We start from the raw sequence: 115343 nt of genomic DNA, 5'->3' as shown, positions 1-115343 counted from the left end.
ACTCATGTTTAACTTGGTGCCAATGACGAGGTTGAGAAAGAAAATGACTAACAGCAAAACAATTGGAAGTAGCGGTAACAAGCCATAAATAAAGGCCATAAAGCCATGATGCGTAACGTCTTCCACCGCTTCGCCTGCTTTTCCATCGCTATTTTGCGTCAATTCATCAGCATAAGTGAGCGTTTCTGGCTGGCGCTTATCTTCGTGTTTTTGCCACAAATAATGAACGATGGCGATGGCAAGAAGAGTCGGTATCGAGACTAGCGCATGGCTCTTAAAAACATAGTCCGTCACGGTCATGTGCAGTTGTGCGGCGATGGCAACATTATCCGATCCTAATGGTGTCGGAACAATCGTTGCCGAAGTTCCGATAACTGCAGCTGCAGATAATCGACTCATTCCAGCAGCGCGCAAGACCGGATATAACGTTGCCAGCAAGATGATAGCAAGATTCGAGGCACTAGGAATGACCAAAGAGAGTAGATTACCAATGAGAAAGACGATCGGAATCAGAATATAAACCGAGCGTATCTTGGCAATTGGTTTAGTTAAAGCATGAACAGTAACCTGATTTGCACCGATATGACTCATATAGGCGCTATATCCGCCAAGAATCAAGATGACAAATCCCGGTCCAACAAGTGTATTCGAGAATTGATCGACAACAGCTTGAAACGGATCAAGCAAGGCAGTACCGGTTGGCGTAGAAACTTTGATCTTGTTGCCAACTAGAATGGCGATATACATTAAGACAATGCCTAAACCCAATAGCGTCATTTTAATGTCGTTTTTCTTAAGCAACATATAAATCAAGATGGCTACGGCAATGATGCCTACCACTGAGATCAAAATAGCGTTCATCGTCTCTCCTCCTAAAAATTAGCCGTTTTACCAATAGCCTCGACAAACCAACTTTCAAAACGTTTCGAATCTACATCAACGGCGACACTGGCATTGGGTTCTTTACCCAAATATCCTTTCAGATCAATCAGCGAAGCACCGGCCGTTAATTCACCACGTGTTTCAATCGCAACATGGGTTTGCACTTCTGTAAAACACGTTGGTGCTAGAATCATTGCCATAGCAAGTGCATCGTACATATTTAGGCCAGTCTTGAAACTTCCACCACGATATTTTGAAAAAAGTGCATAGAACATATCACCAACTTTTCCCAAATGCTTGATCTTTTCCGAGGTTGCCGGCAAGATTTTTGCTTGTCTCCCTACTTCCATCGGTGCAACCCGAATCGGCAAGCCGCTATTGAAGACGATTTTTGCTGCCTCCGGATCGGTGCCAAAGTTAAACTCAGATAACACGCCAAAATTGCCTCTTCCTAGCGCGCCTCCCATTAACACCAGCTGCTTGATTTTCTTCAAATCATCCGGATATTGATGAATGAAAAGTGCAATATCAGTTAACGGTCCAATCCCGATTAAAGTCACTGGTTGACTGTTAGCCATCACCGTTTCGTGCATCGCAACGGCAGCAGAAGTCACGGTATCCACCGGCACATTGGGTTCTGGAAAAGGATATCCATCCATACCGGTTTTACCATGAACCCCACTAGCATCTTTGAGCGGTCTCAATAAAGGCTTGCGACTTCCTTGAACAATCCGAGGTGACTGATTAAGAAAAGTCAACAACAGACGGGTATTAAGTGTCGTCTTCTCAACACTGACATTCCCGGCAATCGGACAAATTAGTTGAACATCCATCAATGGGCTACCGAGCGCAATGGCAATGGCAACCGCGTCGTCAATACCGGGGTCAGTGCTGATAATAGTTGGTGCAGGTGCTGAAGTGATCATAGATTAAAGCCCTCCTTGTATGCGCTTTCAATGTTGCTTAAATTATACAACGTTGTATCATTAAATACAACGTTGTTTTAAAACGTATGGATAATTTTTCGACCTTATTACGATATTAATAATCACATTTAACTGTATGCATCGAAAAAACGCCCATTCTTATAGCATTCAAGAATAAGCGTTTCCCATCTACCTACAATCTAACGTGTCGCAAGCCAAGCACCCACAGCTATCAAAACGCAACCGAAGTACCTTCATCCCCTTCAGAAACTACTCACAAAACTTTCTTGGTCACAACAACTTCCAGTACTGCTTCTACCCAGTCTTGTCGCAATAAGTTGATCCACAAAGCTCAAAACGAATGATTAACCATTCGCGTTCCAGATCCATAAAACAAAAAGATGACCCCTTACCAAAACTAATTGGTAAAACGGTCATCCATTACTACGCCACGCGGTCAAAATCACGGCGAAGTTCTAACTTTCAACTTCCACTTTCAAGGCTTGCTTAAGCTTCTCCAACAACTTTTGATAATCGATTTTCGTGTAATCATTGACATCTACGCGAATCAACTGGCCAATTTGAAAATCCTGGTAACCTCTGTCTTTTACGCGCATAGCAAACGTCTCAAACGATGGCATGCCGTCGGGTTGTTCCGAAATATTGTCCAAGGTATCTCCGCGATGGTAATGGTTCATTAGGTGACCGAGATGGCGCGGATCGGTTAAGTCGCGGTGACGTTGGCGCTCGTACAAGATGTTGATCGCTGCTTCCAAGCGCACGGTGATGACGTGATAGTGATGCTTGGTCGCCAATTGTTCTATGTTTTCTTTTTGTAGTCGACTAAACGGATAGTCCCCCAAAATCATCTTGCCTTCCGCCATCAAAATATCAATACCGCGATAGTAACGCGCTCTGGCTTCGGCATCAAGCATCTGCTTTTCGCGAAGGTTATCGAAACCCAGCTCATCATAAAGATGTTCCTTAAACAAGTCGAGTGGTAAAGAGACAAAGCCGTGAATTGCCTGCATGATTTTGGCGGCGGTGTAAGTCTTGCCTGTTCCCGGTGCACCAGCCAGCAGGACTAATACGTGTTGCTGCTCAGTTGTCATCCATCCCTCATCTCCAGCTTAAGCCTTGACCGGTACGGCTGCTTCTTTGTTCAAGAATAGGCTGATCTTGTGTTTGACAATATCGTAGACGACATCATTACAAGGAACAATGTTGTTACGTAATGATGTGTTCACTTCTGTCTGGCCAAACATTTTTTTGGCCTTCCGCGTCCAGCCAACGAGTAATTCCGTACCAACGTTGAACTTGCGGAAGCCATTTTCGGTCAAACGATGGTAGTCGTCTTCATTAACGCCGGTGCCACCATGAATGACCATGGGCTTGCTGATGACCTGATGGAGTTCTTCAATTAATGGCCAATTCAATTTCGTCTTTGACTTGAACTGGCCGTGGTGTGTGCCCACGCCGACAGCCAATGCTTCAACATCAACATGTTCCAAGAATTCAAGCGCTTGTTGGGGGTCTGTGTAGCGTCCTTCCTTAACCGTCACGCCTTCTTCGGTGCCACCGATCGTCCCGATTTCGCATTCGAGTGAGACGCCATGTTCATGGGCATAATCGGCAACTCGTCGCGCCCGTTCCATGTTTTCTTTAAATGGAAGGGCTGATCCGTCAAACATCACTGACGAATAGCCGGCGTCGATTGCTTCTTTGATCGCATCAAATGATTTGGCATGGTCAAGATGCAAGTCGACATCAACCAACAGATCCTCGGCCATCGACTTGCAGACGGCCACGAAGTTTTTCATCCCGACATATTCTGCCGTAGCAACACTGGTTTGAATAATAATCGGTGACCCGGCATCTTTAGCCGCGGTGATCATTGGCGGGACCATTTCAAGGTTGTGAGCGTTAAAGGCACCGACTGTATAATCAAGTGCTTGGGCTTCATCCATCAATTGTTTTAAGTTCTTATACATACTTAATTGCCTCCTAGCAAATTAATAACCAAAACCGGATCGCATCACGCGTTTTGACATATCGAGTAAGGCGTCGGTTTTATTAACCCATTTCTGAATATCGTCATCATTTTTAGCTTTGGCCGCGGCTTTTCGCTGAGTCTCGTACAAATTCAACAAAGCATTATAGGCATCGCCGAATTCTTCTTTATCTTTGAGACTCTCTTCATATGCTGCAATTGCCGCTAAATCATGACCTAGCTGTGCTTCGACTGCGCCTAATTGGTTATACAGTAAGTGGCGCTTTTCCTTGTCCTCAGCTGTCTGTTCAATTTGATGGGTTAATGCCGCCGCTTGTTCTTTCAAGTTTGCTTCGTCAATTGCACTGGCGTTTGCTGAGGCTTCTTTTGGCGCCTCGCTAATCGCCTGCTTTGGTTCTTTCTTTTTAAAAAGATTACCGAACATCGCGCTGCTCCTTTCTTCAGACTGCCTTGAGAATTGGCGTTAGAATCCATGCATACATCAACATCGCAACGATGGTATCAGAGTCAGTCGCTGACGCATTGACAAAACCGAATGCGGTGAGTGCAGTGACTAGCAAGGCTGGCAGCAAGGTGATGAAAAGTCCATGAATGACGCCGCCGATGATAGCCCCGCGACGACCGCCAACCACATTGCCGAAAATTCCGGCCGTGCCACCAGCAAAGAAATTGGTTAACATCCCTGGCAAGATAACGGCGAGACCAAACACTGGCATCAGGAACATCCCAATAACCGTTCCAATTGTGGTGGTGATGAAGCCTAGAATCACAGCATTAGGTGAAAACGGGAATAGTACCGGGCAATCCAGCGCTGGCTTGGCATTTGGCACCAACTTCATCGCAATTCCGCGGAAGGCTGGCACAATCTCACCCAATAACAACCGCACGCCGGCTAGTAAAACGTAAACTCCGACAACAAATTGGATACCCATCATAAATGCATTCATGATATAGTTCAGGCTTGTTCCGTTACCGGCATACTTAGGTCCTGCAAACGCCGCTGTAATCATGAATAGCGGAACCATTACCACCGCAACCGAGAGATAAGTGTCTTGCAAGAACTCCATGTACTTCGGTAGTTTGATGTCTTCAATTGAGTGCTTCTTTTCGCCGCGTTCACCGAAAAGCCATGCTGCTCCGGCTTCTACCATGTAACCGACCGTACAGAAGTGCCCAAGCGCAATCGCATCGCCTTTGGTAATCTTGCGAACGAACGGTTGGGCGATCGCGGGCATCGCAACTGCAAAGATCCCGCCGATAACACTGCCGACAATAATGGTCATCACGGCATTCAATCCGGCCATCTTCCCACCGACTACTGTCATTGTCGACATCCATAAAAGTGCCTGACCCGTTAAGAAGATGTACTTCCATGGCGACACGCGGGCAATGATAATGTTGACGATGAAGATTCCTAAAAACGTCAGCGCAATTTCATTTCCCAGTCCCAGCGTGTTCATCGCTTGGCCGTTAATTGCCTCAATGCTTGGAACGACACCTTTTAAATGAAAGCCATGCTGAAAAATTTTTCCAAAATACGTGAGTGCGGTGACAATAATGGCAGATCCTGCTGATAGCACCTGGAATCCCAACAGCGTCTTAAATGTTCCGGTTAATACCGCCCCAAACGATTTACGTTGTAGCAGCAACCCCAACATCGCAATGAGCGCAATGGTGATGGCGGCCTGCGTCAGGATATTTTGGATAATAAAGTTAACCACAACCATGATTCTTTCCCTCCTTCATATGCGGATTGGGACTCACACCGACTGTTCTGACAATGATTTGATGACGGGCACAAGTTTGGCTTCAATTTCAGCGGGATCGACAATGTTATGCAAGAATACAAACTTAATGGCCGGATCAAGGTCGTATTGCTTAAACTGTGGGGCAAAATTTTCAGCGGAAACAATGATGTCGGCACGCAAACCCGGTGTGGAAGAAATCGCCTCGTGTTCAAGGTTCTCCTCTAATCCCAGGCGGTTTAAAACATCCTCCGCCGTCATTTGGCAAGCCAGCGATGAACCCAGCCCAGCGCCACAGATAAAATAAATCGTGAGCTTCTTACTCACTTAAATCGTCTCCTTTGAGGTCTTTTCATTGAATAGAATCTGTTTAAAAGTCTGCAAATCAGTTTGCTTAGCCAGTTGATCCACTTTTTGCTGATCATTAATCAGTTGAACAATGGCCTTCATCACGTTTAGGTGCGAATAATTATCAATCGCAGCAAGGCAGAAGATGATTTTCACAGGGTCATTATCCGGATTACCAAAATTGATCGGCGTGGCTAACGTTGTAATGGTGACCGCCAGTTTCTTGGTGCCGTCTTCAGGCCGTGCGTGTGCTAATGCAATGGATGGTCCGATGACAATGTACGGACCGAACTGTTTAACCGAATCGATCATTGCCTGAACGTAATGCTCGGTAATATCGCCTTCATCCAGCAATGGTTTGGCAGAAACACGGATGGCATCTTCCCAATCGTCAGCTGTCTGTTGAAGCTGAATCTGCTGATCATTGACTAAATCTTTCAACATCGGCTGAACCTCCCTTTCGTTAATTTCGACATGGTTTTCGCTGAAGGCTGCTTGCAATGCCGCAAGCAGTCCTTTATTGACAGTGACTTGATGCTGCTTTAAGACATCCAGAATGGACTGGAACAATCGTGTGGGATCAAAAGTCCGGCCTTCATACTTGGTCAATGTTGCATGTTGGTTAAGAAAATCCGCAACGTGCTTTAAGTCAGCCTCTGAAGGAATCGGGCTCACTTTAAGGCTCGGAATCTTTTCAATCGGCATGTCCACGGTTTTAAAAACAACGGTCACGGGCAGCTTGCGTAAAACGCTGATTTCCGATGTGCTCAGAACCGCCAAAACATCGATGTTAAAACGCTCCTCTAACTTGGCAGCAAGTACTCTGCCGGTGGCGGTCCCAAAGTTACAAACAACGGCGGCTTGATACTTGTAGTCTTGACGTTGCCGCTCTTCAGCTTGAGTAGCGGAAAAGTACATGGCCAGAAATGCCTTTTCATCATCAGACATCGGCAAGTGGTAGCGGGTGTTTTCAAAGAAACGATCAACCGCGTGATAAATTGGTGCATAGCCTTGTTGAATGGTGCGTTTCAATGGATTGACAGCCTTCACATGCCTAGACACCCGCTTGAACAGCGCGGTCATGTGGTTATATAGCTCTTCGAACAGTTTTTCATTTTTGGAAAATGGAAAACCGATTTCTGTTTCCATATGATCAATCAACGCCACGCTGAAAATCTGGGCTTTGACCCAATCGTCAAGATCAATGGCACCACGCCGGTTAAAACTGCTGATCAAGAAGCTGACATAGGCAAATTCACTTGCAACATCAAGCTTCAAATCATAGTGCTGAATTAAAGCGTTAAGAAATTTGGTGGTTGCTTTATTTAAATCAACTTCACCCTCATCGTCCTTGAGGTAATGGCCATTTGAAACGCGATGCAGCCAGATGATGAGCAAAACTGTTACTTGCTGGCTGTACATATCGTTTGCGGCCAAAGCGCCATTAGGAAAGCATTTCAGTAATAAAGCGTGGATATAGGCAACATCCTTCTCCGTAAAGACTTCTTTCATTTTGTTGATGTACATACCACTTGCGATCAGTTGTTGCGAAACCAAGGTGGCCAAAGCATGTTGCCGGGTTAAGACATCTCCAAACATCGTGCGAATGGAGCGCTCGTTACCTTCAAGCTGTGCGCCTAATTTGGGATGTGTTGTTAACGCCAAATTGTACTTAGCTAAGTCAGCGCGTAACCGCCGCAAATCAGCATCCATCGTACTTTTGCTAACCTGCATGGCAGCTTGTTCGTCCACCAAATACAGTGGTTTCGTCGCTTGCAGTAAATCGAGTAACAAGTAGACGTTTCGTTGTTCAGGGGTTAATGCACCTTGACTGACACTGTTGAAGTCAAGCAGGTCAGCTAACGATTGGTGTTGGGCTTTTGAAATATGATTGTAGGCGACACCTCTTTTGATCGTGAATAAGGGCAGCTGTTTTTCAGCAAGTAAATCATTTAGCACCTGAATCTCATTACGAATGGTTTTAATCGTGACATCAAACTGTACTGCCAACTCATTCAGAGGTATTTCCGAACTGTCCAACAATGTCCGTAGAAGATTCGTCAATCTTTCTCGCATTGCTTTGCCTCCTTACATTTTCTATACTAAGCAAGCGCTTACATTCCGAAAAGTAGAACCTTTTTCCTTCACTTGGGAAACGAATTGCACCTTGATCAGTATTGCGCATGATGAAACGCTCATAACGGCAATGAATGGGTCATTGCCCCTCTTCCCCGTTTTATAATCCGAAGCAGTTCAGTTGCTAGTAAAAAGCGCTGATATCTCCTTGATTTGGAAAATATCAGCGCAAATTTAAAAAGTCTGCAGGTCTTTTCGCCAGGATCTTTATTGAGACAAAGATTAGCATCATTGCCCGACAGTCCAATACACATTTCATTAATAACCTGCCACATCATAAAAACAGCGATGCAATTGACCCTCCTTATCCACACGGGTCAATCGCATCGCTGTTTGTATTTTTTAAGCAGTTATAGAAATCTTCAACTTAAGCCCTAGCCCTGCTGCATAACGATTCAAGGTATTGAAAGAAGGAACGGAATCAAGCTGCTCAATTTTTGCTATCATAGGCATCATTTTCGCTTGCGCTTCACAAGCTCACTCCTCATCCGCCAACTGCTCCAACGCCCGCTCTAACTTAGCAATCTCATGCTCCGTTGTCTCCAACTTCGCCAGCACTTCCTCCAGCGTGAGCCCTTCTGAACTATAACCCTTATACCGCGCGCTGATATAATCCTCGTCTGCCAACCGGCGCGCCGCTTCCCGTAAGTCACCAAGCCGCGCGACTAAAGTTTCAAAATCCGGTTTTGCCACTGGATCGCCTCTTTCTGTCTCTGACTTCGCATCAAGACGTTATCTTACCAAAAGGCTGCCTTTCTGCTTTTCCTCACCACTTCAAAAGTGTTTTCCTTCACCAAAAGGCTGCTTTTCTGCTTTTCTCACTTCATCAAGGGTATTTCACTCTCTCACCAGCAGGCTGCCCTTTTCCACAACACTCACGCCAATGCATTCGGCGCTGCCATCTGTGGGCCTTTACCTTCATACGCCAGCACCCAATCATCATAATTCCACATCTCCGTGGCGCGGCGGTTCCTGAAGTAATCCCAGTACGACTCGCGCTCTACCTCAATAACACGATTATCCGGCCCGATCGTCACCCAGTTGTACGAACCGTTGCGGTGAGCAAACTTGATCCAGTAAACCGGCGTGCTGATACGTTCGCCATGATCGAAGTAGTGGCGCTCTTGGCGTTCAGTGCGCATGTAGGTCAGGTTGGCGGCGTATGTCGAATCCAGCTGCTGGAACAGTTGGCTTGCTTGGTGACGCGCACGTTCAGCAGCAGGCAGTTTTCCGCCAGCTTTAAAAGTACTGTCGTTGAAACTGATCACGGTTCCCGCTTCATTCCGGACCAGCGTTATGTGCGCGTTATTTGGCGTGATATCAGCGGAGGTCTGCAAGCGCTCGACTGTCACCGGTTCACCGTTTCTGGTTCGCGAAGTTGTCTGGACCACGTGATAATCTGCCGGAATCCCTAAAATCGCCATCACGTTTTTCATCGATTCGCATCCTCTTTCGTTTTATTGAGCACATCAAGTATTTGTTCAAACTTAACCTTGTCCGCAGCCGCCAGTTTCGCGGTTAGTTCTGCTTCATACTCGGCGACAATTTGGCTGACGCGCGGAACCAACGCTCGCCCCTCCGCCGTTAAACTGATCACCCAGGCACGCTTGTCATCCATCGCCTTTTCCTTGGTGACCAAACCTAGCGCGATCAGTTGTGCCAAGCGTCTGGTCACGTTGCTGGCGTTAAGATGAATCTTTTTGAAAAGGGTATCCTGCCGCATGTCCTCAACGCTGCCTAACTTCAAAATAAAGTAATAGTTGCTGGCATTGAGTCCGGTTGGAGCCAGCCGCAAATCCAAGTCGTGTTGAATCTGGCGGGCCAGAATGTTCACCCGCGAAATCAGTTCATCTGGTTCTGAGTCCATTTTCCATCCTTCTTTCTTAACATGATCGCGGCAAGTAAAAAGAGGCTTGCGGCAACAAGGAAACTCACTCGCTGTGCGGTCAATAGCGCTGCTGGTGCGGTTTTGGCAAGGTTACGGGCGGGCGTCATCATTGCCAAAACTTGATAAAACACCAAGCTCGAAAAGGCGCTGCCGATGCTCATCCCTAACTGCCGTGCCAGTGAAGTCGCCGCACCCACCTGCCCGCGCATTTTGGCATCAACGCTTTGAATCAGCATGACGCTGTTGGGATTGGTAAATAACGCGGTTCCGACAGCGAAGGTCATGGCGACCAGTACAAATGGCCACAGCCGTTGTCCGCTGGGTACCAAGGCAAACGTCAAATTACTGAGCACCAGCAATCCCAGGCCCACTCGCATTGACCGCCCTTGGTCAACGCGATCGCTTAAAATACCTGCCAGCGGATTGGCAACGAGCGAAACCAGCGGCGGTAACATCAACAGCATCCCCGCCAGCGCAACCGGCAAGCCGAGCAGCACTTGCAAGTAAATCGGCGCCAGTAACGTGAAAAAATACGCCCCGACGTAATTCAGCAATGACGCCCCTAAATTACGACTGAAGCTAGACTGCCGAAACAGCTGCACATCCAATAATGCGTGGGCTGCATGGCGCTCAACTTGCCAAAATCCCAAGCCGCCGACAACCATCAACGCCAGCAAAACGCCTGCCACAAGCGGCTCGCGATTGATCTGCAGTATCACCAACAATCCCCCCAGCAGTAGAAGTATCAGGAATCCGCGAATATCCAGTTGTACTTTTGCCTGTGACCGTGATGCGCGCGGAAATACCAGCCATTCAATCACCACACACACCAAGCCAATCGGTAAATTGACCCAAGAAAATAAAGCCCCACGGAAGATGGCTTAAAATCAAGCCGCCAATCCCCGGGCCAGCCAGCGCGCCTAACGAAATAAAAATCGACTCGACTCCCAGCGCCCGTCCCAGCAACGCCGGCGGAAAGACATCGGCGACAATTGCATAACTCGTTGCCATGGTCATACTCGCACCCACCGCCTGAACGATGCGGGCCGCCAAAACCAACTGGAGATTCACCCCTAATCCGGCCACCGCCGAGCCAAGCAAAAACCAATACGTCCCGTGAATAAAAAGCCGCGTTCGGCCAACTTGATCGGCTAACTGTCCAAAAAACAACAGACACACGCTGATCGTGGTCAAATACACCGTCAACAGAAGATTCACCCGACTAGGCTGCACCGCCAATGCCTGCGCAATCGTCGGAACCGCCACGACAACAATGGTGCCATCAATGATCACCATAAAGAAAAACAGCCCGAGCGTCATGAGTATCAGCCAGCGTTTGAACACATACTCACCTCCAGCTGATAGTATAGTCGCATTTATTTGCGTGCGCAAGCAATTATTTTAAGATTTTCCTTACGCTCATTTCTTTTAGCGTCTTACTCCGACTTCTCATCATCCTCGGTTCACTCACCCCGACCACCTGCTAAAACTAAAAAAATGTTTCGCCATAATTTCGCTGCTAAAAAACTTTCAACTGTGAAAGGCTATTGCGTTTTGAAGCCACGTTAACCTTGCATCCGAACATGCATAATGACTAACGACTATCTGTGATCCCATCAAAAAATCGACTGACAACCAAGGGATTATAAGCTCTCAACACGACTGTATCTACTTCCCTTATCAATGAATTAAATATATTTCAATATTAAAATCCAGTCTATTTCATTCTTAATATCTTAGCACTCCCAGCCCACGTTTTCAGTTTGCAGCTAATGGTAACCATAAAATTTAATTGACCACAACTTTAAGCAATAGTATGCTCCAAATCATAGCCTGCATCAAAAATTTTTCTAATCCCTGATCATCTTTAGTTTCGATGTTTCCAGAACCACGCCAAATTCTTCACCGCACCCAGCCGAAGCCCACTCCACCTTCTGCTAGGTGCTATTTCATTTAAAGCGAGGTGTTTCCCTATTGTCATTTCTATGGCTACGCTTACCAAGAAAACGACTGTTACTTGCCATGTCAGTCGCTTTTGCCATTAGCGCTCTACAAATGATCCAAGTCTTAGGCCCGATTCCGCCAATGGACTCGCCGTACACGCGCTGGCTGTCAATTGACCCATTCAACTTTTCGCCGATCATCTTTTTCATTTTATTGCCGCTCATTGCCAGCATCCCTGCAGCGTCATTGCTAAAAGAAGACGCCGACTCCGGTTTGTTGGCAAAAGTTAAATTGTGTTTTCCCGTTCAAAAAGTTATCCGATCCTATGTTGGATTAGCCTTTTTGACCGGTTTTATACTTGTGGCACTTGTTTTGGCGCTTAACTTGTTGTTTTACTTCATGATGCTGCCAAATATTCGTCCGGATAATCTGCTGAACAGCAACATCCTTTTGACGAATCAAAATACGCTGTTTGTAAGCCTGTATTACGCCAATCCGTTGTTACACGCACTGATTTCAATTTTATTTGCGAGCTTTTGGGGTGGGCTTTTCGCCGTCTTTGTCATGGTGACGTCATTGTGGATTAAGCATGTTTTCGTGGCGTTGAGCACAGGATTGATTGTGCAGATTGCGATTTTGATGCTTAACAGTTTACTCATGCTGCCGGACTTAGTTAGCTTCTCGCCAGCCGATTTCCTGCACGAGATGGCCCCGAATACCAATATCAGTTTACCGGTCACCGGCCTCGCCACCTTGACGTTGCTCACTTATTGCCTGGTTTTTGCCCGAATAGGGGTGAAGCGGCTTGTACCATAATGTCATTCGGCAACAGAACTTACTGACACCAGCGTTTTTAAAAGTTTATCTCGTCTGTGGCCTCATTACCGCCATCATCAGTTTAACTGGGATTAACTTAATCGGTGAACTCACCTCCTCCCCGGAACAAATCATGGTCCTCATCTTCCCCCGCTACCTCATCTTTAGCGGCCTCATGCCAACCTATTTGCTCAGTCTACTGCCTTGCATTCAACCCCGGGTACAAGATGTTTTGTTATATCAATCGCGAAAAATAATCACGCTGCAAATCCTTTACCGCGTCAGCATCTCAACCTTACTGATGGCCGGCATTTGGAGCCTGACCAACATAACCGTGATCACCGTCAATGGCGCTGCTTATCTTCTGGAAACCATCTGGCTATACTTACTGATTCACGCCGTTTATCTTTGGCTGGCCTGCTTTCTGCTCGGATTGATTGCCGCAACGATTGTGCTAGCAACCAAAAGCAAGCTCATGGCCTTTTTCGTTAGCTTTGGCATTTGCGGGCTATCGTTTTTCCTCGTGATCTCTCACTTGCCTTCGCTGCTTTTCGACTTTTCCGCCCGCGATTCAAACCCATTACTGCTGGCAAAAGGCATCATCATGCTAGGACTGGTTTGTTTCATGACTGCTTTATTGACCGCCATCGTCAACAGGAGGGACTTATGATCTGGCGTTTATTTTGCAACTAATTACCCTTCTTCTGGTACCTCATTCGCACGCGCTTTCTTTTTTGGTTCATCTTAATGAATGCTGTGGTTATTCTTCTAAGCATGCAAACTGCCGGGAATCCGCATGCGACCATTTTCTCACTGTTTTTTGATGGGGTGAGTTTTAGAGCTGCTGAAACGCATCGGGTCGTGTTACCTGTATTATGGTTTGCTTATTTTTTCGTGCCTTTGTTAATACTGCTCAACGGCCTCCAACAACTTTGGCACACCCGCACGATTCATCTTAGAGGACTTCAAATCCCGCCGCGGAAATTTGCTGAAGTGAATCTCATGCTTATTGCCTTGATCACCACCATTTATGAAGTCGGCGCTATCGGTATCATGGCCATCGCCGCCGCTTTTAATCTTCATTTCGGTAATTGGCAGGGATTGGCAGCAGTCGGCGGTCTTTTTGTCACCACTTGGCTAGGCGTCTTCTTACTATTATTACTCCAAGCGATCGGTAATCATTTTAGTCCGTCATTGGCGCTCATCATCCCTGCCTGTCTGCTCATCGTTAATGCTTATACGGCTATTCGCATGAATCCGCTTGGTTACCTCATGCTCACACGGATCAACGCAACAAACGCTTGGCACCCCATTCTTGTTCTGCTTGGCGTCAGCAGTTTAGCAACGATGGGTTACTTAGCCGTTGAGCGTCACGCCAGTTTAAATTAAAGGAGAAACTTATGGGTTTAATTGAATTACATCAAGTGGCCAAAACGATTAAACGCCGCCAGCTCTTGCATCACGTTGAAGCAAGCATTGAGCGTGGCAGCATTACGACACTTGAAGGCATTAATGGCTCCGGAAAAACATTAATTTTAAAAGCATTACTCGGTCTTATCACAGTAACAGGTCAAGTCGTGGTTGCCGGAAAGACGGTCAGCCCTCAAGAAGCCTATCCGATTAAGGCTGGCATTTTGATCGAAAATCCCAGCCTGATTGATGACTTCACCGCAATGAAAAATCTAGAACTGTTGGCACGACTAGATCCCACTATCCAACCGCAACAACTCGATGACCTGCTGACCTATTTTGAGCTCACAAGGTTTCCAACCCAAAAAGTCCGCAAATTTTCGTTGGGCATGAAGCAAAAGCTGGGGATTGCCGAAGCGTTCTTAGGCGGCTATCCATTAATTGTCCTGGACGAGCCCACCAACGCTTTGGATCATGACAGTATTATCAAATTGATTGACCTGATTCAACGCTTCAACGCCAACGGGTCAACTTTTGTCATCGCCTCGCACAATCACGAATTTGTCGAACAGGTTGCGACTCATAAGTTATCTGTCAAGGAAGGGACGATCCAGCATGAAAGTTAATCCCAAGTTCTGGATGATTAGCGGATGTCTGGTTGTTTTCCTCGGTATTATTGGCTTTCTGCGCTATCAACAGGTCAATGCCAACCCGCAGCAACGAGGCGTCATCAAAGAGGTGCTGATTAAAAGAGGCCAACTTGTTCATGCTGAAAATGTCGACTTTAGGGTCAGTAAGGTTCAGGTTTTGAAAAAGAAAGATCAGGTTATCGTTCCTGTGACCCTCGCGATTAAACAAACAGGACCGGCAAATTATGGTCATAAAAAGGACAACCCTAATTACATCGAAAACATGTGGTTGAACATTCCTTATAGCATGAGCAGCCAAACCGATACCATTTTCGATAACAACAAAGTCAGGGTTAAACCAGCGATGCATCCTTCAGCCGTGCGCCAACCATTAACCCTACAATTCTCAGCAACTCGGACAAGTTATGAGCATCGCAACCAAAAAATGCGCTTCAGCTTCCTCGTGCCCGTCGAGAATTATCTTGTGAAGTATTCGTTGTTGCTGGAATGATGTGGTTGATTAGCGTTGAGTACGTCTAAAGCAATTCTACAAAGGCTGTAATCATTGCAAAATTCCCCCGGTTTCTTCCCTTCCCCCAGAAGCGTAGAATGGCGTTATACATGGAGAAGCGTAAAAACTAGAAATGGGGAACAGACATGAAGAAATCGACGCGCACCATCTTGATTAGTGTGGTCGCAGCAATTGTCGTCATTGTGGGTGGCTTCGGTGCCTTTCGCTGGTACCAAGGCAAGGCTGAAGGCGACCAGGTTAAGGCCACGGCTCAAGCCTACACGAAAGCTTTTGCCAACCGTCAATATGAAAAAGCCGTTAAACAAGTCGACACTAGCCACCTCAAAGGTCCGGGCTGGCAGTATACCGCCAAAACTCTGGCTGAGCGCAATCAGGCCGTTTTCGACCGGATCGGCGCTAGCAACATTAAAATCACGGATCTGAAAACAACCAATTCTAAAGACGGTACCTATCAACTCACTTTTACCGCCAACATGAACACCAAAATCGGCAAGCTCCCGGCACAGCATTACACCGCGCCGATCGTTAAAGTCGGCGACAACTGGCGCATTCGCTGGACGCCAAGCCTGCTGTTTCCACAAATGGATGGCAAGGACACGGTTCAGATTAGTTTGACAGCTGCCACGCGCGGGAAAATTCTCGATCGTAATGGCCAGGCACTCGCCACCAACGGCAATGTCACCCAAGCCGGCCTGGTTCCTGGCAAGCTGGGCTCCGGCGATGAACGGACCGCTAATCTAGCAAAAATTGCGACTGCCTGGGATGTGAAAACCTCAAGTCTTGAAACGCTCCTCAAGCAGTCCTGGGTCACTGATGATACGTTTGTACCGGTCAAAATCGTCACCGATTCCCCTGCATTAACCGGGGCAGCTTACCAAACAATCGGCTCACGTACTTATCCGCTAGGCGAGGCCGCTGCTCAACTCGTGGGATACGTTGGGACGGCAACCGCCGATGACCTTAAAAAGCATCCGTCACTGACCGCCAACAGCAAAATCGGTAAAGCCGGTTTGGAACAAATTTATGACCATTACTTGCGCGGTACGGATGGCGGCACGATCGCAATTCGCAACGGCAGCAACAGCCACCCCCTGCTAGACACCAAGGCAGTTGCCGGTAAGAACCTGAAACTGACGATTGACGCCACCAAGCAAAAAACCGCCTATACCCAACTAGCAGGCAAAAGCGGCAGTGTGGTCACCATGGATCCAACCAACGGCGAACTTTTAACCTTAGCGAGTTCCCCCAGCTACGATCCCAATGCCTTCGTGAACGGCATCAGTCAAACCAACTATGACAAATACGCCAACAACACCGAGCTACCATTCCTCAGCCGGTTCACCCAACGGTACGCACCGGGTTCCACTTTTAAAATGCTAACGGCTGCGATTGCCCTGCAAAACAAAACCATCACCCCTGACACAACCAAATCTATCTCCGGTCTCAAATGGCAAAAAGATAGTTCGTGGGGCGACTACAAAGTAACCCGCACCGTTGACGCCGGCCCGGAAAACATGACCCAGGCCTTGGTTAACTCCGACAACATCTGGTTTGCTCAAGTAGCACTGAAAATGGGCGCCTCTGCTTACCTCAAAGGTCTGGAGCCACTTTTCAAAACGCAAGCCAACTTACCTTTAACCATGAAAAAAGCCCAAATCTCCAACAATGGCAAGCTCGCCTCCGAAACGCTTTTGGCCGACACCGCTTATGGTCAAGGGCAACTGCTACTATCGCCAATTGAACAGGCGGCGATGTACAGTGCCATCGCCAATGACGGCACCATGCAACAGCCAACCTTGATTCAAGCTGCAAAAGGAAAACGTACCAGCGTGCTCCAAAGCAATGCCGCCAAAACGGTCAAAACCGCCTTGACCCACGTTGTCTCCGATCAAGCCGGTACCGCCCATGACCTCGCCATCGACGGCCACACCATCGCCGCCAAAACCGGCACGGCCGAACTCAAGCAGAAACAGGACACAGACGGCAAGGAAAATGGTTTCTTAGTCGCCATGGATGCCGACAAGAATACCTACCTCACCGTCGCCCTCATCGAAGGCACCGGCAGCGGGGATGTCGTGACGGCAATGAAGCCTTTTGTGGCTAGTTTGTACTAAATTAATGGTCACTTTCGAAGATACGCCAATCTCACATATTCCGGTGAAATTGACGTATTTTTTGAACCATCACCCTGCTTAATCATTTTTTGCATGACAAGAAAGTTCGTGTTGAGAAAGACCCACCCTCGAAAAGGAGATGACCTTCATGTACCAAGAACTTGTCACCCTGAGCCTAGCAAAAGATCCATTGCACTTCACGGATAACCAATGTATTTGGCTACTAGACCATGTTGGTGACCCCAAAAGTAAGATTCGCGATCAACTTGTTTATAGTTTGTTCGCGCGTGGCTTCCAAACACCGGGTTTTAGAAAAGATCAAAGGAAGCTATTAGCCGATGTGGCAACTCAAAGAGCGCAATTATTTGATGGCATCGATAATCCGCAGAGTGATAAAGTCTTTACGCGCACATTCACGGCTTTATTAGGCGCTCTCTTTCTGGACGCAGATGCTCGTGAACCTTTTTTAACGACCAGGCAACGGAATACGTGGTTAAATTGGGCCGTCAACTACCTTCGTTTGGAACAGGACTGGCGTGGCTTTATTCCTGAAAAAGGCTGGGCACATGCCGTTGCACATGGTAGTGACTTAGTAAGTGCTGCAATCGCACACCCAAAAGTAACCCCCGCCCAAATCAAACAGGCCTTAGCGATTATTCCCAACATTTTAAGCCGGCAAAAAACGCCCTTCCTCGATGATGAAGAAGAACGTCTTGCTACAATCATTCAAACTGCCAGCCGCAGTTCCCAAGTTCAGTTAAAGCAAATATCAAGTGTTCTCGCAGAAACTGATCAACAACGCTGGGCAGACTATGATCAGAATCCATCAAACTTAAGCGCCTATTATCGACTGTCCGCTTGGAAAAGGATCTTAACATCTCTATACTTCATTGCCCCACCACTTCGGCCAGAGGTGTTGCCAAGCATTGAAAGCTATTTTCGAAAGATGGGATATGCTGAATGATAGTTGGTGCTTCATATAGGTGACCTTAATGTCTGGTTGCCAGTCTTGGACAATTCTTGGTCAGTTTAATTAATGGCCACTTGTTAAAGATTATGCAGCACTTGATTAAGCGCGAGCGGCAATATATTAATCATTCCGATTACATCCATCGGAAACTGTCAAGCAACTATAATTTAACCCCTTTTTTACCTGCAGTAACTTTAATTGAGATGTCGTCTGCAACCTTATAGGTAATAAAGAGACCTAGCACCCAAATATAGCTGGCAACATTTGGGTCTATGTGGGTTGCTAGCTCTGTTACTTTGCAACCAATGGCAGCAATAACACCAAATATCAATACTCTTTTAATGCTTATAAGTCTAAGCCATTTCATAGCACATACCTTTTTAACTAGTAACAATTCCTGTCAACTTTACTCGAAGCAAGGTTAGTAACTCGCTATCCTATACTCAACATAGTTACAGCCGGCAGTTGGGTTTGGTCATGTCTGCCTCTGTAACAACATAAATTCCTCGCAAATGATTTTCTCTTTTTTGTTTCAACAAAATTACATTTCATCATCAACGGTTCTTTCAAGAGCTCTAGTTTCAACAATAATTTTAAATCCGGCTCGCTAATATTCGCTAATATTTAAATTTAAAGATGACTAAAACGATCAAATGTGATATAGTTCGTTTAGGTTAAGGAAATCAGTATAACAACACAATAGCCGCCTCCCCTGTCCGGGAAGCGGCTATTTTTTTCTCCCGGCTAGCGCGATCTATAAATAAGAACACGGATTTTCTTGATAATAGAGCTACCTCACCGAATAGGGACAGCTGGCACATCATTCTGTTTCACCTTTTTTGACTTTTTCTGCATAATGCCAAATTTCAAACAGAAGTTGATAATAATTTCTCACAAGGTAATCCGGGTTCCACACCGCGTATCAACCCAAGGAGTCAAATGTCAAATTCTCTCTACTTGGTTTGATTGCATTTCTAAGAATAATTCTTTCAATCCTTCGTTGCGCATCCACTGGATCACGCGTTGCGACCCGATAAAGGAATGTTAACCCGTCGATTGCATCTTTTCGTTGTTGCTTAGTGATCCACATAATAATGACCTCATTTGTACCTCGATACAAAATCTAAACCCAAACACCTCAATGACGCTTAGCATGTCAAGTAATCGCTGTATATATGGGAAATGAACTGTTGCCACGCGGGACAAATGTAGTCGCTCAATCCATTAAAGATCCTGATCTGTTAAAGATTAATGTCTGGGTATTCAACTATCGACAAGGCGTTCAAATTAATTACACCCAAAGTGATCACTGCGTACAGTACTTACATACGGTTTTTAATGAGTTTAATCATTACTAATGTATTTGATTATTTTTTCCTTAAAGTGTTGTGGAAAATTGATTTGTGCCATTTACTGTTGTGCATTCTAATTTAGTGAGTCCCGTAAACAATCACCTTCGGAAAGGAAGACATTCAATGCTCGAAAAACTGGTAAACAATGTCTTACAGTTAGATTCAAATTCTCTCACCAAAGCCAGGAGCGGAAATATCATTCCGTATCGTGGAGATTTAAACCAAACGTTATATGAACAAACGCCAATCTATGGGATGACTCATAAATACAAATTACCAATCGTCCATCCAATCAAACAGAATTTTTTAACTTCTAATTGATATAGAACATAAGCGAAGGACAACAATTCAAATATTCAAGAACATCTTGGTGGGAATTGCCCGTTCAGTCAATTTATCTAAAAGCCAATATGGCTCGATTTTCCACATAAGGGTTTTTGTGTGTCTATGACCACGCTTTACTTTCCTAGCAATCCATATGGCATCGTCAAAAGTTTATATTTTCTTTTTTGGCCTAAAACAATTATATATAATGTTAATTTATTGTGTTTTTAATACTTACTAAGCGTTTTACTACAGAAAATTGATTTTTTCTTGACCACTTGACTTTGTTGCGATATATTAACGCTACACTCATGAGTTTAACATCGTAATGTCACTATTGTCGCAAGCATGGAGGAATAACATGAATAACGTTAATATGATTAAGTTCGAAAGCATCACTACGATCTCAGATGAGACTCTTCAGACCACAATTGGTGGCGATCACATACCCAACAGTGGTGGTGGTGGTGCTTTGCCTATTGGTAGAAACATTTTTACTCCTGCAGACCTTCCGGGCCCAAATGGTTCGCCATATTACGGATCTTCAAATCAATACCGTAATGCTGGCCGGCATTGGGCAAGAAACTAGTTTTTGATTGGAGAGTTATGATCAAACAAAACTAGGCCTATAGGTAACAAAGAAGGCGGAACAGATCAAGTCCGCCTTTTTGAATACTTATATTTGTAGACATGAATCCGACTCGAAAGAAAGAGGTTAGATATCCATGATACAGAACTTGAAAAGATCGAATCTTTTATCAATAGGTTTAGCAGCTAAGGGCACCTCCGTCATCTGTTGTATATTAGTTTCTTGCTACTTTTTGTTTTCAATTTTAACCAATACGTTTATGGTTCCTGCATCCAACTTTGTGGGAAATATACCTTCAGTTTTAAGAGGTGAATTTTCCTATATAATAACTGGTCCGCTATATCACTTTGAATGGAATCATTTAATGTGGAATCTTCTCCCAACGGTTGTTCTAGGCCCCTTCATAGAATGGAAAATTGGAAGTGTCGCGCTTGTGATTGGATTCTTTACTTCTGGTTGGATTGGAGCCCTTATTTTCTGCTTTGGGTTTGGCGGGTATATTCAGTCAGCCTTAGGAATAAGCATATACATTTGTCTGTTCTATGGTGCGTCTATATCAGTTTATGCTTTGTTCCCAATGTCCGTGTTTGCTTTTTTAATAAAGAAACCTGATTTTTCTTTAATTACGAAGGCTATTTTAACGGTGGCATTCTTTACTCTTATATTAGGAATATTGCCGAAACAGAATGCGACAGACGCGCAAAAATTTGTACAAATTGCACATCTTTCCGGCTTCCTTGCTGGAATTATTTGTGTAATTATGATTTTTGCATTACGAAATTGGAAGAAGGTCTTTTGCAGTTTTTTTAAACAGATTGACTGACTAAAACGCAATGTTCTAATAGAAATTAGGAGAAGGTTTGTGTTTACCTTTAAACGTGATTCAGTAACCGTTACAAACACTACTATACCCACCGAAATGAAGGAACCCTTCGAACCAAGCGTGATGACCAGCCCGCGGATGCCGAGTTAGGGAGAGAAAAAATCTTGAAGAACATAAAGAAATTTACTGAAACAACGTCAACGGATATGGATGCCTTCTTCGCCGAGATGATGCAAGACTCCAGCTACAGGAAGCTAGCCGAATCTGAAAAAGCCAAGCTGGCAAGCGCCTATGCTGTTCTAGAGGCAAGGCAAAATGCGGGATTGAGCCAACAGGAACTTGCAAACAAATCAGGCGTTCCTAAGACAACGATTGCGCGTATCGAACGAGGAAGCAATACAAGCATCGAAACGCTAACCAAAATCGCAAATGCTTTAGGCAAGCAAGTAAGGGTCTCGATAGTTTAATTGATAGGCCGCTAATGCCAACCTTAAAAATCGCGTCGACCTCCCATTTTCTGAGAAGTTGACGCGATTTTAGTCTAACTGATCTTCTTCGGACACGATTAACCTTACGCAGGACCCATTTTAACCTTTGCCAACCCCGCACGCACCTCATCCCCCATCGGAATCGACGGGAATGCGCCGAGCTTCTGGACAGTAAACGAGCTGGCCATGCTGGCGTAAGTTGCGGCATCGACAATATTGCCGAGATCGGGCTGAAGGTTGCTGACTAAAGCACCGATAAAGGTATCCCCTGCTGCCGTGGTATCTACGGCTTTGACCTTGAAGGCCGGGACGAGGGTTGCCTGACCATTTAGCGAAATGAAAGAACCTTTCGAGCCGAGGGTGATGACCACCCCGCGGATGCCGAGTTGATGATAATACGCGGCGGACTGGCGCATGCTGGCTTCATCGGTAACCGGAATGCCGGTGATCAATTCGCTTTCAGTCTCGTTAGGTGCGATTAGATCAACATTTTTCAGCAGCGCTTCTGGCAGATCTTTTTGCGCCGGTGCGGGGTTTAAGATGGTTACTTTATCCGCAGCTTTGGCGATTTTGAATGCTTCGGCTGTGGCGGCTACCGGCGTTTCCAGTTCAGCAACCACAAAGTCAGCCGATTGAATCAAGCCAGTCGCCCGCTGCACATCCGCTGGCGTCAGTTCAAAGTTGGCGCCATGTTGAATGATGATCGAGTTTTGGCCCGATGCTTGGAGCAGAATATATGCCTGTCCGGTTTCCGTGTCTGCGGTGGTTGCAACATATTGGGTATCAATTTGATTTTTCACCAATTCGCCGCGCATGAAAGCAGCGTTGGCATCATTCCCGACGCGCCCGATGAAACTGGTCTTAGCGCCAGATCGCGCCGCCGCAACCGCTTGATTGGCCCCCTTACCACCGGCAGCTTTAGAAAAAGCATCCATTTGAATTGTTTCCCCCGGCTGTGGCAGTCGTTGAATGTGCAAGATAGCATCCACATTGATACTGCCAATAACGACAACATGATTAGGCATAAAGACCCCTCCATTTTTCCATTTAAAAGGGACCGCATCCGGCCCCTTTTTTGTTTACCTTACCGCGCGACATTGCTTGACCAGCATAGCATGAAGCTTACTTGTTCGCATCCTCGGTGGTGACTAATGACAACGGCGATTCAATATTCTTCTTAATCGTCTTGCCGTCAAAATGATCATAGGCTGCTTGCAGTGCTAAGCGTCCCATCTCTTCTGGCTTTTGCGCAACAGTTGCAGCCATGTCGCCTGCTTTGACGGCTTTAATCCCATCTGCTTCACCGTCAAAACCAACAATAGTAATCTTCTTACCCGCGGCTTTAACTGCCTGCACCGCGCCTAGTGCCATTTCATCGTTTTGTGAAAAGATACCGACAATATCACCGTTACCTTGCAAAATGTTCTCGGTAACCGTCAAACCCTTGGCCCGATCAAAACCGGCTGTCTGCTTTGATACAATGTCAAGCTGACCCTTTGCCGCGCCATCAAATCCTTTTCCACGTTCGCGAGTTGCGGAAGCGCCCGGGATTCCTTGCAGTTCGGCAATCTTGGCGTTCTTACCGAGCTTTTCAATCATATACTTCGCGGCCATTTCCCCACCTTTTTTCGAGTTGGAGGCAACCAGCGTCAACACTTTGCCGCCATCACTGGAACGATCAACGGTGATAACCGGGATTCCGGCATCATTGGCATCTTTAACGGCTGGCGTAATCGCACTGGAATCGACTGGGTTGATAATCAAAATGTCGACTTTTTTCTGGATCATATCTTCAATATTGTTGTTTTGTTTAGCAGTGTCATTTTGGGCATCGGAAACCTGAACATTAGTTTTATTTTTCTTCGCCAAATCCTGAATGCCGTTACGCACGGAAACAAAGAATGGATTCGACAATGTGGACAGCGACACACCGACTTTCAGATCCTTAGGCGCTTTCTTGGTAACTTTCGCATCACCGTCAGACTTTGACCCCAACCCCGTGTTTCCACAAGCAGTTAAGGTAAAAATCGCAGCTGCAGCGATAACTGCAACCATTAAGAAGCGCTTGAATGTGTGTTTCATGAAGACTCTCCTCCTATTGTAAAAGCGTTAATGTGAGCGTGACTCTGCACGACTCAGTTCCAGCAACCAACTTAAAGTGTTTTAACTCGCAAGCACCCGCCTGCGATGAATTACCCATTATTACCGGACCGCCGATCAAGTAGCACGGCGATCAGGATGACGATGCCTTTGACAATTTGCTGATAGAAACTGGAAATCCCCAGCAAGTTCATCCCGTTGTTCAAAGTACCAATAATCAACGCACCGATTAACGTCCCAAAAATGCGACCTTTCCCACCAGCCAGCGATGTCCCGCCAAGCACGACCGCAGCAATGGCGTCCATTTCATAAGAAGTACCGGCGTCCGGTTGCGCTGAACTCAGCCGCGATGTGAGAATGATCCCTGCGATTGCTGCCATTAAGCCGGAAATCGTGTAAATCAGCATCGTCACAACCTTGGTGCGCACCCCGGCAATCCGAGCGGCAGTTTCATTGCCACCCAAGGCATAAGTTTTCCGGCCGAAAGCGGTTTTATGCAAGAGCACAAACAGCACGCCATAAACTACAATCATGATGATAATCGGAAACGGAATGCCGAACAGATAGCCGCGGCCCATGAACTGGAACAAGAAGCTGTTGTTCATTTTCGCGCCGGTAATGGGATTCCCATTTGTGAAAACATAGGTGGCGCCGCGGAAAATCGTCATCGTGGCCAAAGTTGCGATAAACGGAGCTGCCTTCCCATAAGCGATTAAGACGCCATTCAATAGTCCAAACACAGCGCCTAAGATCAGCCCGACCGTGAGTGCCAGTGGAGCGGCAAATCCGCTTGTCAACATTGAAGCGGTGACCGCACCTGACAATGCCAGAATGGAGCCGACTGACAGATCAATTCCGCCAGTGAGAATTACGAAGGTCATCCCAAAGGCAATGACCGCATTAATCGAGACCTGCCGCAATAAGTTCAATAGGTTGGCTGGTGACACAAAGGTGGGGCTCATCACCGTGACCAAAATGATCAGTACAACCAAGGCCAGTAGCGGTCCCAATCGACTAAAAATCTTTTTTACGTCTACTTTGCTAGCTGCTTTTGTCTTAGATTGCGCCTGCATGTTCTTCCACTCCCCCTGTTGCCAGCGTCATAATCGACTCTTGCGTTGCGGTCTGCCCATCCAAAATACCAGTCAGTCGCCCTTCATAAACCACGGCGATCCGATCACTCATTCCTAATACTTCCGGCAAGTCACTGGAAATCATGATAATGGCAACATGCCGATCCGTTAGCTCGTTCATCAGATCATAAATCTCCCGTTTGGCGCCGACATCCACACCACGCGTCGGCTCATCGAGAATCAAGACTTTCGACCCCGAGCCGATCCACTTAGCCAACACGACCTTCTGCTGATTCCCGCCACTGAGGCTGCCAGCAGTCACGTCCGGTCCCATCGCTTTGACTGTAAGCCTTTTCATTAATAATCGAACAAAATCATCAGTGGCTTTATCGTCCACCAAACCATGTTTCACAAACCCATCAATCGAAGGCAAAACTATATTGTCGTGAAGCGAGTCATCCAGAATCAATCCCTCGTCCTTACGATTCTCCGTCAAGAAACCGAGATTGTGACGAATTGCCGCTTGCGGATCACGAATCTTGACCGGCTGTCCGTCCAGCAGAATTTCGCCGGACTGATACTTGTCGATTCCAAAAATTGCCCGCATAATCTCGGTTCGCCCCGCACCCATCAGCCCGGAAAAACCGAGAATTTCACCTTGACGGACGCTGAAACTGACATCTTGAAAGACGCCTTTTTCAGTTAAGTGCTTAACCTCCATCGCAACCGGGCCAAAAGTCGGCGTGCGCTCCGGATAAAAGTCTTCGATCTCCCGCCCGACCATGTCCTTGACCAACTGTTTCATCGTGACATCTTTGGTGGCGTATTCGGTGATTGAGCGTCCATCTCGCATCACGGTCACTTTGTCTGCAATCTCGAAAATTTCTTCCATGCGGTGGGAAATATAAATAAATCCCACGCCCTTAGCCTTCAATCGCCGCACCACTGTGAAAAGTTGACTAATTTCCGTCTCAGTCAAAGCTGCAGTCGGCTCGTCCATAATGATGATCTTAGCATCGGTCATCAAAGACTTCGCAATTTCCACCATTTGCTGGCGACCAACACTCAAGCTGCCAATCGGTTGATCCACATCAAGCTTTGCCCCGAGCAAACTTAGATAATGATCGGCTTGATCGCGCATCGCCTTGCTGTCCATCAACCCAAAACGATTACGCAGCTCTTTGTTTAAAAACATGTTGTCAACAACGGACATTTCCAGAAAATTATTCATTTCCTGATGGATAAAACTGATGCCATGCTGCTCAGCCTCCATCGGTCCGGAATAAGTGGTTGGCTGCCCATCCACAAGAATTTCGCCGCTGTTGGCTGGGTATAAGCCGGTGAGAATGTTCATCAAAGTTGACTTACCGGCCCCGTTTTCACCCATCAAGGCATGAACCTCACCGGAATCAATGGTAAAATTCACCCCTTTTAAAACCTGATTGGCGCCAAAGCTCTTGGTGATCTCCTTCATTTCGATCTTCATTTTGCTTTCCCCCAAGTGCTGATTGTGGTGTGAATTGTTCTGAAACGCGTTCACTGGTGCAGCGATCTGCATGTAAGGACCTCTGCCGCAATGGCCAAGACCGGGCCATCACGGCTGAGGCCGCTTACATTCCGATCGCTAACCGCACCAGTTCACGCTCTGTTTTAAAAAGTAACGCCACTTTCCAACAATATATTGGCATAAGGCGTCATCTCACCAGTTCGGATGAAGGCCTTAGTTTTGCTGAGATCTTTTTTCATTTGGTCGTGCGGGATAAAGACAATTGGCACGTCAATGAGTTGCTGAATTTGTTCTAATTGTTTGGGATTTTGCGTTTTGATTTCTTCGGCCAGATAGACTTTTTGAATCTGTAGTTCAGTTAAGACATTTTTCAAAACGTCCATGAAGCTAGGCAGATTTCTGCTAACGGCGAGATCGATCTTCCATGTGTCTGCTGGTACCGGCATGCCGGCATCGCCTATCCCCAACAAGTCAAAGTGCCCCATATCGGCAATCACTTGTGACAGTTGGGTGTTGATGACAGTCCCTTTTTTCAATGCGTCCTCCTCCTTGTGAAAATGCCTTGACGATTAGCCGCGGTGGTTCGTTATTTTCGTTGAGCCGCGTTTCACCAATTTCACGGGCAGCTCAATTGTGTTACGCGTGTTATGCTCGCCACTCATCTGCGCAACCAGGAGTTCAACAGCTTGTTGGCCTAACTGATCAATTGGCTGGGCGAGGGTGGTTAATCCTGGCGTCATAAAGCGTGCTTGTGTGACATCATCGAATCCGACCACCGCGTAGTCAGCCGGTATCCGCTTGTGTTGCTCATACAAGCCGCGGTAGACTCCACTGGCGACATCATCATTGATCGCGATGATCGCCGTGGCATCGGTCTTGACGATCTGTGCCACCGCTTGCCGACCGCCTTCCGGATTAAACGCGCTGGGGAAAATCAGCCCCGGATCTAGCTGGACCCCATACTGCGCAAATGCTTGCTGATAACCTGCCATCCGATCCTTCAAGTTAACGGTCAATCGTTGCGGCAATACGAATGCGATGCGGCGATGACCCAACTGCAACAGGTGATCGGCCACCAGAAACCCGGCATGCCGCTCGTCAATCCGAATGCTGTCGCCGGTCATCAGCGTGGTCGCCTGATCCGTAAACACCATGGGCAGATTCAATTGCTTCCCGACTTTTTGGACAATCTCCTGTGAAGCTTCCGGTGCCGCAAGAATCAGTCCGCGTTGGGTACCGCCCAGAAACTGTCGAATAAAATAATCAACATTTTCATGGAACCCATTAATCGAAAAGATTTGCGGAAACAGCCCGCGCGGAATGGCGGCTTTTTCCACGCTAACGACAAAGCTGGCGAAGAAGGGGTTCATCATATCGGGAATCACGACCCCGATTGAGTTGCCGCGCTTGCCGACTAGTCCCCGGGCAAAAAGATCCGGTTCATAGCCCAATGCTTCTTTAGCGGCCAGCACCCGTTTGCGTGACTTTTCGCTAAACCGCGCGCCTTTGCCATTTAAAATTTGCGAAACAGTGGTGACGGAAAGCCCGGTTTCCTTGGCCACGTCCGTAATCGAAACTTTCTTCTTCACACCAACCACGACCCTATTTGCTGAGTTAGGTAAAACGTTTTACTTAATCTTGCAAACCAAGCTTACCCCGCACATGGAAGCGCTGTCAACTAAATCAAATCATTTTTCATGAAACAAATTTAGCTTAAATTAACATGCAGCTCATTTGTTGGGTGAATCAACTGCTATACACCGGCTTGCAAAGTGTCATCTCACGGATCTTGTGTGAACCAGACTTTTTGTTAACTTGAGGTGCGTATCTGTATTGCTGAAAACATGATCCTGTTGCATAACAGCAGTATCAATCAGTTTGTGAATTCTGCTCAATGGCTGTGAAACTTTTTTGCTGGTCGGATTGAGGCCAACACCTTCTTCGATGCAAAAAAATAAACCGTTATCCCAAAACTTTTCGGGATAACGATTCATCTGCTGCTTACAGCAATTTTTCCTTGATCACATCTCGTCGTGCCAACAGCGGCATGATGAAACCAAAGCCGAAGAGGACGATGACGGAGATGATATTCATGATGAGCTGATGGGTCCAGCCGTTGGTTCCAAACACAACTTCCTGAGGTAAGAAGCCTAGTGTTGCACAGATAAAGGTAAAGACGAAGCACCAGCCGCCGACTAGATAGGCACCGGTTTTGCTCTTGATAAAGGTGTAGCCGGACGTGAATTTGTCGGTTTGAGCGCGCAACGCCAGGAAGGCCACGAACACGAGCGCCGTTTTATACGGTGACACAATGCCGTTTAAATTCAGCAGCCAGTTGAAAATTGCATTGATGTTCGGCAATGTGCCCGACAGCAACAACAGGAACAAGCAAAGTGAGGCGGTGAAAATATAGCTATGTACTGGCCGCCCTTGCTTATTCTTCTGCAATAACCACTTCGGCATAAAGCGCATCGCCGTATCGGCAGACAACACACGGCTAGAGGCATCAATCAACACCGCCAACTGCGCCAACATGAACAACAGCTGCGTGACCGCAAACAAATACATCAGCGTTTTACCCCAACCCCACGCCTTACCTAGCATGGAAAAAGCGTAGTAGGCGCCGTTCATTTTCAAGTCATCCGGCAGATGGTTGGCGTTGAACCACACGCCTAATGCAAGCGAACCGAAGATCACCAAAAACCCGGTCATCAGTGCCAGTGCCCACATCGCTTTAGGAAATTGCTTCTTCGGGTTCCGCAACTGCGCGATATACGTGGCCCCCAGCTCCGCACCGGAAGTGGCAAAAATCAACAGCCCGGTTGTCGCAAAATAATGCAGTGAAAAGTGGGGTCGAAATGCGTCCCAGCTAAAGTGCGTGGCTGAGGGCATCCCCTTAGCCAATCCCGCCGCGGTCAACGCCACAAATAGCACCGCCATCAAAAACATGGCTGCCCCGCCGATGAGCGACATCACTTCAAGCGACCGCGAGAACAGATTCTCCAAGACGATGAATAAAAGAATAATGGCAAAAGTTAGCAAGCCAAATGTCAGATTCGACATCCGCTTACCCAAGCTATTGTCGCCGAGAATCATCCACGAAAGCGCCACAATAACGGCATTTGACACGTCAACCAGATAAGGCAGCGTCTGAGCCCAATAAATCCAGCTGGTCCAATAACCCCAGGTATCCCCCAGCGTCCGCCGCATCCAGGTTGCCAACCCGCCGCCTTCATCAGCCCGGGTAAAAGTCGTCCCCAGCTGTGCCGCAATCAATGCATACGGGACGATGTTGACGATTAATAAAATCACCCAGTTGATCACAACAGACAGGCCTTGATTTTGAAACGGGTAGAAGATGTTTTCAAAACCAATAACCGTAATAAAAACAAGCAAACTTAAAACTGGCCAGCTCATATAACGCTGGGGTGTCAGTTCATTTTCTTGCACAATTTAATGCCTCCAAATACAAACTAGGAGTGTGGGTCGCTTAAGCTTCCAAGTTACCGGGCACCAAGCTGACTTGCGTGGGTTCTGATCGTCAGGTTAAACGTATCCGACTGCCATTTTGATCACCGGTCATCCACCGATTTAATGACGGTAACCCAGACAGTCAGCCACGCTTTTGAACACCGATCGAGAACCTCGCATCTCCTTGCCGTAAGTATAAATGAAGCTTCATAAAAATAATAGTGTTTCACAGCGCTGCGCTAGTCTATACCAGCGTTTCGGATCGTTGTTACACGGGAAATGGTAGCGTTTCATAAAAATATTTTTACTAAAAAATAAGTCACCCCATCATGATGAGTGACTTACTTTTGATTTTTCTGGTTAGGTTGCTATCCCTGCAAACCAGCCGATGATTTTACCGCGCTCACCTGAACGTCTTCGCTTAACGTTGCCCAATGATTGGTCGGCCCGTGTCCATGGCCCACAAAAATGCCTTGGCTAATGGCGCCTTCAAGAAATGCTTTGGCTGTGATAATCGCCTTCTTCAGTGACTCGCCCTTTGCCAATTCGGCCGCAATACAGGCGGAAAAAGTGTCGCCGGTACCGTGCGTATTGCCAGTGGCGATGCGCGGCGACCGTACCCAAAAACTGCTGCCGTCTGCTAACAAAATGAAGTCTGAAGCTTGAGCGTCTTGACGGTGGCCGCCTTTGATGATGACATTTTTGACGCCGAGTTCCTGAATCGTTTGCGCTGCCGCTATCATATCGGCTTCACGCTTAATGGGATGCCCCACAATGATTTCTGCTTCCGGCAAGTTTGGGGTCACCACATCGGCTAGCGGCAATAGTTCCTGCTTAATCGTCGCAACGGCTTCCGGGGCCAGCAGCGTTGCCCCACCTTTTGCGACCATAACGGGGTCCACGATCAACGGACCGAAATTGACCTGTTTAAGATTGCGGACAACGGCGTTCACATGCTCACTATCGGCTAACATACCGGTTTTGCATGCCTTGATCGCAAAGTCTGCCGCCAATGATTGAAATTGTGCATCAATGAAATCGCCAGGAATCGGCAAACTGGCCTGGACGCCATATGTGTTTTGCGCCGTGAGTGCCACCACAATACTCATGCCAAACACATGACGTGCCTGAAAGGTTTTGAGATCCGCCTGCATACCGGCACCACCGCCTGAATCCGAGCCAGCAATGGTGACGACTTGAGGCGTGCTGTTAATCGTCATTTTATAACACCTCTTTCAGTTTAGCGCTGAGGGTCTGGACCTTCTGTGCCGTATCCGGAGCCTGCATGATCTCGCTGACAATCGCCACGCCGGCAATTCCGGTTGCCTTAAAGGTGTCAAGATTATCCGCCTTAATCCCACCAATCGCCACCACCGGAACAGAGACTGCCGCTGTGATTGCTTTTAGCGTTGCCAGTGACGTCAACGGAGCAGCGGCCTTGGTTTGGGTTGGAAAAATAGCGCCCACCCCAAGATAATCAGCACCGGCCGCAACCGCAGCGGTGGCAGTCGCAACTGTTTTGGTCGAGACGCCCAGTATTTTGTCGGAACCAAGCAACTGCCGCGTAACCGCAACCGGTAGTTCATCATCGCCAATATGCACCCCGGCTGCGTCGACTGCTAAACAAACATCCACCCGGTCATCAATGATCAACGGAATCCGATAGCGGTCGGTGATCAATTTGACCTGTTTTGCCAGCGCGTAATAATCACGGGTTGTCAGGGATTTTTCCCGTAATTGCACCATTGTGACGCCATTTTCACACGCCGCGGCAATCTTGGCTAAAAAAACTTCAGGCGAATCGGCGTACCGGTTGGTGACTAAATAAAGTTGTAAAGCTTCTGCATTCATAGTGCCTGTCCTTTCACCTTTTGAATCCAATCTTGATGCGTTGCCAACAAGGATAATTGATCCAGCGTCCTCTCTCTAAATGACGCGAGGCCGCCGGTGTTTTCGGCTGCAGCCACTTCACCGCAACAATTAAAATAGCTAACGGCAACGACCACAGCTGCATCGTTTGTGAGCCCTACCCCAAGCAGCGCTGCAATCAAGGCACCAACGATATCACCGGTTCCCGTGAAGCGATCCAGTTGCAAGACGCCATTTTCCAGGCGCCACTGGCCATGAGCGCTGACCACCAAGTCTGTTTGCCCGGTTGCCAAAAAAGTGGTCGCAGGAAAACGCCGGGTCAACCGCTTCAACGCTTCAGCAAGTTCGGAAAATGCAGCAGGGCTTTGATCTAGCTGGCTGCCATCCACCCCGCGACCGGTACTTTTCAGACCACTAAAGCGGCGCATCTCGGAAATATTGCCTTTAACCACATTCGGGTGATTCGCCAACAACTGATGCCCTAATTCATATCGCAATTGGGTGGCGGAAACACCGACTAGATCAACCACAACCGGGGTATGCGTTTCAGCAGCAAAACTACCCGCCGCTAGCAGACTCTTTTCACGTTCTGGCGAGATATGTCCTAAGTTAAGCAGTAAGGCATTATTTTGGGCAAAAAATTCCGGAAACTCCTGCACGGCATCGGCCATTACCGGCTTGGCATCAATGTACAAAAGCGCATTGGCCATGGACTCGACTGTAATTTCATTGGTAATGCATTGAACTAACGGCGATGAAGTCAGTGGCAAGGCGGATTCAAACGCCTGTTTAAAGCTTGTGGTTACGGATTGATTCATGGGGTATGTGCCTCCTATAAATTATTCTTTTTGAAGTGCGGGTAAAGCGGTTAAAAGATCTTTTGCAGCCGGCGGGTTAAGCCACTATGGTCAAGTTCGTATAACACAAACAAGGCAATCAGCGAGCCGGAAATCGCGCCGCCGAAAAATCGCGGTGTGTAGACGAACCAGTATAGCGACTGACTGCTGCCGGTGAACCAAACCATCACCGGGTATGACAACAGCGAGCCAATCAAACCGGTGCCGAGGATTTCACCAGCTGCTGCCCATACCGACCGCCTGCCAATGCGATAACCGATTCCAGCCAACAGTGCGCCAAACACCGCGCCGGTTAAAGCAAGCGGCGGGATGCCCAATAATGTCATCCGCAGCAGCGCACAGGCAAAGGCCATAACTGTGGCATAAAGCGGCCCCATAACAACGGCAGCAACAATATTGACAACACTCGACATCGGCGCCATCCCTTCAATTCGAAATAAAGGTGACAGCACCACGTCCAGTGCGATCATCATGGCCAATATTGCTAGCCGTTTAACGCGATTTTGCGTCATTGTTGCGACTCCCTTCCGGCCACTTTTCCAGGTGATAGGCCATCTCCCAAAAGCTGTATTCCATCTGGGTACTGATTCGAAAAGCGGTTAGCATCTGCTGCTGTTCTGCCGATGTGCTGTGATCGTATAATCGATTGACCAATGCCACCGCGGCCTGCTGATCATCCGCGTTGGCCGCTCCGCTGTATGTTTCAATCCAGCGTTGATAAATTGGCACCGGTGATTGGCGCTGGGCTAGATATTGCCCGACTTCTTGATATAACCACGGACACGGCAACATCCCCGCGATGGCCACGTGCGGCGTTCCGGCAACTAATTGGCGATACATATGCGATACATAATGGTAGGCGGTCGGCGCAATGGCAGTTGCTGCCACTTCTGCATCGGTGATCATCAGCGTGTCAAAAAAGTCCCGCCGCACCGCCAACTCGCCTTCTGTCAGTCCCGCGGCGGATTGCGCTGCATAAGCTTTCAGGTCTGATTCCTGAGCCTGCTGGGCGATTAACGCATACAACCGGCTAAAATGTTTTAAATAATACGCATCTTGAATGAGATAATAGCGGAAAATGGCCGGATCAAGCGTCCCGGCTTGCAATTCAGTCAAAAACGGATGGGAAAAACTGCCTTCCCAGTACGGCACAACTTGTTGCCGGGCAATTTTGGAAAATTTCATAAGCACTCCTTCATTAATGATTTTGTTATAGCTCGCGTTAGTCTGTCGCGGGCGGTGTCGGCCGCTGCACAATCGCTTAAACATCGCACGACCACGTCTTTTTGATCCTCAAACTAACGGGCAATTAGATTCAAAAGGACAAAGCCCCCCACCATGGCGATCAAGCCGCGCCATGAACTACGGATGGTTTGGTGAACCGTTCGCGTTGCTCCTTCGGTATAACCATGGGCATACATGGCTTTGACGTACTGGTCCTGCCACGACATAGCAACAAAAATCACCTTCACATAAATCATCGGCGACCACGCGTGCAACTTTTGGCCACGTAACAGACTCGCCTCACGAATAGCAGCCACTTCATGCATGATCTGCGGCAAGGCGTGAATCACAACCAGTAATCCGTAAACAAAATTAGGGGATAATTTATGCTGCTCCAGCCATAACAGCAAGGTCTCTAAGTCAACCCCGATAAGAAACACCAACCCTAACGCGGTGAAAGCATAGGTGCGAACCCACAGCAGCAAAGCGTAAGTCGTATCCGTACCATGCAGGGTAATTGCCCAATACGTGCTGGCAGCCGGGATCAACGGTAACAAGGCCAAAACGACGAGACTTTTAAACGCCCGCCGCCATATTAAAAAACCGCTTGCCAGTCCGATCAACGCCACATTAAGGCTCACCGCATGGCTAAAAGATATTTCAAGTGTCAGCAGCAGAATAAATAAACTCAGATTTACTGCATTGGTCTTTTTTACTGGCATCATGTCACTCCTGTAGAATGTGTAACCGGTGATCGGCAAGTGCCACATGCTGGTGACTGATGCCAGCTAGCGGAGCCAGTCGGTGCGTCACAATCAAAAACGCCTGCTTAGCTGCTTTTTCCTTGATCCACGCGGCAAAAAAAGCACAGGCACGTTCATCTAATCCGCTAAACGGTTCATCCAACAGCAAAAAAGTTCGCTCCAGACTTAACATTGCGATCAGCTGCACCATTTTTTTCTGGCCTTCGCTCAGGTGATACAGGCTGCCGGTTTGTTTTTCTGTCAATCCCAAATAGGCAAGGGCAGCTGCCTGGCGTTTGCGTACTTTTGGCGTCAAGGCTGGCCCAAATGCAAGTTCATCGGCGGGAGTCAATGTGACAAACTGCTTGCCGGCATCCTGTACCGCCAATGTCATCGTCCGGTACAGTTTTTTAGTGCGGCGTAATCGGCGGCTGTCGAGAAACATCCGGCCGCGATACGGATGCAACTGCACCATTGCCCGCAGCAAGGTTGACTTGCCGCTACCATTAGCGCCTGTCAAAGTCGTGATACCGGTATTAAACTGCCATGTCGGAGCCTGCACCAAAATTTGGTGATTCCGGGCGCAGACAACTTGGTCAAATCGTAGCAACGAAACGGTGGCTGCATTGGCTTGAGTTAAGTCAAACTGGGTGGGAATCGTGGTCAAAGTTGTGAGTGGCAGCCTGGTCAGCTGGCCGTCTTTCAAAGCAACTAGCGCATCGGCTACTCCGGCGTAATCACGCAAATCATGATCCGCAATCACAATCGTTTTGCCAGCATCGCGCAATCGCCCTAACTTGGTAATCAACTGCTGGCGACTGACCGGATCAATACTGGCAAACGGTTCATCCAGCAATAAAATGGGCGGATTCATCGCTAGCAAAACGGTTAATGCTGCCCGCTGCTTTTCACCACCGGAAAGTGTCTGCAAGTCACGATTTAACAACGCTTGCGTATCGCCCAGCGCCACGGCCTGCTTACTTCTTTGGATCATGGCTGTTGCAGACAAGCCGAGATTCTCCAACGCAAAGGCAAGTTCGCCGCTTAACGTCCGCATGGTAAATTGTTGATCAGGATTTTGGAACAACATCCCGACCTGCTGCGCTTTTACCTGCATACTGGCTCCACTGAGATCATGATTATCAAGCAAAATCGTGCCGGAATAGGTCATCGGCGCAAACCCGGCGATTAAATTGAGCAATGTGGATTTGCCACTACCGCTATCACCTGTCAGGACCGTTAACGCACCTGTCGCAAACTCAAAACTCAGGTGATCAAACAACGGCGTTTCCCGGTGGAACTGCAAATCTTTCAACCTAATTCCCATTGGCTTTTACCTGCCAGCAAGTCGCTTGACACCGGCTGCTTGCTCGTAAAGCTTCATGACCAACTGCACCAAAACGACGCCAAAGAAAATAACGGACAATAAACGTACCGTGACCAAGCCTAAGATCATGCCGAAGCTGTACGCGCCATAACCCAGCTTGAAGTATTCATAAGTGAAACTAAACAAGGTGGTGCCCACTGCCGCCAAAAGCAAGCTCACCGTGTCATAGCGCCGGTATCGCGTCACAATAAATCCGGCCTCGCTACCTAGTCCCTGAACAAAACCGGATAGCAAAACGGCAGGGCCAAAATAAGAGCCATAAAGCATTTCGGCCAACGCAGCCAGACACTCACCAAGAATTGAACTCCCTTTCTTCCGCAACAGCATGGTCGTCATCGGTGCAGCCATCACCCACATACCAAACAGAATCTCGTTAGCAAAAGGTGCATAGCCCAGTGGTGTCAAAGCCGCCGCCAACACGGCATAAATTGCATCGGCACCCATGAAGACACCACCAAACAAGAAGGCTAAAAACGCCAACAAGACCACGTCACGCAAAGACCATTTATCCATCAAAAAAGCCCCTCTTTCTTCGAACAAAAGACAGACGGGGGCCTAAGCAGTCACAATCAGTCATAACCATGTTTATGTGTGAATCTCCATCAACTTCTCCCGCCAATCGGTTAGCGAACAGGTCAACTCAAAGAAAAAGGACCCGACACCAAACACTGGCGGGGTCCATGAAATCACAAATAAGCATCGTCATAAAACGATTGATCTTAGCGACATTTCCCTGCGGCAGTACTAACTGCATCAGGTTCCATGGGTATTATCTCAGCTTTTCAGCACCCCAAATGTTTCTATTCGATTGTAAAGGCAGTATAGCATGTTTTATTTGAAACCGCTAGCACTTGGAAATCAACCGTGACTAGACGCTGTCAATTTCTAAGCCTAATCACCACGGAGCGCCTCAATTGGCTCGCACAAATGCGTCAATCGTTTCTTCCGATTCCTTTGTATCAAAATCACCAAGACACATCCAATGCCAACAAGAAAACCGCACGAATGCCCAATCTGCTCATAGATTCTCGTGTCTGATAGTTCTTGATAAGGCCAGTATCCGGTTGTGAAAACGTAAAGAATTACGCCAAATGCAACAACTTTTGTCAACGGTGAAAAGGCAGGTTTACTAGTTACAAGTGCCAAAACTGCTAATGGAAATAATCCGTATACCGACATCGAAACACCATTAAACCGCTCAACATAGCTGCCAATTCCTAGGTGTGATTGAATAAATCCTCCAAATCCAAAGCAAAACAGCAACTCCCCTGCCCAACTGCAGATAAAGAAGCTAATGACGAACGCAGCCTTACCAAGTTTCCATTCAATAAACGGTCCTAAAATTATAATGGCGAACATATTGGGCAATAGGTGATTTTCCCAATCATAATGAAAAACGCTGCTCGTCACCACCCGCCATAATTCTCCTCTTAAAACTGCGGGAATATTGCCCAAAAAGTCACCCGAGGGAATTAGATAAACGTTAAGCAATACATAAAAGAGCAAATAACATAATACCCTCAATTTTCAAGTCAAGTGCAACGATGATAACGAATTCTTGATAGTGGTCTAGGCTGTTACGCCATGCATCGGTAGTAATCGCATGGGCGAAGATAGTTCAGAATACGTCTGGGACGATGGTTCAGTGCGGATTGGACTGCTTGAATTTCAACCAGGGTAACTGCTCTGAGAGACTTCCCTTTCGGGAAGAATTCCCTAAGCAGTCCATTGGCGTTCTCGTTTGTGCCACGCTCCCAAGGCGAGTACGGATGTGCGAAGTAAATCTGGGTTCCAACAATCTCTGATAACTTGGCAAACTCGGAACCATTGTCAAAAGTGATACTCTCAAATTCCTTGGCCCCGTAGTCGTCGATCGTGTCCTGCAAGGCTTTAAGGCAGGTGCCCGCATGATAGTCAGGAATCTTGACGATGATCTCAGTCCGGCTGTACCGTTCTGTGAGCGTCATTAATGCTGGCTCATCAGCTAAGCGAATACCTTTGACCAAGTCGCCTTCCCAATGTCCCACGCCTGTGCGGTCATTCACGGCCGCAGGACGCAACTCGATTGAGTCGCCGTATATCTTCTTATTCTTGCGCTTGTGGGCGTTCTTATAGCCTTTGATGCGGCGTCGGAGCTTCTTGGGAAGTGTCATGTTGTCTAGCTCAAGCAGCCCGGCGTCGATGTAGCGATACACAGTTGTCGTTGAAGGGCAAGCCTTGCCCTGGTCGCGATAGAAGTGTACGAAGCTATCAACGCTGTGTACGCGCGGCTTACGAGTAAGCTCCCTGGCGAGAGCCTTGAAGAACGCACGGCCGGTCTTAAGAAAGGCGTAGTGACCGGTTCTATCGCGTTTACGGTCGTGCATGGCTTGGGCAGTTTCCGCAAGATAGACTTGATGCGAGTGACGCTTCGAGTCGAGCTGAGTTACAGATCCACGCGTGATTTCTCGTGAGATTGTCGCTTTACTGCGATGAAGCTTCTGTGCAATCACGGTCGCGGTGTCACCAGCAGCCTGAAGGGCCTGAATTGTAGCACGGTCGCTAAAACTGAGTTGTTGGTAATGCTTGTGGGTGTTAGTCTGAGAGTGGGTCATGAAGATTCCTGCTTTCTTGTTTAGCTAGCACTAACAAGAATAGGTCTTCATGGCCTTTATGGTCTAGTCGTCAGGGTGTTGCACTTGAATTGTAAACTGGGGAAATAACATAATACCAAAATACCACAGATGAAGCATGTTCCCTTAGCTGCTAGAAACACCGATAGCAGATTCACTCTTCGCAACTTCGCCAGCATAAGCCCACCCCATTTTTCAAAATTGTTTGTGTCAATCCGTCCGTGAGAAGCTCAGTTATTCGACTTTGCCAAAAAGAAGTGACGTTGCTTCAAATTTTTCAAAGTAAAAATGCCGAGCGCGCAAACAATTCCGCCCAGTACACCGCACAACTGGCCAATTCGAACAACGATTGCAGGATCTGACCTATTCGCATTAGCCCAAAACACCAGAATCAAGTCACCTAGAAATGCTCCGGTCGTAACGAGCTTTGTCAGCAGAGAAAACGGCGGGCTTTTAATGGCAAATACCAATCCGGCTAACGGAAACAGGGCATAGACTGCCAAGGTTGCGCCATAAAATGCGTCAATATATGTATTCAGGCCAACAGTTGACTGAATAATGCCATTAAAGCCAAAGCAAATAAGCCCGGCTCCGATCCAACTGGCCGCAAAGAAACTGATCACAAACGCACGGCTGCCAATCTTCCATTCAATAAACGGACCAATCATCAGAATTGCAAGCACCGTCTTTATGAGTGGCTCCCAATCCGAAAAGTAAACCGAACTTGTCACAATCCGCCACAACTCGCCCTTAGAAATTGACGAAATATCCCCCAAAAGATCGTTAGCGGGAATTAGAAACGTACTTGTCAAAGTTGAAAATAGTAAAAAACAAAAGTACAAGGCGCAGCAAATCAGCAGCGTCCCCTTTGCTGCCAAAAATACTGATAAAAGATTTAACGTTCTTAATTTTGCTAGCATGCAAACATCCCCATTTTCTCCACGCCGAAGCTGTAATATCTAACGAGTCAGCCCGGCTTTATGAATCAGCTTGTGAGTATTGACGCTCATTGTAAAGAAAGTCATCATTCAAACTCACGGTGCATACTCGATCCCTATACATCTAGCGGCTGTTAGATAAACAATTTGCAATTTTATAATGAATAGTACACTAAAATTTAATGACGTCAAGTATTTTATCCTTAAAAAGAAATATTATTGACGTTTTGTATCACTAATAATATCCAAAAACATTTATATAATAGAATAAAATTTATAAAGTGATGGACATCAATTAGTATTAGCTTGTTTAAAAATGAATTCCGATATTAATATTTAAAACATCAATTATCGTCATCATCGTCTGTCATTCAAGATCGATTCAGCTGAATTGTAGCGGTAATAGCGGCCATCCCTGTTGAAGGATCACTTCCGCTAAATTAAGACTTTGCTGACACTGCTTTAGCAACGAACACGATCAACTTAACTGTATTCCGCATGCCAGCACATGCTATAATCATCCTAAATATTAGAAAACGATAAGAAGATGCAAACATGGTTAAAACCTTAGTCAATTTTCTAAATTTATACTGGAAGAGTTTGCGTGAGTTCTTTAAAGCGTCACCCTTGTACGCAACCATTCTTTTCATTCTGGTGCCAATTCAGTCCGTTCTACCTGCAGCAACGATTGCCGGTTCTCAGGCGCTTTTGACTGCATTAAGTCACCACGATTCACCGCTCGCACCAGCTGTCGTTTGGAGTGTCTCGGTGATCGCCTTGGGTATTGCCGGGCCGGTTGTCACGTTAACGCAAGGCTTACTGACAGACCAACTTGTCGCACATATCAATCTTGCCTTGATGGCGCACGCCAAAAAGCTCAAAGGCATCGCAACATTTGAAACAGCGACCTATTATGACGAGCTGGAGTTTATTCGGTCCCAAGCCAGCTGGCGGCCGGTCAACTTGATCGTTTTCGGCCTAGACCTTCTGCGGGGAACCTTATCAATCGTGTCATACATCGTCCTATTGTCACAGTTTAATTTTGTTGTGATCTTGTTGGTTTTATTACCGATTATTCCGCAAGCAATTTTCACCTATAAGATCCAACAAGACGCCTTTGAAACGATGGTGGACAGAAGCCCGCAATCCCGTAAAATGCAATACTAAGCCAAAACGTTACTGGCGAATACGGATGCCAAGGAAGTTCGGATTTTTAATGCCTTTGATTTTTTTATCAAGAAGTATCAGCATACATTCCAGCAAATTCACCGTCGCCTCAGTCAAGTCCGTCTGAAGCAAATGCGTATTTCAGGTGTCTATGCCTTCATCAACGGAGTGGCGCTGGTTGCTTCACTGTATTTAGTCATCGTTGGCATTCAAAATGGCAACTATCCTGTGGCTTCCTTACTCACATTTGCAGTGACCGTCGTTTCGTTGTCCCAAAGTCTGGGAAGTTTAGTCGAAAGCTCAAGCCTGTTGTATGATACGTTGTTATTTATGCAGAAGTATTATCAATTTTTGAACAAGAAAGACGCCTTAACCACACCCCAAAATGCCGCAGCTTTGCCAGACAAACCATTTGCAATTGAATTTCGCGATGTTTCTTTTGCTTACCCTGAAACGAATCACAAAACCGTTTTACAACACGTCAATTTTAAGCTTGATCCCGGTACAACTGTGGCGGTTGTGGGCGAAAACGGCTCTGGTAAGTCCACGCTGGTTAAGCTCTTATTACGCCTATACGATGTTTCTTCGGGTCAGATTTTAATTGACGGTACGCCGATAGAGCAATTAAACGTTGATGCTTATCGCCACCAAATTCGCGTTGTCTTTCAAGATTATTCCAAGTTCAACTTGTCACTGCTGGAAAGCGTGGGTATTGCCGATCTGCCAAACTTTAACGCGCAGAATGTTGAATTGGCACTGAAAAAAGCCAGTGCATGGGATAACTTTTCAAACCAGCAGATTAACTTACAAACGCACTTTGGCAAGCAATATGAAGATGGCATTGAAATCTCTGGTGGCCAGTGGCAAAAGATTGCCATTGCCCGGGCTTTCTTAAATGACGACCATGCCCACCTGCGATCCTGGATGAACCAACCGCTGCAATTGATCCGCGCAGTGAGTTTGAAATTTATCAACATTTTGCCGAGCTAAGTCAAAATAAAACCGTTCTTTTTGTCACCCATCGGCTTTCTTCCGTCACGATGGCAGACAAAGTGTTATTCCTTAAGGCCGGCAAGGTTGTTGGCTTTGCGCCCCATCAAGTGCTGATGCAAACGAATGCAGCCTATGCCGAAATGTACCGAATGCAGGCAGAAGGCTACGTTAAAGGGCTTTCGCAGTCTGAAACTGAATAATTGCCATGTCAGGAAACGGATTTGAATGAAACATGAGTTATCTTTCATCTATCAAATGTATCGGACGTTCACTTAGAAATCATCTTTTGAAATTTTACAACTGTCTGACTAGAAATATTCTGAGCTGCCATGCTATACTTACGGCAAGCAAAAAGCCGTCGCGTTGGAGCACGACGGCCGGGCATTCGCCCTTGCAGACCCATCTAATGAACGATGGCACTTGGGATTAGACAACTAAAAGCCGCCGTATCCCGTGGAAGGAATTGCGGCTTTTAGTTTGCCTATTTTTCTCGAAATAGTTCGAGTGCCTGCATGAGTTCGCGTATTGCCTCAACCAATCACCCAACATATTTTTTAGTCGTCTGACTAGAAATATCCTGAGACGCCATGCTATACTTAAAGCAAGCAAAAAGCCGCCGCGTTCAAGCACGACGGCCGGGCATTTGCCCTTGCAGACCCATCTAATGAACGATGGTAACTAGGATTAGGCAACTAAAAGCCGCGGCATCCCAGCGAAGGAATTGCGGCTTTTAGTTTGCCTATTTTTCTCGAAATAATTCGAGCGCCTGCATGAGTTCGTTTACTGCATGAAGCAGCTTGGTCGTCGCCTTGATCAACTGGGTTACCCCAATGACCAAGACTACTAACGAACAAACGCAGGCCGTGATCGCTGTTACAACATCGATCACTGACAAACAGGTGCACCTTTCTCATCAATGTGTGGGTTATCGACAATTTGCCCATACACACCACCTACTTTCTGACTCAGGTACCACCGCTCATTATCCTTATCTGCTGGCATCAGCTTATCAGATTAGCCGTTATCTTGCCGGGGATGCGTAAGATAACGGCAGTTTCGGTTTTTATTTCGCACTTTATGTAAGTGCCTTATTTCCGAGCTTTTCCCATACTTTTATAATTACTTTTTTCTGAATAAATTTTCCTATAAAAAATTTTATTCGAAATAAAAGTAGTCCCGAATTGCAACCTTTCTTAGGAGAATTAATCTTGACCACAAACATCACCATTCGTACTGAACAGCCATCCGATTATCGGACAGTTGAAACCATTCATCGCAATGCTTTCTGGAATCTTTATGTGCCTGGGGCCGATGAACATTATATCGCCCATATTTTACGCGATCACGCTGACTTCATTCCTGAACTGGATCTTGTCATAACGCTGGACGGACAGATTATTGGCAACATCATGTACACCAAGAGTAAATTGGTGACCGCAACGGGTTTGGAGAAGCCTATTGTGACATTTGGTCCGGTCAGTATCACGCCAGCTTATCAGCGACGCGGGTTCGGAAAGCAACTAATCGACGCATCCATGCAGCAAGCAGCCGACCTTGGCTATGGCGCGATTGTCATTTTTGGCGATCCTGATAATTATGTCGCTCGTGGCTTTCAAAGCTGTCAAAAATTCAACGTTTGGGCGGCAGACAATACCCAGCCAACCGCGATGTTAGTCAAAGAGTTGCAGCCGCAAACGCTAGCCGGGCAGAAGTGGTTCTATCATGAAAGCCCCGCCATGACTTATGACCCCGCGGACGCACGCAAATTCGATGAGGGGTTCCCGGAAAAGGCCAAGCATCATCAAGCTAGTCAGGAAGCTTTTTATATTGTGAGTCACTCCATCTTGAAATAATTTTGTCAATGAATGCAAAAAGCCCGTCATGCTTCACGGTTAAATTCCGTGTCACTAGCATGGCGGGCTTTTTTTGTTATCCCAATATTATTGAATGTATGCAGTTTTAAAGTCATATGGTGTCCCGTTAGGATTAAACGATACACCTTTGACACTTGAGCGCAATAGCTCCAAATTGTTGGCTTGATATAGCGGCAGCGTACCTTGGTCTTTCATCAAGATCTTTTCGGCATCCTGCAACATGGTCCAGCGTTTCTGGGGTTCATTGCCGTACTTGGTTTCCGTTTCACTCAGCAGCTGATCCAGTTTGGCATCTTTGTAACCGGATGTGTTGTAGCTGGAATTGCTGATCCACACATCCAAGAAGTTGTACGCGTCCGCAAAGATGGATTGCCAGCCGGTGACGACCATATCGTAGTTGCCTGACATCATCGCTTGCAGGCGCTGGGCCTTGGGGATGCTCTTAATTGTCACTTTGACATTTGGCAAATCTTCAAACGCGCCTTGCAAGTATTCGGCTACCTGCTTGGAAACATCTGCATCATCTGCTAACAGGGTCAAGTTGAGCTGGCTTTGACCGGCTTCTTTCATCCCTGCTTCAAACAGTTTCTTGGCTTTTGCCTTGTCGTAAGCAACCGCACTTTTCACCTGCGTGGTTTTGGCAAAGTCGGCACCGGTTTTCTGGTTCGTATGCAATCCAATTGGAACAAAACCCAGGGCCGGCTTGGAGCCATCTTTCAGAACCTTCTTTGTCAGCGCCGCACGATTAATCATCATTGAAAAGGCTTGGCGCACTTTGACATTTTTGAAGGCTGGTACTTGTTTTTGATTCAAGTCCACGCGGGTCATATTGGAGGAAATGCGATTAACCGCGTCTTTATCATTCAGATGCGCGGCCGCCTGTTCACCGGTCAGCACGATCGAATCCAGTTTCTTCGTCTGATACAGATTCATGCCGGTTTGAACATCTTTAATGACGGTTTCATTAATCTTAGCAAGCTTCACATGTTTTTTGTCCCAATACTGTGGGTTCTTAACCAACGTCCAGCTATCACCCGTCCCGTTCCATTTGGTCAGCTTGAACGGCCCACTATAAACCTGGGTGGTTGCCGAGGTACCAAATTTCTTGCCATATTTTTCAACCACTTTTTGATTTTGCGGATAATACAGCGGGAAGGCTAGCAACTTCTTGAAGTAAGCAGTTGGATTTTCCAACGTGATGGTCAGGTGATGTTTGTCTGTGGCTTTGATGCCCAGATCACTGGCCGGTTTCGTACCTTTAATGATCGCATTGGCATTTTTAACCGGAGCAAAATAAAAGGCATCAGTGGCTTTGGTCTTAGGATCAACCGTGCGCTGCCAACTATAGACAAAATCCTGCGCCGTAATCGGATCGCCATTGCTCCACTTAGCATTACGCAACGTGACGTGATAAGTCATACCATCTTGACTGGTCGTCACTTTCTTCGCCAAGGCCAACTGTGGCTTTTGGCCTTTATCCGTTAACCGATAAATACCTTCCTGCGTGTTGGTCATCGTCTGAAACGATACCGTGTCAGTTGATTGCGATGGATCGTTAGTGACGATTGACGAGGTTTCCGACCAATTAAGCGTTTGGTTGGTGCTCGACTTGCCACTGCTGCTACTTGACGAACATCCGGCGGCCAGAAGCAGTACAGCAGCAACCGGCAACACCAGCGTCCATTTTTTGGATATTTTCATATGCGCCCCTCCAATAATTTCCTTAGTGTGCTATTGACAAAATACTAAGCCAGTCTCACACTAATTGCAATGGAATATTAATATTTTTCTCATCAAAAAGGCAGGGATTCTCATTGACAATTGAACTTGATTTGAACCAAATCCAAACAGATTTCATTCGCTATGCCAAAATCAACACCCGGTCTTATCCGGGACGCGACACCACCCCATCAACGCCTGGCCAAACCGAACTGGCCAAGTTATTAGTGACCCAGCTGCAAGAACTCGGACTCCAAGACGTTGGCTTAAACCAGGAAAATGGCTTTGTCACCGCCACCTTGCCGGCCAACACTGATAAACCGGTCAAAAGCTTCGGCATCATCGCGCATTTGGATACGGCTGATTACAACGCCGAGAATGTGCAGCCACAAGTCCATCCGCATTACGATGGCAAACCGATCAACTTTGCAAATGGCTTGAGTCTCACAGTTGAACAGTTCCCCGCGTTGAAGCAATATTTTGGTCAGACCTTAATCACCAGCGACGGCACTACCTTACTGGGCGTTGATGATAAGGCCGGAATTGCCGGGGCAGTTGCGACCGCTCGTTATTTGTTAGCGCACCCGGAAGTCAAACACGGCCTGATTAAATTTGGCTTTGGTCCGGACGAAGAAATCGGGGTTGGGGCCGATAAGTTTGATGCGAAAGGCTTTGCAACCGACTTTGCGTATACCTTGGATAATGGCGATCCCGGGCAAATTGAATACGAGACCTTTAACGCTGCTCAAGCCACCGTCACCATTGAAGGGACTTCGGTTCATCCCGGTGAGGCCAAGGGATTGATGGTCAATGCCAACACCTTAGGCCGTCAGCTCGATGCCGCATTACCGGCATTTGATCGGCCGGAATTCAGCGCCGGACATGAAGGCTACTTTCTACTTCTGAAATTCCATGGCGAAATCAGTGATGCAGAGTTGGTCTACATTATTCGCGACTTTGATCATCAACAATTCGAAGCCCGCAAAGCCTACTTCCAAAAGACGATTGATGAACTAAACGCCCAATTTGACCACCCACGGCTTAAAGTCGAAATGCACGACCAATATTACAATATGGCCGATATTATTAATAAAGATCCTTACCCGCTCCGCTTGGCTGAAGCTGGCATCAAAGCAGCTGGTCTGACGCCTAAAACCGTCCCATTCCGCGGCGGCACCGATGGCTCAAAGATTACTTATCAAGGTATCCCTACTCCTAACTTATTTAACGGTGGCATTAACTTCCACGGCCCGTATGAAGTCGTCTCAACAGAAGCAATGGGTAAAATTGCCGAGACCTTGATTCATATGGCGCAGTTAAACGCAGAGGGCGGCATTGCGTAGTTAAGGATTCATTTTGGTGGCGTGCGCCTGCTGCATGCCGGTAATGCTAGCTCTCTATCCACTCGGCCTCATGCAAACAGCATGGGGCTTTTTGCGTGCAATTTTTTCATTTACTCCCCCTTTATTGTAAACTGCCCCAACTCTTTGTTATGCCTCTCATTATCTAACCAAGTCGTCTCACTATTTTCTCGACCAGCTCAAATCGTTATCCGCCTCAAACATTGGTACACTGCAGGGAATGAGCACGGTCACTATATCATTCGTCATTCACGACCAGTGGCAGTCGCATTGGCAATCATGCCATTTTTGCCATGTCAGCTTGCAAAAGTGGGACTTTTTGGCAGAAAGTATCTGCGGCATACTGACAATATAGTTGAAAGCGCTTACGGATTGGGGGAAGGCAATTGCGTGAACATCTCATCATTCAAGCACTACAAGCTAACGGGGTTATGTCCGCGATGGCCTTGGCCAAAGCGGTTGGGGTATCACGGCGCACGTTGCAAAATGATTTGCGCCTGCTAAACCACGCTGCGTCAGGGTTTCAAATCCGACTTATTCGGGGACGAGGGTATGAATTACAGATTACAGATACGAAACTTTTAGCTGCTTATCTAGCGACTTTAGCGGGTCAGGCTCAGCCAAAAATGCCAGCCAAACGCTTACCTGAGCTTCTGCAACAACTGTTATCGACCACAAACTATTTGACTGTGGCGCAACTGGCCACCACCCAGCTTATTAGTACCAAGCAGTTACAGCGTGATTTACGCGAGTTGGACAAACTGCTGGTTGGAACGCCCCTGTCGTTAATCCGCAAAGCCCATTACGGCGTGCGAATTCAAGGCAACTGGCAAAGTCGCATCCATGCGCTGCAACAATATGGGTTACCGCCCAATCATGCAACATTGACTCAGCAACTGCAGCCTTTAGGACTCGATCCGGCTGTCACGGCCCAGTTTGCCAGCGAAATTGGGTGGTCGCTAGTCGTCACGGGCCAAACGTTACACGCCCCACCTGCTGATACAGACTTTGCAGCGCTTTTAGCCGCTATTCGCCTAAGTCCGGAGGCGTGGCATTTTTTAACCGTCAGTTTTGCTGCCAAACGCAAACAACTGACCACCCGCCTGGACCACAAGCGGCTAAAAGTAAAACTCCGCGCTTATTTCACAACGCTGGATGCACGCCATGAAACTAACTTTGCCACGCATCCGGAATTCCTGTCGCTTATGTACTTCCACGTCCTCGCCTTAATTGGCCGACTAAAAGAACACCAAAGTCTGGCCGGTCTGAGTCTAGAACCTTTGGCGCGCGATTACCCGATCGCCTTTAACTGGGCAGTTCAATTTGCTCAATGGTTAAGCCGCGAATACCAAATCGAGGTGCCAAAAACCGAGGTCGGCTATCTGACCACCCATCTGCTGGTCCCACTTGAGCAGGCTCACGAAAAATGGAGCCGTCACGGTTATCGCATTGCCGTGATCTGCGGAACTGGCGGCGGCATTGCAACGCTGCTGAGTTTACGCCTGCGACGGATTTTCCCCGAGGCCGTGATTCAAACTTTTGGCCTCAATGAGTTAAAAGCAATCCACCAACTTTCACCGGACTTGCTTTTTACCGTCACGGCTTTAAATGAATCATTTGACTGTCCCGTGATTCAGATTGATGATGTGGCTTCGGATTTAGATTTTGCCAGTTTACGACACGAGCTATCAATGGCATCGCAACATCATGCCACAGCGTCCCTTGCGGATTTGTTGCAGCCGACGCTATTTTTCCCCGATCAAAAGCCTGCCGACTATCGCACGTTACTCACCTCCCTCACTGCCAAAATGGCGGCATATTGCGGACAAGTTGGTTACGCCGCATCGGTTCTGCAGCGCGAAGACTTTCTGGCGACGGTTTACGACAACGGGATCGCCATTCCGCACCCCTTGTCATTCAGCGCTAGGAAAAATGCTGTCGCCGTGATGCTTTTGCCAACTGGCGTCAAAAATAGCGCGCGCCCGGTTCGCATTGTGTGGTTGATTGCGTTGAAACAGGATCAATTACCCTTACACCGAACCTTGACCACCCAATTGGCCGCGTTAATGCAAAAGCCTGATCTCATCAATCAATTAGTTCAACAAACCGAATTTAGCGCATTTCAACAAACTTTACGGACTGAACTGGAAGGAGCCGAAACGACATGGATTTACAACTAATGGCGGCGTTAAGTAACGCTGATGCCATTGCGGCCAACGAAGACGAAGTGCGCGCGGTTTTGCGCCATCACCTTGCCTCATATGGATTGACCAGCCAAACTGACGGGCTAGGCAGCCTTATTTTCACCAAAGAAGCCGCTGATCCGCAATTTTCAGTCATGATTTATGGCCACATGGACGAGGTAGGCTACATGGTTCGTACCATTACCCCTGAAGGCCTACTGCGTCTGATGGTTGTCGGCGGCGTTAAACCTGCCGCCAGTCACTGGCAGAACGTACGCATCACAACCGCCGCGGGTCACAAGCTTCCGGGCATGGTCATTCGCGATGACACATTGCCGGCATTTGATCAGGTGTTATGCGATGTCGGCGCAAACAGTGCTGATGACGTCGCAGCCTTGGGGATCGCAATCGGTGATATGGTGACGTTTGCGACCGAGTTTCATGGGTATGCCCCAGATGGCGTCTTTGGCGGCAAAGCTTTAGATGATCGGCTCGGCTGCTACGTCGGCGCACAACTGCTTGCAGAACTGGCAGATGAAAAATTGCCGTTCACCCTGCATTTTGCCGCAACTAGCAGTGAAGAAGTCGGCATTCGTGGGGCCAAAACTGCCACCCAGCTGATCAAACCGGATCTTGCTTTTATTGTCGATGTGGCAACTTTTCAAAATCCACGGGAACGTAGCGAGGTTAACCAGCGCCAAGTAGGTAAAGGGCCGATTCTCACCCATTTTGATCGCACCTTAGCTCCAAATCGCCATCTGCAACAGTTTGTTAAAGCAACCGCAGTCGCAGCAGAAATCCCTTTGCAATTAGACATGTTCAATGGCGGCGGTACCGATGGAGGTGAAGCACACAAGGTCGGCTCAGGCATTCCAACCGTGGTCACAATCCTCCCTTGCCGTTACGGCCATTGCGCTCAATCGCTTGCCCACACCCGCGACGTTGATCAGATGGTCGCTTTATACGCTGCCATGTGTCGTCAATTATCAGCAAAACTCGTGGCCGCGGCGCATACCTTTTAAAAGTTTCACCACTACCACCCGCCCAACGATTAAAAAACACCTGCACCCACCCACTGCAGGCTTGTAAGAAGGAGTCCACCCCCATGGCAACTACTCAAGAACTCGAAATTATGCAGCTCATCGCAAACGCCGGCGAAAGCAAAACCAAGGCCTTTGAAGCTTTGGCTGCTGTTAAAACGCAAGACTTTGACCGGGCCCGCAGTTTACTGGCCGAGTCCAAGGCAATTGATGTCGCTGCCCATAACGCGCAAACGGCCATGATCGCGCGCGAGTTTGCACCAGACCAGACGCCCGAACCCGTAAGTCTGCTCATGGTCCACGCGCAAGATCACTACATGACCAGCCAACTGGCACGAGATTTGATCGAAACGTTGATTGAGGTATTTGAAACTAGAGCGTGAATGAAGCTGGCTTCTAACCGTGCCGGCTCGCGCTCACATTAATAAATATATGAGGAGAACTATATTATGCGAATTCTATTATGCTGTGCAGGTGGCTTTTCCACCAATATGTTGATGCAAAATATGGCGAAGGTTGTTAAAGACAGTCGCAAACTGAACGAAGCGGATTTTCATTTTAATGCTATTCCGGTTGATGGACTGGAAGAAGAAATCGACAACTATGACATTGTTTTGGTCGGTCCTCAGATTGGGCATAAGACTGGCTATATTGGGGAAATCTGTGATCCGCGCCACATTCCGTATGCCGTCATCGATAAAGATGTTTACGGGCAAATGGATGGCGCCACGGTGATGAAACTGGCACTGGTGACCCATGCGAAATATCAAAAGAAGCACGCCGGTTAGTGGCTGATCAAGATTTTGAGAGGAGCGCTCCACAATGTTTAACAAGTTCGAAGCTTTCATGAACCGCTTCTTCATGCCCATCGCCCATAAAGTGGATAATCAGCGTCATCTGAGTGCCATTAAGGCCGGGATGGTGGCTATGACGCCGTTCACCATTCTCGGCAGTATTTTCACGATCATCCCCGCTCTGCCGAACATGCTCGGTCCTAAAAATGCCGTTTCGCAGTTCATTACTGGCAACGCCGCGTTATTCGATCTGCCTGTTAAGCTGTCCATCGGGATGATCGGCCTGTATGCCTGCTTATCTATTGCTTACAACTTAGGTAATCATTACAAGCTTTATATTCCCGGATGTGTCACCTTGTCGGGTTTTGCCTTTTTGATGATGGTCGCAACTTTTAACAAAACCGGCCAACTTGATGTCGCCAACCTTGGCGCTCGCGGTTTATTTACCGGCATGATTGTTGCCTTGCTGACGGTTGAGTTATATCACTGGTGCAAAACTCACCACTTGACGATCAAGATGCCGGATGGGGTGCCGGATTTTGTTTCCCGTTCATTCGAGCTGATTCCGGTCACACTCATTACTGGCGGTGCGTTTATTGCCGGCCGCTTTATCTTCCTGAATCTGGCTGGTGAGCTGCCGCCAAGCATCTTGACTCGCTTCTTGGCGCCATTGGTTGGGAGTATGGATAATCCGTGGGCTGTCTTGGCGCTTAACTTCGCCATTTGTACTGTCTTCTTCTTTGGAATTCACTCGTCGGTTTTCTCGCCGATCACCAGTCCGATTATGGTGACATTCATCGCCGAAAATATTGCTGCGATGAACGCCGGCGAAGCAATTCCGCATTTTTACACAGCCGGCGCCGTTTCAAGTTTCTTCGGTTTTACCGGTTGCGGCATTTCCATCGGCTGTGTGGTTGCCTGTATGCTGTCTAAAAGCAAGCGGTATCGTAAAATCGGTAAAATTTCCTTATTCCCCGCCTTGTTTGGCATCAATGAGCCGATTCTGTTCGGGGCACCGATTATTCTGAATCCGATTATGTTCATCCCGCACGTCTTTGGTGGCGCCATTATCGGTACCCTGCCAATGTTCTTCATGCACTGGGGTTGGATCGCTAAACCTATTTTCAACCCGCCGTACGTTGGGGTCTTTCTGGAAGGTTTCTTAATCAATGGCGATTACCGGACAATCCTAGCCAACGCCTTGCAGCTGGTCTTAGCAATCGCTTTGTACTGGCCATTCTTCAAGGTTATGGAACGCGCCGAGTTGAAGAATGAAGCTAAAAAAGCATCGCAGAAATCAATCTTTTCAAAAGAAGACGAGGATACCTTGGCTGGCTTGGATCTCGACTTCTAATCAGGCCGCATGCTGTGGTTACTGAAAAAATGCTCACAATGGGATGCCGCACCGTTTGCGTGGGCATCCCTTTTTCGAAAAACAATGCACTTAAAACGGAGGCTCATATGAATCATTTAACCAACTTACAAAAAGCGATCGGCGCGCAACATTTGGACGCGTTGCTGCTGCATGATCGCCAAAGTAAACGCTATGTCGGCGCGTTGCCCGGCAGCGGTGTGTATGTCGTGGTGACCCCAACGCAGGCCGTGCAAATCCACGATGGCCGCTATCGTGCAGAGGCCGCAGATACCCAGGGATTTACAAATATCGAAGTGCCTCAGGGATCTTACTTACCGCAATTGATTGACTTCTTAACTTCCCAGCAAAGTCGGCGCATCGGCTTGGTGAGCAGCGGCTTTTCGATTAAAGAATTTCAGACCTTAGCTGCCCAGAACTGGACGCTCAGTTTGGCGGATGACTTGATCATGGAACAACGCATGCGCAAGGACGAAGCGGAAATTGCGGCAGTTGCGGCGGCCTGTGCGATGACTGACAAAATTTTTACCCAACTCCTCCCGCATATTCGCCCCGGCATCAGCGAACAAACGCTTAATGCGTGGTTACATTTTTATACGCTGCAAGCAGGGGCGACGGGGATGGCGTTTGATCCGATTATTGCGAGTGGCCCGCGGGGTGCGTTTCCGCATGGCCGACCCAGCGAGCGAATACTGCAGGAAAACGAACTCATCACCATTGATTTTGGGATTGTTTTAGCTGATTATCAGTCCGATATGACGCGGACACTCAGCATCGGCAAGCCGCCCGCAGAACTTGCCGCGGTCCATGCGGCGGTTCTGGACGCCCAACAAACTGCAATTGCTGCTTTGAAACCCGGCATGCAAGGTCGTGAAGTCGATGCCATTGCCCGTGGCGTTTTGACCGCTGCTGGGTATGGTGACTGTTTCACGCATGGTTTAGGGCACGGCTTGGGACTAGGCGGCGATCAGCCAATTCTCAATCCCCGCAGTCAAACCGTTTTAGCGCCGGGTATGATTGTAACAATCGAACCGGGCGCCTATCTTCCCGGCATTGGCGGCGTCCGCATTGAAGATGATGTCGTCATCACCGAAACCGGCGCGCGTGTGTTAAACCAAACATCTCGGCAGATGAATCAACTGGAGGTGCTTGAACATGAGCCAGTTTGATCGCCTTTTTGATCGCAAAGCCGGCAATGCGCGGAAGTGGGCGGATCAAGTGCTCGCGGAGAAATTCGGGCTCACGGCCAACGCGATTCCCATGGACTTGGCCGATTTGGACTTCCCGGTTGCCCCGCCGATTCACCAAGCCATCATGACACGCGCGGCCGTACCCGACTACAGTTACACTTACATCCCCGAAGCCTTTTATGAGACAGTCATCGCCTGGAACGCGCGCCGCTTCGGGTTGCAACTGGAAAAAGACTGGATCAAGCTCAGCTATGGCACAGTGCCAACGCTCCACTACTTGGTTCAGGCATTCACCGAACAAAATGAAGCGGTGTTAATCAACACGCCAGCCTATGATCCGTTTGCTGAAGCCGTGCGCAATAACCACCGTCAGCTCGTCACCAGTCCGCTCATGCTTGTGGACAATCGCTACGAATTCGACTTTGCAGACATGGCCGCTAAAATGCAACGCTCGGACGTTAAGTTGTTCATTTTATGTAGCCCGCAAAATCCATCCGGCCGCGTGTGGACAGCTGAAGAACTAGCACGTGTAGGTGAACTTTGCCGCCAGCATCAGGTTTTACTCATTAGTGACGAGATTCACCGGGACATTGTTTATCCCGGCGTTACATTTACCAGCATCTGGCAAGCCTGCCCAGCTATTCAATCCCAAAGTATTCTTTGTTTATCACCCAATAAAGCTTTCAACTTAGGCGGTCTGAAAACGTCCTATGTCGTCATCCCTGACCCAGCGATCCGCGCCCGACTCAACGCTCAATTCGTCGCCAATTCGATTACCTCGCCTAATAGCTTTGCCGTGCCAGCCCTCATCGCTGCTTATACGGATTGTGATGCGTGGCTGGATGAAATGGTGGCTTATGTCGCCGCTAACTTTGCCTACTTGGTCAACCGTTTGCAGGTCATACCGGAAATTCAGGTGATGCCTTCCGATTCCGGTTTTCTAGCCTGGCTGGATACCCAGCGGCTTTTCCCTGATGAAACGGCGATGAAACGTTTCTTTACTGCTGCTGATTTGTCCTGTGTGGTCGGCAGCTATTTTGTGGCTGATGGTGGCGGCTTCGTGCGTCTCAACATCGGCATGCCGCGCCCGTTACTCAAAGAAGCCTTGGATCGCATGGTCGCAACTTATGCAACTTGGCCACGAATTGGACAAGAAGCCTGAATATCCCGTTGTATTTAGAAGTTCACATTTAAAAAACCGGCCCTGAGCAGTCAGCACACACTGCAAAACACTCAGGACCGGTTTTTTTAATATAAAATTTTAGTATTAAGTGACACAATGATTGATTCTAGCTCATTCATTAGACTTCCTGGCGCGCCGCAGATGGCTTACTTTCATTAGGAAAATGTCGTTTGTACCACTGCAGCAAATTACGCTCATTGGTATTTCTCGCCATCCAAATCGGCTTCCCGATCCGCTTCGCCTCATCCTTAGCCGCAAACATTTGACTATGGCCAACAAAATCGGTCGTCACAATCACCACATCAGATTTTTGAACTTTTTTCTTCAACATCGCGCCGGAATCCGAGTGTGATGATAACACGAGTTTGCCACCGCGTTCTTCAACATGGCGCTTGACTTTACGCGGCATGGCGGAGTTTTCAAAACAAACCAGCAGCAAGGTTTTATCGGCAAAGACTTGCTGGACAGCTCGCCGCCTCTTTGCAGGCTTGACCGTCTTGTTCGCTGTTTGTGTTGCTTTCTGCTTACTAGTTGCAGTGTTTTTATCAGCGTCTGTATTCGCCGACTTTGCATAGCGTTGTTTCATTCGGGTCGCAACCGCCGCGGAATCAGTGTAACGCCAAATGATCTTACCATTGATTTCCTGACCGCGCCGATAAGCGTAGTCAATATAATCTCCCGGCTTCAACTTAAACAACATCACATCATAATCGCCTAAAAGCAACTGCTGCCGCGTCTCGTGTTCCGGTGATTGAAACTCAATATACCACCGCTTCACATCTTCACGAAAAACAGCAGGCAAAAACTTCAACCGTACAATTTCGGTTGGCAACGGATCGCGCTTCAACGTTGTAATCTTGTAATTAACACTATCGCTATCCTGATACTCATCGGCACGCACCCAGTCCCCATTTTCCGGTGGGTTCTTCATTTTATGTAACTTACTTTCCGACACTTTAATGGTGCCGACATGTCCGCCGTTCAAATCTAAATGGAAGCGACCAATGTACGACTTATGATTATTTAACCAGTGCTCTGATAATAATGGTGTTTCCGGTTCAGGATTGGATTTTGGCTGCGACGGTTTTGGCTGTTGGGGTTGCTGCGGTTGCGTCTGCTGCTTTGGTTCACTTTTAGTTTCAGGCGCTGTTTGGGTAATCATCGGCGCAACTGCCGCGTTAGATTCAGGTTTTGCAACTGCTGTATTCTCTTGTTGCGGACTCGTTTCAGAAGTAGTGTCGATAAAATCAATGGCAACAACGTCATTTAAAATTTTCAGTAAATCTTGAATGTCTTGCGTTATTTTCTGAATATTCTTAGGGGTCAGTTCAGCTGTTTTCGCTGCTACTTGTTGCTTAAGTAATTCAATAATCTTTAATTTGTCATTCATTCAGGCGCCCGCCTTCATTTAAAGTTGATTTATCTAATTGTACTGTTTTGAGAAAAATTTAAAAAGTGTTTCGTTCTAAAATAACGATCACTTTAGCAGTTCCTTTAAATCTAAAACCGGAGCTTACCCTTTCTTTATCCGTTGATCGCCAATACCAGCGGATATTTCTTTAGTGTAATGGATATCCTTCTTCTTGGCATCATCCAATAACGCTTGCCATGCCTTCCAAACATTCGCTTCCGAATAGCGATCCGACAACTCATAGGCTTGGTCTGACATTTGCTGTAATTCATCCGGATGGGTGAATAGTTCAACAAACTTAGCGGCCATCGCCTTAATATCGCCAAATGGCACAACAAAACCGTTTTTGCCATCAACAACTAATTCATTCGGGCCATAGTTGACATCATAGGTGACCCCAACCATGCCGTTGCTGAGTGCTTCCATCAAAGACAGATTAAAGCCTTCCATCACGGATGTAAGTGCATAAACCTGAGCATTCCGTTGAACGGCTCCGACATCATTGGTGTAATCGTGCAACTTGATCGCACCTTGTAAATGATACTTTTCAATTGCTGCGTTGATCCGCTTCATCGCCCGGTTATCATCCCGGTGGTCGACATAACCATAGACGTCCAAAGAAATGTTAAGGACATCTTTCTTAGCAATCCCAATCGCTGCAACAATGTGATCAATTTGTTTTTCAGGGGCAACCCGCGCCGTAACCAGAACTTTTGCCGGCTGGCGATCGGTCATGGCAACATGCGGTCGAGCCAACTGTTCATCTGGCAAAACGCCAACTGGAATGGTAAACAACTTGCACGTTGGGTGGAATCGCTCGCGCACATCATGAGTTTGCTTATTGGTAGCTGAAACAATCGCATCGTAATCATTAGCATGAATCAAGCTGTACTCATAAAAATTATTCATGACCGAGTGCATCGGATCTTGGGCATCGCCTGCATGTGAGTTGTGTAAATGCATGACAATATAAGCAGGCCGCTGTAAGTGAATGAGTTGCCAATCGCCCAAATGTGACCGATCAAGAATAAAGACATTGGCTTCTTTGTCATTCCAGTATTGCTCATTCACATTATTGTAAAAATGCTGCATCAAATCATCTATATTCGAAAACATATAAACCGCACCGTTGTCTTCAATTAACCGCCATCCGGTCTTAATAAACGCATGATTGGCGTCGTATTTATTAAAAGTCTCAACAACCGGCCGGCCATCAACTTTATACCAAACTTCAGTGCCAACTTTATTGTCCGGTGTATACCACTGCGACAGCGACAAAAAGCCGCGAAAGTCATAGAAGTCAACCCGATACAGATTACCAAAACCATCGAATTGTTCGACTGAGCTGACGCGTTCAGTCGGGTCATTCTCAAAGTAATTGATCCGACCGACAAAAAGTTTGCCTCGGGTCACCAAATAGCGGTGGTTATCTGGCTCTTTGGCGTAACTGAGCTTGTCGAATCCAAAATCAATGTCGTCAGCGTGAAGAATTTTAGCTGGAACCTGTTCGGCATTCTGATAGTAGTCAAACATGTTCAAAGTCTCGTCATCACTGACTCCGTTATGATTTAAGTATTCATGTAAGCGGGGATTCCATTCGCGAAAAATCATCTTGAAAGGCACATGATGATCACGAAAGAGTCCTGCCCGCTTCAATTGAGCGTGTTCAATCCCGGAATTATTTTTATTAAAATTTGAATTAATAAAGAATATCATATGCTAAGCTCTCCCCCTACTTTAAGAATACGTTAGGAACAGCTGCTTGTTGAGCCTGCCACTGTTGCCAAGCTGCCGCAGCGTTAAACTTCTGCGATGATTCATAGGTTGATTCAAGCATATCGACCCACTTATCTTTGTCGGTCAACAACTTAACCAACGCCTTGGCACCTTGTTGGCTTTCACCATTTGGCACTAAGTATCCGCTGATGCCTTCTTTAACCACCAACTTCATGCCATATTTAACCTGATAGCCGATCACCGGTACGCCAAAACTCATCGCCTGCAACACATTCATGCCGAATGCTTCTGAAGAAGAGGTGCTTAATACTGCCGCGGCGTCTCCAAGCTTTTTTGCCAACTGGTCATTGTTTTGGTAGCCATTAAAGTGAACGGCGTCTTCAATTTCCAGTTTTTTAATCAGTTCTTTTAGTGAATTATCAAGCGACTGATCAGATGAGTAACCGTAAAACTCAAGATGTAAGTCTGGTAAGTCTTTCTTCGCTTTTGCAAAAATCTTAACGGCTTCTTGTGGTTCTTTTTCCGGTGAAACTCGACCCAAATAAACAATCTTATTGCGATCACGTTTTTCAGCAGGGACCAGTTTATGCGGTTCAGCATATGAATCCGGCACCACCACGACATGCTTAAAGTGGAAGAACTTATCGATTTCTTGCTTTTGCTCCACAGTTGGGACCATGACGCCATCAAAGTCATTCATGTGCGTGGCAAATAGCGGTTGGAGATAGTCGACATAGTTACGCAATCCACCTGCTTGTTCTGGCTTGTAAGTATGGGCACTGTGAAGAAACTGCCACTTACCACGTGCGCCAACAACTGCGGCAACTTCACTAATTAATGAAGGCCGATCGTTAATTAAGACGCCAGGATGTTTAAGCATGAGTTCATTCATGAAGAAAACAAACATTTCATTTTCGGTATCAAAGCGCCATGCCCGGCCTTGATAGTCAAGCAGCTTGTACATGGTGTTGCGCAATTCGCCATTCACATTCATCCGCGTAATTTCAATCTTGGGCTTACCAGCACGATCGTAAAAAACCTGTGGACCAAACGCACCATCAGGATGAAAATACTGGGTTGACGATTTAAACCCGCGGCGATCCCAAATGTCTTTAGCGACAACCGTATTCATATCATTGTAGTATTCAATCGATCCCACAAGCCCGACTGTACCTGGCGCAATGTTGACTTTACCGATCGTTTTACCATGATAAACAATTTTAGATTCATTTGGATCCACGCCATCAATGTGGTATTGATACTTATCAATAGCTTCAGTATAACGAACATTAACATCTTTAGGCGCGACATCAAGTATCTCCTGAAAATAGTCATACATATTGACAACATCTTTTTGCTCTAACCCAATTCGGTGAACATCATCAATCATCAACGGATTGTAATTACGCGTGACTATCTGCGCCGGCACTTTATTCTTTTTGAACAGCATTACCCGTTGTGCCGCGGAAAATTCCGTACCTGAGTTCATTGAAAATATGTTTTCATTCACAAAATAATTCAATGAGGAACCTCCATTCTCATCTGTCAGTTAGCAGAGACTATTTTTAGTTAAAAAAGTTAACACCTCAACGTTAACATTAGTCTATCAATCAAGCCATTGGTTCCTTTTCGTTATCCTACAAAGCAGCGATGATACAGTGATTATATTTTTGCCAAGTCTTGTCACCTGTAGCCATATTCTACTTGCCTTTTCAATTCACATAATCTTCCCTACCACGCAAAAAAGCCTGCATCCCAACGGACACAGACTTTCCAACTTGTGAACCAAATTAATGCTTCACAATATCATTAATATAAACCACACCGGCCTTGCCGTCTCCCAAAAGATCCGGCTTCATGTCCAGCATCTGGGCGTTGAGGAAACTGATCACCATTGGCAGGTTCATGCCTGCATAGAGATCAAAGTTGCCGCCTTCTGCCAACACCCGCGCTGCCACATTATTAGGTGTGCCGCCTTTCAAATCGGCTAAGACGGTGACATCATCTTCACCTTCGATTGCCGCTTTGAACTTGGCTTGAAAATCTTCCGGGCCTTCATTCGGTAACAAAGCCACCGTGGCAATGTCATCTTGTGGACCCATGATCATTTCGGCACTCTTCTTGAGTTCCTCGCATAATTGACCGTGACTAATCAAAACTAACTTACTCATATTTCCAAAACTCCTTTAACATGCGCTGATCCAACGCTTTGCAATTCATTGTGATGAAACCGCGTAACCATTTGATGCTCACACGCCGAACATGGCTGGATTGGCTCATGCTTCGTGCTAAACATTTCGGCAGGTTATTTATTAGCCTTTTGCAATAACGCCAAGTGCGGACAAGGCGACGGACACAATCAACACAATGAAGATGGCCCGGGTTGACGTCATATGCTTACGGCCAAGCAACCAATAAACGGCACCCACGATCAAAGCCGGAAGTAACTTAGGAATGATCATGTCAGCACTGTTTTGGAAGTTCAGTGGCACACTGCCGATCTTTGGTGCAAACGCAAACTTCACATTAATCATGGTTGCAACCAACGCGCCAACCATGAAGACCCCCATGATCGTTGCGGCATTGGTCAAAGCTGCCAACCGATGCGACATGGTTGTGACCAACGAAACCCCTTCGTTATAGGCAATCCGTAATTGTTTCCACCGGAAGACCATAACGGCAACTTGGGCCGCAATCCAAATGAAGATGCCGACTGGGTTCCCTTTTTCCGCCATGTTCGCAGCAATTGCCCCGAAAATAGCCGGAATCAAAGCAGCAAAGATTGAATCACCAATGGAAGCAAAGGAGCCCATCAGACCGGTTTTCATACCAACAACGGTTTCTTCACCGGCAATGCCTTCTTTTTCTTCAACCGCCAAGTCAATCCCGGTGATAATGGTGTTGAAGAAGTTAGAGGTGTTGAAGAACTGCGTATGAGTCTTCATCATTTTCTTGAGTTCCGGCGTCCCGTCACCATAAATCTTACGCAACTGCGGCAGGATCGTGTACAGATAACCTGAAGCCTGCATCCGTTCGTAGTTCCAACCCAACTGGAAGCCGAACAAGCTACGACGGTTAATCTGCCGAAAATCTTTGTCAGTTAATTTGTAAGCGGGTTTATTAGAGTTCATCATCGGTGATTTCCCCCTCATCATTAGTCTTCTTTGCTGCTTTAGCACCACCATTGGCTTCTGAACCGCCACCGACACTGTCATGCAGTTGTGTTGACTGCTGGTAGCTGATCGCTGCAAACGCAAATCCAATCAATGCAATTGCGAGCATGGACAAGCCGTTGAATGTCGCTGTAAAGTTCTTAGCCACACCAGCGACTGCCGTTCCCAATGTCTGAATATTGCCAAACAAGGTGGTGAACAACATGGTGAAGATAAAGCCTAAGATCAGATAAGCAAAATGCTTCTTAACAGGCAGGTAGTGGAGCAGGATTGCGAACCCGACAGCTGGCAGAACCGCACCGGCTGTTGCCAAGCCATCGCCTAACCATTTCCAATCGGTGTTCAATGCGTGGGCAATATTGGTAACAAAACCGCCACCAAAGGCCAACGCCAACCCAACTGGAATCATCCGTGACAAAGCCCAAGGAAGTGCTCCGGCAAGGAAGTAACGTTCGATGCCTTTGTAATTATACTCGTCAACCATTTTATCAATCCGATGTGCAAAGAAAGTATTCGCAAAACGAGCAAGAATATCAGTTTGAATCATGATACTAGCAACTGGTACCGCAATCGCAGCAACAGCAGCTTCCGGCTTCATACCGGAACTAACAGAGAAAGCAGTTGCTAACAAGGTACCGGAGTTTGCATCGATTTTAGAAGCACCCCCGAAAGTACCAACCCCTAGAACCATCAACTGGGTGGATGCACCGATTAGCAAGCCGGCCTTCATGTCACCCATAACAAGACCAGCAACCAAGCCGGCGAAAACTGGTGAACTCATGGCTGAATAAATTTGCAGTTCATCAAGAATTTGATAACCTGCGTATAATGTTATAATCACTATTTGCCACCATGCAATCATTGTTGACTCCCCCTATCCTTTTTTGAGCAATGACATAAAGTCAGCTGCAGCATCACCCGGAACCATTTGTGCAATCAAGTGAACACCGTGAGCGTCCAGTTTCTTGAACGTTTCAATATCTTCATCGACCACATTGATCGATTTTGTAATGGAGCGGGTTTTATCTGTCTGGGACATGTTGCCAACATTCAATTCCTTAATCGGTACACCTGCCTCGACTAAAGCAAGGAATGTTTCCGGACGTTTTGCGACAATGAACACCTTTTGGGAATCATACTTGTGGTTCAAAATATGGTTTGCGGCAGTTGCGACATCCAGAACCGATAAGCGTACCGTTTCCGGAGTCGCCATCCGCAACCCGCTTTTATCAATGTCGCTCTTGGATGCTGCCTCATCAACAACCATAATTCGGGTCGCACCCAGTTTGGTGGTCCAAAGATTGGCAACCTGACCATGAACCAAGCGACCATCAATCCGTGCAGCAATAATAGCCATGTTCTACTCCTCCTTCTGTGTCTGTGAGCGTGAGCCGGTGCGGTTTGAGACCGGAGTGTAAGCGGCCTTGGGCGTGATGGCCCGCTTTTGGCCATTACGACCGAGGTCCTTACACGCAGGTTTCTGCACCGGCGAACGCGTTATAGTGAGCGTGAGCCGGTGCGGTTTGAAGCTTGCACCGGAAGTTATCCATCATGGTTCCTTAAATATCGGGTGGTCAGCCATCTTCAAGCTTTCGGCGTAGCGGCCTTCGGTTTCAAACACAATGACGTCATTTTTCCCGGCGTGCAGGAGTCCTGCCGGTACATAAAGTGACAACGTGGGGCCTTTCTCCCAAAACCTGCCGACATTTACACCATTAACCAGCATCACTCCTTTACCGAATCCATGACAATCAAGATAGGTATCTTGCGGGGCGGTCAAATCAAACGTGTACTTGTAAAACGCTGGGGTCGCGGGCTGCCAGCCTTCCGTAAAGGTAAGCCGAGAAGCGCGATTCAAGTCCAGCGGGTATTGCTGATAGCCCTTGATGAAGTGCAGATCAACCATGACACCGGTTCGAATCCCTTTGAACTGCGTGATCGCCTCAATCTTGGATCCGTAATTCACCCGACTCATGTTTTCTACCAGTAAATCAAGTTGATGATGTCCCTCAACTTCAGGCAACAAGATATCATCACCAATTGCTTCTTGGTATTGGGTTGCTAGCCATTTTTGATCCAAATAAGCTTGCACCCGATCACGGGCATCGATCACCCGCAACTTGGCCGGTGTTCCTTTGTCAGTGCCACTAATGAGCGGCTGCGTACGATACAAGGTATAGCCGGTATATTGGCCCAGAAATTCTTGCGTCTGCGGATAAGAAGCGGCGATCGGTTTGGCTAACTGATCCAAGACTGCGAACAAGGAAACTTTAGCCGTTAACGGGTGTGAAGCTGGCGCCATCGTGGGTTTGACCAGCGGCTTGGCTTGCTGAACTTCTGGAAGCTCTTCATGGATCATTTTTTGAATGGCAAAGTACTTTGGCGTTGGATTGCCTTGTTCATTTAGCGGGGCATCGTAATCGTAAGACGTTACCTGAGGCAGGTCATGGTCTTTACGCGCAGACGTCCCGTTCATGAAGCCAAAGTTTGTCCCACCATGAAACATGTAGAGATTCACACTGCCGCGCTTAATGACGGCGCGCAGATCTTCCGCGGTTTCATCAGGATCGCGGCGGATAATCGGCTCACCCCAGCGGTTAAACCAGCCATCCCAGAATTCCATGCACATCAATGGCCAGTCGCGACCGTGTTCCTGATGAAAAGCGGCTAACCGATCGAAATTCTTATCGGCAGCCGAGCCGAAGTTGCCCGTTGCCAGAATGCCGGCATCAATCATACTCCCGGCGTTTAAGGTGGCTGGCCACGGCCCATCTGAAGTGAACAGTGGCACATCAACTCCGTGTTGCTGCATCAGTTTCGCAACCGCCGCCAAGTAATCCTGATCCTCACCATAAGAACCGTACTCGTTTTCCACCTGCATCATGATCACATTGCCGCCGTGGGTAACTTGATGATCAACTAAATGCGGCATCAATGCGGTATAGTAACGGTCAATTGCCGCCAAATAAGCTGGATCATCGGTACGCAGACGCATCTTCTTCGTCAACAGCCATGCCGGAAATCCGCCAAACTCCCACTCTGCACAGATATAAGGAGACGGCCGCACAATCGCATACAAGCCGAGATCTTCGGCAGTTTTGAGAAAACGTTCAATATCGAGGATGCCGCTAAAATCAAACTCGCCTTCACGATACTCATGCAAGTTCCACGGCACATAGGTTTCCACCGTGTTAAACCCTAAAGCTTTAAGGTTATACAGGCTGTGATACCAGTCACTCGGATGCACCCGAAAATAATGAATGGCACCAGATAGGATCTTGAACGGCTTCCCATCCAACATAAATTCATGATCGATCGAAAAGGTCGTCACGAACTTCCGCCTCCTTTTCAGAATGAGCGTGAACCGGCGCGTTTATGGCAATCCACAACGATTTATAACACCCGTTCCGCTGCCATAATCCAGTGTCACACATTAACGCCATTTTTGACAAGGTTTTGTGTCAGGAAAGCTGTCATGCCTCTGCTTGATACGCAAGTTTTCCATCGAGATAGGTTGCCTGCAGCTTCAAGTCAGCATCCAAAACCAGATAGTCAGCAGCTCGACCCGGTAAAATGCTCCCACATTGATCGTCAATCTTGCAGGAAGCAGCCGGAGTTTGGGTTGCCATGCGGATAATGGCTTCCGGCGTGGCTGCGTTCCAAGCTAAGAGATTCGTCAAGGCATCTTTCAGTTCCAACACCGAACCGGCCAAACTGTCGCCATCTTTTAACCGCGCCATGCCGTCTTTGACGTAAACCGGGAATTCGCCCAGTACATAATCACCATCAGGCATCATTCCGGCGCGCATGCAATCGGTGATCAAAGCAATGTGCTCTGCGCCTTTCAGCCGAATTAACGTGGTGGCAACTTCGGGCCGCACATGATGACCGTCACAAATCAGCTCGTCATCAACGCCTTGTAGGTACATTGCAGCGCCTACCATCCCGGGTGCCCGATGACTCAGTGGGCTCATCCCGTTAAAGGTATGCGTGAAGACAGTGGCACCCGCTTCAACACAAGCTTTTGCCTGTTCAAAGGTAGCATCACTATGACCCAGCGCCACAACGGTTCCATCTCCGGTCGCATACCGCGTAAACGCAACTGCACCGTCACGTTCTGGCGCAATGGCGATTTTTTTCAATAAGCCATTGGCCGAAGTTTGCCACGCATCGTATTCCTTTTCACTCGGATTTTTGAAATACTTCGGGTTTTGTGCGCCTTTGTGTTTGGTTGTGAAGTATGGGCCTTCAAAATAAATGCCTTGAATCTTAGCGCCGGATTCTTCGCCTGCATGAGCCGCGATGGTTTTGCAGACATCGTTTAGCTGATCGAAGGACCCGGTCAACGTGGTGGGTAGCCAGCTTGTAACGCCTGCCTTGAGCAGATTCTGGCTCATGGTATTGATGCCGTCCCAATCGTTATCCATGACATCGTGTCCCAAAAGGCCATGAATGTGGGTGTCAACCAACCCGGGCGCAATTAGCTTGCCTGGCTGTTCCACAATCTCGCCTTCTGGTTTGGCACTTTCAGGTAAATATTGACCAAACTGGCCATCATCGGTCACTTCTAGATACCCGCCAATTTCAGTCACATGTTTGAGAAAGAATTTTGCGGCGTGAATGTAATAACTCATGAACACTTGCCTCCCAGTTTTAGCAACGCCATCTAACCGACTTACTCGACTAAATGGCGCCATGACAGTTGCAACCTTATTCCTGACCTGAATAGTCGTGTAGGATAACCCCTTTTACCACGCGATTAACGGTGCCGGTCGGTGATGGGGTATCAGGTAAGTTGCCGACCTTGATGGAAGCCAAAAGTGCCACAGTCTGCGCAAACATAACATCAGGCAATGCTTGGTAGCCTTCCGGAAGATCCTTGAGGCCATTTTCAAAGTAGAAACCGTCACCTGAGAAGTTTTGATCCTGCTTGGTTCCGACTGCCATGACAGAAGGGGCAATCTTGTCGTCTTTGACTTCTTCAAGCACGTCGATGTCATATTGGCGGGTATAAGCATTGTTGCTAACCAAGTCGAACAACAGTGTCTTGTCGTTAACGAAGCTCTTTGGTCCGTGACGGAAGCCCATGGAGGTGTCAAACATCGTTGCGTATTGGCCCGCGGTGAGTTCAAGTACCTTCAACCGAGTTTCACGCGTCAACCCGCCGAGACTGCCGGAACCCAGATAGACGATCCGTTCAAAGTCTTGATCCAATACCGCTTGAATTTCAGCTTCACGCGCTACGACTTCTTTCCCCATCGCGGCGATCGCCTGAACCCATTGACGCTTGTCATCATCACTGGCAGTGTCAAAAACAAGCAAAGCACTCAACGTCATGCATGAGAAACTGCCGGTCATGGCAAAGCCTTTATCGTTAGAACCTGCTGGCTGCAACAGCAACAAGGTCTTATCTTCAGTAGCGGACTTCTTTGCCAATTGGCCTTCAGGAGCACAGGTAATGCTGATCTGATGGAGATTATGCACAACTTGTTCCGCGAGCTCAACGGTCTTCAGGCTTTCCGGGGAGTTCCCGCTCCGAGCAAACGAAACCAGAATCGTCGGGGTATCGGCTTCCAAAAAGTCATAAGGTGCAGAAACGATATCGGTGGAAGCAATGGATTCAAATTCAAACTTGCTGCGATCACCATGCGCCCGTAAGTACGGTGTAACGGTATCACCCACATATTGAGAACTGCCGGCACCGGTGAAAATAACCCGGACGGTCTGACCATTTGCAGCAGCGGTTACCTGCTTCAAGAAAGCCGTAATCTTTTCCTTGTCACGCGTATAATTAGCAAACGCTTCTTGCCACAGTTCCGGCTGCTGCTTGATCTCAGCCGTGGTAATCTGAGCACCCATTTTCGTTAATTCTTCTGTCGTTTTTTCGAACAAAATAATATCCTCCCTAGTGATTCACATGATGAACGTGATAAACAAATTGATCCGCGCGCGCCACACTCAACGTATATTCAACGATTTCCCCAGTATCGGCAAAAGTCGTTCGCCGAATGTTTAAGCATGCCGATGCCGGCGCAACTCGCAGCTGTTTGGCATCTTCCGGCGAGACCAGCCCGGCGAAAAATGCTTCATCAACTGACGCAATGTGAATGCCATAATGTTGTTCCAGCCAATCGTATAGTGGATTTTTGGCTAAATCAGATGCTTGCAGATCCGGCACCGTCAACGCCGGTAAGTAACTACGCTCAATCATCATCGGCAACTGATCCGCAATTCGCAGCCGGTCAAGAACATAAACCGGTGTCTCTGGATCAACCCGCATCCGTTTGGCAATGTCAGGCGGTACCGCGATTTTTTCCAGTCGTTGAATCTTCGTTACTGGCTGACGATTCATGGCTAGCATTTGTTTGGTAAAACTGTACGATCCGCTTACATCCGTTCGTTCGTCAAACCGTTCAGCGACAAACGTGCCTTTGCCGGTACTGCGATAAATGAACCCGCGCAGAAATAATTCATTCAACGCGGACCGAACCGTATTGCGGCTGACATGATACAGTTCACTCAGATCCCGCTCGGACGGCAACTTGTCATTAGGCTGAAGTTTTTCTTTGATAAAGGCCTCCAACTGATCTACCAGTTGTTTGGTCAACGGAACCTTTTCCATCTCCTCACCTCCAAGTGGTACCAACCACATGTAGTGTATGCGTTTGCAGTTATGCTTGTCAACGGAAACGACTTAATTCTAATTTGGCGGCTTCGCACTGCGGTTTTGCCCTAGTCCATACCAGTCACGCTAGATGCTTTTCAATCCGCCGCATATGAGTCAAGTAGCCTTGCTAAACCACCTTAGACCAACGTTTTAATATAAAATAATCAATAAGAAAGCGCTCTCATGATTTATTAATTTTTTTACCGTCTTCCTAAAGACTGTCTGTATGATCTAAAAATTACTTTTCAGTGAAAATGCAATGTCTGAACAGTCAAAAACAGCCTCAGAGATTTTTCGTCTCCAAGGCTGTTTGAATGGTTAACCTGTCTGAAACCAGAAACTCAACTGTTACGCATCGGCACCTGGCGTTGAGGTGACGATGGCAAGTTTACCGGTAAACTGCCAGGTTTTAATTTGATTGGGAATCAAGAAACTATCGCCGGTTTTAATTGGATAATCTTTGCCATCTGCCGTAAAGGTACCGGTGCCGTCAAGTACCGTCACGTTGGTATAAGGTGCCTGCTGGGTAAATGACATAGTGCCGTCAACATCGAGCCGATAGACGGCAAAATGCGGTGATAATGGTGGTTTCACAAATGTAGTGATTTGGCCACCTGTGACATTTTCTTTGGTAATGTGCAACTTAGGATCATGGAATGGCACGGTGGTCACATCAAGACTTTGTTTAATATGCAACTCACGCTTGTGTCCTTGATCATCCGTTCGATCATAGTCGTACAACCGATAAGTCGTGTCAGAACTCTGCTGCGTTTCCAATGCGACAATGCCCTTGTTAAGTGCGTGAATCGTCCCGCTTGGCACATAAACAAAGTCGCCGGTTTTGACCGGATATTTGCGTAACAGATGCTCCCAATCGCCAGCTTCGATCATTTCCTTGAGCTGTTCATGTGTTTTGGCGTGGTGGCCATAAATTAAGTAGGCGCCCGGATCCGCTTTCAAAATATACCAGCATTCAGTTTTACCAAGTTCGCCCTTGGCTTCGTGCGCGGCTGCATATGCATCGTCTGGGTGTACCTGAACACTCAAACTGGCTTCAGCATCGAGGATTTTCACCAGTAGCGGAAATTCCTGGCTATGTTGCGGGCCAAAGTAAGCCGGATCTTCATGCCAGGCTTGACGCAAGGTTTTGCCTTTGAGTGGGCCATTTTCGATGGTTGCCGGTCCATGCGGATGTCCGGAAATAATCCACGCTTCACCGATTTTGCCGTCCGGAATATCAAACCCGTATTCAGTCTTAAGTTTACGGCCACCCCAGATCTTGGGATTAAAATATGGCTTCAAAAACAATGGTTCTGTCAAAAGCTCCACTCCTCTTCAATCGCGTTTTCCAGTCATCATGACTATCTGTAAGCACTTTTTCCGGTTTCGCCTTTCATTATACACGATCACCCTAGGCCAATCATTCGTTCTCTTAACTAAATGTAACAACAGTTAAAAATAGTAAAAGATGTCCACTGAGATCGCGCGCTGTTGCGATTCAACGCCATAATGAACGAAGGCGTTGGGAAAATCGACAGCCCGTTACGCAAAAGATGCGCAGCGGGCTGTTTTTTATTATTTAGCAGCTGCCAACTTCTTTTGGTGCGCAACCGCATGCTGTTTGAGCAAAACGATGATCGCAGTTGAAACCAAAACACCAATTAAAATTGCCAGGAAGAATAAACCGAGGTTATTGGTGGCACCTAAGACACCGACAATCGGACCGCCATGTGGCACCGCATCGGTAATATGGAAGATCATCCCAACGGCACTTGCAACGCCAGACCCGATAATAATCCCAGGGAAGACCTGCTTAGGATGTGCCGTAGCAAGTGGAATCGCGCCTTCGGTAATCCCGATCAGCCCCATCAAAATAGCTGAAACACCGGCTGTTTTTTCTTCGTTAGTCGTTAATTCTGACTTGAATAAGGTCGCAATGCCAGCTGACAATGGCGGTACAGCAATCGCACAGGCAACTGCTCCCATAATTTCAGGCGTACCAGCTGTAATGGAAGCCACACCGAAAAGAAACGCTACCTTATTGACCGGACCACCCATATCAACTGAGACCATGGCACCTAAGACAAGGCCCAAAACAATACTCGTCGACGGGCTCTTAGATAAGAATGTCAACAGGTTCTGCAAGGCCGTCATTAACCAGGAAATCGGACTGCCAAGCAGATAAACAAAGGCTGCACAGATAACCGCAGTCCCTAATAGCGGGATAACAAAAATCGGCATAACCGCGCGCAAACTCTTAGGAATCGGCCATGAATTCATCCATTTAGTTAAATAACCTGCTGCATAACCAACTAGGATCGCACCAAGAAAACCGGTTCCGGCTTTGGTACCTAAAATAGCAGGCGTGTTGGCAACCATTGCACCAACCATCGCCGGTGCTAAAGCTGCACGTCCGGCAATCGCATACGCAATAAACCCTGCCAGAATCGGGATCATCAAGCTAAAACCAATCGTCCCGATTTGGTTCATCGTTGACCAGATCGTGTTGGGCGCAACCACCATCCCTTTAGCAGTAGCGTGGCCGCCTAAGGCAATTGACAAAGCAATAAACAGACCGCCGATGACAACAAACGGAATCATATGTGAAACACCATTCAACAACTGTTTGATAACCGGACTTTGTTCATGTCCTGAATCATCAACGTCACTTGTTTCTTGCTCGTCACCATGCTGCTTTTCACCGGTATAAACTTCAGCATGTTTCCCTGCGTCAATCAACTTTTGCGGGTCTTTAATTGCCTCTGCCGTCGTAGAAAAGACCACGCGTTTGCCGACAAAACGTTCCATGCCGTCAATGGCAACATCAATAGCCAAAACCACAAAATCAGCCGTTTTAATATCATCAGCAGTTAAAGTGTCTTCCGTGCCAGATGCTCCCTGCGTCTCAACCTTGACTTTGTACCCATCGCTTTGCCCAGTCTTTTGTAATTTTTCGGCTGCCATATAAGTATGGGCAATACCGACTGGACATTTTGTAACACCAACAAAACTTGGCATTTAAAATTCCCCTTTCTGTTTAAAGAACCTCATTCAACACTTTGGTCATTTGGTCCTTATCGTGTTGTGCTGCTTTTAGCGCTTTTATAAAATCATCGTCCATCAGTTTGCGCGCCAATTTAGAAAGCATTTTTAAGTGGACTTTATCTGCCCCATTTTGATTTGGCATCACAAGAACAATGGCAATGGAAACTGGCTGGCCATCCAGTGAACCCCAATCGACGGGCTGTTTAAATGTCACGACACCAACAAAAGGATCGGTTAATCCATTGACCTTGGCATGCGGAATCGCAACGCCATTACCAAATCCGGTCGTGCTTTCATCCTCACGTGCAATAAGATTCGTCCGCAGTTCATCAGCAGAAATAGGATGTTGTGCGCTTAGAATCGTTGCAATCGTACCCAAGGCAGCATGTTTATCGGATGGCACTGCCACATCCGTGTGAACATCCGTTGGTACATTAACTTCATTCATCTTCAATTAACTCCTTATGGATATATTCAGCCAAAGCCTTTACCGCTTCGGTCGTTGATTGACTTTGTGCTAACACTTCACAAAAACGTTGATCATCTATTAAGCGATTAATCACCTGATAAATCCCTCTTTGATCACCTGGAACTGTTGCGGTCACTGCCAAAAAGAAAATCACTTTAACCTTTTGGCCTGCCCAATCCAAACCATCCGGAGCTAAGCCAAGGGCGATGGCAGGGCGCCTGACCATTTCGGGGGAGATATGCGGCATCGCAACTAGGCCCATGGCGGTCGTCGCCAACTTTTCACGATCTTCGGCAAGTTTAAGCGGTAAGGATGCGTCCTCAAAGACACCGGCTTGGGTTAACCGCTGGATCAGTGTACTTAGAGCCGTTTCCCGATCCGTACTCGGTAAGTTGGGGACAATCAAAGCCGGCTCAAGCAAACCGAGAAAGGCATCACCTTCTGTTCCGAAACGAAAGCGATCAGCTTGTTGGGAGACTTTTTCAACATCGTGCTGCAACAGCAATGGGTTAACCGTGACGACCGGCTGCCGCATTCCCTGAATTGGCACCGTGCTAATAATGAGTGATTCAGGGATCGCATGACGCATCAGTTCAGCCAAGCCGATGGTGCGGGTAATCACTAACTTCTCGCGAAATCGTTCTTCAAGCCGTTGCGCTAATAAACGACTGGTTCCGACACCGCTAGAGCAGACAACGACCGTCGAAATGCGATCAGCGACTTGTTGCCGTTCAAAAAAGGACTCAAAATGTAACGCCAAAAAGCCTGATTCATCGTCATTGAGCTGGACATGATAATGTTTAGCGACCGTCATGCTTAATTGAGCAGCGGCATCAAATGCCATCGGGAAGTTCCGCTTTATTTCTTCCGTATAGGGATTGGGAATGGACATACCATGGGCGACTCGCACCAGTGCCCCGCTAAGATGGACGCTTAAGTCTTCCAGCAAGCGTTTATCCGGTGATATTTGGGTGAGCCAGCTTGCGATTTGTCTTCTAAGTTCCGGCGTTGTCTGATCTTCAATGCTGGCAGCAGGTGCCCCGCTCACTTGTCGATCCACAAGCGCCGCGATATGGGCATTGATCTGTTGGGCATTGGCTGCGTCTAGCGTCTGGTGAACGTACTTACTGACTAAGGCCAGCAATTGCTTCGTTTCCGGAAGCATCGGCGTTAAATGAATCGCGGTCGGCTGTTCCTTTTTAGGCCGTTCACAGGCGATAATGAGATGAATGGCTAAGGACTGCAGCGCATAATCGGAAAAGATAAGGCTTGATTGCTTTAAAAACTCAGTAAGGCTTTGCATAACCGCTTTGGTCGTTGCCGGGTTCACTAAATGATTCAGATAATGCGGCAACTGAATTTGCTGAACGACTTCTCCGTCTTTTTGTTTCGCGATATAAAGACTTTCACCCCAATATTGCCGTAACAATTTAGCTAACATATGCCGCCGGTTGGCTTCAGACGCCGTCACCTGAATGCCGCGACGACTTGTGTGAACCGTCACCTGATTCTGCGCAAATATTTGTTTCACCACCTTAAAATCGTTATCAATCGTCCGGCGGCTTACAAATAAATCATCCGCTAATTTGCTAAGTGTACATGGTCGCGTCGTCAGCAATAATTTAATCATCAGATAATGCACTCTTGCACTTTGAGAGGCAAAGCCCTCCTGCCCGTGAACGCTCCGCAATAAGTGGGCTTTTTGATCGGCCGGTCCGTCTAAACGTATGCCGACATTACGCTTGCGCACCAGTTTGACATTATACGGTCGTAATTCCCCGTCTAACCGATTCAGGTAATTGCCAATTGTCCGCTCGGAAAGTCCGGTTGCAGCGGCAATTTGATCGTAATGAACGGTGCCATGCTGTAACAGGAATTCTAAAATAAGCAGCTTTTTATCTTTCAAATTGCCGTTCCCCCTCTCCACTTATACGAGTCTAGACCACTATTCAGCTTCTGCAAACGTTTCCTTTTGCATTTATAAAAGCGCAACTTTTGCGCCATTGTTTAATTTATATGTCCTTGATAGTTTTTGCCTGTCTTGCTTGCTTATAGTGTTTCATTCACTGCATGCGTTTTTGGCACGCGAAAAACCCGTCACACCTTTTGAAGTGCAACGGGCCTACCTTTTTTCAGTAACTTAATTCTGACAGCAATAACGAAAAACTAGTCATCAAGCTCAGGATCACTATTCGCTAAAAGGCTATTTTTTAGTAGTTTTACGTGTCGTTGTTTTTTTAGTCGTCGTACGTTTGGGCGCCGCCTTACTTGCACTAGTCGACTTCTTGGTTGTTTTCCGCGTGGTCGTTTTCTTCTTGGTCGTCGCTCGCCGCGTGGTTTTTTTAGCCGTGGTCTTTTGCTTATTGGCGGGCACTTCTTTAACGGTTTCTTTTGGCTTGGCCATTTCGGTTTGAATGTGTTCAAGCTTTTCCTGAACTGAGGCCGTCATTTGGGCATTGATCGTGTCAAAATCCTGCAAATAATCAGCGGCAGTCGCGGCTTCATCAATGCGCAAACCTGATACGTTGACAAAAGGTGATGCCACAATTAAATAAACCCGTACCGGAACAATTTCATCCGGTTCCAGAAAATTAGGGATTTTATTAACATTCGCAAATGGCAGGTTGATGATCCCGGTCTCAACGGTAATGGTTGTCGGTTCAGGGAAATCAACCACCAAATCCGCCTGAATCAATTGATCCTTCTCAATCGCCGCGCGGACATCTGCAAAGACCTTCGTCAGTGCGTCAGCGATGCCGTCTTTCTTGAATGCCGCAGCAGTGACGTGAACTGCTGTGTGTTCGAAAGTGCCGGCCAAAATAGCTTCCTGAAATTTGTGTACATTGATTTCCATATCGGTCTCCTTTAATGCATAACAATGCTTTGACCATCATAGCCCACTAAGGTAATACGGCGCAAATCCGACCTCAATGATGTAAACTGTTTTCCGCCATGTCCGCATCATGACATCGGCAGCGACAGACGGTTGTTTACCGACATGGCAGCAAAAAGCCAGTAACACATCGCGGTATTACTGGCTGATTAAAAAACTATTTATTTTCTTCTAAAATTTTGTCGGTCTGCTTTTGTAGATTATCAAAGGCGGTTTCGCCACTGATATTCTTGGTCAAGGTACTGTCAACGGTACTCATCAAATCGTTGCGGTAGTCGGTGTAACCGGCAAAAACAGTAGAGGCAAAGCTTTGTGAGACTGCTGAAACTGCTGCTTTGTATTGCGTGTTCTTTTCCAGATAGGCTTTGAAGGTGGCACTGTTAGACGCACTCTTAGTCACTGGCACGTAACCGGAAGCTTTGGCCCACTGTGCGGCATTTTCCGACTTCAGCAAGAACTTCTGGAAGGCCCAGGCACCGGCTTGTTGCGCTTTAGAGGCGCCTTTGAAGAGCACATTGTAATTCCCGTTGAGCGGGTTGCTGCGCTTGCCTTCGTATTCCGGAATGACCGCGGTACCCCAATCAAGACTCTTGGGTGCCTGTTGAAGCAACACCGGAACCGTAGCAGAGGAACCAATCCCAAAGACGGCCTTGCCATTTGCAAACGGCACACTGAAGTACTGATCTTCGCCGGCGGTCTTTAACGCACCACTCTTGCGCAAATCAAGGATCTGATTCACCGCGGCTAATGTCTTCGGTGCATTCAAGTTAGCCTTCAACTTCGGCGTGATCAGCTGACTGCCAGCACCATAAGCCATCCCTTCCAAGGCCACATCATAACTCTGATCCAGCTCGATGGCGTTAATATCGGTCCCCTTTAGCTTATCCTGATCCGCCGCAAAATCAGCCCAGGTCTTTGGCATACTGATGTTATACTGTGACATCAACTTCTTGTTATAAAAGAGTACCGAAGTGGAAACTGAAAATGGCAAGCCATAGTACTTACCGTCGTATTTGCCCGCCGCTAAAAAGCTTGGGTAAATATCTTTCAATTGACGATTGCTTAATTTATTCGAACCATTTAACATTTCCGAATCAAACGGCAACAACAACTGATTCTTCACATAGTCACCGATATTTGTATACGGTGACTGGGCCATGGTTGGCAGCGTCTTGGATTTTCCTGCCGCCATGATCTTTTGTTGCAAGGCGTTGTATGAACCCTGAGAGGTCGCAACCACCTTGTACTTCTTTTGGCTATTGTTGAATTTGGTAATCAACTTATTCAGCGACTTGTCATAAGTCCCGGTCATCCGATGCCAGTATGTAATTTTAACCGGCGCACTGGACGACGACTTTGCCGCAGAACCTTGCTTACCACAGGCGGTCAATAACAATAAAATCGCGCCCATAAACCCTAACAATCGCCAGAAACTTGTCTTTTTCATCATATGTCCCTCATTTGATGTCGCGGCTTACCGATCGACAGTGTTTGCAAGCCGCCGTATTTGTCATATGTCTTGACACCCCCTATTATGCCTCTAATTCTATTAAAAGCAAAGAAACAACCGGAATCCCACCCACAATTTCCCCAAACAGAATGTATGTTCTATACTAAAAGCTAATCATACTCACACAACGAGGAGGTGCGCTGATGGCTCATAACCGTATCGGGATTCGCGAATTTGTCGAGTTAACCGTTCGTACCGGTGATCTAAATCCGGTTACCAGTAACTCAAATAACACCGCCATGATCGGCAGCCAGATTCACCGCAAACTTCAAGCAGCGCATCGGAAGTCGGATTATGAAAAAGAAGTCTATTTAAAAACCACCGTTACCGTCAATGACGAGGATTATCAACTAGAAGGCCGTGCCGATGGGGTTTGGACCGAAAACAAGACGCTAACCGTTGAAGAAATTAAAACTAGTGCCCGTTCATGGGAAGAATGTTCGCAAAACACGAAGGATCGCTACTGGGCGCAGGCACGGATTTATGGTCACCTGCTTTGCCAACAGCGGCATCAAGACCATGCCGTTATCACCTTGGTTTATGTTCAAACCAGTACCGACACAGTCAGCCGCTTCACTGAAACAAAAAGTGCCGCCGAGTTAGCCGATGATTTCACCGATTTACTTGATGAATTCACTGCCTGGTTAAAACTGCGCAGCGATATTATTAAACAGCGAAATGCTTCTATCGCCACGCTCAAGTTTCCGTTTCCGCAGTACCGCACTGGCCAGCACGAGTTCGCTGCCGCTGTTTACAAAGCCATATACAGCCGCGCGCGTTTGTTTGTGCAGGCGCCCACCGGTACCGGCAAAACCATTTCAACGCTTTTCCCGACCATTAAAGCCATGGGTAGTGGGTTGATTCAGCGCGCTTTTTATCTGACAGCCAAGCAAAGTACACGTCGGGTGGCGGAACAGGCAATGGCGCTGATGGCAGACGCCGGACTTAGAGCCAAAAGCATCACCTTAACGGCTAAAGACACGATTACCTTCGCCGATGAGCCCGATGACCCTAGTCAAAATCCCTATATGCTTGGCTATTATGATCGCCTGAAACCCGCACTGCATGATCTTTTGGAACATGAAGATCGACTCACCCGATCTGTGATTGAAGCCTATGCTCGCAAACACACACTGGATCCATTTGAATTTTCGCTAGATGCCAGTTTGTTTTGTGATGTGGTGATTTGCGACTATAATTATTTATTCAATCCCTTGGTTTTTTTGCAGCGATTCTTCAGTGAAGCAGATGACAGTCAGTTTTTCTTGGTTGATGAAGCGCACAACCTTGTCAGCCGGGCGCGCGATATGTATACCGCAAGTCTGACCAATCAGGACTTTATCGACCTCAAACAAGCCCTCACCCCGTTCAAAGGAGCCGCATTAACCAAAGTACGCCGGACGATGACGCGAATTGTCACCACGATGAATACCTTGGCTGATCAGCTACTCAACGGGCAGTCACTGATCTTTCAAGCAGCACCGCTCGATGACTTGACGCAGGTGCTAACGCGGTTTACCGAAACGGTTCACGACTGGCTGGCAGAACCGCCCACCCCCGCGTTGCAGCCTGCTGTCGAACTTGTTTTACCAGTGTTTTTTCTCGCTAATCAGTATTTACGCATTGGTGATTTTTATGACGATACCTTCAAAACCGAGATTGCCAAGGAACATGACACGATTATGATTAAAATGCTCTGTCTGGACCCGTCCCATTTTGTCGATGATGCCTTGAAAAAAGGCCGAGGCACGGTTTTATTTTCAGCAACCTTGTCCCCGATGCCGTATTTCCAAAAGTTACTGGGAGGCGCTGAACATAGCCTTGCTTACACCTTGCCATCACCGTTTACGCCGGACAATCAGGCCGTCATTGTCGATGCGAGTGTCCACACCACGTACCGCCGCCGCGCGCAGGATTTACCGCCGCTGATCGCAAGTCTCACCACGCTGGTCAGGGCTGAAGCCGGGCATTATCTTTTCTTTTTTCCATCCTATGCCTATCTGAAAATGGCATACGAGGCGTTTACTGCAGCAAATCCCGATCTTAAAACCTGTGTTCAGGAAAATGCCATGAATGAAAGTGAGCGGCAAGCATTTCTTGATCACTTTAAGGCTGGTAGTGAGCCGGTGATTGGTTTTGCTGTGCTTGGCGGCATTTTTGCTGAAGGGATTGACCTCAAAGGGACGCAATTGATTGGGGTGGCGATTGTGTCAGTGGGCTTACCGGGGATCAATCCGGAAACCGATCAGTTGCGGGCTTATTTTGATCACAATGCTGGTCAGGGCTTTGCCTATGCCTATCAGCTGCCAGGCTTTAACAATGTCTTGCAGGCAGGTGGCCGGGTGATTCGCGGAGCCAAGGATGTCGGCGTGATCCTGCTGATTGATGAACGCTTTATCACCCCGCGTTATGCCCGTCTGTTTCCTGATCACTGGACCCACGCCCAGATTAGCTACAATCCCACGCAATTAGCGCAATTACTGACACACTTTTGGGAGGCCCATCATGAAAACCCAACTCACGCGTGACTTAGAAAGGACACTTTACGCTTATTGGCAAGCACAAGGCGCTACTGCGGTCGAAGAAGTCACGATGCCGGACGACTTCGGTATTGTCGATACCCTCGTGCGGCAAAAACAGCAGTCCGAAACGATTTGGCGGTGTTTTGAATTAAAAGTCACTAAAGCAGATTTTCATAGTCATGCCCAACTGAGTTTTGTCGGCCATTATAACTATTTTGTTTTGCCCCAACGGCTTTACAAAGCAGTATCTGCCGAAATTCCGGCTGGGATTGGCGTGTTGGTCTACCAGCCATTTTCAAAAGCCGCTATTAAAGCAAGTGCCGTGCCGGTGGTGACGCCGGGAACGTTGACGATTGCCAAACCTGCGCGCCGCCAGACTTTGCAAGTACCAGAAAATCAGCTCACCGACCGCTTCATTGCCAGTCTCAACCGTGAAGTCGTCAAAGCCAAGCAGGTTGTCAAGGGACTCGGGCAATTTTCGACCGCGGACTTGTTCACGGAACTGCGTAAACGAACGGCAGATTATGACATTTATCATCCTGACAAAAATCTTTATGACCAGTTTGTCGATGAACTCAACAATACCACGATCACGGCGCTCCAAGAAGAAATCGATGCATTGACGGCTGAACTCGCAACTTTAAAAATGGCTCGGTTATCATGAACTATTTTCCAATTATCCGCGGCAAACAATTCGACTTAGCGGCCGTCTCGGAATTGGCCACCCACCAGCAATTGCCCGCCACCGTCACGCCAATTCTTGAGCCGGTTAAAGACATCCCCGGCGTCTCCAAAGCTACCCGTGCCTTTAGCCGAGCCCAGCATGCCGCTTATGTGATTCAAAACCCGCAAGTCGGGACGTATCGCTTATTGGCAACCCCGCGTCATTTACCGAACATCAGTGGGACCGTTCAGCAGGCGCGGATTTTTGATGCCCAACCAGCGCCTTTGATTATTGCGACCACAGCCGCCCAAGCCAAATTATTGCCGCGCCGTCAGCTGGCCTTGGTGCCTGATGAAGCTCGGGTGCGCCAGTTAGCTTTGCCACACGCGGTTTATTTAAATGATCACTTCACCGTTTATCCACACACATCTGATTATGGGCTGCTGCAAGATGAGTTTTACCAATACCCGCCGTTGATGTTGCCAGGCATCGGCTTTGCGGATTACCCGCTGGCCACTGCTGATTATTTCGAGCATGGCTATCCGCAGCGCGCCTTAGCCATCCACCTTGTTTACCCGGCAGCTGATGGTTCCCTGCGCCTGCACCATTTTGTTTCAGTCAACAATGACGACTTCACTAACCCGCAAGCCAAATTTTTTGAAATTCTGGTGCAGCTGGCTGCGTGGTTACCACACCATCCCGACGCACAGACGCTCGGAACGAAAGCTTTGATGGCAGCGGCCGCGCAGCATCATTTCCCGGGGTTGGGAGTTGTACGTAAGTTCCAATTGATGCATCATTTGGAAATGATTGGCAGGTGGCTGGCCAGCACCGCGACCACTTGAAGCAACACAAAAACAGGCACGCCAGATGAACTTGGAATGCCTGTTTTTGCATGTCTCTTTAATTTTTTAAGGTTTTACCTAATTCTCTAAACCACAGTGCGCTCTTCTTAATTTCGCGCGCTTGGGTTTCAAAGTTGACATAGAATAACCCATATCGTTTGTTATACCCATTGGCCCATGAAAATTGATCCTGCAGCGACCAAACGAAGTAACCTTGGACATCAACGCCTTCACTGCGGGCTTTTAGTAACGCAGCAACATGTTGATCAATAAAATCGATGCGTTTGTCATCTTCAATGAGGTTGCCAATGCCTTCATACTTATCCTTATAACCAAGGCCATTTTCAGTAATGTAAATCGTCTTGCTATTTGGATATTCGCGAGCTACTCGTTTGAGCATGTCGTACATGCCAGCCGGATAAATATTCCAGTCCCAATCAGTCGTCGGCACATCCGGATTTTTGACGTGCTGGCCAACCCCTTGGAACTTAAAGGAACTGGTCCCTTTTTCGCCGGTACCATTAAACGAATTTGTGCTTTCACCTTCGTAGGCAGCAACAAAAGAAGGTTGATAGTAATTCATGCCAAAGTAATCATTTTGCGTGGACGCTTGCTTCAACACATCCATATCGCCTGGTTCGATTTCAAGCTTGGCATGGTTGGCCTTCAGCAATTCATTGATCAACGCCATCGTTTCGGGCGTATATTCGCCTTTAAACGTACCATCCAGCAGGAACCGATTCATGAAGGCATCTTCAAGTGCCGCAGCATGCTCATTAGCTGGTGTATCCGGGTACGGATATACCGGCTGCAGCACATGAATCAATCCGATTCGTCCTTGATAGCCTTTTTCCTTAAACAAGTTGACCACGCGCGCATGGGCTAACAGTTCGTTGTGCTGCGCTTGAATAGCACTGGTAACATCAAAGTGATGATTTGGCGGGAAGTTGCCTTGAATGTATTGCGAAAAGGCTAACGAGATGAGCTCATTGATGGTGAACCAGTTCTTAACTTCCGGAAATTCTTTAAAGCAAAAATCGACATAATCGACAAAATAGTCTATATTCTTACGGTTCAGCCAATCCCCATCATCGAACAGCGTTTTAGGTGAATCGAAGTGATGCAGCGAAACATACGGGGTAATGCCGTTATCAAGGCAGCACTTAAACAAACGATGATAGTATGCGACCCCAGCTTGATTAGGTTCACCGTAACCATCTGGGAAGATCCGTGTCCAGGCAATCGAAACCCGAATAGCATTCAACCCATAGAGCTTGGCGAGTTCAATATCTTCTGGATAAAGATGATAAAAATCACTGGCTGGGTCAGGCGAAAATCTGCCTTGAGCTTTCAGATAGTCATCCCACATGGTTTTGCCTTTACTGTCTACCTTGGTGGCGCCTTCTACCTGATAAGCAGCAGTCGCTCCACCCCAAACAAAACCTTTAGGCAGTGATTGAACGCGATTCAATAAACTTGTCACAATGATACTCCTTTCGTTTGATACTTTAATGGATATCGTTTGTTGGCAATGCAATGCCTAATTGTTTTTCAATTGCCGCCAGTCGTTCATACTCATCAATCGTGAAACTAATCGTATCTAGCAGCATCATCGTGGTCATTAGCGTATCTTGGCCATGAACCATGATGAAAGTAACATCCATATTCTCGCCGCCTGCCTCTTTACTAAGCAGTTTGGTTTGTTCATTATGGGCGTCATCGATACTTTGACGCGCTTCTTTAACAAGTGAGCGGGCATGTTCGAAGTTGCCTTTACGAGCCTCGTTCAATGCTTCAATTAAATCGGTTTTCGCATCACCGGCATAAGCAACAATTGCAAAACCGGTCATTGAAATCTCTTCTTTGGTTGCCATCAAAATTCCTCCCTTGGTTTGAAAATCCTCTACGCTAGCAGCGATTTCTTAAGCCTAAATCGCTCTAAGCCAAGATTACTTTCTAAACTCCCACCCACGGCTATGGATATTCAGGCGGAAGTGTTTGCGGTTCTTGGATGAGCCGTTGAATATGGATAATAAAGTACACATGCTCGTTTTCGTTGAGCTTAATTTGTAAGGCTTTTTCCAGCTCCGTACAAATTTCAGTTGCGATCGTAAACGATTTGGGATAAAGGCGCCTGAAGTCCTGACCAATTTCCGGACCAAGGTCAGCCTCGTCTTGCTCATTGGTATTTAAACGTTCAACAAGGTATTGCAAATGAATCATTAGCCGATCGAAGTAATTTTGATTAGCAAAATTGCGATTTAACCCATATTTAGCAAATACTTGTGTCACGATTGCATTGACGCGCGCCGTCAGGGTCACGGTCGGATCCAGTTCGCCATCCACTCCCTTTGCATTAATAAAATGTAAGGCAATATTCTTAATTTCGGCTTCAGGAAACTGAACGCCAAGATCATGGTTAAGCTGTCGGCGCGCATCGGCTGCGATCTGGTAAGGCAACGGGTAACGATCACGGATGTCAGGCGCTGGACTAGCTTGATATTTGCCGGCAGTCAATCGTTTATACATCTGAAAGACGTGGTCCGTAAGTGTGACATAAATATAGTTCAAAACCGGATAGTGATACTTCTTTTTTGCCATTCCGATCACACCAAATGTAGCAACAACAATGTCAATCGGTACATCTTTGAGTAAAGATGTAAAGTGATTTTTGACTTGCGTATCATTTAGATAAAGTATTTCCGAACTCGCTTTTGGATCAACGTCATCACCTTTACGCTTGCTGAAACCAATTCCTTTCCCCTGAAGAATCGCCTCTTTACCGTTGCCAACGTCTACAAGTACAGCATTATTGTTATAGACTTGCTTGACCTTTAGCAACATCGATACACCGCCTTACCTTTCTTTTCGCTTGATTTTAAATTAAGTCAACATATTTACTTTGAATCTGAACTATCTTGTGGTTTCTTTTCGACATCCTTATAATTTTCAACAATAAAATCCAATGCCTTTTCAGGATCACGCGTTAAGGCTATATATTGTTGACCTTTAGTTGCAACAAGTTTAATCCCCAAACGATCCGTATCATGCTTTAAGTCACTGTAGTAGGTTCGAACTTGTGGTGCCAGAACAACCAGATCATAGTTTGGCAAAATATCATGATGTGAGCCATATGCACCTGCACTGGCAACGATTGGTTCATGATACTCTTTAGCGCCTTCAGTCAAGGCATTGGCTAATTGTTCGCTTGTACCACCACCAGCACATAGCACTAATACTTTCAACTCATGATCGAGTTTCTTTCCTGCAGCTGGATTTTGATTAGCTTCCTCTTGCTTAGCTGTTTCAGCCTGCTTTACCTCTTCCGGTTCTGGGAATTCTTGTGCCGTTGCTGCATCTGCTTCAGCTGTAACTTCACTTGCACCAGCAGTTGCTGCAGCGGTTGCAGTGCCGGCATCGACAGCAGCTTCTTGTTCAAGCAGTTCAGCATCGTACGCTTTAATAAATGGCATATAGATCAGCGCATCCACAGTTAGCAAAATTGCCATAAGCAGCAAAGAAGTCCACTGGAAATTGGTATCGATGAATGCACCAATCGGCCCAGGCAATGCCCACGACATGAAGTACATAAAGCCTCTCATGATATGGAAATCAATAAACGCCTTCCCAATTACAACATTAACGACTGGGGCCAAAACAAACGGAATTAAGAAGTAAGGATTCAAGATGATTGGTGCACCGAACAGCAGTGGTTCATTGACCGCGAACATAACGGGGATAAATGATGCTTTACCAATCGCTTTTAATTGTTTTGATTTCATGAAAAACATGAATAGAAACGGGACAATAAAGGTCGCCCCGGTACCACCAAGTTCACCAACAAAGTTACCAAAATTTTCGGTCAGTGCATGATATGGAAAGTTTCCGGCCTTAAACAAGTCCAAATTGGCGGTGGTGTTCCCAAACAATGCTGATTCAAGAGCTGGCTTGACAACTGATGGTCCGTGTACGCCCAAGAACCAGAACATCGGGATTAAGAACCAAATAAACATCATGCCAGGATATGTCTCAGCACCTTTAAAGACAGGCGCAAGCACAGTCGCAATAATAGCACTGAATGGCACTTTCAACGCCGCACGTGAGGCAACATCAATGAGTGAAAAAATTAAAGTTGCAGCACCGAACGGAATAATATCACGGAAGTTCTGGGAAATGGCTCCAGGCACTTCTTTAGGCATCTTGATGGTCAAATCACGTTCAACACAGAATTTGTAGACCCAAACAGTCACAAACGCTGCAACAAAGGCAGACAAAATCCCTTGTGTGCCAAAGAATGTTGGTAAGAAGTTGCCTTTACTGGTGGTGCCAATCGCCAACAGCATGAATCCTACCATTGAAGCCATCATCGTTGACGTATTGTTGAGAAAGCGCCCACCTTTAATTCGTTGATTCATCGATCCAGTTAAGGCCTTGGCTGTCGTCCCGGCAACATAAAAACCAACAAAACCCATTGTGTAGTTATAAATCTTATTGAACCATGCGTTGAGATCAACTGGAACCTTAATCCCAATCAGTGGCGGAATATTTGATAATAGAATGAAAATACTGGAGAACAGAATAATCGGCATTGCTGCCAGAAAACCATCTTTAATGGCCATCAGGTAAATATTACGCGAGATTTTTTCAAACAACGCCTGATGTTTCTCAAGTCGTTTAACAATGACTTGCATAGTTAAACCTTCTTCCTGGATAATTTTTGATGTCACTTTATCCGGTCGCGATCCAGATAAATGAAAGCGTGCTGCTCGTATATGGCTGCGTAGAAAAAGGGCAAAGAAAAACCACGGTTAGCCGAAGATATTTTCCTATCTTCGACTACCGTGGTTACGCCTAATTGAATAGTAACGATCCACATGTGCATGTTTATTCAACAAAATGACTATACCATGTAACCGCTTCAATGTAAACGCTTAATGAACAATTTTTTCCAATTTCTTTCACTTTTAAATCAAGAACGCCTTCAAGCCAAGATTCAAGGCCTGTTTGTATAAACAAAAATAAACAGTACTGGGTAAATCCCTCATAAAAATTTACCCTTATCAAGAACATCGTCTTAACTAGTAAGTGCCATTGGGAATGACAGGATCTCGATGCTTTGAAAGCGTTTCTTAACTTTTTCTTCACAAAATAAATCGCAAGCAATATAGCATGACACAATCAATTATGTTATAATTCACTTGTGAAATTTTTATCAATAGTTTAAAGGAGCGATTGCGATATGAAGATTCTTGTCATTGGTGCTACCCATGCCGGTACATTTGCAACCCAGCAGATTCTAACCGACCATCCAGATGCAGAGGTTACTGTCTACGAACGCAATAACAACCTGTCCTTCCTCTCGTGCGGCATTGCTTTGTGGGTTGGTGATCATGTCAGTGACCCGGATAAAATGTTCTATTCCAGTCCCGAAGCACTCGCTAAACTCGGTGCTAATATGCAAATGGAACATGACGTGCTCAATATTGATCCAGCAACTAAAACAGTTGAAGTCAAGGATCTAAAAACCGGAACCGTTACTACCGATACTTATGACAAATTAGTCTACACAACCGGATCGACGCCAATCATTCCAAATATTCCCGGTATTCACGATTCAAACGTCTACTTATGCAAAAATTGGTCCGACGCCAAGACGCTAAAAGATCTGGCCCCGTCCATTAAAAGCGCCATTGTCATCGGTGCAGGCTACATCGGTGCAGAATTAGCCGAACAATTTGCGTTAACCGACAAAGAAGTCACGTTAATCGATGGACTTCCACGGGTTTTGGCGAAAAACTTTGACGCCACTATCACGGATCGCGTTGAAAAGCTTTACACCGATCACGGGGTTCACTTGGCACTCAATGAGATGGTTACCGAGTTCGCACAAGCTGATCAGGGTATCAAGGTTACAACCAATAAAGGCGACTATACCGCGGATATTGCAATTTTATGTACCGGCTTCCGTCCGAACACGGATCTGCTAAAGGACCATCTGGACACCCTGCCTAATGGCGCTGTCATAACAAATGCATATATGCAGACCAGTGACCCCGACATTTTCGCTGCTGGTGATACCGCTACCGTCCACTATAATCCGACTGGCAAAAATGACTACATCCCGCTTGCGACCAACGCAGTCCGTCAGGGCATTCTTGTTGGTAAAAATATCATGACCCCCACGGAAAAATACCTGGGAACACAATCTAGCTCGGCTGTTGAACTTTTTGATCACGCCATTGCGGCAAGCGGCCTAACGGTGGAAGGCGCTCACGCACGTGGACTTGAGCTTGATAGTGTCACGATCGAACAGGATTATCGTCCCGATTTCATGTTAACCACAACGCCGGTGCTCTGCAGCCTGACATGGGATCCCAAGACGCACGAAGTTAAAGGAGGTGCCTTTTTCTCCAAGCACGATATCAGCCAAAGCGCTAATGTCATTTCGCTAGCGATCCAGACCCACATGACGATCGAAACACTTGCGATGGTTGACATGCTCTTCCAACCTAACTTCGATCAGCCGATTAACTGGGTAAACGCCGTAGCTATGGCGGCAGTTGCCAAGGCTAAAAAGAAAACGACAACACCGGTAGCCTAACTCGCTTTACGAATATTTTGTCATGTATATAAAACCAGACAGTTCATGCAGCCACTAAGAGCCGCGGAACTGTCTGGTTTTTTAATATAAAAAGAACACCTCTAACGACTCAGAGATGTTCTTGCATTCTTCATTCGATCATTAAGCTTATAGTGACGGGCGAACCGCAAAGTCAGGCATGAAGTATGCCAGCGCGGTATATTTAACATTTTCACCTGGCTGTGGCGCCTGAATCATCGTGCCGCCACCGATGTACAGGGCAACGTGATAGGTTGAACCGTGACTACCCCAGAAGAGTAAGTCACCGGGTTGCAAAGCACTCAGTGAAACTTGTGTCCCTGAAGATTCTTGAGGAACTGTCCAGCCACCAATGTTGACGCCAGCGCCATTCAGGAAAGCGTAATACATCAAACCGGAGCAATCAAAGCTGTTAGGCCCCTTACCGCCCCAAACGTATGGCTTACCAACTTGTTGTTCGGCAATGGCAATCACTGCTTGAATCTTGGCCTGTCTTGAAGCACTTACGGCCGCCGTCTGATTAGACGTGTTAACTGCTGGTGTAGCCGTCGCGGTTTGCTGTTGAGCTTGATTGGCATTAACCTGTGTTGTTGTAACATTTGCCTGGTTAGCCGGCGCCTGCTGGGCAGCATTTGCAGCTGCTTGTGATGCGGCAGCCTGGGACGCTGCAGCTTGTGAAGCGGCGGCTTGTGATGCAGCCGCCTGAGACGCTGCAGCTTGTGATGCGGCAGCCTGAGACGCTGCGGCTTGTGATGCAGCCGCTTGAGATGCAGCAGCTTCAGAAGCCGCTGCTTGTGATGCAATGGCATTTGCAGATGCTACTGCTGCATTAGCTGCTGCTGTAGAAGCGGCAGCACTGGAAGCTGCGGCTTGCGATGCGGCTGCACTAGAAGCAGCGGCAGAATCATTAGCTGCATTGGTGTTCGTTGATGCAACACTGGCCTCATTTGACTGTGGCGCTGCAGGTTGTGGTGTTACAGCCACTGGCGTTGTGCTAACAAACCGTGCAGGAACATAACCGCCGTTGGCAAGCCGATACCACGTTTCACCATTTGCTTGCTGCTGGGCAACAGCCGTCAGTGTCTGGCTGCCTTCTAGATATTGACCTGTCGCATGAGTATACGCCGGGGTTGTCCATACGGTAACTGCTGAACCGATATTCTTGACATAAAGCTGTGTATTAGCTGTTTGGGTATCGGTTTGTGGTGCTGCAGGTGTTTGGGTTGCTGGTGCTTGGCTTGTAGGCGCCTGACTAGCCGGTGCTTGGCTGACAGCAGTTTGACTTGCTGCCGAACTCGGTGTTTCAACCGTGGCCGTTTTACCCGCAACATTCAAATACAATTCCGGAATCCACTGATTGTCGCCAACTTTATACCAAGTAGCACCATTTTGGTCAACGGTTTTACCTAATAGCTGCACCGTGTCGCCAAAAGTCACGTAGCGTTTGACTTGGTGCCATGATGGACTATTCCATACGGTGGTCGCACCGGATTTGTAACTGACCGTCCCTGTCGATGCAGAAACGGTATTGGCTCCGGTTGCTAAAGCCGCCAGACCGGCAGCACCAACGAAGCCTGCCGTTACTGACAATACTTTCTTAGAATCTACCATGTATGTACTCCTCCATTTCTAAACTGAATAATTGCACGAATCTAAATTTACACTTTAATTTGCATTTACCTTTTCTTAAGAAACCATATACAGAATAACACGTTTCCTACTTCTTCGCACATTAATTTGCTATTTCCGGAAAATTTTAAACCGTCATTTTACACGGGTATGCCTTCAACTTATACGTTATTTAACGTACAGGAATCTTTTTAGCGACGCCCAGTGCCAACCCGATCATGTCATTAAAGCTAGTCTGACGCTCTTGAGCCGTTGTTTCTTCACCCGTGATCAGGTGATTTGAGACGGTGAGGATTGATAACGCCTGTGCATGGAACTTCGCAGCCAGAAGATATAGTGCAGGGGTCTCCATTTCGGTGGCTAACACGCCATAATCGATGAGCTTTTGACGATCCATTTCATCGTTGTAGAAGCGATCTTCTCCGAGCACATTACCCACATGGTAGCGCAATGCCCCAGCGTCTGCCAAATTTGCTGCCTCACGCAAAAGCTGAAAGTCGGCTATTGGGGCAAAATACATCCCCGCCCCAAACGTATTCAAAACGATGCTGCTGTCTGTCGATGATCCTTGTACCAGAATGACATCCCGTACCTTAACATCGCTACCCATACCACCAGCAGTCCCCACTCGAATCAGTGTTTTAACGCCATAATCCTGAATAAGTTCATTAACATAAATTGAAATTGAAGGAATCCCCATCCCCGTCGCTTGAACTGAGATCCGTCGCCCTTCAAAGGTGCCCGTATAACCAAAGGCATTACGCACTGTATTGTAGCGGACAGCCTTTTCCAAAAAATGTTCGGCAATATATTGTGCACGTAATGGATCGCCCGGTAACAAAACAACATCTGCAATAGCGCCTTTTGGAGCGTCAATATGTGTACTCATGATGAAAATTCCCCCTTAGTTGGATTCGGGTCGACAAATGAACGACAAGCAAGTGACAACCGTCAGATAGCTACCCGTCATCATCCGGATTGATTGCAACTACAACTACCGGATCCTAGCCTCATTAGCGAAGCAGACTCAAAAACGATTGCCCTACCTGATTCCCGGTGACCTCGAAATTGTCGAGAATGGTGGCCCCTAAATCGGAAAAAGGCGAACGGATACCCAGATCCCCGTTGCCGGCTAATGCCTTGCTATATGCTAGTAACGGGACGAACTCGCGCGTATGATCTGTCCCGCGAAATGTCGGGTCGTTACCATGATCGGCCGTAATCATAAGCAAATCCTCACGCCGCAACACCGTCAACAAATCGCCTAACTGGTGGTCAAACGTCATTAATGCGTCACCATCGCCTTGAGCATTACGCCGATGACCATACATGGCATCAAAATCCACGAGATTGGTGAAAATAAAGCCTTTGCGATCGGATTTTACGGCGGCAATCGTTTGATTCATCCCATCCACGTTGCTAACCGTGTGCACCCCATCATCCAATCCTTGTCCGGAGAAAATATCATTGATCTTGCCAATGCCATATGTCGGCACACCGGCTCCCTGCAAGCGATCCAAGTCAGTGGGCTTATCCGGTTTCAATGTATAATCATGCCGATCACTGGTACGCGTAAAGGTTGTCGGATCGGTTCCCACGTACGGTCGCGCAATCACCCGGCCGATGCGATATGGGGCGTCAATCGTGATGCTGCGGACATAACGGCAAATCCGATACAGTTCCTCTAAGGGGATAACATCAGTCTGAGCCGCAATCTGCAAGACCGAATCGCCAGACGTATAAACAATCAGATCACCGGTTTTCAGCTGCTCTTCACCATAGTCTTTAATCGCCTCGGTGCCGGAATAAGGCTTATTTAAGATGACATGCCGGCCGGAAAATTCTTCAATTTGTTTAATCAAGTCTTCCGGGAATCCATTAGGAAAATAGCCAAGCGGTTCCGTCACCGGCAGACCCATCATCTCCCAATGACCGTCCATACTATCTTTACCTGCTGAAATCTCGGACATTTTGCCAAAATAGCCACTCGGACTCCCTAATGGCTTAACCCCAGCAATTGGCGTAGGGCGGTCAATATTGCCCAGACCGATTGCCTGTAAATTAGGCAACGATAATTTCCCGGCAAAATAATCGCCAATGTGACCAAGCGTATCGGCACCGGTATCGTGATATTTAGCCGCATCCGGTGCTTCGCCAATCCCAATTGAATCTAAGACAATGGTAATGATTCGATCAAAAGCCATCTTAAGCTTCCCCTGCTTCCTTTAAAATCTGCACGCCGGCACTGGCACCCAAACGATCGGCGCCGGCTTCAATGAGCGCTTTGGCTTCAGCATAGGTGTGGATACCACCGGCCGCTTTGACACCTAATTGATCACCGACTGTCTGCCGCATGAGTTTGACATCATGAACCGTCGCACCCCCTGCAGCAAACCCGGTTGACGTTTTAACGAAATCAGCGCCGGCTGCAGCTGCGAGTTTGCATGCCGTCACTTTTTCATCATCAGTTAATAGAACTGCTTCAATGATGACCTTAAGAATGCCGCCTTTTGCATGCGTGATGTCGGCAACTGCTTGAATATCCGCGCGAACATGATCATCATGACCAGCTTTCAGTTCACCGATATTTAAAACCATATCGACTTCCTTAGCACCTTCGTCAACTGCTTGACCGGCTTCAAATACTTTGGTCTGTGTCGTGTTAGCGCCAAGTGGGAAACCAATAACCGTGCAAACATTAACATCGGTGTCGCGTAGACTGGCTGCTGCCCGCACAACCCAATAAGGATTAATGCACACTGAAGCAAAATCATATTGCTTCGCCTGATCCAAAATCACATCAATCTGGGCTTGCGTTGCGTCTGGCTTTAATAACGTGTGATCAATATACTTTGCCAATGGCTTATCCATTTTTATGCCTCCATCATGCTTTAGACGCGCGTATTCACGTGGCGCAAGAATAGCGATACTGCCTTTATGAACGCGCTTTCTAATTAACGTCTTTTGCTTTCCAGCTTTAAGGATACCATGGTAACGAGTCACTTGCATACGCTGCAACAAAAGTAACAAGTGAACCCACATCGCCATTGCTCGAGTCACGTTCGTCAATGTGTCATCTTCTCGTTTGCCAAACTCGCCGTCCTGTCCGTCATAAAACTACTCGATTACAATAATATTTGTTAGAATAACAGTAATAGGTGTTCAACAAATCAAGGGAGATGGCAGTCATGAGCAATCTCACAAAAAGATTGCTTCCGATGCTCGTAGCAAATAGTGTTCGGCTGCGGCAAACTCGAACTTATCGTGCCCTTCAACAAACTTTTGCTGTCATTTTTCCGTTCGTCGTGATCGGCGCATGGGCACAAATGCTTGAGCTGAGTGTTTTTTCGCGTAACGGTTTTTTTGCCGTCATTTATAATCTCAACAAGGTCATTCCTTTTTATACCCAGATGCGCACACTCCTGATCGCCATCGAAAATGTCACCATTAACTTAATGGCCGTTATGACTGCCTTTTTTGTTGCCAAGTATGTTGCACGATCGTATAAGAAGGACGATTCTTTAGCTGCCATCACAAGCGTCGGAGCCTTTTTAATTCTCAATCTTGAAACGCGCCGGAATGCCCAATCAGTTTTTCAAATGAACAATCTGGGCTATCGCGGCTTGTTCATTGCGATTATCTTCGGGTTACTGATTGGCTGGCTTTTTCGCTTCACGCGGGCGGATTTAGAAGAACCTTCACATCGCTATACCATCGCCGGGCTTGTCAGTCGCGGATTACGGGGAACCTGGATGATGCTCCTGATACTCATTAGCTGCGTGGTCATTAATTACGGACTCGGTTTTGTTTCAACAGAAGGGTTTGTGGGCCTCTTTTACGTGGTCTTTCAATTCCCGGCTGCTCACTTAACCCACGTTTCACTGCGACTTGCACTTGTCACGACGATTAATGCTTTGATGTGGTGGGCCGGGATTGAAGGTCCGATTAATCCGTTGATGGTTCAATCAGGCAGCACCACGGCGACCGCCAATTTGAATTATGCGTTGGAACATGCCGATTTATTTAACGTTCCCAATCCGATCACGATGGGCACGATTTATCGTCCGTTTGCCAGCTTTGGCGGTGTGGGCATGACCTTAGCATTGATTATCGCCACGCTCTGGGTCGGCCGGTCAAAGGCATCACGTCGCATCGCCGGGTTATCGTTGTTTCCGGGTTTGGTAAATGTCAGCTCACCGGTTCTGATCGGCTGGCCGGTGATGCTTAACCCGATCATGCTGGTTCCGTTTTTAATCACCCCGCTGATCAACATGGCCATTGCCTGGACTGCCATCAGACTGCATCTTATGCCGCCTTCTGTTTACACGGTCCCGGCGACAACCCCGGGACCTTTAATCGCGTTTCTGGGAACCAATGGCAATCTTGTCGCATTATTAGTCGCAGTCTTGTGTCTGGTCATTTCAGTCTTCATTTATGTCCCGTTTGTCCGGTTAGCCGAAACCATCAATCTTGAATCGGCAAAAGTGGGTGGTCATCATGATTAAACATTGGCGCAAATGGCTTTTGCTTGTTCTCAGCGTACTTGCAATGGGTGCTGTCGTGTTTCCCGCAACTCAGTGGATGGCGCAAAACGTTAAATCTGCGCGTGTAGTTCACAATTCCCGAATGCAGCCAATTATCTTAATTCCGGGGAGTTCGGCCACCGAAGACCGTTTTAACACGTTAATCACGCAACTCAATGCGCAAACAACCGGTCATAGTCTTTTAAAGATCACGGTGAAGACAAATGGCACCATGACCTATAGTGGCAAAATCGCAGCCCGTGATACCGAACCTTATATCGTTGTGGCATTTGAAAATAATAAAGATGGTTACAACAATATTAAGAAGCAGGCCGAATGGTTCAATATCGCGTTTAAGCAGCTGGCCAAGACATACAATTTCAATCGGTTCCGCGGTATCGGCCACAGTAATGGCGGACTCATTTTCACGCTTTTTCTAGAAAAATATTACAACGATTCAGATGTTCAAATGACTCGGCTAATGACCATTGGCACTCCGTATAACCTCGAAGAAAGTAATCCGGATAACCGGACACAGATGCTCAATGACTTTATAACCAGTCGCAACAAACTTCCGAGCAGTCTAACCGTTTACTCGATTGCCGGAACCGAAACGTTGGATGGCGATGGCACGGTGCCGATCGAAAGTGTCGAAGCCGGTAAGTATATTTTCCAAAATCAGGTTGCCCATTATACCCAGATTACCGTCTCAGGCGACGATGCCAACCATAGCGCCTTGCCGCAAAACCGACAGATTGTTAGTCTGATTAGTCAATACATGGTTGCAACACCAAATCAACAAGGCGTTCGTCCGGGAACAGGCGGTAGCGGCCGCGGTGTTGGTCCAGCACCGGGCGATGGGGGGCAAAATCAATAATCACCCCTAACAGGCTCCCAGCAAAAACGGTTCCGGCATCAGTTTGCCAGAACCGTTTTTCTATGGACACTTTTCAGACAATCCAAGTGACCACCGCTCATTGACGCAATCACATTGGCTCAAACATCTTGCTTAAAACGCGCCTTCAATTTATGTTCACTTTGCGCCAACAAATCATTGGGATCGATCTTAAATTTAGCGCTTAAGATTAAAACCTGATCCAACACGTCTGCTAGTTCTTCTTTCAAGTTAGCCTCGAGGTCTGCTTCGTTTTGAACCGGCTCGCCCGGATGATCACGGCCAATTTCAATGGCTCGTATCGCCCGCGATAATTCGCCGGTTTCCTCCGTGAGAAAGTTGAGCCGAATGAACGGTGAATATTGATACCAGTGGCGCTTTTCGTAAAAGTCCACCAGCCACTGTTGGTGCGCGATTAAGTTCAAGTCCTTATCCTCCCTTTCAAGGGTACCAAAGCAGATGCGATGGTGTTGATGTCTTTGCTCTGCCGATATCATGCTACACGCGTACACCAATCGATACAATTTTTTTATAAAAAAGACGAGCAGCTCCAATCGCTGCTCGTCTGCAAAATAACATCTTATCTGCCTCAGGTCGCCGGTTGCGCTCCCAGATAGGTCGCCTGAACTGCCGGATCTGCCAGCAAATCGGCCCCGGTGCCGGTTAACTTCACCGTGCCGCTTGCTAAAACATACCCGCGGTCAGCCACGGCCAGTGCTTGTTTAGCATTTTGCTCAATTAACAAAATGGTCGTCCCCTGGCTTTTAATCTTGGTAATAATATCAAAAATTTCCTGAATAAAGATCGGTGACAAGCCCATTGAAGGTTCATCGAGTAAGAGTAATTTTGGCCGGGCCATCAACGCTCTGCCCATCGCCAACATCTGCTGTTCCCCACCGGAAAGGGTCGCCGCGTCTTGATTGCGACGTTCTTTTAAAACCGGGAACCGATCATAGACGACCGCCAGTTGATCACTGGCGACTTGTTTGTCCTTTAGTCCGAATGCCCCCATCTGCAAGTTCTCACTCACCGTCAACCCGGCAAAAATGTGGCGTCCTTCTGGTACTTGCGAGATGCCCATTTTCACGATTTTGGCTGCTGCCATCCCCACGATATTCTTGTCTTCATAGAGGATGGTGCCGGAACGCGGCCGTAACAATCCGGAAATTGTTTTTAGAATCGTACTCTTCCCGGCCCCGTTCGCCCCAATCAAGGCCACAATTTCGCCGGTTTGCACGCGAAAGCTGACCCCTTTAACTGCCTGAATGCCGCCATAATTGACGACTAGGTCTTTGACATCAAGCATGCACCTCACCTCCCAGATACGCACTGATAACCCGCGGATCGCGCTGAATCGCTTGCGGCGTACCTTCAGCAATCATCGCTCCATGATCAAGAACATAGATATACTCTGCCAGATTCATGACCAGTGACATATCGTGTTCAATCAAAACCACCGTGATGCCAAAATGTTCCCGCACCCGGGCAATCAGGCGGCTTAGATCAGCCGTTTCTTCAGGATTCATCCCCGCGGCCGGTTCATCTAGAAAAAGTAGTTGCGGCTTAGTAGCAACGGCACGCACAATTTCCACCCGCCGCTGCGTCCCATATGGCAGGCTGGCAGTCGGTTCATCAGCCACATCATTGAGTTCGAAAAATGTGAGCAATTCATCAGCCGCCATTCCGACTGCCCGCTCTTTTTGATAAAACTGCGGTAAGCGCAAAACCGTTCCCAGAAAACTTTCGTGATACAGGTGGGTTCTAGCCACCAAGACGTTTTCCTTAACCGACATCGCCCCAAACAGTCGAATATTCTGAAAAGTCCGGGCAACGCCTAGTTTAGCCACCTGAAAAGCCTTCTTTTTGGTAATATCGACGGCACCGGTTGCTGTGTTAAGTGTGATTTTACCGGTTGTCGGTCCGGATTCGCCGGTCAGCATGTTGAACAGTGTGGTTTTCCCGGCACCGTTTGGCCCAATCAACGCAATCAAGGAACCTTGATCAATGGTTAAACTGACATCTGCTACTGCTTTAAGTCCACCAAAGACTTTGCTAACATGCTCGACTACCAATTGCTTGGTCATGACGCCGCCTCCTTTCGCGCGCGCCGTTTGCGGCTAAAAGAAAGCTCATAATGCCCCAGTAGTCCGGACGGCTTAAAGACCATCAACAAAATCAAAGCCAACGCGTAGATGACCATGCGCAACGTCCCGAAGTTCTGCAAAACCGTGTCGATCACGCCTAGAACAATTGCCGCCACAAACGTCCCAGTCATACTACCGACACCGCCTAGCACGACAATAATCAAGAGTGAAATAGAATTCATAATGCCAAAGTCGCCCGGTGCAATGGTCTGCAAATAACTAGCATGTAAGGATCCGCCAATGGCAGCTGTTGCGGCACCTAACACAAACGCGGCCAACTTCCATTTGGTCGGGTTGATCCCGATCGATTCTGCGGCAATATCATCATCGCGAATCGCCATGATCGCACGTCCTGAGCGACTATGCACAAAGTTGACAATGACCACGGTGGTAACACACATCAACACGTATACTGTGGGCCAAGACGCAAGCGGCGGAATATTGAACATGCCTGCTGGCCCATTGGTGATTTTCAGATTATTGATAATAACGCGAATAATCTCAGCTGCCCCCATCGTTGCAATAGCCAGATAGTCACCACGCAAGCGCAGGGTCGGAATGCCGACAATTAACGCGGCAATCACGGCAATCACCATCCCCAGTAGCATGGCAAGGTAAAAGCCAAGCGGGGTCGCCATATTTTGCGTGACAATAGCAGTCGCATACGCTCCGATTGCCATAAACCCGGCGTGACCCAATGAAAACTGACCGGAAAAGCCGATAATGAGGTTTAAGCCAACTGCCAAAATAATGTTGATACCGATCGTGACGAGCGCATTTTCAATGAAACTGTTGACGATTCCGGTAAACTCGCCAATATCGATCAAGACAAAGCCAGCCACCATGATCGCCAACCAGATTAATTTGCTGCGTAAGTTTTTAAGCATCAGCTCACACCTTCTCTCGTTGACGTTTGCCAAACAACCCGGCTGGTAAGACGACGAGGACTAAAATCAGAACCAGATAAACGGCCGCATCCTTGTAAGCGGACAAGCCAATTGCCTGGACACCGGTTTCAAGCAGACCAATCAAGAAACCACCGATGGCCGCTCCCGGAATCGAGCCAATACCGCCGACAACCGCCGCAACGAAGGCCTTGATGCCTGGTACCATACCCATCAAAGGATCAATTGAGTTGTAATACAGCCCGATCATGACACCAGCCGCCCCGGCCAATGCCGATCCCAACGCGAAAGTAAAGGAAATGACGTGATCCGGATTAATGCCGACTAACTGAGCCGCCTGCGGATCAACCGCAACCGCACGCATCGCCTTTCCCATCGTTGTCTTTTTGATGATAAATTGAAGCAGTATCATCAAAACCAGCGAAGTGAATAAAATCAACAACTGGACGTTTGAAATATCCACCCCGCCGAGATGATACGTTTTGGTCGCGATGACTTGTGGAAAGTTACGAGCATTCGCGCCAAACAAAAACGACATCCCATTTTCAAGGAAAAAGGAAACCCCAATGGCCGTAATCAACGCGGCAATTCGCGGCGAGTTACGTAACGGGCGATAAGCCAGATATTCGATTAATACCCCTGAAAGACTGGCCATCAACATGGCTGACAATAGCGCCGTCACAAACCCAAAGTGGAGATAATTAATCGCGTAATAGCCCCAGAAAGCACCGAGCATGTAGATATCACCATGTGCGAAGTTGATCAACTTGATGATCCCATAGACCATGGTGTAGCCCAGTGCAAGCAAGGCATAAATACTGCCGAGTGAAAGTCCATTGATAATTTGTTGCATCATGGTCTGCAAGCGATGTAACCCCCTTTTGCAATTCCAACAGGCGCATTATTTAACCGTATACGCCTTTGTGATTTTGCCTTGTGTCAATTCTTCAACCGCGATCGGCTTTTCCGGATTATGCTTGCTGTCAATAGTCGTCGTACCGGTAACGCCGGGCATATTCTTGATCTTAGCTAGGCCCTTTGCGATGCTAGCCGAATCAGCAGACTTTTGATCTTCAATCGCTTGCTTGATCATGTAAACCGAATCATAAGCCAGTGCCGAGAACGTCGGGGCATTTGCGTTGTATTGCTTCTTGTAGTTAGCCAGGAAGTTCTTAACCAAGCTGCTGCGATTTGCACTCAACGTTGAAAATGGCGTGGTGTAATAAATATCAGTTGCATTTTCGGCTCCGGCAATCTTGGCAAGTTTTGGATCAGCCATCCCATCGGCACCAATAATTGGCACCTTAATGCCTGCCTGCCGCGCTTGTTTGATCACAAGGCCAAGCTCTGAATAATAGCCAGGTGCGTAAATGGCATCAATTTTTTTATTTTTGATATTCGTCAGCATCGCGTTAAAGTCTTTATCGCCGGATTGATAATACTCGGTCGCGACCACTTTGCCGGCGAACTTCTTTTTGAATGCTTTTGCCAAACCGGTTCCGTAATCAGTCGAGTTATCAGCGATGATTGCAATGTTTTTAGCTTTCAAGGTATCGTTAGCAAAGACTGCTGCTTTTTCACCCTGGAAGGCATCGGTGAAACAAGCGCGGAAAACATACTTTTGAACGCTGCCATTTTTTTGCAAGGTAAAGTTTGGATCCGTCGCGCTTGGTCCAACCATTGGCACCCCAGCCTTTGTTACATTCGGGATGGATGCCGTGCCGTCGTTAGTGGTTGCCGGCCCTACGATTGCGACCGCCTTATCACTATTAGCCAACTGAGCAGCAACGGATGCGGCTCCGCTGGTTGAGGACTTGTTATCACGATAAATCGCCGTGATCTTCTTCTTGCTGTTGCCAACCTTAATGCCACCTGCTGCATTAATCTGTTTGACCGCCAACTCAACGCCTTGCTTTTCCTGTTCGCCATAGCCAGCTACAGCCCCGGATAATTCCATATTGACCCCAATCTTAATGGTGCTGCCCGCCGTGTTACCCTTATTCGCAGCACTTTTGGTCGCACATCCTGATAAGGCCAATACTGATGCCGCAATCATCCCTGTGCTGATAATCGTCTTTAGAAACTTTTTCGCCATTTTGGTTCCCCCTTTGCGTCTATCCGCGAATTGTCATTAATCTCGAAGAAAAAAAGCACCCATTCCAACGAATGGGTGCCTGTATCAGCGCCCCATTGCCAATGCGAAGACGGGGCTCGATACGCTGATCGCTATTGATCAAACGGTCGGGTCCCTGACATCAGCAACAAGGCTAAATGATTAATAACCCCAACAGACATCGTGCCTGCTGACATACACATGACTGACATAGACCCGCCTTCTTTCAAGTAAGATTAATGATTGGTTAGAATATTAATCTGGTTCACTTAAAAAGTCAACTTAAATTTTAAACTTTTTGATAGTCGTTTATGTCGAGGCGTCTACGTCTGTATCATGAAGCAAAATCTATTTATATTCACGCCGATTTTCACCCGGGAAAATTGCACGCTATTTCTGATAATTTTATTAATAAATAACGGATTTGCTCGTGGGAAAACTTTTTAAAAAACAAATTAAAAACAAGCTGTCCTGTTGAGCACTTAAAAAAAGCAGCCAGATAAATTATCTGACTGCCTCTTGCAGTATCCAAAAACTTGGATAGGATCTCGCTGGCTCCACAACCTTGAGATCGCTGACCCCACAAATCCGGCGGGTGGCTCTTAACCTGTCAGCTGCTTCTTTCAGCATTGATACATGCTTACTCGACTCATCGCATATGAGTATTGTATCACTTTTTGGGTTTCAAAACAGCGCGTCTGTATAATAATTCCGACAGCAGTTGCGCCAACATGAAGCCAACAGCAATCGCACCCGCAATCATGATGACGCGGCTCACATAACGCAAGGCGGCATTCAATTGCCCCATCACGACTGCACGCACTGCCTGATAAGCAATTGCGCCAGGCACAAGCGGAACAAATCCCGGGATATTAAAAATAATCACGGGCATCTTTTTATAGCGGGCAAAAAAAATGCCGCATAACCCAATGACAAATGCGCCAGTCAGATTCGCCATCATCCGCCCGATTCCTGCTTCCATCAACAGCCAGTATGCCAACCAACCCATCATTCCCGACCAACCAGCGAGATTAAGCGCCTTTCGCGGGACATTAATGATAATCGCAAACGCCACCGTTGCCAAATAACTAAAAGATAGCTGAATAAGTAACGCGAATATCCATGACAAACCGCCTGCCTCCTTTACTAAAAGAATCGAAAAATAATCGCAATGCCAACCCCAATGGCACAAGCACTGAGAATCGATTCCATTCCTCTTACCATGCCGGATAACAAGTGTCCAGCCAACATATCACGAATCGAATTCGTAATGGCAACGCCGGGCACCAACGGCATAATGGCACCAATGATAATGTTATCGAGGCTATGTCCCCATCCCAGCCTGACGCCAATCCATGCAGTTAATCCGACAGCCAAGGCACCTAAAAGTTCACTGATAAAACGGATATTCGTGATCGTATTAACCTTGATATCGACCCAAAAGCCGATCGCACCAACAACAGCTGCTAAGGGGATATCAAACCAATCATATTTTTGCGCAAACAGAATCATTAGCGTCACACTCACCACGGCAGCACTCAGAATCTGCCATGATATTGGAAAAAACGGGGTATTCTGATCCAACTGCGTCAAAGCCGCATGCAAATCACCCAAATCAATTTCTTTTGCCGCAAACGAGCGCGACAATTGATTAACGCGGGCGACCTTCTCCATATCAATTGATCGCTTGTTAATCGGGCGCTCTTGAATATAGGGTTGGTTTTCAATGCTGGCGAAGATTCCGGTAGGCGTGGTAAAAACCAAGGTATCCGGCTGTCCCGCATTAACGGCAATTCGCCGCATCGTATCTTCCACACGATACATCTCCGAACCGCCTTCAATCATAATCCGGCCTGCTAATAAGCATGTAGCTAGAACCTGATTTTGGTCATTCACCTTACTTTGCTTCATCACGTTTGTCATCGCCCGGCCTCTAGCTTCTTTTCAAAGTAACGTTTGAGTTTCTCCTTAGCATAGACACCGGTCACTTTTTCCTTGGCATGACCATCTTGATAAACCACCAACGTTGGCACCGACATAATACCCATCGTCTGCGGTAAGGAAGGATCTTTTTCAACATTGTATCTGACAATGGTTAGGCCTGATAACTCCGCCTCCAATGCCGTTAATATGGGCTCAAGTATTTTACATGGGCCACACCACGGCGCCCAAAAATCAACAACAACAGTGCCTCTGGCTGTCAAAGATTTTAGTGTTGTCTTTGTCGCATTTGTTGGCATTATCCGGACCTCGTTTCTATACCTGCTCTTGCAATTTAGCACTCATTAATGAGTGTTTTCAAGCGTTCTTCAACGCTTTCATCAAATCCGTCGCATTGAATTATTAGTTACGAAAAAAGATCCGGTCAATGACCGGATCTTATCTTTGCGTGGCAGCTTCCTACCCTCGCAGGCAGTTTCCCACCAACTACTCTCGGCGTGAAGAAGCTTAACTTCTGTGTTCGGCATGGGAACAGGTGTATCCTTCTTGCTATCGCCACCACACTTATGAGAACTTTGCGCTCTCAAAACTGGCTATCATTGTTGTTGGTTTGCATTGCCGGAACTTAACGCATTTCATCGAAACGCGCGCGCTGGCTTAGCACCAGTTTGCGCTTTACTTGGTTAAGTCCTCGACCGATTAGTACTGGTCCGCTCCATGCATCGCTGCACTTCCACTTCCAGCCTATCTACCTGATCATCTTTCAGGGGTCTTACTTCCATATAGGAATGGGAAATCTCATCTCGAGGGGGGCTTCACACTTAGATGCTTTCAGCGTTTATCCCTTCCGTTCATAGCTACCCAGCGATGCGCCTGGCGGCACAACTGGTACACCAGCGGAACGTCCATCCCGGTCCTCTCGTACTAAGGACAGCTCCTCTCAAATTTCCTGCGCCCGCGACGGATAGGGACCGAACTGTCTCACGACGTTCTGAACCCAGCTCGCGTACCGCTTTAATGGGCGAACAGCCCAACCCTTGGGACCGACTACAGCCCCAGGATGCGATGAGCCGACATCGAGGTGCCAAACCTCCCCGTCGATGTGGACTCTTGGGGGAGATAAGCCTGTTATCCCCAGGGTAGCTTTTATCCGTTGAGCGATGGCCCTTCCATACGGAACCACCGGATCACTAAGCCCGACTTTCGTCCCTGCTCGACTTGTCAGTCTCGCAGTCAAGCTCCCTTCTACCTTTACACTCTGCGAATGATTTCCAACCATTCTGAGGGAACCTTTGGGCGCCTCCGTTACATTTTAGGAGGCGACCGCCCCAGTCAAACTGCCTACCTGACACTGTCTCCCGCCACGATCAGTGGCGCGGGTTAGAGTGTTCATACAGCTAGGGTAGTATCCCACCAATGCCTCCATCGAAACTAGCGTTCCGATCTCTACGGCTCCTACCTATCCTGTACAAGCGGTACCAACACTCAATATCAAGCTACAGTAAAGCTCCATGGGGTCTTTCCGTCCTGTCGCGGGTAACCCGCATCTTCACGGGTACTATAATTTCACCGAGTCTCTCGTTGAGACAGTGCCCAAATCATTACGCCTTTCGTGCGGGTCGGAACTTACCCGACAAGGAATTTCGCTACCTTAGGACCGTTATAGTTACGGCCGCCGTTTACTGGGGCTTCAATTCTGGGCTTCGCTTGCGCTAACTCATCCTCTTAACCTTCCAGCACCGGGCAGGCGTCAGCCCCTATACATCATCTTACGATTTAGCAGAGACCTGTGTTTTTGATAAACAGTTGTTTGGGCCTATTCACTGCGGCTGACCTTGCGGTCAGCACCCCTTCTTCCGAAGTTACGGGGTCATTTTGCCGAGTTCCTTAACGAGAGTTCGCTCGCTCACCTGAGGATACTCTCCTCGACTACCTGTGTCGGTTTGCGGTACGGGTAGTTTATTTCTCACTAGAAGCTTTTCTTGGCAGTGTGACATCAGGAACTTCGCTACTTTAATTTCGCTCCCCATCACAGCTTGTCCTTAAGGCGGCAAGCATTTCACTCGCTACCGGACTTACTGCTTGGACGCACTTTTCCAGCCGTGCGCTTTCCTTAGCCTCCTGCGTCCCTCCATCGCTTAAACAAAATAAACTAGTGCAGGAATCTCAACCTGCTTGTCATCGACTACGCCTTGCGGCCTCGCCTTAGATCCCGACTAACCCTGGGAGGACGAGCCTTCCCCAGGAAACCTTAGTCATACGGTGGATCAGATTCTCACTGATCTTTCGCTACTCATGCCGGCATTCTCACTTCTAAGCGCTCCAGCCGTCCTCACGATCGACCTTCAACGCCCTTAGAACGCTCTCCTACCGCGCACCCTGACGGGTGCACCCACAGTTTCGGTATTATGCTTAGCCCCGGTATATTTTCGGCGCAGTGCCACTCGACTAGTGAGCTATTACGCACTCTTTAAATGGTGGCTGCTTCTGAGCCAACATCCTAGTTGTCTGTGCAACGCCACATCCTTTTCCACTTAGCATAAATTTAGGGACCTTAACTGGTGATCTGGGCTGTTCCCCTTTCGACAATGGACCTTATCGCTCACTGTCTGACTCCCGGAGTAAGATCAATGGTATTCGGAGTTTATCTGAATTCAGTAACCCTTGACGGGCCCCTAGTTCAAACAGTGCTCTACCTCCATGATCCATCCTCCGAGGCTAACCCTAAAGCTATTTCGGAGAGAACCAGCTATCTCCAAGTTCGTTTGGAATTTTACCGCTACCCACAACTCATCCCAGCATTTTTCAACATACATGGGTTCGGTCCTCCAGTGTGTTTCACCACACCTTCAACCTGGTCATGGGTAGGTCACTTGGTTTCGGGTCTACATCTACCTACTGAAGCGCCCTGTTCAGACTCGCTTTCGCTCCGGCTCCGACTTTTCATCTTAACCTCGCAGGCAAACGTAACTCGCCGGTTCATTCTACAAAAGGCACGCCATTACCCGTTAACGGGCTTTGACTAATTGTAGGCACACGGTTTCAGGAACTGTTTCACTCCCCTTCCGGGGTGCTTTTCACCTTTCCCTCACGGTACTGGTTCACTATCGGTCACTAGGGAGTATTTAGCCTTGGGAGATGGTCCTCCCGGATTCCGACGGAATTTCACGTGTTCCGCCGTACTCAGGATCCTGGACGGAGGGTCCGCCGTTTCGTTTACAGGGCTTTCACCTTCTATGGCGCAGCTTTCCAGCTGACTTCGACTACGTCGAACTTTGGTAACTCCAATGTCCAGTCCTACAACCCCGAGAAGCAAGCTTCTCGGTTTGGGCTCTTCCCACTTCGCTCGCCGCTACTATGGGAATCGAGTTTTCTTTCTCTTCCTGCGGGTACTGAGATGTTTCAGTTCCCCGCGTCTGCCGCCAACAAGCTATGTATTCACTTGCAGGCAATACACTGATGTGTACTGGGTTCCCCCATTCGGAAATCTCCGGATCAAAGCTTACTTATAGCTCCCCGAAGCATATCGGTATTAGTTCCGTCCTTCATCGGCTCCTAGTGCCAAGGCATCCACCGTGCGCCCTTTGTAACTTAACCTGTACTGACTTGCGTCAGCGGTTATGCGATGCGAATTTCTATTATTAGAAACTCATACAAATACGCTGTGTTCTCGGCAATTTAAAACATTTACAACAATGATATCCAGTTTTCAAAGAACAAAGTCGCACCCGCTAGGGTGCTTGAGGGTAATCCCCTCAAAACTAAACAAAGTTTCGTGTGTGCAGGTTTCCGTCAGACTTTCAGTCTGTTTCCTTAGAAAGGAGGTGATCCAGCCGCAGGTTCTCCTACGGCTACCTTGTTACGACTTCACCCTAATCATTTGTCCCACCTTAGACGGCTCGCTCCCTAAAAGGGTTACGCCACCGGCTTCGGGTGTTACAAACTCTCATGGTGTGACGGGCGGTGTGTACAAGGCCCGGGAACGTATTCACCGCGGCGTGCTGATCCGCGATTACTAGCGATTCCGACTTCGTGTAGGCGAGTTGCAGCCTACAGTCCGAACTGAGAATGGCTTTAAGAGATTAGCTTGACCTCGCGGTCTCGCAACTCGTTGTACCATCCATTGTAGCACGTGTGTAGCCCAGGTCATAAGGGGCATGATGATTTGACGTCATCCCCACCTTCCTCCGGTTTGTCACCGGCAGTCTTACTAGAGTGCCCAACTAAATGCTGGCAACTAGTCATAAGGGTTGCGCTCGTTGCGGGACTTAACCCAACATCTCACGACACGAGCTGACGACAACCATGCACCACCTGTCATTTTGCCCCCGAAGGGGAAACCTGATCTCTCAGGTGATCAAAAGATGTCAAGACCTGGTAAGGTTCTTCGCGTTGCTTCGAATTAAACCACATGCTCCACCGCTTGTGCGGGCCCCCGTCAATTCCTTTGAGTTTCAACCTTGCGGTCGTACTCCCCAGGCGGAATGCTTAATGCGTTAGCTGCGGCACTGAAGGGCGGAAACCCTCCAACACCTAGCATTCATCGTTTACGGCATGGACTACCAGGGTATCTAATCCTGTTCGCTACCCATGCTTTCGAGCCTCAGCGTCAGTTACAGACCAGACAGCCGCCTTCGCCACTGGTGTTCTTCCATATATCTACGCATTTCACCGCTACACATGGAGTTCCACTGTCCTCTTCTGCACTCAAGTTTCCCAGTTTCCGATGCACTTCCTCGGTTAAGCCGAGGGCTTTCACATCAGACTTAAAAAACCGCCTGCGCTCGCTTTACGCCCAATAAATCCGGATAACGCTTGCCACCTACGTATTACCGCGGCTGCTGGCACGTAGTTAGCCGTGGCTTTCTGGTTGGATACCGTCACGCCGACAACAGTTACTCTGCCGACCATTCTTCTCCAACAACAGAGTTTTACGACCCGAAAGCCTTCTTCACTCACGCGGCGTTGCTCCATCAGACTTGCGTCCATTGTGGAAGATTCCCTACTGCTGCCTCCCGTAGGAGTTTGGGCCGTGTCTCAGTCCCAATGTGGCCGATCAACCTCTCAGTTCGGCTACGTATCATTGCCTTGGTGAGCCGTTACCTCACCAACTAGCTAATACGCCGCGGGTCCATCCAAAAGCGATAGCTTACGCCATCTTTCAGCCAAGAACCATGCGGTTCTTGGATTTATGCGGTATTAGCATCTGTTTCCAAATGTTATCCCCCACTTAAGGGCAGGTTACCCACGTGTTACTCACCCGTCCGCCACTCGTTCAAAATTAAATCAAGATGCAAGCACCTTTCAATAATCAGAACTCGTTCGACTTGCATGTATTAGGCACGCCGCCAGCGTTCATCCTGAGCCAGGATCAAACTCTCATATAAATATGAGCTGTTCGAATAGCTCGATTTGTTGTTCTAGCGAATTGACTTCGCAAATGTTACTTTTTGCCTCGATACCGAAGTATCAAGGACCCTGCACATTTAAACGAAACTTTGTTCAGTTTTCAAAGGACTACTTTGTTGCCAAGCGACAACTTAATTAGAATATCAAATTGGCAACTCTTTGTCAACATCTTTTTTTAAATCGCTGAGCGGCTTAAAATGTTTGATGACTGACAACTCGTACTATATTACGCAGTTTCCCATCCCAAGTCAACAACTTTTTTAAAAAAAGTTTTTCAAAAAAGGAGACCTCTTTTCTTATGCAGGAAGATCGTGATTTTTGGAATCACTTCGCCGCAGACTATGCTGCCGCTGAACAAGATTCCCGGCTACCGCTTGCCCATGATGTGACTACCTGGATGATCGCTAATGGGTTGCTCCCAGCCGACTCATTGATAGACCTTGCTGCCGGTACCGGCCGTTTTGCTATCCGATTGGCCCCGTATGTCCGTCACCTCACCTTAATTGACTGGTCTTCGGCGATGCTTACATATGCAAAAATCCGATTGAAAGCCAACAAAAAAACAAGCATGACTTATCTCACCGATGATTGGCATCAACTTGTTTCATCGACAAGTGCCGATCTTGTCTTTGTCAGTCAACTGCCAACGCTATTGCCGGAAGAGTTATCACTTTTAAACGCTCTGGCGCGAAAAAAAGTCATCCTGAACTTTCAAACACAGCAAGATGATGCTTTGGTTCGCCACGCTCTAACTCTTTTAGGCCACGATATGCCAGTCGCTTATCAAGCCGATCCAAGTCGCGTTGCCGGCTATCAAAATTGGTTAAGCTTACATCAAATTCCATTTGAAACGCACACGCTGACTTACCACCTAGAGGAGCAAACGACTGTCAGTGATATGCTGCCCGAACTTGGTTTACCTGTGGGCGTCAAGGCGGCGGAACGTCTGGCTAAAGCATTGACCGGTCATGAAAATCCGCACATGCCGGTAACCGATCACCTGACCTATGCATATACACAATTGATGTGGCATCCCAAGAATTAAGCGTGCCCCCGCCGATCAGTTCATTTATTGCGCGTATATAAAAAGACACCATCGCATTCGCTCAGGTGTCGTCTGATTTTGGTGTCCTAGCTTGTTGCACCGCCATTAATCATCGTAACTAGCCTTTGTCCGCTATCATTCTTTGACTTGCAATTGTTCGACATTGACAACTGTGTCGACCCAGGAATGATCATAGAAGCCTGCTTCATGAGATACGAGTAAAACGGCGCCGGGATACTGTTGCAGTCCGGTTCGCAGCGCATTTTTGGTGTCGTCATCTAGATGATTCGTTGGTTCATCCATCACCAGAATATTGGTTGTCTGTAACATAAGATCAGCCAGTTTAACTTTAGCTTGCTCGCCACCTGACAGCATCGTTAGCGGATTATTGGCTTCCTCACTTGTCAACGCGGTTCGTGACAACACTTGGCGTACCGTCTTTTGGGTCAAGGCCGGAAAGCGTTGTTGCAAATACTGAACCGGACTTTGCTTAGGCTGATCCCAGTGCAGTTCTTGTTCGTAATAGCCAAAAGTAACATTGTCGGCAATCTCGACACTGCCGCCCAGTGCTGGCAACAAACCGAGAATCGTCTTCAATAAGGTTGACTTACCAACACCGTTAAAGCCTTCAAATGCAATCACCTGATCCTTAGCCACCGAAAAATTAATCGGCTGCAACAAAGGCCTATCATATCCAACGACTAGATCGTTAACGTCCACTAGCATTTGGCGGTTAACCGGCATATACGGAAAGGCTAAATGCGCCTTGGCTCGCGTACCCGGGGGTGTCAATTTATCCATACGGGCTAATTGCTTTTCCCGACTTTTAGCCATGGTCGCGCGGGTGCCGGCTTTGAACTTGCGGATAAAGGCCTCGGTTTTCTTGATCGTCTCCTGCTGTTTAGCAAAAGCCTTCAGATACGTCTCGTGGTCAGCTTCTTTTTGACGCATAGCCTGTTTTAAAGTCCCTGTATATTTGGTGATTTGGCCAAACTCAATATCCAATACCGCATTGGTCACATTTTCGAGAAAGTCAAAATCATGGGAGATCACAATAAAGGCTCCTTCAAAGTTCTGGAGCCAATCAGTCAACCAGGCGATGTGCGAAACATCAAGATAATTCGTCGGTTCATCCAGTAATAACATATCCGGCTTTTCCAATAACAGTTTCGCCAGGATTAGTTTCGAGCGTTGGCCGCCAGACAAAGCATCAACCGGATGATCCATCCCCATCGCCGTGATGCCCAAGCCTTCAGCCACTGTCTGGATCGTGGTTTCGAGCTCATAAAAGTCACCGGCTTCAAGCTCTTGCTGTAATTCACCAGCCTTCGCTAAAAGCTCATCATCCGGGTGAGCCGCATAATCGGCATAGATTTGGTTCATCTTGGCCTCTTTACGATAAAGCTCATCGAAAGCGGTCCGCAGAAACTCAATAACTGTTTGTCCCGGCACCAAATTGGCATACTGGTCCAAATAGCCGACATGAAGATGCTTTTGCCAGATAATCTTCCCCGCATCCGGTGTTAAGGCCCCAGTCAAAATCTTGATTAAGGTACTTTTCCCGACGCCATTTTGGCCAATCACACCGAGATGATCCTCAATATTCACCTGAAAACTGGCATCTTGATACAACACCTTGTCTAAAAACCGCTGCGATAACCCGGTTACGGTTAAAACACTCATTTCATTCTCCTTCTATAAAAAACGTCAAGCATCACCGAAGCCTATCTTAAAAAAAGCTTGTACTCTCATTCGCCGCGGTATTGGCTTTTCAAACCATCCGCACACTGTTATGATGCCCCACGATGCCCGTTATCTCGCTGCCAGTATGCTTTTCAGGCCGAATTCAAACCGGCCGTCAACGCACTCAACACGGCAGCTTTCTGAAAATAGCTACTGCTAGCTAGGCTATCACAGCGCTTGATGTTTGACAACGAGGCAAATTTTTTGCATTTTCTGCTTCTCCGGAGAAATAATGACTGCATCAGCCGATTAAATAGACGGTGGTATTTACTACCTCATCGCGGTTTTTGTGGTGACAACTGCTTGAAATGCGACATGCATGAACCAGTATTTTGATAAGGAGATGGCAAAAATGGGGATCATGGAATCTCGTTTGATTCACGGAACGGTTGGGTTTGCAATCGGTGACGCTTTGGGATTACCGGTTAAGGGGCAGTCGCAGGCCGATCTGGCTGCTGCGCCAGTCACGACCATGAAGGGTTATGGCACCTTCAACCAACCAGCCGGCACGTATTCCGATGAAACCGGCCTCACACTTGCCGGCCTAGACGCCTTACAATCCGGCTTTGATCAGGCAAAGCTAATCGCTGCTTACCAAGCGTGGTTTAAAAATGGAAAACACGCACCTTATGGAAAACGCAATCCCGATATTTGGCCTAGTGTGGCAACTGCTTTGACCACTGGAAAAGCTACGGCGGCCCCTAACGAACCAGGGGCATTGATCCGCGCTTTACCATTTGCTTTTTTTGCTTATCAAACGTTTGACACAGATCTATTCAAAAAAGCAGAGGGTAGTCGCCTCTTTCAAAACTTTGTCACCCTCACCAACACCGATCCGGAGAATATGGTAGCAACGGCTATTTACACCCAAATCGCCATCGAATTACTCGCGGATGCCCCGGACCTGCCAACTGCCATCGCTACCGGTATCACCAAGGCGGGCGACTATTTTGCCAATAAGCAGGCGGAACAACCGGTTTTTGACTCATTTCAATCTCTGCTCGCGGCACCCACCTCACTTGATGCTACGGCAACCGATCCTTTAAGTCTGCTCGTTCGGGTGTTGCATGCGCTTTCGACTTGGCCGGATTATCACGATGCCGTCTTACACGCACTTGCACTTGGTGGGGCAACCGACACCGCTGCGGCATTAACCGGCGGCTTGGCTGGGTTAGCCTATGGGTACACAAGCTTACCGCATCGTTGGTGTTTGACACTGGCAGAATATGCCCAGATTGTCGATCTCTGCCGGCAAGCTGAAAAAAGCGGTTTTTTCCCGAAATATGATTAATTGACAAGCGAACTTTTTAGTCGTGGCGCCAAGGCTTGTGGTAGACTTAAGTAAATCTCTACCGGAAGGTGCCATCGTGAAAAATAACAGTCATTCCGTCTTAAGAACGATTCTCGAATTTCTTGTGCTCTTCATCGTCATCTTTTTTGCGACCCAGCTGCTCATGAAATATGTCGTCAGCAAAGATGTTGTCCAAGGCACGTCAATGCAACCGACATTGGAAAACGGCGAACGGCTTTATTCCGTTCGCGTCATGCAGCCCAAACGCAACGATATTGTCGTGATAAACGCACCTGATCGACCAAAATCCCTCTATATTAAACGTGTGATTGGCATGCCAGGTGACACGGTGAGCGCTAAAAACGATAAGCTTTACGTCAACGGAAAGGCCATTGCCGAGCCTTACTTGAATCACAAATTTGCACGAACGGAAATTAATCAATGGGCCAGTCAACAAGGGCTGGATTCCTCCACGATTAAATTCACCAACGATTTCAACATCAAAACCCTATCTTCAACTAAGTCGGCAAAAGTACCTGCTGGCAAGTATTTCGTCATGGGAGATAATCGGTTGGTTTCGCATGACAGTCGTGACTTTGGATTCGTTGATAAGTCCAAAATTCAGTCAGTCGTCGTATGGCGCTATTGGCCGCTAAATCGCTTGAAGATTTTTTAATTTATAAGATACACGAAAAATACCATCCGCCGTTACTCACCTTAGTAACGGCGGATGGTATTTTGTTTTGATCGCTGCTTTTCTGTCATGAAATTTTTCAGCCTTAGTCGTCAGCCAACCTGTGCTCAATCACGACAAGGTTAGCCCGTGCCGATCAATTAAACGCCGAAGCTTCGTTTGAATGGCGAGCATCGTCATCCGATCAGCCTGCTTGAACGCTGCCACATAACTAGGCGCATCAGTCGTCATGGTTGCAACTAGCTGTCCATTAAGATCACGAATCAAAATAGCTGCCCCCTCTAGCTTGGCAGTAAAATAACTGCCTTCAAACCCTTCGTCCAACAACCACTGCGCCCAGTTCTGAATATTCTCTGCAATCGCTTGATCAAGTGGTACCTGCCGTTTTAATGCCAACTGCCGGCTTTTGACTTCAGCCAAGGTCATGTATGCTTCTGTTTCCATGGTAAAAGCACCCATCCTTCTCACTTGTCCGATTCCTTCATAAACTTAGACGCCGCCAGTATACGCCGGTGCGGTTAAAAAGACACGCCAAAAGGACTACGCTTGCGCCGCCATTTTATAAGCACGCCGATTCTCATAGTAATTAGCGTGCACGAGTTGAAGATAGGGATTAATCGCCCAGTCAAAAAGGTGGAACGTCAGATTTTCCAGCAAGTACCAACCAATTAACGAGACGTACAACCCGAGCAAATTAGCTTTAAAGCCGCGCATGAGCCGCCATGAGCCGATCAATGCCGAAATCGATGAGAAACGTTGATCTGCTTCATGTCCGTCTTTGAAAACCCAAAAAGCCTGCCGCCATCCCAGTATCAGCAAAACACCTGGAATAATGAGGAAGGAAAAGCCGATAAGTGTCAGGAAATAGGTAAAGATCCATAACGAAATCGAACCCCAGAACCACTTGCCGTTAAAAAGACCCAATACCGCACGAAATGGATGAACGCGCGTCTGATGCCGGACAAGATCCAGTACTGCAAAGTTAACCCCTTGCACCAGCATGGTATTCACCAGACTTTGAATGGTATTGAGTGTCCCGGTGTTGTTGCCGTTTTGCATATAATACGCTTGAAAGCCATTTGGATCTGTCAGTGTTTTTTCTACCCCGAAGCTCTGAATCACCGCCAAGATCGCCAAATAAGCAACAATCGAGGCTGCCGCCTGCAACAAGCTCGGCAGTAGATAGGCCAGCATCAAATCGCGGCGATTCGTCCCGGTCTTTAGTTGTTCTTTGGCCTTATGCTTCAGCTCTCGGTAAGTCATTAAATTCTCGGTCAACATCCATACTCCTTTGTTTTAATGGTCAATTTTAATTGCTTCTTTTTTAGTACCCTTTTCGTAGCGGTGGGCATGGCGCAACACTTGATGAATGCGCCACAACGCATAGAGCTGCTGCGGGATTGCCCCCAGAACACCTAACGATTGAGTGGCCGAATCCCGTCGCACGACATGATGATAAGCCGGATGCCCGGTATACAAAAAATGCCGCGTTGCCATCACATATGTGGCGGTAAAAAGCTCGTCTTCCATAATGGACATCTGTTCATCAAAGCGTAATTGCAGGCGTTCAATCACATCCCGCCGAAACACTTTGTTCCATAAATAGCCGCGAATATAACCAATGGGGTGCAGCATCTGCCGGATGAGCCCTTTTCTCGTCAATTGCTTCGCCTTACGCAGATGTTCTTGAACCGGACGTGGATTGGGATCGTCACGAAAAAACGGCATGGCAATGAGATCCCATCCCTGAGTCATCACATCAACGGCATGGGCAATGAAGTCCGGTTCATACCAGTCATCTCCGTCCATAAACGCAACCAACTCACCCCGAGCTTGTTCCAGTCCGCTATTACGTGCCGCCGAAACACCTTGGTTCACCGGCTTTAAGATGGCCTGAATGCGCCGATCCCGTTGCGCAAACCGGGTCACAATCTGCGGCGAGCGATCACTTGACGCATCATCGATCACAATAATCTGTAAGTGGGAGTAAGTTTGTGCTAAAAGGCTTTTTAAACCATGCGCCACATAGCTTTCAAGGTTATAAACCGGCACAATGATCGTCACAAGTGGCGTTACCATGGCGACACCTCCTGACGTGTCCGCTGTTGATAGCCTATTTGCTGAAATTGAATACATATCAATCCTTTTTACTTAAGTTGGTATCAATCACCGATTAAGAAGTCCGTCTTAGTCGGGAACCACTGCTTTTGCGTTTGCGCTAATTTCTTATCAGTAATCAGTGTATCAATCTGTCCAAGTTCCAACCCGCGATACGGTGCCTGTATCTGGAATTTTTCGGTTTCGGAAACTACAACCACCTGCCGTGCCGATAACGCCGCCGCTTGTTTGACCTGAGCATCTTCCATATAAGAAAAATACACGCCATCTTCGGCAATCGCTGTGGCGCCAATAAACGCAGCATCAAAGGCAATTCGCCGCAAAGTCTCCAGCATCGTGGGTTCAAAGAAAAACCGTGCATGATGATCGAGCTTACCGCCAAACAAATGCAAATTAACCCGTTCTTCGACTGAAAGGGCAATGGCGTTGTCCAAGCTATGCGTATATACCGTGACCGGATGATGAATCGATTGTGACAATTTCAAAAGCGTGGTTGAGTCATCAATAAAGTAGACGCCGCCCGCCTTAATCAACGATAACGCGGCTTTTGCCATTTTGGTTTTCTGGGTAGAAAAACGCTTCAAGCGGGTCGAATAACTGGGAATCGTGTGGCCAAAATTCAACGACACCAAACCGCCACGGGTACGTCTGGCAACACCTTGAGCATCTAAGGCAACGATATCGCGCCGAGCAGTGTCACGAGAAACGCCAACAGCCTTCATAATATCTTCGATGCTGAGCTCATTACGCGCTGCCAACAGCTTCTTGATTTCTTCAAACCGCTTCTCCCGATACATTGCCACCGATTCAAGTCCTCCCTTAAATAGACGCTTCCCCCATTTAAAATCCTGTAAGTTCCTACAAGTAAATCGGTCACGTCTGTCTTGTCTCATTATACCTGATTATGGAAAAACTCGTTAACTAAAGCTGAGCGCGAGCCGGCGCGGTTAGAAACCGGAGTGTAAGCGGCCTCGGACGCTGACCTCTGCACCTGGGAACACATTATAATGAATAAAAAATATCAATAATAATCCATCCATCTCAAGCCACCAAATACCAAGCTTTGGTCTTGACCACCCATTCTTCATGTCCGCAAATGCTGACTTGAAGACGTAAAGTTAGCATAACATTTTCCCACTTACGAAAGTTTAGGCACCCAAAAATTTTCCGAAAATTCACAAATTGTGGTAGAAAAGTGCCGCAAATCACAGAAACTTCAAGGGTTGAGCCCACTTTTTCCGAAAAAGTTCAGTGATTGTTACGAAAATTTTTAACATTCCGTTTGTTACATCCACGTAACAATATTACCAATTTAGATGTTTTTGTAATGATGCTGGTATTTTATTGACACACCATCCCTATATACTTCGTTTGTGTTCTCGGGGGAACAAAATGACGACTATTCAAAATATAGGAGTGAATTTTTATCTTTACTAAGCAAATCAAATTATCCATCATCGCGTTACTCAGTGTGGCGCCTCTACTAGGAATGACAAGTAATCATTCACAAAAAGTAGAAGCCATTGCTGACCACGCCAATAATGATAGTGACAATAGTCAAATTAGAGCTAAGTCAATTGTGGTAAGCAACGAGGCAAAGAATGACGTAAAGGCTGACCAAGCGGATACTTATTCACTGATCAACCCGAAGAAAGAAAATACCATCACAGTCGGCACAAACGATATCGCCGAAGCAGCGCATCAAATTGCTGAGCAAAAAGCGGCCGCTGCTAAGGCTGCCGAGGAACAGGCTGCAGCTGAAAAAGCCGCAGCCGAAAAAGCTGCAGCAGAACAGGCAGCTGCTCAACAGGCTGCCCAAGAGCAGGCTCAGGCACAAGCAGCCCAGCAGGCGGCTAATGCAAGTGCAGCTGCGGCTAGTGCAACCACAACGAGCACGACCCAAACCACGACCAACAAAGGGACCTTTAAATTAAGCTTCTATGATCCGGCCGTATTGGGTTCAAACATGGGTTACGATGGTGTCGCAGCTAATCTCTCCGTCTTTCCAAAGGGGACTCGCCTGAAGATTACATTATCCGATGGCACAGTTTGGTATCGAACCGTTAATGACACCGGTAGTTTTGCTAACGGCAATCCTAATCAGCTGGATGTCGCGATGCCTAACTCACAGATTCCTTCAGCTGGCGTCATGACAGCCACAGTTGAAGTTGTTGGCTAATTTATTAGCTAAAATCAGAAAGTCCTTTCGCTATGTGTGAGCGAGAGGGCTTTTTTCTGTTCATTGGTTAAATGCGGGATTTTTTCAGCCAGTCGTGACTATCGTGAACTTCAGGCCATGTCATGCTTGATATGAGAAAAATGACTAGCTAACTGTTTGGATTTCACCAGCGCCATTGCCTTTATATGGGTATTTTAACGGGTACCGCTTCCTCATTAGCCCTCACATTTCTCATCAAACTAACTCATATTTTTAAAAAAGTATTTGACTTTTCCCCACTTCTTCGTAAAATAAAGATCAATTCAACAGATTTTCAAAAACGATGAGTAGAAGAGTACCTGGATTGTCAGTGTCAGCGAGTCTCGGTTGGTGGGAAGAGACCTCTGATTATCTAGTGGAAAGTAGTCTACGAGTTGCCATTGCGACTTCGGAAGTAATGGCTGGGATTGCGCCCATTACAGCAATCGCGTATCGCCGAATCAGGCCGTACGCGGCGAGACCGCTTTCGGTGACGTTGGCGGTAAAGTAAGGTGGTACAGCGTGATCCACGCCCTTAACAGTTCTGACTGTTAAGG

General features: G+C 47.4%; 103 protein-coding genes, 3 rRNA genes, 4 pseudogenes and 1 riboswitch (1 of these 111 only partly in view). Of the genes and pseudogenes, 34 read left to right on the top strand and 76 right to left on the bottom strand.

Annotated elements, in window-relative coordinates:
• The 13 genes and pseudogenes from dcuC to EL173_RS01940 form a co-directional block, all read right to left on the bottom strand.
• Positions 1-861 carry the 5' portion of a C4-dicarboxylate transporter DcuC gene (gene dcuC, locus EL173_RS02000; protein ID WP_005691468.1) on the bottom strand. Its footprint begins 546 nt before the window's first position, so the window shows 861 of its 1407 coding nt (coding positions 1-861); its start codon is at positions 859-861; the stop codon falls past the left edge of the window.
• Positions 862-872: 11 nt separating this feature from the next.
• A complete protein-coding gene (locus tag EL173_RS01995; RefSeq protein WP_005691466.1) occupies positions 873-1808 on the bottom strand; it encodes a nucleoside hydrolase in 936 nt (311 codons plus the stop codon).
• Between the two features lie 476 nt (positions 1809-2284).
• On the bottom strand, positions 2285-2920 hold the full coding sequence (locus tag EL173_RS01990; protein ID WP_005691461.1) for a P-loop nucleotide/nucleoside kinase family protein: 636 nt from the start codon (positions 2918-2920) through the stop codon (positions 2285-2287).
• 18 nt (positions 2921-2938) lie between these two features.
• Positions 2939-3799, bottom strand: coding sequence for a class II fructose-bisphosphate aldolase (locus EL173_RS01985; protein WP_005691460.1), 861 nt, complete (start codon positions 3797-3799; stop codon positions 2939-2941).
• Positions 3800-3820: 21 nt separating this feature from the next.
• On the bottom strand, positions 3821-4243 hold the full coding sequence (locus EL173_RS01980) for a hypothetical protein (RefSeq protein ID WP_005691458.1): 423 nt from the start codon (positions 4241-4243) through the stop codon (positions 3821-3823).
• Between the two features lie 16 nt (positions 4244-4259).
• The gene (locus EL173_RS01975) at positions 4260-5546 is read right to left on the bottom strand and encodes a PTS sugar transporter subunit IIC (RefSeq protein WP_005685099.1); all 1287 of its coding nucleotides are present in this window, start codon (positions 5544-5546) and stop codon (positions 4260-4262) included.
• A gap of 33 nt (positions 5547-5579) precedes the next feature.
• The gene (locus EL173_RS01970; protein WP_005685100.1) at positions 5580-5891 is read right to left on the bottom strand and encodes a PTS sugar transporter subunit IIB; all 312 of its coding nucleotides are present in this window, start codon (positions 5889-5891) and stop codon (positions 5580-5582) included.
• Positions 5892-7988: a BglG family transcription antiterminator gene (locus EL173_RS01965; protein ID WP_005691456.1), complete on the bottom strand. Its 2097-nt coding sequence runs from the start codon at positions 7986-7988 to the stop codon at positions 5892-5894.
• Positions 7989-8390: 402 nt separating this feature from the next.
• Positions 8391-8498, bottom strand: a pseudogene (locus tag EL173_RS15375) (helix-turn-helix domain-containing protein); the annotation flags it as partial.
• 27 nt (positions 8499-8525) lie between these two features.
• A complete protein-coding gene (locus EL173_RS01955; protein WP_005691454.1) occupies positions 8526-8741 on the bottom strand; it encodes a hypothetical protein in 216 nt (71 codons plus the stop codon).
• Between the two features lie 182 nt (positions 8742-8923).
• On the bottom strand, positions 8924-9484 hold the full coding sequence (locus tag EL173_RS01950; RefSeq protein ID WP_005691452.1) for a hypothetical protein: 561 nt from the start codon (positions 9482-9484) through the stop codon (positions 8924-8926).
• Entirely contained in the window at positions 9481-9915 is a 435-nt protein-coding gene (locus tag EL173_RS01945) for a MarR family winged helix-turn-helix transcriptional regulator (protein WP_005691451.1), read from the bottom strand. The genes EL173_RS01950 and EL173_RS01945 overlap by 4 nt, the downstream gene beginning before the upstream one ends.
• Positions 9891-11280: pseudogene (locus tag EL173_RS01940) on the bottom strand (MFS transporter). The gene EL173_RS01945 and the pseudogene EL173_RS01940 overlap by 25 nt, the downstream one beginning before the upstream one ends.
• A 678-nt stretch (positions 11281-11958) precedes the next feature.
• Here EL173_RS01940 and EL173_RS01935 point away from each other — a divergent pair.
• The 7 genes from EL173_RS01935 to EL173_RS01905 all read left to right on the top strand — a co-directional run bounded on the left by EL173_RS01935 (position 11959) and on the right by EL173_RS01905 (position 18345).
• A complete protein-coding gene (locus EL173_RS01935; protein ID WP_005691445.1) occupies positions 11959-12696 on the top strand; it encodes a hypothetical protein in 738 nt (245 codons plus the stop codon).
• Positions 12686-13366: a hypothetical protein gene (locus EL173_RS01930; protein ID WP_005691443.1), complete on the top strand. Its 681-nt coding sequence runs from the start codon at positions 12686-12688 to the stop codon at positions 13364-13366. The genes EL173_RS01935 and EL173_RS01930 overlap by 11 nt, the downstream gene beginning before the upstream one ends.
• A gap of 44 nt (positions 13367-13410) precedes the next feature.
• Positions 13411-14085, top strand: a complete 675-nt coding sequence (locus EL173_RS01925; RefSeq protein ID WP_223391042.1) for a rhodopsin — start codon at positions 13411-13413, stop codon at positions 14083-14085.
• A gap of 11 nt (positions 14086-14096) precedes the next feature.
• Positions 14097-14732, top strand: a complete 636-nt coding sequence (locus EL173_RS01920; protein ID WP_005691439.1) for an ATP-binding cassette domain-containing protein — start codon at positions 14097-14099, stop codon at positions 14730-14732.
• On the top strand, positions 14722-15246 hold the full coding sequence (locus EL173_RS01915; protein WP_005691436.1) for a hypothetical protein: 525 nt from the start codon (positions 14722-14724) through the stop codon (positions 15244-15246). Before EL173_RS01920 ends, EL173_RS01915 begins: the two co-directional genes overlap by 11 nt.
• Positions 15247-15392: 146 nt before the next feature.
• Positions 15393-17381, top strand: coding sequence for a penicillin-binding protein PBP4(5) (gene pbp4, locus EL173_RS01910; RefSeq protein WP_014571094.1), 1989 nt, complete (start codon positions 15393-15395; stop codon positions 17379-17381).
• Between the two features lie 148 nt (positions 17382-17529).
• Positions 17530-18345, top strand: coding sequence for a DUF2785 domain-containing protein (locus EL173_RS01905; protein WP_014571093.1), 816 nt, complete (start codon positions 17530-17532; stop codon positions 18343-18345).
• A 166-nt stretch (positions 18346-18511) separates the two neighbouring features.
• On the opposite strand, the gene EL173_RS01900 is transcribed toward EL173_RS01905, so the two are convergent.
• A complete protein-coding gene (locus tag EL173_RS01900; protein ID WP_005691430.1) occupies positions 18512-18718 on the bottom strand; it encodes a hypothetical protein in 207 nt (68 codons plus the stop codon).
• Positions 18719-19826: 1108 nt separating this feature from the next.
• Here EL173_RS01900 and EL173_RS01890 point away from each other — a divergent pair.
• The 4 genes from EL173_RS01890 (at position 19827) to EL173_RS01880 (ending at position 21906) form a co-directional block, all read left to right on the top strand.
• On the top strand, positions 19827-20024 hold the full coding sequence (locus tag EL173_RS01890) for a hypothetical protein (protein ID WP_015764233.1): 198 nt from the start codon (positions 19827-19829) through the stop codon (positions 20022-20024).
• 364 nt (positions 20025-20388) lie between these two features.
• The gene (locus EL173_RS15060; protein WP_019728439.1) at positions 20389-20616 is read left to right on the top strand and encodes a hypothetical protein; all 228 of its coding nucleotides are present in this window, start codon (positions 20389-20391) and stop codon (positions 20614-20616) included.
• Between the two features lie 136 nt (positions 20617-20752).
• The gene (locus EL173_RS01885; protein WP_005691422.1) at positions 20753-21439 is read left to right on the top strand and encodes a rhomboid family intramembrane serine protease; all 687 of its coding nucleotides are present in this window, start codon (positions 20753-20755) and stop codon (positions 21437-21439) included.
• A 164-nt stretch (positions 21440-21603) separates the two neighbouring features.
• On the top strand, positions 21604-21906 hold the full coding sequence (locus tag EL173_RS01880) for a helix-turn-helix domain-containing protein (protein WP_005691421.1): 303 nt from the start codon (positions 21604-21606) through the stop codon (positions 21904-21906).
• Positions 21907-22010: 104 nt separating this feature from the next.
• On the opposite strand, the gene rbsK is transcribed toward EL173_RS01880, so the two are convergent.
• The 19 genes and pseudogenes from rbsK to EL173_RS01775 all read right to left on the bottom strand — a co-directional run bounded on the left by rbsK (position 22011) and on the right by EL173_RS01775 (position 39690).
• Positions 22011-22952 (bottom strand): ribokinase, encoded by a 942-nt coding sequence (gene rbsK, locus EL173_RS01875; RefSeq protein ID WP_005691419.1) that lies wholly within the window; start codon positions 22950-22952, stop codon positions 22011-22013.
• Between the two features lie 97 nt (positions 22953-23049).
• Positions 23050-24009, bottom strand: coding sequence for a D-ribose ABC transporter substrate-binding protein (locus EL173_RS01870; RefSeq protein WP_005691417.1), 960 nt, complete (start codon positions 24007-24009; stop codon positions 23050-23052).
• 110 nt (positions 24010-24119) lie between these two features.
• The gene (locus tag EL173_RS01865; protein WP_005685121.1) at positions 24120-25100 is read right to left on the bottom strand and encodes an ABC transporter permease subunit; all 981 of its coding nucleotides are present in this window, start codon (positions 25098-25100) and stop codon (positions 24120-24122) included.
• Positions 25084-26586 carry a sugar ABC transporter ATP-binding protein gene (locus tag EL173_RS01860; protein WP_014571091.1) on the bottom strand — a complete coding sequence of 501 codons (1503 nt, stop codon included), beginning with the start codon at positions 26584-26586 and terminating at the stop codon, positions 25084-25086. The genes EL173_RS01865 and EL173_RS01860 overlap by 17 nt, the downstream gene beginning before the upstream one ends.
• A gap of 164 nt (positions 26587-26750) precedes the next feature.
• Positions 26751-27143, bottom strand: a complete 393-nt coding sequence (gene rbsD, locus EL173_RS01850; RefSeq protein WP_005685124.1) for a D-ribose pyranase — start codon at positions 27141-27143, stop codon at positions 26751-26753.
• A gap of 33 nt (positions 27144-27176) precedes the next feature.
• Entirely contained in the window at positions 27177-28196 is a 1020-nt protein-coding gene (gene rbsR / locus EL173_RS01845; protein WP_014571090.1) for a ribose utilization transcriptional repressor RbsR, read from the bottom strand.
• A 412-nt stretch (positions 28197-28608) separates the two neighbouring features.
• On the bottom strand, positions 28609-30057 hold the full coding sequence (locus tag EL173_RS01835) for an APC family permease (protein WP_019728438.1): 1449 nt from the start codon (positions 30055-30057) through the stop codon (positions 28609-28611).
• A gap of 389 nt (positions 30058-30446) precedes the next feature.
• Positions 30447-31298 carry a bifunctional hydroxymethylpyrimidine kinase/phosphomethylpyrimidine kinase gene (gene thiD / locus EL173_RS01830; RefSeq protein ID WP_005691407.1) on the bottom strand — a complete coding sequence of 284 codons (852 nt, stop codon included), beginning with the start codon at positions 31296-31298 and terminating at the stop codon, positions 30447-30449.
• Between the two features lies 1 nt (position 31299).
• The gene (gene thiE / locus EL173_RS01825) at positions 31300-31929 is read right to left on the bottom strand and encodes a thiamine phosphate synthase (RefSeq protein WP_005691406.1); all 630 of its coding nucleotides are present in this window, start codon (positions 31927-31929) and stop codon (positions 31300-31302) included.
• The gene (thiM, locus tag EL173_RS01820) at positions 31926-32765 is read right to left on the bottom strand and encodes a hydroxyethylthiazole kinase (RefSeq protein ID WP_019728437.1); all 840 of its coding nucleotides are present in this window, start codon (positions 32763-32765) and stop codon (positions 31926-31928) included. The genes thiE and thiM overlap by 4 nt, the downstream gene beginning before the upstream one ends.
• A gap of 50 nt (positions 32766-32815) precedes the next feature.
• Positions 32816-33316, bottom strand: coding sequence for an energy coupling factor transporter S component ThiW (thiW, locus tag EL173_RS01815; protein ID WP_005691401.1), 501 nt, complete (start codon positions 33314-33316; stop codon positions 32816-32818).
• Positions 33297-33989: a thiaminase II gene (gene tenA / locus EL173_RS01810; RefSeq protein WP_014571088.1), complete on the bottom strand. Its 693-nt coding sequence runs from the start codon at positions 33987-33989 to the stop codon at positions 33297-33299. The genes thiW and tenA overlap by 20 nt, the downstream gene beginning before the upstream one ends.
• Before the next feature lie 113 nt (positions 33990-34102).
• A complete protein-coding gene (locus tag EL173_RS01805) occupies positions 34103-34750 on the bottom strand; it encodes an energy-coupling factor transporter transmembrane component T (protein ID WP_019728436.1) in 648 nt (215 codons plus the stop codon).
• Positions 34751-34754: 4 nt separating this feature from the next.
• On the bottom strand, positions 34755-36098 hold the full coding sequence (locus tag EL173_RS01800; RefSeq protein WP_005691395.1) for an ABC transporter ATP-binding protein: 1344 nt from the start codon (positions 36096-36098) through the stop codon (positions 34755-34757).
• Positions 36099-36104: 6 nt separating this feature from the next.
• The gene (locus tag EL173_RS01795) at positions 36105-36671 is read right to left on the bottom strand and encodes an ECF transporter S component (protein WP_005691393.1); all 567 of its coding nucleotides are present in this window, start codon (positions 36669-36671) and stop codon (positions 36105-36107) included.
• Positions 36672-36871: 200 nt separating this feature from the next.
• A riboswitch (TPP riboswitch) is annotated at positions 36872-36961 on the bottom strand.
• 88 nt (positions 36962-37049) lie between these two features.
• A pseudogene (locus EL173_RS01790) lies at positions 37050-37676 on the bottom strand (rhomboid family intramembrane serine protease); the annotation flags it as partial.
• 59 nt (positions 37677-37735) lie between these two features.
• Positions 37736-38752: an IS30 family transposase gene (locus EL173_RS01785; RefSeq protein ID WP_019728331.1), complete on the bottom strand. Its 1017-nt coding sequence runs from the start codon at positions 38750-38752 to the stop codon at positions 37736-37738.
• Between the two features lie 104 nt (positions 38753-38856).
• Positions 38857-38949: pseudogene (locus EL173_RS15270) on the bottom strand (rhomboid family intramembrane serine protease); the annotation flags it as partial.
• A gap of 51 nt (positions 38950-39000) precedes the next feature.
• Complete coding sequence (locus tag EL173_RS01775) at positions 39001-39690, bottom strand: rhomboid family intramembrane serine protease (RefSeq protein WP_005691389.1); 690 nt, start codon at positions 39688-39690, stop codon at positions 39001-39003.
• Between the two features lie 573 nt (positions 39691-40263).
• Between EL173_RS01775 and EL173_RS15265 the strand changes: the two genes are divergently transcribed.
• The 5 genes from EL173_RS15265 (at position 40264) to EL173_RS01765 (ending at position 43721) form a co-directional block, all read left to right on the top strand.
• Complete coding sequence (locus EL173_RS15265; RefSeq protein ID WP_019728338.1) at positions 40264-40875, top strand: hypothetical protein; 612 nt, start codon at positions 40264-40266, stop codon at positions 40873-40875.
• 132 nt (positions 40876-41007) lie between these two features.
• Complete coding sequence (locus EL173_RS15260) at positions 41008-41865, top strand: ATP-binding cassette domain-containing protein (RefSeq protein WP_020752132.1); 858 nt, start codon at positions 41008-41010, stop codon at positions 41863-41865.
• 62 nt (positions 41866-41927) lie between these two features.
• Complete coding sequence (locus EL173_RS15255) at positions 41928-42068, top strand: ABC transporter ATP-binding protein (protein ID WP_019728337.1); 141 nt, start codon at positions 41928-41930, stop codon at positions 42066-42068.
• A gap of 630 nt (positions 42069-42698) precedes the next feature.
• On the top strand, positions 42699-42911 hold the full coding sequence (locus EL173_RS15055; protein ID WP_015764230.1) for a hypothetical protein: 213 nt from the start codon (positions 42699-42701) through the stop codon (positions 42909-42911).
• 165 nt (positions 42912-43076) lie between these two features.
• Entirely contained in the window at positions 43077-43721 is a 645-nt protein-coding gene (locus tag EL173_RS01765; RefSeq protein WP_019728335.1) for a GNAT family N-acetyltransferase, read from the top strand.
• An 87-nt stretch (positions 43722-43808) separates the two neighbouring features.
• Here EL173_RS01765 and EL173_RS01760 read toward each other — a convergent pair whose 3' ends face one another.
• A complete protein-coding gene (locus EL173_RS01760) occupies positions 43809-45443 on the bottom strand; it encodes a peptide ABC transporter substrate-binding protein (protein ID WP_005685142.1) in 1635 nt (544 codons plus the stop codon).
• A 113-nt stretch (positions 45444-45556) separates the two neighbouring features.
• Here EL173_RS01760 and pepT point away from each other — a divergent pair, with 113 nt between their 5' ends.
• From pepT to EL173_RS01720, 8 genes are all read left to right on the top strand, one after another.
• Positions 45557-46804 carry a peptidase T gene (gene pepT / locus EL173_RS01755; RefSeq protein ID WP_005691375.1) on the top strand — a complete coding sequence of 416 codons (1248 nt, stop codon included), beginning with the start codon at positions 45557-45559 and terminating at the stop codon, positions 46802-46804.
• Between the two features lie 404 nt (positions 46805-47208).
• Entirely contained in the window at positions 47209-49002 is a 1794-nt protein-coding gene (locus EL173_RS01750) for a BglG family transcription antiterminator (RefSeq protein ID WP_126298225.1), read from the top strand.
• Positions 48987-50027 (top strand): M20/M25/M40 family metallo-hydrolase, encoded by a 1041-nt coding sequence (locus tag EL173_RS01745; RefSeq protein WP_005691370.1) that lies wholly within the window; start codon positions 48987-48989, stop codon positions 50025-50027. The genes EL173_RS01750 and EL173_RS01745 overlap by 16 nt, the downstream gene beginning before the upstream one ends.
• A gap of 83 nt (positions 50028-50110) precedes the next feature.
• Positions 50111-50428 carry a PTS lactose/cellobiose transporter subunit IIA gene (locus EL173_RS01740; RefSeq protein ID WP_005691368.1) on the top strand — a complete coding sequence of 106 codons (318 nt, stop codon included), beginning with the start codon at positions 50111-50113 and terminating at the stop codon, positions 50426-50428.
• 66 nt (positions 50429-50494) lie between these two features.
• Positions 50495-50833 carry a PTS sugar transporter subunit IIB gene (locus EL173_RS01735; protein WP_005685149.1) on the top strand — a complete coding sequence of 113 codons (339 nt, stop codon included), beginning with the start codon at positions 50495-50497 and terminating at the stop codon, positions 50831-50833.
• Positions 50834-50867: 34 nt separating this feature from the next.
• Positions 50868-52193, top strand: a complete 1326-nt coding sequence (locus tag EL173_RS01730; RefSeq protein ID WP_005691366.1) for a PTS sugar transporter subunit IIC — start codon at positions 50868-50870, stop codon at positions 52191-52193.
• 107 nt (positions 52194-52300) lie between these two features.
• Positions 52301-53380 carry a M24 family metallopeptidase gene (locus EL173_RS01725; protein ID WP_014571086.1) on the top strand — a complete coding sequence of 360 codons (1080 nt, stop codon included), beginning with the start codon at positions 52301-52303 and terminating at the stop codon, positions 53378-53380.
• Complete coding sequence (locus tag EL173_RS01720; protein WP_019728334.1) at positions 53367-54563, top strand: MalY/PatB family protein; 1197 nt, start codon at positions 53367-53369, stop codon at positions 54561-54563. Before EL173_RS01725 ends, EL173_RS01720 begins: the two co-directional genes overlap by 14 nt.
• A gap of 139 nt (positions 54564-54702) precedes the next feature.
• Here the strand turns inward: EL173_RS01720 and EL173_RS01715 are convergent, their stop codons facing one another.
• The 17 genes from EL173_RS01715 to EL173_RS01630 form a co-directional block, all read right to left on the bottom strand.
• Complete coding sequence (locus EL173_RS01715) at positions 54703-55974, bottom strand: DUF2325 domain-containing protein (RefSeq protein ID WP_005691360.1); 1272 nt, start codon at positions 55972-55974, stop codon at positions 54703-54705.
• 123 nt (positions 55975-56097) lie between these two features.
• The gene (locus tag EL173_RS01710) at positions 56098-57711 is read right to left on the bottom strand and encodes a glycosyltransferase family 4 protein (protein WP_014571085.1); all 1614 of its coding nucleotides are present in this window, start codon (positions 57709-57711) and stop codon (positions 56098-56100) included.
• Positions 57712-57727: 16 nt separating this feature from the next.
• Positions 57728-59254, bottom strand: coding sequence for a glycosyltransferase (locus EL173_RS01705; protein WP_014571084.1), 1527 nt, complete (start codon positions 59252-59254; stop codon positions 57728-57730).
• 268 nt (positions 59255-59522) lie between these two features.
• On the bottom strand, positions 59523-59903 hold the full coding sequence (locus EL173_RS01700) for a PTS sugar transporter subunit IIA (protein ID WP_005691354.1): 381 nt from the start codon (positions 59901-59903) through the stop codon (positions 59523-59525).
• A gap of 141 nt (positions 59904-60044) precedes the next feature.
• Positions 60045-60866 carry a PTS system mannose/fructose/sorbose family transporter subunit IID gene (locus EL173_RS01695; RefSeq protein ID WP_005691352.1) on the bottom strand — a complete coding sequence of 274 codons (822 nt, stop codon included), beginning with the start codon at positions 60864-60866 and terminating at the stop codon, positions 60045-60047.
• Entirely contained in the window at positions 60853-61767 is a 915-nt protein-coding gene (locus tag EL173_RS01690) for a PTS mannose/fructose/sorbose/N-acetylgalactosamine transporter subunit IIC (RefSeq protein ID WP_005687608.1), read from the bottom strand. Before EL173_RS01690 ends, EL173_RS01695 begins: the two co-directional genes overlap by 14 nt.
• Before the next feature lie 12 nt (positions 61768-61779).
• Positions 61780-62262, bottom strand: coding sequence for a PTS sugar transporter subunit IIB (locus EL173_RS01685; RefSeq protein WP_005687609.1), 483 nt, complete (start codon positions 62260-62262; stop codon positions 61780-61782).
• A gap of 192 nt (positions 62263-62454) precedes the next feature.
• Positions 62455-64236, bottom strand: coding sequence for a glycoside hydrolase family 35 protein (locus EL173_RS01675; RefSeq protein WP_014571082.1), 1782 nt, complete (start codon positions 64234-64236; stop codon positions 62455-62457).
• A gap of 142 nt (positions 64237-64378) precedes the next feature.
• Positions 64379-65539: an N-acetylglucosamine-6-phosphate deacetylase gene (gene nagA / locus EL173_RS01670; RefSeq protein WP_005687614.1), complete on the bottom strand. Its 1161-nt coding sequence runs from the start codon at positions 65537-65539 to the stop codon at positions 64379-64381.
• A gap of 76 nt (positions 65540-65615) precedes the next feature.
• On the bottom strand, positions 65616-66797 hold the full coding sequence (locus EL173_RS01665; RefSeq protein WP_005687616.1) for an SIS domain-containing protein: 1182 nt from the start codon (positions 66795-66797) through the stop codon (positions 65616-65618).
• Between the two features lie 13 nt (positions 66798-66810).
• Entirely contained in the window at positions 66811-67527 is a 717-nt protein-coding gene (locus tag EL173_RS01660; RefSeq protein WP_014571081.1) for a GntR family transcriptional regulator, read from the bottom strand.
• 393 nt (positions 67528-67920) lie between these two features.
• Positions 67921-68892: a mannose-6-phosphate isomerase, class I gene (gene manA, locus EL173_RS01655; RefSeq protein WP_005687620.1), complete on the bottom strand. Its 972-nt coding sequence runs from the start codon at positions 68890-68892 to the stop codon at positions 67921-67923.
• 255 nt (positions 68893-69147) lie between these two features.
• Entirely contained in the window at positions 69148-70590 is a 1443-nt protein-coding gene (locus EL173_RS01650; RefSeq protein ID WP_015764226.1) for a PTS fructose transporter subunit IIC, read from the bottom strand.
• Between the two features lie 19 nt (positions 70591-70609).
• Positions 70610-71065, bottom strand: a complete 456-nt coding sequence (locus tag EL173_RS01645; RefSeq protein ID WP_005691336.1) for a PTS sugar transporter subunit IIA — start codon at positions 71063-71065, stop codon at positions 70610-70612.
• Positions 71058-72992 carry a BglG family transcription antiterminator gene (locus tag EL173_RS01640; RefSeq protein WP_014571079.1) on the bottom strand — a complete coding sequence of 645 codons (1935 nt, stop codon included), beginning with the start codon at positions 72990-72992 and terminating at the stop codon, positions 71058-71060. Before EL173_RS01640 ends, EL173_RS01645 begins: the two co-directional genes overlap by 8 nt.
• A 297-nt stretch (positions 72993-73289) precedes the next feature.
• A complete protein-coding gene (locus EL173_RS01635; RefSeq protein ID WP_005691332.1) occupies positions 73290-73940 on the bottom strand; it encodes a hypothetical protein in 651 nt (216 codons plus the stop codon).
• 196 nt (positions 73941-74136) lie between these two features.
• A complete protein-coding gene (locus EL173_RS01630; RefSeq protein ID WP_014571078.1) occupies positions 74137-75426 on the bottom strand; it encodes an ABC transporter substrate-binding protein in 1290 nt (429 codons plus the stop codon).
• A 206-nt stretch (positions 75427-75632) separates the two neighbouring features.
• Between EL173_RS01630 and EL173_RS01625 the strand changes: the two genes are divergently transcribed.
• Genes EL173_RS01625 through EL173_RS01615 form a run of 3 tightly spaced genes read left to right on the top strand, consistent with a single transcriptional unit; the run spans position 75633 to position 79520 of the window.
• Positions 75633-78017, top strand: a complete 2385-nt coding sequence (locus tag EL173_RS01625; RefSeq protein WP_005691329.1) for an ATP-dependent DNA helicase — start codon at positions 75633-75635, stop codon at positions 78015-78017.
• The gene (locus EL173_RS01620) at positions 77995-78675 is read left to right on the top strand and encodes a hypothetical protein (RefSeq protein ID WP_005691327.1); all 681 of its coding nucleotides are present in this window, start codon (positions 77995-77997) and stop codon (positions 78673-78675) included. The genes EL173_RS01625 and EL173_RS01620 overlap by 23 nt, the downstream gene beginning before the upstream one ends.
• Positions 78672-79520, top strand: a complete 849-nt coding sequence (locus EL173_RS01615) for a sce7725 family protein (protein ID WP_005691325.1) — start codon at positions 78672-78674, stop codon at positions 79518-79520. The genes EL173_RS01620 and EL173_RS01615 overlap by 4 nt, the downstream gene beginning before the upstream one ends.
• A 58-nt stretch (positions 79521-79578) precedes the next feature.
• Here the strand turns inward: EL173_RS01615 and lacG are convergent, their stop codons facing one another.
• From lacG to EL173_RS01595, 4 genes are all read right to left on the bottom strand, one after another.
• Positions 79579-81003: a 6-phospho-beta-galactosidase gene (gene lacG / locus EL173_RS01610; RefSeq protein ID WP_005691323.1), complete on the bottom strand. Its 1425-nt coding sequence runs from the start codon at positions 81001-81003 to the stop codon at positions 79579-79581.
• Between the two features lie 25 nt (positions 81004-81028).
• Positions 81029-81394 carry a PTS lactose/cellobiose transporter subunit IIA gene (locus EL173_RS01605; RefSeq protein WP_005691321.1) on the bottom strand — a complete coding sequence of 122 codons (366 nt, stop codon included), beginning with the start codon at positions 81392-81394 and terminating at the stop codon, positions 81029-81031.
• A 100-nt stretch (positions 81395-81494) separates the two neighbouring features.
• A complete protein-coding gene (locus tag EL173_RS01600) occupies positions 81495-82364 on the bottom strand; it encodes a PRD domain-containing protein (protein ID WP_014571077.1) in 870 nt (289 codons plus the stop codon).
• A gap of 53 nt (positions 82365-82417) precedes the next feature.
• Positions 82418-84211 carry a PTS lactose transporter subunit IIBC gene (locus EL173_RS01595; protein WP_005714797.1) on the bottom strand — a complete coding sequence of 598 codons (1794 nt, stop codon included), beginning with the start codon at positions 84209-84211 and terminating at the stop codon, positions 82418-82420.
• Positions 84212-84759: 548 nt separating this feature from the next.
• Here EL173_RS01595 and EL173_RS01585 point away from each other — a divergent pair.
• A complete protein-coding gene (locus EL173_RS01585) occupies positions 84760-86121 on the top strand; it encodes an FAD-dependent oxidoreductase (protein WP_005691311.1) in 1362 nt (453 codons plus the stop codon).
• A 147-nt stretch (positions 86122-86268) separates the two neighbouring features.
• Here EL173_RS01585 and msp1 read toward each other — a convergent pair whose 3' ends face one another.
• The 4 genes from msp1 to deoC form a co-directional block, all read right to left on the bottom strand.
• A complete protein-coding gene (msp1, locus tag EL173_RS01580) occupies positions 86269-87750 on the bottom strand; it encodes a cell wall hydrolase P75 (RefSeq protein ID WP_005691309.1) in 1482 nt (493 codons plus the stop codon).
• A gap of 190 nt (positions 87751-87940) precedes the next feature.
• Positions 87941-88657: a purine-nucleoside phosphorylase gene (deoD, locus tag EL173_RS01575; protein WP_005687642.1), complete on the bottom strand. Its 717-nt coding sequence runs from the start codon at positions 88655-88657 to the stop codon at positions 87941-87943.
• Positions 88658-88781: 124 nt separating this feature from the next.
• On the bottom strand, positions 88782-89972 hold the full coding sequence (locus EL173_RS01570; protein WP_005691307.1) for a phosphopentomutase: 1191 nt from the start codon (positions 89970-89972) through the stop codon (positions 88782-88784).
• Between the two features lies 1 nt (position 89973).
• Positions 89974-90639 carry a deoxyribose-phosphate aldolase gene (gene deoC, locus EL173_RS01565; RefSeq protein ID WP_019728332.1) on the bottom strand — a complete coding sequence of 222 codons (666 nt, stop codon included), beginning with the start codon at positions 90637-90639 and terminating at the stop codon, positions 89974-89976.
• Positions 90640-90956: 317 nt separating this feature from the next.
• On the opposite strand from deoC, the gene EL173_RS01560 reads away from it, so the two are divergent.
• Positions 90957-92273, top strand: coding sequence for a PTS sugar transporter subunit IIC (locus EL173_RS01560; protein WP_014571074.1), 1317 nt, complete (start codon positions 90957-90959; stop codon positions 92271-92273).
• Complete coding sequence (locus EL173_RS01555; RefSeq protein ID WP_005688216.1) at positions 92266-93168, top strand: alpha/beta hydrolase; 903 nt, start codon at positions 92266-92268, stop codon at positions 93166-93168. Before EL173_RS01560 ends, EL173_RS01555 begins: the two co-directional genes overlap by 8 nt.
• A 119-nt stretch (positions 93169-93287) precedes the next feature.
• On the opposite strand, the gene EL173_RS01550 is transcribed toward EL173_RS01555, so the two are convergent.
• From EL173_RS01550 to EL173_RS01495, 12 genes are all read right to left on the bottom strand, one after another.
• Complete coding sequence (locus EL173_RS01550) at positions 93288-93611, bottom strand: MazG nucleotide pyrophosphohydrolase domain-containing protein (protein ID WP_014571073.1); 324 nt, start codon at positions 93609-93611, stop codon at positions 93288-93290.
• 164 nt (positions 93612-93775) lie between these two features.
• On the bottom strand, positions 93776-94492 hold the full coding sequence (locus EL173_RS01545) for an ABC transporter ATP-binding protein (protein WP_005691299.1): 717 nt from the start codon (positions 94490-94492) through the stop codon (positions 93776-93778).
• The gene (locus EL173_RS01540; RefSeq protein WP_005691298.1) at positions 94485-95270 is read right to left on the bottom strand and encodes an ABC transporter ATP-binding protein; all 786 of its coding nucleotides are present in this window, start codon (positions 95268-95270) and stop codon (positions 94485-94487) included. The genes EL173_RS01545 and EL173_RS01540 overlap by 8 nt, the downstream gene beginning before the upstream one ends.
• Positions 95267-96217 (bottom strand): branched-chain amino acid ABC transporter permease, encoded by a 951-nt coding sequence (locus tag EL173_RS01535; RefSeq protein WP_005688220.1) that lies wholly within the window; start codon positions 96215-96217, stop codon positions 95267-95269. The genes EL173_RS01540 and EL173_RS01535 overlap by 4 nt, the downstream gene beginning before the upstream one ends.
• 4 nt (positions 96218-96221) lie before the next feature.
• Positions 96222-97100, bottom strand: a complete 879-nt coding sequence (locus EL173_RS01530; RefSeq protein WP_005688221.1) for a branched-chain amino acid ABC transporter permease — start codon at positions 97098-97100, stop codon at positions 96222-96224.
• Positions 97101-97136: 36 nt separating this feature from the next.
• Complete coding sequence (locus tag EL173_RS01525) at positions 97137-98330, bottom strand: ABC transporter substrate-binding protein (protein ID WP_005691296.1); 1194 nt, start codon at positions 98328-98330, stop codon at positions 97137-97139.
• Positions 98331-99018: 688 nt separating this feature from the next.
• Complete coding sequence (locus tag EL173_RS01520; protein ID WP_005688223.1) at positions 99019-99477, bottom strand: threonine/serine exporter family protein; 459 nt, start codon at positions 99475-99477, stop codon at positions 99019-99021.
• 17 nt (positions 99478-99494) lie between these two features.
• On the bottom strand, positions 99495-100271 hold the full coding sequence (locus EL173_RS01515) for a threonine/serine exporter family protein (protein WP_005691294.1): 777 nt from the start codon (positions 100269-100271) through the stop codon (positions 99495-99497).
• Positions 100268-100588, bottom strand: a complete 321-nt coding sequence (locus EL173_RS01510) for a thioredoxin family protein (protein ID WP_005691293.1) — start codon at positions 100586-100588, stop codon at positions 100268-100270. The genes EL173_RS01515 and EL173_RS01510 overlap by 4 nt, the downstream gene beginning before the upstream one ends.
• 147 nt (positions 100589-100735) lie before the next feature.
• Positions 100736-100852 (bottom strand): 5S ribosomal RNA (gene rrf, locus EL173_RS01505).
• Between the two features lie 116 nt (positions 100853-100968).
• Positions 100969-103886: ribosomal RNA gene (locus tag EL173_RS01500) — 23S ribosomal RNA — on the bottom strand.
• A 220-nt stretch (positions 103887-104106) separates the two neighbouring features.
• Positions 104107-105676 (bottom strand): 16S ribosomal RNA (locus EL173_RS01495).
• Together the 16S, 23S and 5S rRNA genes form the textbook arrangement of a ribosomal RNA operon.
• Before the next feature lie 320 nt (positions 105677-105996).
• On the opposite strand from EL173_RS01495, the gene EL173_RS01490 reads away from it, so the two are divergent.
• A complete protein-coding gene (locus EL173_RS01490) occupies positions 105997-106743 on the top strand; it encodes a class I SAM-dependent methyltransferase (protein ID WP_005689985.1) in 747 nt (248 codons plus the stop codon).
• 135 nt (positions 106744-106878) lie between these two features.
• Here the strand turns inward: EL173_RS01490 and EL173_RS01485 are convergent, their stop codons facing one another.
• A complete protein-coding gene (locus tag EL173_RS01485; protein WP_005689986.1) occupies positions 106879-108426 on the bottom strand; it encodes an ABC-F family ATP-binding cassette domain-containing protein in 1548 nt (515 codons plus the stop codon).
• Positions 108427-108838: 412 nt separating this feature from the next.
• Between EL173_RS01485 and EL173_RS01480 the strand changes: the two genes are divergently transcribed.
• Both EL173_RS01480 and lepB read left to right on the top strand, forming a co-directional pair.
• Positions 108839-109777 (top strand): ADP-ribosylglycohydrolase family protein, encoded by a 939-nt coding sequence (locus EL173_RS01480; protein ID WP_014571070.1) that lies wholly within the window; start codon positions 108839-108841, stop codon positions 109775-109777.
• A 76-nt stretch (positions 109778-109853) separates the two neighbouring features.
• Positions 109854-110453: a signal peptidase I gene (gene lepB, locus EL173_RS01475; protein WP_005685370.1), complete on the top strand. Its 600-nt coding sequence runs from the start codon at positions 109854-109856 to the stop codon at positions 110451-110453.
• Positions 110454-110582: 129 nt separating this feature from the next.
• On the opposite strand, the gene EL173_RS01470 is transcribed toward lepB, so the two are convergent.
• From EL173_RS01470 to EL173_RS01455, 4 genes are all read right to left on the bottom strand, one after another.
• Positions 110583-110915: a hypothetical protein gene (locus EL173_RS01470; RefSeq protein ID WP_014571069.1), complete on the bottom strand. Its 333-nt coding sequence runs from the start codon at positions 110913-110915 to the stop codon at positions 110583-110585.
• A gap of 96 nt (positions 110916-111011) precedes the next feature.
• Positions 111012-111749, bottom strand: coding sequence for a DUF975 family protein (locus EL173_RS01465; protein WP_014571068.1), 738 nt, complete (start codon positions 111747-111749; stop codon positions 111012-111014).
• Positions 111750-111767: 18 nt separating this feature from the next.
• A complete protein-coding gene (locus EL173_RS01460) occupies positions 111768-112550 on the bottom strand; it encodes a glycosyltransferase family 2 protein (protein WP_005689995.1) in 783 nt (260 codons plus the stop codon).
• Between the two features lie 83 nt (positions 112551-112633).
• Positions 112634-113392: a DeoR/GlpR family DNA-binding transcription regulator gene (locus EL173_RS01455; RefSeq protein ID WP_005685366.1), complete on the bottom strand. Its 759-nt coding sequence runs from the start codon at positions 113390-113392 to the stop codon at positions 112634-112636.
• 686 nt (positions 113393-114078) lie between these two features.
• On the opposite strand from EL173_RS01455, the gene EL173_RS01440 reads away from it, so the two are divergent.
• Complete coding sequence (locus tag EL173_RS01440; protein WP_005690000.1) at positions 114079-114768, top strand: hypothetical protein; 690 nt, start codon at positions 114079-114081, stop codon at positions 114766-114768.
• The last annotated feature ends 575 nt before the right edge of the window (positions 114769-115343 follow it).

It is taken from the genome of Lacticaseibacillus rhamnosus, from assembly GCF_900636965.1.
Lineage (GTDB): Bacteria > Bacillota > Bacilli > Lactobacillales > Lactobacillaceae > Lacticaseibacillus > Lacticaseibacillus rhamnosus.
The sequence above is the reverse complement of the archived record's forward strand: the minus strand, read 5'-3'. Positions and strand labels throughout refer to the sequence as shown.

Bases quoted from the DNA above. Each gene is read 5' to 3' on its own strand.
- EL173_RS01995 (WP_005691466.1), bottom strand. From the start codon at position 1,808: ATGATCACTTCAGCACCTGCACCAACTATTATCAGCACTGACCCCGGT.
- EL173_RS01990 (WP_005691461.1), bottom strand. From the start codon at position 2,920: ATGACAACTGAGCAGCAACACGTATTAGTCCTGCTGGCTGGTGCACCG.
- EL173_RS01985 (WP_005691460.1), bottom strand. From the start codon at position 3,799: ATGTATAAGAACTTAAAACAATTGATGGATGAAGCCCAAGCACTTGAT.
- EL173_RS01980 (WP_005691458.1), bottom strand. From the start codon at position 4,243: ATGTTCGGTAATCTTTTTAAAAAGAAAGAACCAAAGCAGGCGATTAGC.
- EL173_RS01975 (WP_005685099.1), bottom strand. From the start codon at position 5,546: ATGGTTGTGGTTAACTTTATTATCCAAAATATCCTGACGCAGGCCGCC.
- EL173_RS01965 (WP_005691456.1), bottom strand. From the start codon at position 7,988: ATGCGAGAAAGATTGACGAATCTTCTACGGACATTGTTGGACAGTTCG.
- EL173_RS01950 (WP_005691452.1), bottom strand. From the start codon at position 9,484: ATGAAAAACGTGATGGCGATTTTAGGGATTCCGGCAGATTATCACGTG.
- EL173_RS01945 (WP_005691451.1), bottom strand. From the start codon at position 9,915: ATGGACTCAGAACCAGATGAACTGATTTCGCGGGTGAACATTCTGGCC.
- EL173_RS01935 (WP_005691445.1), top strand. From the start codon at position 11,959: ATGTCAGTCGCTTTTGCCATTAGCGCTCTACAAATGATCCAAGTCTTA.
- EL173_RS01920 (WP_005691439.1), top strand. From the start codon at position 14,097: ATGGGTTTAATTGAATTACATCAAGTGGCCAAAACGATTAAACGCCGC.
- EL173_RS01915 (WP_005691436.1), top strand. From the start codon at position 14,722: ATGAAAGTTAATCCCAAGTTCTGGATGATTAGCGGATGTCTGGTTGTT.
- pbp4 (WP_014571094.1), top strand. From the start codon at position 15,393: ATGAAGAAATCGACGCGCACCATCTTGATTAGTGTGGTCGCAGCAATT.
- EL173_RS01905 (WP_014571093.1), top strand. From the start codon at position 17,530: ATGTACCAAGAACTTGTCACCCTGAGCCTAGCAAAAGATCCATTGCAC.
- EL173_RS01900 (WP_005691430.1), bottom strand. From the start codon at position 18,718: ATGAAATGGCTTAGACTTATAAGCATTAAAAGAGTATTGATATTTGGT.
- EL173_RS01890 (WP_015764233.1), top strand. From the start codon at position 19,827: ATGCTCGAAAAACTGGTAAACAATGTCTTACAGTTAGATTCAAATTCT.
- EL173_RS15060 (WP_019728439.1), top strand. From the start codon at position 20,389: ATGAATAACGTTAATATGATTAAGTTCGAAAGCATCACTACGATCTCA.
- EL173_RS01885 (WP_005691422.1), top strand. From the start codon at position 20,753: ATGATACAGAACTTGAAAAGATCGAATCTTTTATCAATAGGTTTAGCA.
- rbsK (WP_005691419.1), bottom strand. From the start codon at position 22,952: ATGCCTAATCATGTTGTCGTTATTGGCAGTATCAATGTGGATGCTATC.
- EL173_RS01870 (WP_005691417.1), bottom strand. From the start codon at position 24,009: ATGAAACACACATTCAAGCGCTTCTTAATGGTTGCAGTTATCGCTGCA.
- EL173_RS01865 (WP_005685121.1), bottom strand. From the start codon at position 25,100: ATGCAGGCGCAATCTAAGACAAAAGCAGCTAGCAAAGTAGACGTAAAA.
- EL173_RS01860 (WP_014571091.1), bottom strand. From the start codon at position 26,586: ATGAAGATCGAAATGAAGGAGATCACCAAGAGCTTTGGCGCCAATCAG.
- thiD (WP_005691407.1), bottom strand. From the start codon at position 31,298: ATGACGATTAACAGCACGCCTCAAGTCGTCACCATTGCTGGCTCGGAT.
- thiE (WP_005691406.1), bottom strand. From the start codon at position 31,929: ATGAATGCAGAAGCTTTACAACTTTATTTAGTCACCAACCGGTACGCC.
- thiM (WP_019728437.1), bottom strand. From the start codon at position 32,765: ATGAATCAATCCGTAACCACAAGCTTTAAACAGGCGTTTGAATCCGCC.
- thiW (WP_005691401.1), bottom strand. From the start codon at position 33,316: ATGACGCAAAATCGCGTTAAACGGCTAGCAATATTGGCCATGATGATC.
- tenA (WP_014571088.1), bottom strand. From the start codon at position 33,989: ATGAAATTTTCCAAAATTGCCCGGCAACAAGTTGTGCCGTACTGGGAA.
- EL173_RS01805 (WP_019728436.1), bottom strand. From the start codon at position 34,750: ATGCCAGTAAAAAAGACCAATGCAGTAAATCTGAGTTTATTTATTCTG.
- EL173_RS01800 (WP_005691395.1), bottom strand. From the start codon at position 36,098: ATGGGAATTAGGTTGAAAGATTTGCAGTTCCACCGGGAAACGCCGTTG.
- EL173_RS01795 (WP_005691393.1), bottom strand. From the start codon at position 36,671: ATGGATAAATGGTCTTTGCGTGACGTGGTCTTGTTGGCGTTTTTAGCC.
- EL173_RS01785 (WP_019728331.1), bottom strand. From the start codon at position 38,752: ATGACCCACTCTCAGACTAACACCCACAAGCATTACCAACAACTCAGT.
- EL173_RS01775 (WP_005691389.1), bottom strand. From the start codon at position 39,690: ATGCTAGCAAAATTAAGAACGTTAAATCTTTTATCAGTATTTTTGGCA.
- EL173_RS15265 (WP_019728338.1), top strand. From the start codon at position 40,264: ATGGTTAAAACCTTAGTCAATTTTCTAAATTTATACTGGAAGAGTTTG.
- EL173_RS15260 (WP_020752132.1), top strand. From the start codon at position 41,008: ATGCGTATTTCAGGTGTCTATGCCTTCATCAACGGAGTGGCGCTGGTT.
- EL173_RS15055 (WP_015764230.1), top strand. From the start codon at position 42,699: ATGACCAAGACTACTAACGAACAAACGCAGGCCGTGATCGCTGTTACA.
- EL173_RS01760 (WP_005685142.1), bottom strand. From the start codon at position 45,443: ATGAAAATATCCAAAAAATGGACGCTGGTGTTGCCGGTTGCTGCTGTA.
- EL173_RS01745 (WP_005691370.1), top strand. From the start codon at position 48,987: ATGGATTTACAACTAATGGCGGCGTTAAGTAACGCTGATGCCATTGCG.
- EL173_RS01740 (WP_005691368.1), top strand. From the start codon at position 50,111: ATGGCAACTACTCAAGAACTCGAAATTATGCAGCTCATCGCAAACGCC.
- EL173_RS01735 (WP_005685149.1), top strand. From the start codon at position 50,495: ATGCGAATTCTATTATGCTGTGCAGGTGGCTTTTCCACCAATATGTTG.
- EL173_RS01730 (WP_005691366.1), top strand. From the start codon at position 50,868: ATGTTTAACAAGTTCGAAGCTTTCATGAACCGCTTCTTCATGCCCATC.
- EL173_RS01725 (WP_014571086.1), top strand. From the start codon at position 52,301: ATGAATCATTTAACCAACTTACAAAAAGCGATCGGCGCGCAACATTTG.
- EL173_RS01720 (WP_019728334.1), top strand. From the start codon at position 53,367: ATGAGCCAGTTTGATCGCCTTTTTGATCGCAAAGCCGGCAATGCGCGG.
- EL173_RS01715 (WP_005691360.1), bottom strand. From the start codon at position 55,974: ATGAATGACAAATTAAAGATTATTGAATTACTTAAGCAACAAGTAGCA.
- EL173_RS01710 (WP_014571085.1), bottom strand. From the start codon at position 57,711: ATGATATTCTTTATTAATTCAAATTTTAATAAAAATAATTCCGGGATT.
- EL173_RS01700 (WP_005691354.1), bottom strand. From the start codon at position 59,903: ATGAGTAAGTTAGTTTTGATTAGTCACGGTCAATTATGCGAGGAACTC.
- EL173_RS01695 (WP_005691352.1), bottom strand. From the start codon at position 60,866: ATGATGAACTCTAATAAACCCGCTTACAAATTAACTGACAAAGATTTT.
- EL173_RS01690 (WP_005687608.1), bottom strand. From the start codon at position 61,767: ATGATTGCATGGTGGCAAATAGTGATTATAACATTATACGCAGGTTAT.
- EL173_RS01685 (WP_005687609.1), bottom strand. From the start codon at position 62,262: ATGGCTATTATTGCTGCACGGATTGATGGTCGCTTGGTTCATGGTCAG.
- nagA (WP_005687614.1), bottom strand. From the start codon at position 65,539: ATGAGTTATTACATTCACGCCGCAAAATTCTTTCTCAAACATGTGACT.
- EL173_RS01660 (WP_014571081.1), bottom strand. From the start codon at position 67,527: ATGGAAAAGGTTCCGTTGACCAAACAACTGGTAGATCAGTTGGAGGCC.
- EL173_RS01650 (WP_015764226.1), bottom strand. From the start codon at position 70,590: ATGCCAAGTTTTGTTGGTGTTACAAAATGTCCAGTCGGTATTGCCCAT.
- EL173_RS01645 (WP_005691336.1), bottom strand. From the start codon at position 71,065: ATGAATGAAGTTAATGTACCAACGGATGTTCACACGGATGTGGCAGTG.
- EL173_RS01635 (WP_005691332.1), bottom strand. From the start codon at position 73,940: ATGGAAATCAATGTACACAAATTTCAGGAAGCTATTTTGGCCGGCACT.
- EL173_RS01630 (WP_014571078.1), bottom strand. From the start codon at position 75,426: ATGAAAAAGACAAGTTTCTGGCGATTGTTAGGGTTTATGGGCGCGATT.
- EL173_RS01625 (WP_005691329.1), top strand. From the start codon at position 75,633: ATGGCTCATAACCGTATCGGGATTCGCGAATTTGTCGAGTTAACCGTT.
- EL173_RS01620 (WP_005691327.1), top strand. From the start codon at position 77,995: ATGAAAACCCAACTCACGCGTGACTTAGAAAGGACACTTTACGCTTAT.
- EL173_RS01615 (WP_005691325.1), top strand. From the start codon at position 78,672: ATGAACTATTTTCCAATTATCCGCGGCAAACAATTCGACTTAGCGGCC.
- EL173_RS01605 (WP_005691321.1), bottom strand. From the start codon at position 81,394: ATGGCAACCAAAGAAGAGATTTCAATGACCGGTTTTGCAATTGTTGCT.
- EL173_RS01600 (WP_014571077.1), bottom strand. From the start codon at position 82,364: ATGTTGCTAAAGGTCAAGCAAGTCTATAACAATAATGCTGTACTTGTA.
- EL173_RS01595 (WP_005714797.1), bottom strand. From the start codon at position 84,211: ATGCAAGTCATTGTTAAACGACTTGAGAAACATCAGGCGTTGTTTGAA.
- EL173_RS01585 (WP_005691311.1), top strand. From the start codon at position 84,760: ATGAAGATTCTTGTCATTGGTGCTACCCATGCCGGTACATTTGCAACC.
- msp1 (WP_005691309.1), bottom strand. From the start codon at position 87,750: ATGGTAGATTCTAAGAAAGTATTGTCAGTAACGGCAGGCTTCGTTGGT.
- deoD (WP_005687642.1), bottom strand. From the start codon at position 88,657: ATGAGTACACATATTGACGCTCCAAAAGGCGCTATTGCAGATGTTGTT.
- EL173_RS01570 (WP_005691307.1), bottom strand. From the start codon at position 89,972: ATGGCTTTTGATCGAATCATTACCATTGTCTTAGATTCAATTGGGATT.
- deoC (WP_019728332.1), bottom strand. From the start codon at position 90,639: ATGGATAAGCCATTGGCAAAGTATATTGATCACACGTTATTAAAGCCA.
- EL173_RS01560 (WP_014571074.1), top strand. From the start codon at position 90,957: ATGAGCAATCTCACAAAAAGATTGCTTCCGATGCTCGTAGCAAATAGT.
- EL173_RS01555 (WP_005688216.1), top strand. From the start codon at position 92,266: ATGATTAAACATTGGCGCAAATGGCTTTTGCTTGTTCTCAGCGTACTT.
- EL173_RS01545 (WP_005691299.1), bottom strand. From the start codon at position 94,492: ATGCTTGATGTCAAAGACCTAGTCGTCAATTATGGCGGCATTCAGGCA.
- EL173_RS01540 (WP_005691298.1), bottom strand. From the start codon at position 95,270: ATGACCAAGCAATTGGTAGTCGAGCATGTTAGCAAAGTCTTTGGTGGA.
- EL173_RS01535 (WP_005688220.1), bottom strand. From the start codon at position 96,217: ATGCTTAAAAACTTACGCAGCAAATTAATCTGGTTGGCGATCATGGTG.
- EL173_RS01525 (WP_005691296.1), bottom strand. From the start codon at position 98,330: ATGGCGAAAAAGTTTCTAAAGACGATTATCAGCACAGGGATGATTGCG.
- EL173_RS01515 (WP_005691294.1), bottom strand. From the start codon at position 100,271: ATGACAAACGTGATGAAGCAAAGTAAGGTGAATGACCAAAATCAGGTT.
- EL173_RS01510 (WP_005691293.1), bottom strand. From the start codon at position 100,588: ATGCCAACAAATGCGACAAAGACAACACTAAAATCTTTGACAGCCAGA.
- EL173_RS01490 (WP_005689985.1), top strand. From the start codon at position 105,997: ATGCAGGAAGATCGTGATTTTTGGAATCACTTCGCCGCAGACTATGCT.
- EL173_RS01485 (WP_005689986.1), bottom strand. From the start codon at position 108,426: ATGAGTGTTTTAACCGTAACCGGGTTATCGCAGCGGTTTTTAGACAAG.
- EL173_RS01480 (WP_014571070.1), top strand. From the start codon at position 108,839: ATGGGGATCATGGAATCTCGTTTGATTCACGGAACGGTTGGGTTTGCA.
- EL173_RS01470 (WP_014571069.1), bottom strand. From the start codon at position 110,915: ATGGAAACAGAAGCATACATGACCTTGGCTGAAGTCAAAAGCCGGCAG.
- EL173_RS01460 (WP_005689995.1), bottom strand. From the start codon at position 112,550: ATGGTAACGCCACTTGTGACGATCATTGTGCCGGTTTATAACCTTGAA.
- EL173_RS01440 (WP_005690000.1), top strand. From the start codon at position 114,079: ATGACAAGTAATCATTCACAAAAAGTAGAAGCCATTGCTGACCACGCC.